A 115,343-nucleotide genomic window follows, 5' to 3' on the forward strand; every position below is an offset into this window, starting at 1 on the left:
TTAACTGTGCCTGCGGACGAAACAGTAGAGTGTACTAATCCTACTGACCCTTCTGCTACTGGTACTGCTACCGGAAGTGATTCTTGTGGTGATGTGACTATTACATTTAGCGATGCTTCGGCGGCTGGATGTGGAAACACGGAAACTATTACTCGTACATGGACGGCTACGGATGCTTGTGGTAACGCAACTTCTGCTGATCAAATAATTACTGTAGTAGATACTACAGCACCGGTGATTGATGATTCAAACGCTGACGATATTGAAATTGAATGTGGTGTAACTCCAGATGGTGCGTTACAAGATTGGTTAGATAATAACGCTGGCGCAACTGCTACGGATAGTTGTGGTTCTGTAACATGGTCTAATGATTATGGACAAGATACTACCGTACAGTGTGAAGATGGTCCAATAACAGTAACGTTTACTGCTACTGACGAATGTGGAAACGCATCTACAGTAACTGCTACCTATTTAATACAGGATACTGTTGCGCCTATTATTACTATTCCAGCTGATGTAACTATTGAGTGTACAGAAGATGAGTCTTCTGCTAATACTGGAGTTGCTACTGGTAGTGATGATTGTAGTGCTGTAACAATTACTGAATCTGATTCTGTAGTTGAGCAATGTGGTAACACAAGAACGATTACAAGAACATGGACTGTTACTGATGCTTGTAACAATTCAGTTTCGGGAGATCAAATAATAACTGTAGTTGATACTACGCCACCTACAATTAGTATTGTGGCTTCAGACCAAACTGTTGAATGTGATGGTTCTGGAAACGTAGATCAATTACAAGCATGGTTAGACACACAAGCTGGTGCCATGGCATCTGATACTTGTGGAACTATTGAGTGGACTAACAACTTCACTGGCTTAAGTGATGGATGTGGTATGACGGGTAGCGTTATTGTAACTTTTACAGCGACTGACGAATGCAATAATTCAGTATCCACTTCAGCTAAATTTGAAATTGAAGATAATCTTGCCCCTGAATTAGTAATTCCTGATAGTGTAACTGTTGAATGTGATGAAGACACTTCTACTGCTGCCCTTGGAGAAGGAACTGTAACCGATGTATGTGACAGCAATGCAACAATAACTTTCAACGATGTTATTACTGACGGCAACTGTGCTGGCAACTATACAATTACTAGAACATGGACCGCTACAGATGCCTGTGGAAATTCAATTTCTGAAGACCAAGTGATTACAGTTCAGGATACTACAGCACCAGAGTTAACTGTGCCTGCAAGTGTTACTGCAGAATGTGACGAAGACGTCTCAACCGATGCTCTTGGAGTTGCAACTGCAACGGACAATTGTGCGACTGATATTGAAATCGTATTCAATGATGTTATTACTGACGGTGACTGTGCTGGTAACTATACGATAACAAGAACATGGACTGCTACTGATGAATGTAACAATTCAGTTTCTGCAGATCAAACTATAACTGTTCAAGATACAACAGCACCAGAATTAACTGTTCCAGATAGTGTAACTATTGAGTGCGACCAAGATAATTCTACTGACGCATTAGGTGTTGCAACAGCGACTGATAATTGTGATGCAAATCCTAACGTAACATTCAATGATGTTGTTGTTCAAGGAGAGTGCGCTGGTGAATATACAATTACAAGAACATGGACTGCTACTGACGAATGCGGAAACTCAGTTTCTGCAGATCAAACTATAACTGTACAAGATACAACACCACCTACAATAACGTTGCCAGCTGATGTGACTTTAGAGTGTACTGATAACCCAGATCCTACAAATACTGGATTTGCAATGGTAACAGATAACTGTAGTGCTGGTTCTGTGGACTATGCTGATACAATTACACAAGGAGATTGTGCTGGTGAATACACCATCACAAGAACTTGGACAGCTATGGACGAGTGTGGTAATATGTCAACTGCAGATCAAACAATTACGGTTCAGGATACAACTGCACCAGAATTGATGGTACCTGCAAGTGTTACTGCGGAATGTAGTGACGACCTTACAACAGATGGATTAGGAACAGCTACTGCTACAGATAACTGTGACTCTAACCCTACTGTAACTTTCGAAGATGTAACAGCTGAAGGCGACTGCCCAGGTAGCTATACTATTACTAGAACGTGGACAGCAACAGATGAATGTGGAAATTCTGTTTCTGCGGATCAAACAATAACTGTTCAGGATACAACAGCACCAGAGTTAACAGTTCCTGCAGATGTAACCGCTGAATGTAGTGATGATGTCTCTACTGATGCTTTAGGTTCTGCAACAGCAACTGATAACTGTGATGACAACCCTAACGTAACATTTACGGATGTTATTACGCAAGGTGATTGTGCTGGTGAATATACAATTACAAGAACATGGACTGCTACAGATGTATGTAATAATTCTGTTTCTGCAGATCAAACTATAACAGTTCAGGATACAACAGCACCAGAGTTAACATTACCAGATGATGTGACAATAGAATGTACTGAAGATACTTCAGTTGATAGTCTAGGTTCAGCATCAGCAACTGATAATTGTGATGATAACCCACAAGTGACATTTACTGAAAGTATTGCTGCTGGTGATTGTGTTGGAAACTATACAATTACAAGAACTTGGACTGCAGTGGATGAATGTGGAAACTCTGTTTCAGCAGATCAGACAATAACTGTTCAAGACACAACAGCACCAACATTAGCAGATGGAGTGGATTTTGAAACAAACATCTCTGTATTATGTGATGAAATACCTGATGCACCGTCCTTATCCTTTGTAGATAACTGTGCAACCGATTTAACGGTAACTTTTGAAGAAAATTCATCTCAAGGCAATGGTTCTGGTGATTACGAAATCGTAAGAACATGGACGGTAAGTGATGGCTGTAACCAAGTAACCTTTACCCAAGTGGTAAGCGTTTCTACTGCAAATGTCACTGTAACTGATGGAGATAGATGTTATGATGATGGAACTATCGATTTATTCGACTTCCTATCAGGTAACGTAGATCCTGATGGAACGTGGTCTGTACTTGTTGGTGATGTTACCTTAAATGGTAGCCAGTTTGACCCAACTATTGATATGACTGATACTACTTTAACATTCTTATACGCTGTGCCAGATGGGCCTTGTGCAAATGATATTGAAGTGGATGTGTTTATCAATGATGATTGTGTTGTTGAACCAGTACCACCTTGTGGAAGAGAGTTTGTAGAGATTTCTAAAACGGTAACACCAAACGGAGATTTATTCAACGAAGTATTTGAAGTTGGAGGAATTGAAGACTGTGGATACGAAGTACAACTTCAAATCTTTAACAGATGGGGAGCGATTATATACAAAGACGATAATTACTTAAACACCTGGAGAGGTGAAGCCCCAAGTGGTTCTGTAGGTAATTCAAATTTTGTACCGACAGGAACGTACTACTATATCATTAATTTAAGAAACAGTGGATTTGAGCCATTTAGTGGTCCTATTTACGTTGCAACTAAGTAAAAAATAAAACTGATACCTATGAAGTTAAATAAGATTTACATAATAGCAATAATGCTGCTGACAGGTTCAGGAGTATTTGCTCAGCAACTTCCGCAGTTCACGCAATATATGTTTAATACAATTTCTATTAACCCAGCTTATGCAGGTAGTAGAGGAACATTTAGCGCTGTTGGATTGCACAGAAGTCAGTGGGTAGGCCTTGAAGGAGGACCAGAAACACAAACCCTTTCCGTTCATGCCCCACTAAAGAACGAAAAAGTAGGCTTAGGTCTTTCATTTATAAATGATGAACTAGGATTTGAAAACTTTTCATACTTATATGGAGACTTTTCATATACGATTCAAACCGGAGAAAATTCAAAATTAGCTTTTGGTATAAAAGCTGGTATGACGAGTTATACTCTTGACGCTGATTACCAAGCTGAAGAAGGAGCAGATCCAGTAGTATTTGGATTTCAAGACCGTTGGAAACCTAACTTTGGTGCTGGTATCTACTGGCATAGTGAAAGATGGTATTTAGGTCTTTCGTCTCCAAGAATCCTAAAATCGGATTATAACGGTGAGGATGATTTTGAAGCACTAGAGCGTTTAAGTTATTATGCTACTGCAGGATATGTCTTTGATTTAAGCGAGAATGTTAAGTTAAAGCCAGCAGCTTTATTAAAAGCTACAAATGGTGCACCACTTTCATTCGATGTAACAGCCAACTTCCTTTTCTATGATAAGTTCTGGATTGGTGGAGGCTATAGAGTCAACCAAAATGCATCCTCTTTAGGAATGTTAGCAGACTGGCAAGTATCTAAACAGTTAAGAATTGGATATGCCTACGAATATCCATTATCGGATATCAGAAATTACACAAGTGGTACTCATGAAGTTATCCTTATGTTTGAGGTCTTTAAAAGTACAAGAATCAAATCCCCTAGATACTTCTAAAAAAGCAAACTATTATGAAAACAAGATTATTACTTATATTATTTGCTCTGTGTTTTTCTTCGAGTTTTGCTCAGAAGAAACTAGCCGACAAATTCTTTAAAAATTACGGTTATAGTAAAGCTATTGAGCTTTACGAAGAAGCCGCTGCCAAAGGAGATAGCTCTATGCACGTATTAACACGTCTTGGTGACTCTTACTATAATAATTCAAAGACAGAAGAGTCTGCAAAATATTACGAATTGGCTGTTCAGAAATATGAAGACGACTTAGAGGCCAAATATATCTACAGATATATTCAGTCTTTAGTAAGTACAAAACGATACGACGAAGCTACTGCTTGGGCTGAAAAGCTTAAAGCAAAGCAAGAAGCCGATGAGGAAATGACTGCTTATATCAATGACGATTTTGATGTATATCAACTTTCCCCTGAAACTGATGAACGTCTTATTGTAAAATTGAATAACCTTAGCATTAACTCAGAGTTTTCAGATTTCGGAGCTTACGTTTACGGAGATAAATTATTCTGGGCCTCTGCAAGAGATAAATCGACTGAGTTGTACGATTGGAATTTAGAGCCATTCTTGGATATCTACCAAACATCAATCAATAGAAGCGGAGAATCGGTAAACTATGGCTCTGCTAACAAGCTAGCTTCCAGTAAGATTAACACAGATTATCACGAAGCTTCTATCGCGATTACTAAAGATGGCAATACCATGTACTTTACACGTGACAATGTCACCAAGAAAAACAGGTTAGATTATACAAGAGATGGTACGACCCATTTAAAAATATACAAAGCTGTTAAGGATGAAAACCTTTGGAAAGATCCTGTTGAAGTATCCTTCAACCAAAAAGAGTCTTCTACTGGTCACCCAGCATTAAGTCCGGACAACAAACAATTATTCTTTGCTTCGGACAGAGAAGGTGGATATGGAGGCACTGATTTATATGTGGTTGACATTAATGAAGATGGCACGTATTCTGAACCAAGAAACTTAGGTCCAAACATCAACACTGCTGGAAGAGAATTATTTCCTTCTATCAGTCAGGATAGTACTTTATATTACTCATCTGATGGGTTATTAAACTTTGGATTATTGGATATTTATAAGTCTAATTATTTAAAGGATTCTAGTGCAGAATCTCAAAATCTTGGAGAACCTTACAATTCTGGGTATGATGATTTCGCTTATATCTTTGATTCTGAAACTGAAGAAGGTTATCTAGCCTCAAACCGTGAAGGTGGGCAAGGAAGTGATGATATTTACGGCTTTAACAGCTACTTATGCGAGCAAGTTATTTCTGGTACAACTAGAAATAGTAAAACCAATGAAATCTTGCCAGAAGTCACTGTACGATTAATTGATGAAGAAGGTAAGGTTTTAGAGACCATAACCTCTGATGAAGAAGGTAAATATTCGTTTACTGTACTTTGTAACAGAAAATATACGGTTGCTGGTAGTAAACAAGATTATAAGGAGGATCAGAAAGTTGTTGAGACTGACGATACTAACGAAAAAGTAAACACTGCAGATCTTAACTTAATACCATTAATTGATACAGACCAGATTGTGATTAATCCAATCTTCTTTGATTTCGATAAATGGAACATTAGAACTGACGCTGAATACGAGTTGGAGAACATTGTAGATGTCATGAGAGCACACCCAACAATGGTGATTAAAATTGAATCTCATACGGATAGCCGTGGTAGCGACCGTTACAACATGAAGTTATCTGACAGACGTGCTAAGTCTACAAGAGACTATTTATTGAGCAGAGGCATCGCTGAAGAGCGTATTGAAAGCGCGATTGGCTATGGTGAGACTCAATTACTGAACGAATGTTCTAACGGAGTTAAATGTACTAAAGAACAACACCAGAAAAACAGACGTTCTTACTTCTATATCGTAGAAAAATAATATCTAATATATGTTTATATTAAAGAGCAGCCTTCGGGCTGCTTTTTTATGGAATAAAGACACATATTAATCCCTTAAAATAAAGACAATATAGGCCACAACAAATACTGCTAATGGTATTTGAAAAGAAAGATAATTGAACTTATATAACGGCACATGATATAGTCTACTTGTTATTGGAATTAGCATAAGCACGAAACTCATTAGTCTAACCCATTTGAATTCAATATAATTAGTGAAATTTAACAGTAGCCCAGTAATTCCACATATAGCGTAAAGCTGATCAATACTGCCAAAATTGATACTATTATAGATCAACCAAACAAAAAATGGTATGCCTATCATTTGCCCCATTAAAATGATAAGGTTATATGATATAAGCGAGACTAGTTTTAGTTTGTTATTCACAAATAATGAATATGGATATTAAAAGTAATCATTCAACAGTAATATGCTCAAAAATTGAAGAAAAAAAGCCACGCTTTTCAGCGTGGCTACCATCAAAATATAGTAAATAAACGTATTGAAATTTATCTTTTAATAAACATGTTAGTGTAATACCATTTCCCTTCCTCATTCTGTTCAGCTGAAATATCAAAATCAGTAAAATCACCTTCAATGTTTGCTTTGTGTCCAGGGCTGTTCAACCATGCTGTAACCACAGATTGTGCAGACGTATAACCGTAAGCCACATTCTCTGATACCAATCTAGCATCAGCGTTTTGTTGTAAACTCAAACGTCTTTCCGGGAAATTATCGTGATTTACTTGCTCCGTTTCAACCATATAATCTGTATGCGTATAGGCAACAGCTTTAACGGTATTGTGGTTACCTAAAGCATTTAAGCCTTGCTCAATGCGATATTGGTTTATAAGTTCTAAAATTTCTATCTCTATTTGTTTTGCTTGTGGAGCATGGGTAATCTCAACAGCAGCAATATCATCGTCTGGAAAAGTTTCCGTAGAACACGATGTTAAACTTAGAATAGCAGCAGTAGCCAATAAAGGCAGTATTTTAAACACTTTCATAAGTAGGTTAATAAGATTTGGGACTACTAAATTAGCCTTCCTTCTAGCTTACTATGTTAATGAAATGTTAAAATCGATTAAAAACATGTATTTTGTCGATTTTTAAAGTATATAATCGATGAAATGCACTTTTAGAGTGCTTTTTTATGTATTTAAACGTAAATATTTACATTTAATCGACTGCGAAGTCAGTCGGAAACGAGAATAATTAGGGTGATAGACGCTCTCTATCCCAGTCAGAATTTTGTGCTTTAGTATATCGGATTCTATCGTGCAAACGATTTGGGCGACCTTGCCAAAATTCAATTTCAAGTGGTTGTATGATATAGCCGCCCCAATGCTTAGGGCGAGATATCTCCTTATCTTTATATTGTGATTCTAATTCTAATAAACGATCCTCAATAACTGATCGGTCTCTAATGACCTGACTTTGGTTAGAGGCTATTGCACCTAATCGACTTCCTCGTGGTCTAGATTTAAAATAAGCATCACTTTGTAGATCTGAAACTTTGCTCGCTTTTCCTTTAATAATGACTTGTCGTTCTGCAAATTCCCAAAAAAACGAAAGACATACACTTGGGTTTACTGCTATAGATTTACCTTTTTCACTTTCATAATTGGTGTAAAACACAAAGCCCTCATCCGAATATTTTTTAAGAAGCACTACCCTATTCTTTGGAAAACCATCTAAACCAATAGTAGAAATTGTCATAGCATTAGTTTCCTGATCTTTAAAATGCTCATCAACTTGATGGAACCAAGTTTTAAACAATTCTAATGGATTATCAGGGCATTCATTGAGAAGCAACTCATTTTTCTCATACGACTTTCTATAATGACTTATATCTTTCTCCATTGGTTGCAAAAATTTTTGGCAATTGCCATTTGGCTTTATATTTCGATTACCTTTATATAATGAAACAAATTTAACATGAAATTTGAAGATTCTCCATTCTTTGGTTCAATAAAGTATTCTGTTTTAAGGTTAGACTTCGGGATTTACTATCTATGCGACACTTTTATTGTTGGAGAATTGAATGAAGGTATTCATTTTGATGAAGCTAAAGCCAAAATAATTGGCAAGGAAATTATTAAGTTTTATGGCAAACGGCCTAAGATTTGTCTTATATCAAATCGTGTAAACAGTTATTCTGTCGATCCGCAAAACTGGGTGCGTGTTATGGAAATGTATCCTGATATCTTAAGAGGAAGCTGTATAATTTCTTATAATCAACTATCCAAGTTCAACGCAGATTTAGAAAAACGCTTTTTTAGCGAGTCAATTTTTAGATGCAACAATCTTTCAGAAGCTATTAATTGGGCGCAAAAACATAATGAATAGTTTAAAATTGAAAGGTTTTCCCATCATCAGCTAACTCTGTATTCTTAAAAATTCCCTGTGCTTCAGTCTTAAATTGTTCGGTAGAATCGTATCGTGTAGAGAAATGCCCTAATATCAGTCGTTTTACATTGGCTAGTTTCGCAATCTTTGCTGCCTCTTTAGCTGAACTGTGCTTTGTTTTTTCACATAAGTCGCTGTTCTTTTCCAAAAAGGTAGCTTCATGATAAAGGCCATCAACACCATTAATGATAGGTACAATGTCTTCACTATATGCTGTATCGCTACAAAAGGCATAGCTCTTAGGGAGTTTTGGGTCTTTGGTCACAAGTTCATTTTTAATGAGCTTACCATCTTCATTAACCACATCTGCCCCTTGTTTTAACTTTCTGAAGTATGCTTTATCAATATTTAAATCCCTAGCAGCATTAACATCTAACTTGCGCTCGCCTATTTTTTCCTTAAACAGGAAACCATTGGTGTAAATTCGGTGATCTAACGGAACGGTATAGACTTCTACTTTATCATCTTCAAATATTAATTCTGAAGTTTTTGAAGATAATTCATGAAAAATTAAGTTATAGTTAGTCCAGGACTTTGCTAATTTCATCTGCAGTGTTATCACTTCCTTTAGCCCTTTTGGAGCATATATATGAAGTTCTGTCTCTCTGGTAAGCAATCTAAATGTATTGACAAGACCTACCAAGCCAAAATAATGATCGCCATGAAGGTGTGAAATAAAGATGTGTTTTATACGTGAAAATTTTATTTTATTCCGACGTAATTCAACTTGGGTGCCTTCACCGCAATCAATTAAAAATATATGGTTGTTTATCTCTAATACTTGCGAGGTTGGGTTAGCATCGGTTCTGGGAGTAGCACTATAACATCCTAAAATGGTTAATTTCATAAATTAAAACCCTAAATCGCGTTCAATATCTTCCATCTCAATGATATCATAAGCTTCGTGAAGGGTTGGGACAACCACTATTTCATCTGGCATCATATCCAAGTCGACTTTATCCGACACCACAACAAATGATTTTTTATCACTTCGATGATTGTTGCTTAAACGTAAAAACTCAATGATCTCTTCTAAGGAAATTTTATCTATGCTAGACAAATTAACAATTAAATGATAATTTTTATATCGCTTCTCATAGGATTGTTCAATATTATTCACCAATGTTTTAACCGACGCTTTCTCCTGTGTTATTAGGCAAGTATTGCCATCGAAATCAATAATCATAACCTACAATTTTATTTTAGACGCTAATAAATATATAACTGCCATACGAATGGCCACCCCATTTTCTACCTGGTTTAATATAATAGATTGTTTGGAATCTGCAACATCGCTCGTTATCTCTACTCCTCTATTTATTGGACCTGGATGCATTATGGTTATTTCCTTTTTTAAGCTATCTAGTAGCTCTTTGGTAACCCCAAATTGTTGTGCATACTCTCTTGTGGAAGGGAAATAACTAATATCCATCCTCTCGTTCTGAACTCTTAACATGTTGGCCACATCGCACCATTCTAATGCTTTAACTAAATTCGTCTCAACTTTGACACCTAAATCCTTTATATACTTAGGAAGCAGTGTTTTTGGTCCACACACCATAACATTTGCCCCTTGAAGTTGCAGAGCATAGATATTAGATAGCGCTACTCTACTATGCAAAATATCACCAACAATGACCACATTTTTTCCTTTAACACTTCCCAAGGCCTCTCGTATTGAATACGTATCCAACAGAGCTTGAGTTGGGTGCTCATGGGCACCATCGCCAGCATTTATGATACTAGCATTTATATGCTTAGATAAAAACACTCCTGCACCAGGATTAGGGTGGCGCATAACCACCATATCCACTTTCATGGATAAAATGTTGTTTACGGTATCTATAAGTGTTTCCCCTTTTTTAACCGAAGATTGGGATGCTGAAAAATTTATAACATCTGCCGATAAGCGTTTTTCAGCCAGTTCAAAAGACAACTTTGTCCGGGTAGAGTTTTCAAAAAAGAGATTGGCAATTGTAATATCCCTAAGAGAAGGGACTTTTTTAATAGGACGATTAATAACTTCCTTGAATTGATCGGCAGTTTCAAAAATGAGATCTATATCTTGTGGTGTAAGATATTTTATTCCTAATAAGTGCTTTACACTTAACTCGCTCATTGTCTTTTATTTATTTATAAGGTAAACGGTGTCTTCACCTTCATTTTCTACCCAATTTACTTTTACTTTTTCTCCATTAATGGCATCGACTTGTCGGCCTCTATAATTAGGCTGTATCGGTAAATGTCTACTAAATCGTCTGTCTATTAAAGTCAATAACTCAATATTATTTGGTCTTCCGAACGATTGTATGGCAGTAAGTGCAGCTCTTATGCTTCGACCCGTATAAAGTACATCGTCTATAAAAACGACATTTTTATCTTCAACTATAAAATCGATTTCTGTGGTATTGGCCTCTAGTGGTTTATCACCTCGTCTAAAGTCATCTCTAAAAAAGGTTATATCGAGATCTCCTTTTTTTAAGTTTTTTATTTTATAATCGTCCTGAAGAATTTTAGCCAAGCGATCTGCTAAGTATTTGCCTCTTGGTTGCAAGCCAATTAAAACAGTTTCGGAAAAGTCGTTGTGATTTTCAATAAGTTGACAAGCCAATCGGTGAAGGATGATATTTACTTCTTTAGCATTAAGTAATACTTTTTGACTCATAAAACTTCCAAACGTATTTGGACTACAAAGTTAAACTAAATTATTTGAGTGGCAAACAGTTTCTATTGAACAAAAAAAGCCTCTCATTTCTGAGAGGCTTTTAAACATTATAAATATCTGGAAGAATTATTTCTTCTTACCGTCCATTTTATCTTTAAGCGCTTGTAATGCATCATTAGCATCTCCTAAAGTAGGTTTTGCTTCTGCTGCTTGAGCTTCTGCTTTACGAACAGCTTGCTTTACAATTTTTGCTTCTTCTTCTCTAAATACTGCAGTATGTGAAGCTACTACTCTCTTGAATTCTTTATTGAACTCAATGATTTTGAATTCTGCTTCATCACCTTTCTTTAATTTAGAACCGTCCTCTTTCTCTAAGTGACGAGAAGGAACAAAAGCTACGATATCTTCATTAAACTCAACTGTAGCACCTTTATCAACAATCTCAGAGATTTTTGCAGTATGCGTTGTGTTTAATGCGAAATCAGTTTCGTACTTATCCCAAGGGTTTTCAGTTGTCTGCTTATGACCTAAAGATAATTTACGTCCTTCAACATCCAGTTCTAAGACAACCACTTCTAAGGTGTCACCAACATTACAGAACTCAGATGGATGCTTAATCTTCTTAGTCCAAGATAAATCCGAGATATAAATTAACCCGTCAATACCTTCTTCTAATTCAACAAATACACCAAAGTTTGTAAAGTTACGTACAATCCCTTCGTGCTTAGAACCAACTGGGTACTTAGATGTAATATCTGTCCATGGATCTGGTGTTAATTGCTTAATACCAAGAGACATTTTACGATCTTCTCTATCTAATGTTAAGATTTGAGCTTCGATTTCATCACCAACAGATACAAAATCCTGAGCCGAACGTAAATGTGTTGACCAAGACATTTCACTAACGTGAACTAATCCTTCAACTCCTTCAGCTACTTCGATAAATGCACCGTAATCAGCGATAACGACAACTTTTCCTTTCACCTTGTCACCTACCTTCATTTCTTCAGATAATGCTTCCCAAGGATGCTTAGATAATTGCTTAAGACCTAACTGGATTCTAGATTTGTTCTCATCAAAATCAAGAATTACAACATTTAATTTCTGATCTAATTCAACAATCTCGTTTGGATGGTTGATACGAGACCAAGATAAATCTGTAATATGTACTAAACCATCTACACCACCTAAATCAATAAAGACACCATAAGAAGTAATGTTCTTAACAACACCTTCTAATACCTGTCCTTTTTCTAGTTGGCCAATGATTTCTTTTTTCTGTTCTTCGATATCTGCTTCAATAAGCGCTTTGTGAGAAACAACAATGTTTTTAAACTCGTGATTGATTTTTACAACCTTGAATTCCATCGTTTTGTTCACGTACTGGTCGTAATCTCTAATTGGCTTAACGTCAATTTGAGAACCAGGTAAGAATGCTTCAATACCAAATACATCCACAATCATACCTCCTTTAGTTCTGCACTTTACAAAACCATTTACGATTTCACCATTGTCGTGAGCATTGTTTACACGCTCCCATGCTTTGATGACACGTGCTTTTCTGTGAGATAATACCAACTGACCTGTAGCGTCTTCACGCACGTCAATCAATACCTCTACTTTGTCTCCTTCTTTTAAATCTGGATTGTAACGAAACTCATTAAGTGAAATAACACCTTCTGATTTTGCGTTAATGTCGATGATAGCGTCACGATCTGTAATTGCAATCACAGTTCCTTCTACGACCTCATCATCTAAAGTATCAACGAAATTTTCGGATACTAATTTTTCGAATTCCTCAAGCTTAGCATCAGCTACTTGCTCAATACCTTCTTCGTAATTGTGCCAATCGAATTCCTTTAAGAATTTTTCTGGATTTTTTTGAGCTTCAGATACTTGTGGAGCTTCTACTGTTGCTGCTTCAGTAGCTTCAACCGCTACTTCTGCTTCTTTTGTTTTGTTTTCAGCCATTGCTGATTAAAAATTTGTATTCTACAGATTTTGAAAGTAATTGCAAATAAAATACTATAGAAGTATTAATTTGTTTTTAAATATGTTCCTTTTATACTTTCCGAGATTTGCTAAAAAGGAGCGCAAAAATACTCTTTTATTCGGAATAAAACAAACTAAATATTAAGACTCTCTTATATTGTAATCAATTCTATATCAGTTAAAATAATCAAGAGATGGAGCATTTAAATCAGTTTCAAAAATTGTATCTTTAGAATTATTAATTTTAAAATTTAAATCAAATGAAAAAAGCAAAATATCAAGCCGTACTAGACCTCGGGGAAAAATTGAACATCCAAAATGGAAAAGTTGAAGAATCTGACGGTAAACTTAAAGTGTGGGGGACCGCAAATACGCCTTATGAAAAGAATCTGTTATGGGACAAAATAAAAGAAATTGGTGGGCAAAACCCAGATGATATTATGGCTGATATAAAAGTGGCTGACGAATCGGTTTATGCAAGACATACCGTTTCTTCAGGTGAAACATTAGGAAAAATAGCTAAGCACTATTACGGAGATGCCTCTAAATATAATGCTATTTACAAAGCAAATGATGATAAATTAAAGAGCGCGGATTTAATTTATCCAGATCAAGAATTGGTGATTCCGAATATCTAGTATTAAACAAAATCACAAAAGAAAAGCGACTAATTACAGTCGCTTTTTTTATGGATTAAAGTATTTGCCAAATTTAAAATCCTCAGTAATTGCTCTTCAATTGTCAAGTCCGAGTTATCAATCTCAATAGCATCTTCGGCCTTAACAAGTGGGGAATCTTCTCTAGTCGTATCTATTTTATCTCTAGTCGTTACATTTTCTAAAACTTCGTCATAAGAAATATTATTTCCACGCTCTTTGAGTTCCCTGTATCGCCTTTGAGCTCTGGTTTCAGCTGAAGCGGTCATAAATATCTTTAGTTCAGCTTCAGGAAAAACAACAGTACCAATATCCCTGCCATCCATAACAATCCCTTTCCCTTTTCCCATGTCTTGCTGTTGATTTACCAGCATTTTTCGCACCTCTGAAATGGTTGCTACAGGACTTACGTATTTTGAAACCTCTAAGGTTCGGATTTTAGATTCTACATTTTCATCATTTAAATACACTTCTGCAAAACCGACTTGAGGATTGTATTTAAATTTAATTTGAATGGCATCAAGTGAGGCAATTAACTTTTCCTCATTAACAACATCTTTTTCTATACATTGATTCTGAAGAGCGAATAAGGCAACTGCACGATACATTGCACCCGTATCCACATACACATAACCAAGTTTATCCGCTAATTTTTTAGCAATAGTACTTTTTCCGGTGGAAGAAAATCCATCAATTGCTATAGTAATGTCCCTCATTATTGTAAATCTATTTGAAGCCCAAAAAAGCTTGTGTTAGCCGCACTTGTGTATCTGGCATGTGTATAACTAAATCGCATTCTGTTTAACTTAAAAGAAACACCGAATGATAGCCCTGAGAAATTCCGTTGGTCAACAATTCTTAGTTCTTCTGCCCTTCTAAAGTTATAACCTAATCTTAAATTAAAACCTCTATCAGGAAATAATTCTGCTCCTACTATTAAATGTCGTAATGCATTATTAAAAAAACCAACTTCTTCTTCTGTTTGATTGCCTTCTAAATCTGTTGTTGACCTAGCTGGATTTGATACTCCTATTGGCCATTTTTGAAGATTCTCTAATGTTAAATGCCATCGAATCGGGACGTTTTCCAAAGTTTGGGACATCCCAAAATTAACTTCAAAAGGCAACTTTTCGCGAAGACCTGCATAGGTAGTAAACTGAGTTCCTAAATTCCTTACAGCTAAAGCTGCATGAAAATCTAAATCCTCATTAATATACATTATCCCCAAATCAACAGCTGCACCAAATGAGTTATATTGCTCTAACTTAGAAGAAATTAATTTTACGTTTGTTCCAACATAAAAATCTGCATTAGGAATTTTATAATTATACCCACCAGAAATGGCAACTTCACTACCATTAAAAGTTCCAGTTGAATTACCGTCTATATCATAGCCATCAAATTCCCCGTAATTAATATAAGTCACACCCATGTGAAAGGTTTGCAACCTTCTATCGTAAGTATAGGCATAAGCCGCTGTCCCATAACCAATGCCTCCCAAATAACTTGAGTAGTTTAGTGCCAATTGATTATGCATGTCGCTATTAATCGACGCAGGATTGTACAATGCCTCAGTAACATCATGGTCAAAATTGGTAATAATTTTACCGCCTAAAGCAGCTTGTCTTGGAGAAGATACCAGGTTCAAAAATTGATACGTAGATTCACCCCCTAATTGTGCAAATACAGGCAATGCTATTAATAGTAAAAATAGGGTTGTAATCCTTTTAACCATAGACTTGGCAAAATAACTAAATCTAACTTAGAACGGATATAAGAATTTTTTATTTTTTGAAAAGAAAAAGAAGCAGCATTATAATTGTCATTCCGTTATCCTGCAAGGTCTATTTTTAATCTTGTAGGTATGATTTATAATTTAGAAAAACCTACAAGGTATCTGAAACCTTGCAGGTTAAAACTCTATTATAACGTTTTTGCGTTGCTCACTTTTTGTTTGGTGAGCGCTAACTTTAAAACTTCGGACATATCTTTCACATAATGGAATGTCAGCCCTTTTAAATATTCAGGTTTAATTTCATCGATATCCCTCTTGTTATCCTCGCAGAGTAGAATTTCTTTAATTCGTGCTCTTTTGGCTGCAAGTATTTTTTCTTTAATTCCGCCTACTGGCAACACTTTTCCTCTCAATGTAATTTCGCCAGTCATTGCTATACTCTTCTTTACCTTTCGCTGAGTAAATAAAGATACTAATGAGGTTAACATCGTAACACCTGCACTCGGGCCGTCTTTAGGAGTAGCTCCTTCTGGTACGTGAATGTGTACATTATATTTGTCGAACACCTCTGGGTTAATTCCAAATTCATCAGCATTCGCTTTTATATATTCCATCGCAATGGTTGCAGACTCCTTCATGACCTTACCAAGGTTACCAGTAATTGAAAGATTACCTTTTCCTTTAGAAAGAATAGACTCAATAAATAAAATATCACCACCTACACGAGTCCAAGCCAAACCTGTTACAACCCCGGCAACATTGTTATTTTCATACTTATCTCGTTCTAATTTTGGGCTTCCAAGGACTTCAACAACATCTTCGTTTTTAACTTTTATGTTATAATCTTCTTCCATAGCAATATTTTTAGCCGCATAGCGCACCATTTTTGCTATTTGCTTCTCAAGACCTCTAACTCCGGATTCTCTTGTATAACCTTCTACAATTTTTTCTAACTGGGGTTTTCCTATTTTAAGTGATTTACTATCAAGTCCATGTTCTTTTAGCTGTTTAGGTAACAAGTGTCTTTTAGCTATCTCAACCTTTTCCTCAATCGTATAACCCGTTACATTAATGATTTCCATTCGGTCACGTAACGCTGGTTGAATGGTATTTAAACTATTGGAAGTAGCAATGAACATTACCTTAGAAAGGTCATAACCCATTTCTAGGAAGTTGTCATAGAACTCACTATTTTGTTCTGGGTCCAACACCTCCAACATTGCTGAGGATGGGTCACCTTGGCTTCCTGTTGACAATTTATCAATCTCATCCAAAACAAATACAGGGTTAGACGTTCCCGCTTTTTTTAAACTTTGAATGATTCGTCCTGGCATTGCTCCGATATATGTTTTTCTATGCCCTCTAATTTCAGCTTCATCTCGCAATCCTCCAAGAGACATACGCACATACTCCCTACCTAAAGCTTCGGCAATTGATTTACCTAGAGACGTTTTACCAACACCTGGAGGGCCGTAAAGACACAAAATCGGGGACTTCATATCGTTTCTTAACTTTAAAACAGCTAAGTATTCTACAATACGTTTTTTAACATCGTCCAAGCCAAAGTGATCTCTATCAAGAATTCTCATGGCTCGTTTTAGATCGAATTTATCTTTACTGAATTCATTCCATGGTAAATCCAAAAACAAGTCGAGATAGTTACGTTGAATGCTATATTCCGCTACTTGTGGATTCATTCGTTGCATTTTCGACAATTCCTTTTCAAAATGCTTTTTTACCTTATTATCCCATTTTTTGGATTTGGCACGTTTGCGCATTTCTTCCACTTCTTGGCCAGAAGATACACCACCACCCAATTCTTCTTGGATGGTTTTCATTTGCTGTTGCAAGAAATATTCGCGCTGTTGTTGGTTGATATCACTCTGCACTTTACTCTGAATATCATTCTTAAGTTCTAACTTCTGATATTCAACATTCATGAATTTTAAAGTAGCTAAAGCCCTTTCTTTAAGCTTACTTATCATTAAAAGCTTCTGCTTTTCTTCAACCTTAAGATTCATGTTTGAAGACACAAAATTCACTAAAAACGAATTGCTTTCAATATTCTTAATGGCAAACGTCGCTTCTGTTGGTATGTTTGGACTTTCTTTAATAATCTCTAACGCCAAATCTTTGATAGAGTCAATGATTGCGGTAAACTCTTCATTATTACTTTCGGGCTTAGTCTCTGGCAAATCAGAAATTGTTGCCGTGAAATATGGCTTCTCTGAAGTAATCTCCTTTATCTCAAAGCGCTTCTTTCCCTGGATAATAATCGTAGTATTACCATCGGGCATTTTTAATACTTTCAGAATTCTGGCCACAGTCCCTGTCTTATACAAATCATCTGCTGAAGGGTTTTCTACAGCCTCATCTTTTTGGGCAACAACTCCAATGACTTTTCCTCCCTTGTTGGCATCGTTTATAAGTTTAATGGATGTATCCCGACCTGCAGTAATTGGAATCACAACTCCCGGAAAAAGCACTGTGTTTCTCAACGGTAAAATTGGTAGCGATTCTGGTAAGGACTCGTTATTTATTTGTTCTTCATCTTCAGGCGTCATTAAAGGAATCAATTCTGAGTTTTCATCAAAATCCTGTAGTGACAAACTGTCAAAGCTTATAAAATTTCTTTTTCCCATAGTATATTTAAGTCATTCTGTCATTAAATTATGAAGAATGGGCTTTATTTTAAATTTAAAATTACCAACTTTAAACTGATAATCAGCATATTACTGTATTTTTAAAGTTGATTTCAATACCTTAATTTCAATTGTTATGCCAAGTCTATGAAACAAATTGAAAAGATTTTTTATTAAAACTGTAACAGTCATTAAAATGTTCTATCTATTAAGTAAAGCAATTGTTTTTTGTCGCTAACCAATCAAAATAATGAACAGTTACTATTGCTTTGTAGTACGGGTAATCAGCTTGCGCAGGTTGAAATTTACAACAGGTACTACCATGCAATGTACAATACGGCTTATAGAATTGTAAAAGATTCTTATAAGGCTGAGGATATTATGCAAGAATCCTTTTTAACGGCTTTTACAAAATTAAAGACCTTAAATGATAAAAAGGTTTTTGGGGCTTGGTTAAAGAGAATTGTAGTAAACAATAGTATCGCTGATTATAAAAAAACGTCTAGGCATCTTTCTGTTCCTATAGAGAATGTTGCTTACAAGATTGAAAACGAAACAGTATCTGGTACGGTAGATACTTCAAAAAAAGAAGTACAGCATATTATTGAGGCAATAAATAATTTAAAACCAAATTACAATCTCTGCCTAACCTTACATTACATAGAAGGCTATGATTATGAAGAGATTAGCGACATCATGAAAATTTCTTACGGCAACTGTAGAACGATGATGTCTAGGGCAAAAGAAAGTTTAAGACAAAAATTAATGCCTTTTAAAATGAATTGAAATTAATGGAAAAAGATTACTTAGATAATGTATTTAAAAATTTGAAAGGTGAATTTGATGTTCACTCTCCTTCTGATGAACACAAGGCACGATTCATAGACAAGCTAAATGAAGCGTCAGTAAGTGCTGATGAAACTTCAGAAAGAAAGACGTCCATTTGGATGCCTCTTTTAGTTGCGGCAGCTAGTATCCTCATATGTCTTGGAGTGTTTGCAACTATAAATTCTCAACCTACTGAATATGATCTGGCGAGTGTTTCACCAGAATTGACAGAAACCCAAAATTTTTTCACTTTAACAATTGCTGAAGAACTCAAAAAGCTAGAGGCCGAGCGTTCTCCATTAACAGAAGATATTATTTACGATGCCATGAGAGAGATCAATGAGCTCGAAAAGGCCTATGGTAAATTAAAGCAAGATTTAAAAGCAAGTGGCCAAGACCAGCGTGTTATTTATGCTATGATTTCAAACTTTCAAACACGTATTGATATTTTAACCAATGTGCTAGAGCACATAGAAAATTTAAAAGAACTTAAAACCACACCAAATGATACAGAAATTACAATTTAAACTATTTACCATTTTATTGGCATGCTCAAGCATGGTCTTAGCAAACACATGTACGGAAATACCAAAAGTTACTTTAGAAAAAACTATTGAAAAAACTTATGAAGTTAATTCTAATGCAACTTTAAAAGTGAATAACAAATATGGAAACGTCGATGTAGTGACTTGGGATGAAAATCGCATTGAATTTGACATTACTATTAAAGTGACTAGCAACAGCTCTGACAAAGCTCAGGAAAAGCTTGATGATATTGACGTGAAGTTTTCGGCATCAAGAGAATGGGTTGCAGCAGAAACCCTATTTAGCAAAGAAAAAAAATCTTGGTGGAACTGGGGTAATAACAACGTAAAGATGGAAGTTAATTATACCATTAAAATCCCTGCCACAAATAATGTCAACCTCAATAATGATTATGGCAATATAACAGTTGACCGTCTTGAAGGGAAAGCCGAAATTAACTGTGATTATGGAAAGATTACAACAAAGGAGTTGATGGCAGATAATAACATTCTCAATTTTGATTATAGTAAAGGTTGTTATTTTGAGTACATAAAGAGCGGAAAATTGAATGCAGACTATAGCTCTTATACCATTGCAAAGACCAAAGAACTATCCATTAGTACCGATTACACAGAATCTACTGTTGAAGCTGCCGAGAACATCAATTACAATTGCGATTACGGATCGCTCTCAGTAAAAAATGTCAATAACCTCCAGGGTAATGGAGACTACCTAAACCTTCGCATTGGTAACGTCTTTAAAAATGCTTCTATTAAAGCAGATTACGGTGCCATAAAGATTGACAAGATGGGCTCTAACGCCAGTAATTTAAGTATCGATGCTGATTATGCAGGTATTACCATTGGTAAGGACAGTGCTTACAATTTTAATTTTGAAATAGATCTAAAATATGCAGGCCTTAGAGGAGATGATGGATTTGAATTCAACAAAAGACGAGAAGAATCAAGCAAGAAATATTACTCAGGCTTTTACGGAAACGCAAACTCCGGAAATCTTATAAAGATAAATTCCGATTACGGAAGTGTAACATTTAAATAACAATCAAAAAAACGAACAACAATGAAACAATTAAAAACAATTTTAGTCATTCCTTTTCTATTAGCAATGACATTGTCTTATGGACAAAATTGGGGGAAAGGAGAAAAAGGAAATGGTGATGTCACCACAGTAACACGAAATGTAGGGGATTACGATGGTATAAAATGTGCAGGTTTTATGGACTTTAAACTAGTACAGGGAAATGAAGGCAAAATTACCCTTGAGGGTGAGTCTAATTTATTAGAATTTATTGTTACTGAAGTGAAAAATGGGTCTTTAACTGTAAAAGTGAAAAATGGAAAAAATTTGAAGCCAAGTAAAAACACTCCGATTATCATAACCATCCCTTACGAGTCCATAAACAGTGTCTCGCTATCTGGTTCTGGTGACGTTTGGAATGAAGGAGTTATTAAATCCTCAAATTTTGACACCTCTTTATCAGGCTCTGGAGATGTTGTTTTAAACATTGATTCTAGTTCAACTAAAGGAAGTGTTTCTGGCTCAGGTGATTTAACATTAAAAGGAAATACGACTAATTTAGAAGCTAATGTCACGGGGTCTGGTGATTTCCATGGGTTTGATCTTAACAGTACTAATGTTGATGTGTCAGTAACAGGTTCTGGTGATGCCGACGTTGTATGTAATGGGGAATTAAAAGCCAGGGTTACAGGATCTGGAGATATTGAATACAGAGGAAAACCTAAGAAAGAAGACACCAAGGTTATTGGTTCTGGGAGTATTCAGAATTAATAGATTTGATAAGAACCAAAAGAGAAGCCAGTCCTAAAGGACTGGCTTCTCTTTTAAATATTTTGAGTAATTAAAAAACATCTATAGGAATAAACTCCCCTGTAAAAGTTCTGCTAAAACAAGTTTCTGCATCCAGTAGCAATACATTAAAACAAAGCTCATATTCTTCTGGCGAACCAGAGATGAAAACCCCACCATTAATTATCAATAAGCGGTTATCACAATAAAATTCACCTTGTGTTTCTTCACATCCATCAACATTAGCATTAGAAAAGAAGCCTCCAGAAACAACAGAATCCACATTGGTATTTACAGCTGGATCACCAAAATATTTATGTAGTTCTGTAGTAAGACCATCTAACCCAGCTGACTTCAAAGTAATTTCCAAAAGAAAGGTTTTATTTGTGAAAGATACAAACTCACTATTATCATTTAATTCTGCTGTTCCGTCTGTTATATAAATAGTAGTTACAGAATGATCATCATTTCCATCACCATCCTCATCAGAAAAAAATTCACCAATTTCCATATAAACATTTGCCACTTCAAGACCTGCTGTGTTATCACCATTACATTGGATAGGTTGATTAAAAACATTGACTAAGGTATAACCACATGCGCTGCTTCCTCCAGTCTCGCCGTTCTGAATACAATTTCCTAAGTCGTCAATTATAGCTTGGATAGTGCCATTATTATCTCCACACGCTAAAATTTGATTTTCTAAGGCAGCTTTATAGGCATTGCAGCGCTCGGAATAAGTCTCCGAGGTTGCTTCATCAAAATCTATTTTAGAATTTTCCACAACCTGAGTCGCTTCTTCACAAGTTTGAGGCTCAAACTCAAAAATACAATCACCCAATTCATCAATCCGGCCTTGTAATTGTCCCTCTGAGTCACCACATACAGCTATTTGAGCCTCAAGTGTAACTTTTAAAGCATTACATAATTCAGTATAATTTTCTGAAGTGGCTGCACCAAAAGCTTCAGAAGCATCAATTTGGGCTGCAACAGCTTGTTGACACGCAAACTGTTCTTCCGTTATAAAATCGCCTTCTAATGGCTCGTTATCACAATTAGCGGCAATAAATAAAACAAAGAATGAAGCTAGTACACAAATTTTTTTCATGGATGTGGGAATTGTTTGACAATGACAAACATAAGAATTATCCCGAAGTTTGAAGTTTTGGCACCCTAAACAGCAACATAATTCCGATTAAAAAGAAAATAAAGAGGAATAAAATAGAGTTTCGCATGCTTCCTGTAATCTGATCAATAAAGCCATAAATCAGCATCCCTATGACAATTCCAATTTTTTCAGCCACATCATAAAAACTGAAATAAGAGGTAGTATCTTCTGTCTCGGGTAAAAATTTAGAATAGGTCGATCTTGCCAATGATTGAATACCGCCCATAACAAAGCCAACCATTGTTGCAGTGATATAAAACTGAATAGGCGTTTCAATAAAATAGCCGTAAAAGCAAAGGCTCATCCAAATAAAATTAACCGCAATCAAGGTTTTAATGTTTCCAAATTTTGAAGAGGCCCTTGAGGTTAAAACGGCACCAAAAACCGCTACTATTTGTATTACCAAAATACTGACAATTAAGCCCGTCGTTTTAGCTTCGTTACTTCCCCAATCAATCTCTTCTTCTCCAAAGTAAACAGCAACCAGCATTATAGTTTGTACCGCCATACTAAACACAAAAAAAGCATAGAGATAGCGTTTTAGTCTTAGGTTTTCTTTCAGTTGAAGCCATACCTGATTCAACTCTCTAAAGCCATTAAAAAGAATCGCTTTAGTCACCTTATGACCTTTTGAAACGCCTTTTGGTAACACGTTGAATGTATATTGACTAAATAAGGCCCACCAAACACCAACCATGACGAATGAATACTTCATCATTTGCATTTTATCGGCACCATCCTCTTGGCTCATAACCATACCTAAATTTATCAGGAGTAGAATAACACTGCCAACATAACCCAATGAAAATCCTTTGGCACTAACTTTATCTTGTTGTTCCTTAAATGCAATATCTGGTAAATACGAATTATAGAATACCAAACTACCCCAATAGCCTATGAGGCCCATAAAGTAAAAAAGAAGACTTATGTGAATATGATCCAAACTGAACCAATATAAGCCGATACAACCTGCAGAACCTACATAACAAAAGAATTTCATAAAATTCATTTTGTTCCCAACGTAGTCAGCAATACCAGATAGAATAGGTGATAACACCGCAACTACTAAAAAGGTAAATGCTGTTACAAATGTGATGAGTGCCGTACTTTTAAATTCGTAGCCAAAGGCTTCCACTCTCTTTATTTCAGATAGGAATAACGCTGAGTAAAAAATCGGAAATATAGACGATGCAATGGTTAAAGTATATACAGAATTTGCCCAATCATAAAATGCCCAAGCATTTAGGAGCTTTTTACTTCCTTTTTGAAATGTTCCCATAGGTTTAAATAAAAAAAGCTGCTCAATTTGAGCAGCTTCTAAAGTAGTAATAATTTATAATCTATTTAATTTACTGGCCTAAAAGATGTCACGCCATATTTAGCGGCTTCCTTTTTTGCAGTTGGAGCCAGTGCCTCTAAGTTTTTAATACGAGTATCTGGACTTGGGTGTGTGCTTAAAAATTCAGGGGGTGCTTGTCCTCCGCTATTAGCTTTCATACGCTTCCAAAGTTCAGCAGCTTCATCCGGATTATAACCAGCAACAGCCATTATATACAGCCCTATACGGTCAGCTTCAGTTTCATGCGATCTACTAAAAGGTAGCGTTCCCAAGACCGTTGTGCCTATACCGTAAGCTTGCATCCAAGCTGCTTGACCTTCTGATGATTTTCCACTAGTGCCTATGGCAACACCTGCAGCACCTAACTGTTGCAACATTCCGGTACTCATTCGTTGCTGACCGTGATTTGCCAACGCGTGTGCCACCTCATGCCCCATAATTGCTGCAACACCAGTTTCATTTTTGGCAATAGGTAAAATCCCTGTATAGAAGGCGATCTTACCTCCGGGCATACACCATGCATTTACCTGTTCTGAATCAATAAGGCTATATTCCCATTTGTAATCTGCCAAATACCCTTCGTATCCATTTGCATTTAGCCATCGTTCTGAAGCAACTGCAATTCTCTGGCCAACTCTTTTTATCATTTCTGACTCTGGTGTCCCAGTAATGACTTTGCTCTCGGAAAGTACGGAATTGTACTGCTGAAAAGACGTTGGAAATAATTGGTCATTAGATACCAGCGCCAATGTTTTTTTACCTGTGAAAGGATTTGTTTTACAGGATATTACAAATGCAAGCAAAAGAATACCTGATATTTTTATAATTCGTTTCATAATTTGAAGGTTTTTCAATATTAGACAATAAAGATACTACTAATCATTTCTAATTTTTAACTCAAATGCTCAAATAACTTGTTCAAATTTCAAGCCATTATTTGGCAATAAAGTGTAATTCTGAAAAATTCTTGTCCACTACTACCGATTGAGTGCCATTGATTTTCATGTGGTTTAAAGGAATAGTTTCATTATCTAATTGAATTTCCCCTATTTCAAACGGTAACCCATGAATTTGAATTTTAAAAGTATCGTAAGGAGTTACAAACTTTCCTTCCTTATGCTGATTGATAATTAAATCATTAGCTTTTCCTGTTAACTGGAAGGTTCTCAAACTATAGCGACCTTTTGTATAATCGTAACCATCATTAGCATCACTGTACAGTTCACTAACCTCTTTACCGACTTTATAATAAACATCAAGGACTATTTCCTCAATTTCTTTTTCACCCACATATTGTTGAATTGGGTATTTAGGAATAATAGCACCTTCTTTTACAAAAATTGGCATACTATCTAAATCAGCATCTACCCACATTTCTTTCCCTCCTTTAATCACTTTATCCGTCCAGAAATTATACCAATTCCCTTTAGGCACATACATTCTTCTACCTTTAGCATTAGGCTCTAAGATTGGGCAAGCCAATATATTCTCACCAAAAATAAATTCGTCTGTTCTGTAATGTGTATGCACGTCCTCTTGGTCGTAGAGTACTAAGGACTTTAATAGCGGTGTTCCATTTTGAATATAATTCCAAAACGATGTATATAAATGCGGTAATAACTGATAACGGATTTCAATAAATTTTCTAACAATATCCGTAACGTCCTCACCAAACGTCCATGGTTCTTGTTCTCCATGATCCCCAGAAGAATGCACTCTAAAAAATGGATGGAATACCCCGAGTTGTATCCAACGTGTAAAGAGTTCACCATGAGGCTGTTCCGCAAATCCACCAATGTCACTACCTGCAAACGAAAAACCAGACATAGCCATACGTTGTGCCTGTATATTTGCAATCCATAAATGCTCCCAAGTGGCAACATTATCTCCCGTCCAAGTTGATGTGTAGCGCTGTGTCCCTGAATACGCAGATCTTGTAATTACAAAAGGACGTTTAGGGTATGAATATTTTTTTAAGCCTTGGTAGGTCGCCCTAGCCATTTGCATACCGTATATATTGTGTGCTTTTCTATGACTACAAGGGTTGCCATCATAATCATGGCGAACGTCGTCCGGAAAGGTTTTATTGGGTACTTCCATAACGGCTGGCTCATTCATATCATTCCACACACCTTTTATACCAGTGTCTTCAATAAGCTCTTGAAATAATCCAGACCACCATTCGCGGACTTCGGGATTTGTAAAATCTGGGAAGTAACATTCCCCTGGCCAAACCTTTCCCTTCATGTAATCACCATCGGCGCGCTTACAGAAATAGTCATTTTCTAAGCCTTCCTTAAAAACTGAATAATCCTTATCGATTTTAATCCCTGGGTCAATAATAGCAACTGTTTTAAAACCATCATCTGCCAATTCCTTTACCATTTTTTTGGGGTCTGGAAAATAGTCTTTGTTCCAAGTAAAGCAACGAAACCCTTCCATGTAATCAATATCTAAATAGATAGCATCACAAGGAATTTTCAATTTCCTGAAGGTTGAAGTCACTTCCTTAACCTTTGCTTCTGGGTAATAACTCCATTTACATTGATGAAAGCCCAATGCCCAAAGTGGCGGTAATTGATGTGGTTTTCCTGTTAAATCAGTATAACTTTCAACAACATCATTCATTTTAGGGCCATAGAAAAAGTAGTAGTTCATTTCTCCACCATGTGCCCAAAAACTTGAAACATTTCGTCGTTCACTAGCAAAATCGAACGCTGACCTAAACGTATTATCGAAGAATATGCCATAAGCTTTACTGTTGTGCAAGCCTGTATAAAATGGAATGGCTTTATATATGGGATCCGTATCTTTTCCGAAGGCATAAGAGTCCGTTACCCAATTTTCATAGCGTCTTCCCTTTAAATTAAGATGATTTGGCTTATCCCCAAGTCCATAATAACTTTCGCCATCTTGCGAGACCTTACTCATTTTAACGATGTTTCCACCGTATTCGTAACTTTCTTCCCAATGAAAACCAATTTCATCCTCATTGATCAATACTTTATCAGCAGCATCATAAATGGCTACTCGCAATGATTCCTTTGCTATTTGACAAATTAATTTTGAAGTGGTGATTTCATAAAAATCTTCTTTCTCTTCAATTGTTAATTTATTATAGCCTGTACTCGCATATTTAGTAATGGCATAAGAAAAGTCGTTTTTAAAGTTTCCAGTAGTGGTATAGCGAAAGCGGAAGACACTATCCCTTACTATTGTGACTTGAAGTACTACATCATTTTCTGTTGAAAAGAATAGGTTATCGACATCTTTTTTATAGTCTATTATTTTTGAAGGAAACAGATTTCCTTTACGTTCTAATTCAGTATTTACAATCATAGTGTAATTTGGTAAAATGGCTGTAAAAAAACGGAAAAATTACTTAGCGTGAAAGCCTAAACCCCTCTATTTATCAGCTTTTATTAACTATATCGTTTTCGGAAGAAACTATTGTTGATTTAACAAATATCATTACAAAAGAAGGCCCTATTTTATAGTATATTTAAAAACTACCATACCTAAAGGAGGAATATCTATATTAACAGACTGGTCTCTAAACTGCCAAGCCTCATCTTCGGTAATTGTTAATTTATTTTTGTATTCACCACTACCAAAATACGTTTTTAGGTCACTATTGAAAATCTCTTTTAGTTTGCCTTTTTTTGGCACCCCAATTCTGTAATTTTCTCTTGGTATTGGCGTCATATTACAAGCAATAATTAAATCATCTTTTGCGTCATTTCCCTTTCTAATATAAACGAGGACAGAATTTTCAGCATCGTTATAGTCAATCCATTCAAAGCCTTCTGCAGAGAATTGCTTTTGGTGTAATGCAGGCTCATTTTTATAAAGCTTATTTAAGCCTTTTATTAACGCTTGTACTCCCTGATGCGGTTTATAGTCCAACAAATGCCAGTCTAGACTTTGCTGAAAATTCCATTCTTCACTTTGACCAAATTCAGATCCTTGAAATAATAGATTTGTCCCAGGGTGTGTAAACATATAACTATACAGCAACCTTAAATTTGCAAACCGCTGCCATTCGTCACCAGGCATTCTTCCCAGTATGGAATGCTTTCCGTAAACAACTTCATCATGACTTAAAGGCAACATAAAGTTTTCAGTGAAGGCATACGTCATGCTGAAGGTTAAGTCGTTTTGGTGATGCTTTCTATAAATAGGTTCTTTAGCAAAATATTGAAGGGTATCGTGCATCCAACCCATCATCCATTTCATTCCAAATCCTAATCCTCCCAAAAAAGTTGGTTTTGACACCATTGGGAAAGATGTAGATTCCTCTGCTATGGTCTGTACATCGGGAAACGCTCCATAAACGGCTTCATTCATTTCTCGCATAAATGAAATAGCTTCTAGATTTTCTCTTCCTCCATACATATTTGGCTCCCATTCTCCATCTTCTCTACTATAATCCAAAAATAACATCGAAGCTACAGCATCAACCCTAAGTCCATCAGCATGGTATTGATCTAGCCAAAAAATAGCATTACTGATCAAAAAAGATTTCACCTCATTACGACCGTAATTAAAGATTAAGCTCTTCCAATCTGGGTGATACCCTTTGCGCTTATCAGGGTGTTCATAAAGGCACGTACCATCAAAAAAGCCAAGTCCGTGTGCATCCTCAGGAAAATGTGATGGCACCCAATCTAAGATAATTCCAATGTCATTTTGGTGCAACTTATCAACCAAAAGCTTAAATTCTTCAGGGTATCCAAAACGCGATGTTGGCGCAAAATAACCTGTTAATTGGTAACCCCATGATGGATCATAAGGATATTCCATAACTGGCATCAGCTCAACATGTGTAAACTCCATGTCTTTGACATACTTTACCAAATCATCAGCTAATTCTACGTAAGATAGGAAGCGATTTTCTTCAATCTGTTTTTTCCAAGAGCCTAGATGCACTTCATAAACTGAAAATGGGGCGTCTAAAGCATTGTGCTTTTTACGTTTTTTCATCCAAGCTGCATCTTTCCAAGTATAAGGCTCGTCCCAAACTATAGAGCCTGTTTTTGGCGGATGTTCAGCTCTACGAGCATAAGGGTCTGCTTTCTCGGTTTTAATATCGTTATGATGGCTTTGTATTTTATATTTATAGATACTTCCTTTTCCAGCTCCTGGAATAAATCCTTCCCAGATACCACTGGCATCCCAACGCACATTAAGTTGGTGCTCTCCTTCTAACCAGTAATTAAAATCACCAATAACCGAAACTGCTTTAGCACTTGGTGCCCAAACAGCAAAGTATGTACCTTCAACCCCGTCTAAGGTCATGACATGAGACCCAAACTTTTCATACAATCTGTAGTGCTTGCCTGCCTTGAATAAATCAATATCAAAATCAGTAAATAAACTATGTACTATTACTTCTGCCATATTTAACTATTAATAATATTTGAAATTCCTTTTAATGGAATAACTGCCCATCTCGGGCGTGAATTCAGTTCGTATCCTAACTCATAAACGGCCTTTTCTAATAAAGAATATTTAAGCAGGAAGACTCGTTCTTGTTGGTAGCCTATATTTATGTTAGCATTCTGAATTTCGATGACATAAGCCCCTAAAAAAAGACCTATTAGGTATTGATATAAAATTTCCCCAGCTTCAAAAAGTGCATTTTGATCTTGCTTGTACTTTTCCTGATTATTGAAAATAGTAGCGTAGATAGCATAATGAAACGATCTAAACAAACCAGCGACATCCTTTAGTGGTGGCTGCTTAACTTTTCGGTCTCGTATAGTGCTCTCTGGCTCACCTTCAAAATCTAGAATATAAAAATCATCATCTTTAACAAGCACCTGTCCTAAATGATAATCCCCATGAACTCGGAGTCGTTCTCCTTTTAATTTTGTCCAATTAAAATCAACAAAACGCTTCCTGATATCATTCTTGCGTTCTAAAAATTCTTGAGCCAATTCTAGAGCCAACCCATCGAGTTTATGAAGACTATTTTCAATGGTGTTCAATCGATTTTGAAATTGGTATAACAATCTGTTTTTTAGCCAAACCTCATAATCGCCATTGAATCGTGCTGGTGTAAAACTGGTATCTTCAAATTCTGAACCCAACGCGATGTGCATTTCTGCTGTACGCTTGGCCAATTTTTCAATTTTATTAAAAATATTAAGACCTGCCCAATCAATAACTTGGGGCGGAATATCCCTTATTTCTAATCTCTCAAATCGTTCAGTATTCGGAAGATCTTCAATATTGATTCTTTTGTACTCTAAATTAGAAAATATCTTATGCAATTCATCCAACATATACTCCCAAGCGTCTCCGTCATTCTCTACCATTGCCTGCATTAAACCAATGGTGATATTTACATTTTCGTGGTCTTTAATTTGAATGCTTCCCAGATAAGCAGGTGTATTTTTAAACTCTTTTTTTTCGGATAGAAAACGGCTCATTTCGTAATCTGGATTTCTATCGGCATAAATACGCCTAAAGAATTTTAGAACATATTTCTCATTGTAAACAATAGAAGTATTACTCTGCTCCATACCCATAAATCGAGAGGATTCGTAATCCTCCTCTCCAAAGTTTAAACTTTTATGGTATTGAACTCGGGTGGTATCATTAGGAATAGCTGTTTGAATACGCTCATACACAACACGTCTAAATGCTTCGAGATTAATAGCATCAATAATAAACCCTTCTTGATTTTGAATACTCAATGGAAGAATTCGATCATCTTGTGCAAAGTTTTTATCTGAAACAAAGGCTATTGGTAAAAAATAATGTTGGTAAAAGGCTTCTGTAAAATTAACCTCTAGAATCAGTCCATAATACACTTCTTCGTGTTGCTGAATTCTAAAGTATTCTGATAATTCAATGTATTTTAATTTACTAGATTTTCCACCATACCAGCGTTGCTTTACAATGTATTTTTCTAGAACGTCTGACAAAAAAACCTTTATAAATTCAGGGTCTTCCATAAGCTCTTCCCATTCCACATCAAAATTATATGGTGGTTTGAGAAGATGTGATGCTTTGTCCGACTTTTTTGCCATTATTATTTTTTAATCTTAAATATATGGAAGGGCAACGTAGGGTGTAATTCTACAAAATTCCACTCACCATGCCAATTATAGCTACTACCCGTAATTAAATCCTCAACAGAAAATTGTTGGCCTTCGTGCAACTGTAAATCTTTCATAGGAAGTTGTGCGGTGCCCTGTTGAGAATGATATTGATCCAGACTTATAATAATCAGCAATTCGTTAGTCCGCTCTTGATCCCATTTGTAAAAAGCCAAGAGGTTATCATTTTCAATATGGCAGAATTTTATATTATTGGTTTGCTGTAGAGCTTCATTATTGTGCCTTATATGATTGACTTTTGAAATTATTCGAGTCAATTTATTTTCCTTAAACCAATCGTAATGGCACAATTGAAACTTTTCTGACATGTAATACTCTTCCTTACCTGGTATCGCTTCGTTTATCATCTGCTCAAAAACAGGCCCGTAAATCCCAATATTAGAACTCAATGTTGCTGCTAAGGCATAACGCTGAATAAATTTAGATTCATTGGCTCCTTGCAAATGGTATGGATTTATATCTGGTGTATTTGGCCAAAAATTAGGTCGCATATATTCACGTTGGTCGGATTGCGTCAGCTCTGTCATATATTGAATAAGCTCGTGCTTGTTGTCTCTCCACGTAAAATAGGTATACGATTGGGTGTATCCTTGTTTGGCTAATTGCTGCATTACCTTTGGTCTAGTAAATGCTTCTGCTAAAAAGATAATATCCGGGTGTTTTTTCTTGACTTCAGAAATTGCCCAGTTCCAAAAGTAATAAGGCTTTGTATGTGGATTATCTACCCTAAACACCTTAATCCCACAGTCTATCCAATGAAACAAAGTATCTAGACATTCTTTCCAAAGATTTTTATAGTCCTTACTTTCCCAGTAAATAGGCAAAATATCTTGATATTTTTTAGGTGGATTTTCTGCGTATTGTACCGTACCGTCTGGTCTCCACTTAAACCAATCAGGGTGTTCTTCTACCCAAGGATGATCTGGGGCAGCTTGCAAGGCGTAGTCCATAGCAATCTCAATACCTTGATCTTTGGCATCGTTAATCAATGCTTTAAAGTCATCTAAAGTTCCTAGTTTTGGGTGAATGTCTTTGTGTCCACCTTCTGGGGATCCAATACCCCAAGCAGATCCAACATCACCTTTTTGAGCTACAGTTGTATTGTTTTTTCCTTTTCTATTTTTATAACCAATTGGATGGATTGGTGGAAAGTACAAGGTATCAAATCCCATATCTGCAATACGCGGTAATAATCTATGACAATCCTTAAATGTACCATGTTGGCCTTCAGTCTCTGAAGCAGATCTTGGGAAAAATTCATACCAAGTACTGAATAATGCCTTTTTACGATCGACATAAACCTTAAACTCCTGGGTTGTGTTTGCTAAGTGCTTTTCTGGATATTTATAGAATAAGTCATGTAGCTGTTCACTCTGTGCTTCTTTAATGGCGTCGTCGTAACGATCAGGGTTTACAAAAGCTTCTAAGCAATATTCTATATATTTTTTCTCTGCACCATTGGCCTTTTTTAAAATGGGCTTTATCAATTCGGCTCCTTCAAGTAATTCGGATTTTACATGCTGACCGTCATCAATCTTTCGTCCTATACCATGTTGCCAATTGAGAGCATCATCGACCCAACCTTCAATTTTATAAGAATAAAAGCCTTGCTTATTTACAACAAAAGAACCTGTCCATTCATCATTTTCAATTAAATGTAAACGAGATTCACTCCAATTACGTTCTTTCTCATGTTTATAAAGAACAGACGCCGAAATAACATCATGACCGTCAACTAATACATGTGCAGTAATATCAACGACTTCATCGACAACGCGCTTTATAAAAATGTCTCCGCCATTGATTTGCGGTGAGACAAAATCTATAACTACTCTTTTTTGGTTTAGCATATTATAAGAATATTGGTAGGTATAATTCGAATTTAATAAATTTCAGGGGGATAAAACTTAAAAATTCAAATTATAAAGAGAAAGACTTAACTATAACGTTTGATTGTTCAAAAAATAATAGAATTTCTTAAAACACACTATCCTTGAGACAGATTCATAGAGGTATTTCGCTTGTTTCATTTTCATCTTGAAATCAAAAACCCAAATTCTGTTATTTAGATTCCCGTTTTCACGGGAATGACAATTTCAACGGGAACCCCGCCACAGAGTGTCGAGGACTTCTTTTCGATTAAATAACAGTGCCACTAGTCAAAACAGCTCCTTTTTTAAGTACTACAATTCCATCTTTAATTACGTACGTATCGGTTTCAGTATCTTCTAAATGTTTTCCTCCATTAATACGAACATCATCTCCGATTCTACAGTTTTTGTCAATGATAGCGTTTTTAATAAAACAGCGCTCCCCGATGCCCATCAAAATTTCGATATTCTGATTTTCAATATCTTCTAAGGATTCGTAATAATCGCTACCCATCATATAGGTATTAATAACAGTAGATTCCTTACCAATTCTAGAGCGAATGCCAATCACGGATTTTTCTATAGTAGCAGCATGTATTAAACAACCTTCAGCTATCACAGCTTTATTAAGGTTTGTCCCAGACACTTTCGACGTTGGCAGAATACGAGCATTGGTATAAACTCTGTTATCTAAATCGTACAAATTAAATTCTGGTATTTCGTCTGTTAAGCCAAGATTAGCTTCGAAGAATGAATCTATATTACCGATATCCGTCCAATAACCTTCAAAAGGATAGCTTATTACTTTATGTTTATCTATATTTTGTGGAATGATTTCCTTACCAAAATCCACAGTACTTTCATCGTTCATTAACTCAACTAACAAATCTTTATTAAAAATATAAATTCCTGTTGAGCCCAAATATTCACGACCTTGTTGTTTCATCTCGTCGCTGACGTCTGATTTCCAATCAACAATGACATCTGCAGAAGGTTTTTCAATAAAAGATGTTATTTGGTTATTATCATCTGTTTTTAAAATCCCGAAAGCAGTACCGTCTTTAGCATTGACAGGGTAGGTCCCAACTGAAATATCCGCTTTAGCTTCAATATGTGCATTAACCATTTCGGTGTAATCCATTTGATATAGTTGATCACCAGAAAGGATGAGAGCATACTCATAATCGTGTCTTAAGAAATGATGCATACTCTGCCTTACAGCATCAGCAGTTCCTTGAAACCATTTATCACTCTTTATGGTTTGCTCCGCAGCTAAAACATCGACAAAAGCAGAACTAAAGAAACTAAAGTGGTACGTGTTTTTAATATGTCTATTTAAGGACGCTGAATTAAATTGTGTTAGGACATACATCCGTTTTATACCAGAATTAATACAATTTGAAATTGGAATGTCCACTAACCGATACTTCCCCGCAATAGGAACTGCGGGTTTAGATCTTTCTTCTGTTAATGGGTATAACCGAGAGCCCTGGCCTCCTCCAAGGATAATACTTAATACTTTGTTGTTAATCATTTTAGTTTAGTCAATTAAGGTTTTATATAGTGCTTTAGTTTGTTCTGCTATGGATCGCCAATCAAATAATTCTTCGACTCGCTTTCTACCAGCTTTCGCCATTTTATCTCTTAAAGTTTTGTCTCTAATTAATCTATTGACACCAGCTGCTAAATCTCTTGAAAATTGATCAGGGTTTTCAGGCTCAAAAGGAGCCACATTCTGTTGTTTTACAGGAATTAAAAGTCCTGTTTCTTCGTGCACAACCACTTCTTTAATACCTCCAACAGCACTGGCGACAACAGCCGTTTCGCAAGCCATAGCTTCAATGTTTATAATCCCGAAAGGCTCATAAATTGAAGGGCAACAAAATACATCTGCATGAGAATACAGTTGAATAACCTGCTCTTTTTCGAGCATTTTATCAATCCAAAATACATTGGAACGTTTTTGTTTAATGGCAGAAATGGCATCTTCCATTTCTTTTGCAATTTCTGGCGTGTCTGGAGCACCGGCACATAATACAACTTGGGTATCGCTATCAATATATGTAATGGCATTTACCAAATGAATAATACCTTTTTGCCTGGTGATTCTTCCAACAAAAAGGACATACGCCTTTTTAGTATCAATAGCATAGGATTCAAGAACATCTGTTTCTTGTACATTCACGTATTGCGACAAGCTTATACCATTGTAAATGACTTTGATTTTTTCTTCATCTACTTCAAAATGATTAAGAACATCGTCTTTGGTCTCTTTTGATACTGCAATAACAGCATCAGCCATTTCTAAAGCTGTTTTCTCTACCCACGAAGAGGCATCGTAACCAAGGCCAAGTTGCTCCTTTTTCCAAGGTCGCAATGGCTCTAAGGAGTGTGCCGTAATAACTAAGGGTTTTCCATAGCACAATTTAGCAAGAATACCTGCGAAATGTGAATACCAAGTATGACAATGAATAACATCTGCATCAATGGTTTCAGAATTCATTTTTATTGACGTATTCAATGTTTTAAATACAGATTTCAATTTACTGTCCGCATTATCAAACTCTGAAGTATCAAACGGCAGGCCTTTTACAGAAAGACTTTCGCTGTGTTCATCCTGATCCCCAAAAGCCCTAACTTCAACCTTCATAATTCTAGATAATTCCTGTGCCAAATACTCTACATGTACACCTGCGCCACCATAGACATAAGGTGGAAACTCTCTAGTTAAAAATAATACCTTCATTAAGAATTTTATTGTAAGTTATAGTGTCGATTTTAGACCTAAGACACATAAACTGTTACTCTAGAACCAAAAACAGTCACTAAAGTTAATCAAATAATAGTTAACCTCAACGATTTAACCAGTTATAGGGTATCGAATTAAACATTACTTAATAAAAGACTTTAAAAATTAAGATTAGGTTAAAAAACGTGTCTAAAAATCTTAATGTTTTAATTTTATAAAAAATTGAATTATGAAAAATATGTTATTGTTAGCCGCAGTTTTAATGCTATTTAATTGCAATGGAAATGCGCAAAAAAAAGAAAAAGAGGATTTTCCTGTGAGCAAAACTGAAGCCGAATGGAAAAAAGAACTTACAGAACAAGAATTTTATGTATTGCGAGAGGCTGGTACTGAAAGACCTTTCACCAGTCCTTTGGACAAAAACTACGAAGCTGGTACTTATACATGTGCCGCATGTGGCACACCTCTTTTTAAAAGTGAGCATAAGTTCGACTCAGGAACTGGCTGGCCAAGTTTTGATCGCGAAATAGAGGGAAATGTAGCCTTTTCTACAGATTATAATCTAGGCTACGCACGTACCGAAGAACATTGCGCGACTTGTGGTGGCCATTTAGGTCATGTTTTTAATGATGGCCCAAAACAGACAACCGGAAAAAGACATTGCATCAACGGTGTAGCTTTGGATTTTGTTCCCAAAGAAAAATAACCTCAGCTAAGGCTATTCAAAATTCGCTGCAATCGATTCTAAGTGCTCTTCATTATTTGTTTGAATTTGTTACTTTTGTAACTTCAAAATTCAACCTAAAAAATAACTCATGAGCAAATACGATATAATAGTACTTGGAAGCGGACCGGGTGGATATGTTACCGCAATTAGAGCTTCTCAATTAGGCTTTAAAACGGCAATTGTTGAAAAAGAAAACCTAGGAGGCGTTTGTCTAAATTGGGGCTGTATCCCTACAAAAGCCCTATTAAAATCTGCACAAGTTTTTGAGTATCTAAAACATGCTGAGGATTATGGATTGAAAGTGAAAGATGCTGAGCACGACTTTGATGCTGTTGTAAAACGCAGTCGTGGAGTTGCTGATGGTATGAGTAATGGTGTTAAGTTCTTAATGAAAAAGAACAAAATTGATGTCATTGAAGGTTTTGGTAAATTAAAAACAGGCAAGAAAATCGATGTAGATGGGACAGAATATTCTGCGGACCATATCATAATTGCTACTGGCGCCCGCTCAAGGGAATTACCAAGTTTACCCCAAGATGGTGAAAAAGTAATTGGCTACAGACAAGCGATGACACTAGAAAAACAACCAAAGAAAATGATAGTTGTTGGCTCAGGAGCTATTGGTGTTGAATTTGCTTATTTCTACAATTCTATGGGCACGGAGGTGACTATTGTAGAGTTTATGCCAAAAATTGTTCCTGTTGAAGATGATGAAGTGTCAAAACAATTAGAGCGTAGCTTTAAGAAGACAGGCATTAAAATTATGACTTCTGCTGAGGTTACTTCTGTGGATACTTCTGGTAAAGGAGTTAAAGCCACCGTCAAAACTAAAAAAGGAGAAGAAGTGCTTGAAGCAGATATTGTTTTATCAGCTGTTGGTATTAAATCTAATATCGAAAATATAGGCTTAGAAGATGTCGGTATTGCTGTTGATCGTGATAAAATTTTAGTTAATGATTACTACCAAACTAATATTCCGGGTTACTACGCTATTGGTGATGTAACACCAGGACAAGCATTAGCTCACGTGGCTTCTGCTGAAGGCATTTTATGCGTAGAAAAAATAGCAGGCCAACATGTTGAAGCTTTAGATTATGGTAATATCCCTGGGTGTACGTATTGTTCGCCAGAAGTGGCAAGCGTTGGTTTAACAGAACAACAAGCAAAGGATAAAGGATTAGATATTAAAGTCGGAAAGTTTCCATTCTCTGCATCTGGTAAAGCAAGTGCAGGTGGTAACAAAGATGGTTTTGTAAAAGTGATTTTCGATGCTAAGTATGGCGAATGGCTTGGTTGCCACATGATTGGTGCTGGAGTTACAGATATGATAGCTGAAGCTGTATTAGGTCGTAAATTAGAAACTACAGGACATGAAGTTTTAAAGGCGGTACATCCGCACCCAACAATGAGTGAAGCTGTTATGGAGGCTGTTGCTGATGCTTATGATGAGGTGATTCACTTATAAATATTAAATCATATAATTTTAAATAAACAAAAGCGGTTCAAAATTTTGAGCCGCTTTTCTATTTAATATAAAGAATGTCTATAATCTATATCCTAAGCCTAAGAATAATACATTTGGAGATATTTCCTCAAAACCTATGGTATATTTTAGATTAATGTCCATATCGTCTGATATGTTATAAGCTAAATTAACATCCCCTCGTACCTTAAATTTATCATTAAAGAAGTTGAAGAAATAATTGAGACTTGGTCCTGCAAGAATGCTAAAATTATAATCTACATCGAATTTTAAATACAATGGGGCATTTAAGAATTCAAAGTCACCTATGCCTTTGTATAGTAGTTCTGGCTGAAAATGAAACCCTTCACCTATAGTAAAATCCACAAAGATACCACCAAAATAGCCTACTTCTAATTCAGGATCTTCCCCAAACATTAATTGATCTTCTTTGTAAAAGGTGAAACTTGGTCCTGCTTTAATACCAAAATCCGTTTGGGCATAAGTTGAAGTCAAAAAACCTAACATGATAACTATGACGATATATTTCATAATAGGTGTACTTTAATTATAATAGACTTTGAATAGCCAACTCATAACTCTGTAATCCAAAACCAACGATAACACCTTTGGCATTAGGAGAAATATAGGATTTATGTCTAAAATCCTCTCGTGAAAATGTATTAGAAATGTGAACTTCCACAACAGGGGTCGTAATCGCTTTAACGGCATCCCCAATACCAACGGAAGTATGCGTATATGCAGCAGAATTTAAAATAATACCATCATATTCAAAACCAACATCTTGGATTTTATTAATAATCTCCCCTTCAATATTAGACTGAAAATGTTCTAAAGAAACATCAGAAAACTTTTCAGTAATCATTTCAAAAAATTCATTGAAGGTAAGGTTGCCATAGATATTGGTTTCACGTTTACCTAGAAGGTTTAGGTTAGGCCCGTTGATGATGATGATTTTCTTCATGGAGTAAAGATATTAAAATTAGGATATAAAAAACCCGAAGACTGTGCTTCGGTTTCTCTTTGCTTTCTAATTGAAGTTTAGAATCTGTAACCTAGACTAATTTCAAATATCCTGAATTTTGATTCTAAATTGCGAAAGCTTGGATCATCTGCAAAATCAATATTATTGAAATCAGATCTATCGAGCCTATTTGTTAGACCAAGAGCATATCGACCACTTATTAAAAAATCATCAGAGATATTATAAGAAATACCACCTACGATTGAAAGTCCAAGTTTTTTAAACCCAATTCCGTAGAAATCTCCTAAACCATAATCTAATTGAGGTCCTAATTGAAAGTCCATTTTTTTGCTGGTATGGTATTCAAATAACAATGGTAAAACCAAAAAGCCCAAATTGTCTGAAAAGCTAGTTGTATTAGTATATAGAAGCTCTGGTTGAAACTGAAATTTTTCTGAAATATCTATCTCAACAAAGATTCCAAAATGAACTCTATTATAATTGGTTGATTCACTTTCTGAACCATAAGTTTCTTTTACTGTTAAGTGATTATACCCAGATTTAATCCCAACATTTGAATTCTGGGCATTAACATGCTTTATGTTTATAATTAATACTAGAGTAAAAATAAAATACTTCATAACTAATGGTTATCTGTAAAATATAATTCTATTGGCAAAATAAAAACTTTAGCAAAAAAAACCGAAGACTGTGCTTCGGTTTCTCTTTGTTATTTAATTGAAGTTTAGAATCTATACCCTAAACCTACCTGTACAAAGCTAAACTTTGCGTCAACTTGGTCACCCCCAAATTCGTCCTCTATCCGATTATTGATTCCAAAGGAATAACGACCATCAATCATTAAGTTTTCGGTAATATCAAATTCCAATCCTGCGGCTAATCCAAGTCCAAGTCTTTTTAAACCAAAATCATCAGCATCTTCATCTAATAAATAATCTAACTGAGGTCCAGCTAATAAACTAAATTTATCAGTAATATTAACTTTAGCTAAAATTGGTAAAGCTAAAAAACTAGAGTTTTCACCATCCTCGCTAACACTAATAAACTGTAACTCCGGACGGATATCAAATTTTTCAGAAATACTAAAATCGTTATAAATTCCGACATAAAAACCTGATAAATTATCTGTTATTGAAGCGCCATCTCCACTCACTTTAATGCCAGTAGAATTAAAACCTGCCTTTACGCCCCATCTAGAATCTTGAGCATTTACATTTGCTAAGCAAACAATAGCAATAATTGCTAATACTAATTTTTTCATAATTTTAAGTTTAAGTGATTAAGTTTTGAGGGTGTAAAAGTAATTTTCCTACAGAAACTACCATGTGTTTTAACAATATTTTTAGTTATAAAAAAACCGAAGAATACACTTCGGTTTTTACAGCTATTAATCATTAAGTTCATTTAAAACCTATATCCTAAGGTTACATCTAAGGTGTTGATTTTAATACCACCATCACCATCACCAGTAAAATGGTCATTTATTTGAAAACCATATCTCGCTTGAGCAAAAAAGTTTTCGGTAAAGTCATATCCCACACCAGCAGCAATTTGAAAGTTAGTTTTAGTAAAATCATCCCCTAAAAGATCATCGATGTCATCAATATCGTCTCCACCTGCAAATCCTAATTTAGGGCCTACATGGATGTCGAATCCATCTGCAACACCAATTTTTGCAATAGCATTAATGTTGAGCATAGAGATGTCGCCAGCCATAGAATATGTTAACTCTGGTTGAATTGCAAAGTTATCCGAAAGGCCAAGTTCAACAAAGGCGCCAACTAAAAAACCTGTTTCTGAGTCCGCATCGAAACCGTCAATGTCTGGCGATAAAATAGTTAGCCCACCTAATAGACCAAAGTCCCCGCCTTGAGCGTTTGTAAAAGTCAACGCAAATACTGCAAAAGCAGCTAAAATTAATTTTTTCATAATCTTTGAGTTTTAAATTGATTTATACGAAGCTATAAACAATACAATTTTATATTAAAATATTGATTTTCAGTTATTAACAATTTTATTAACATTAAATTTATGAATTGATAAAATTTTATGATAGTTTTTATGAATCTTACATTATTCCTGTTCCTATTTGAAATCTAAAATTGCTCGGGTTTGCATACATTTGGACTATGAAATGGAGTCAAGCCATAAACGATTACCAACAATATTTAAAGATTGAACGAGGGCTCTCACAAAACTCGATAGATAATTATACGTATGATGTCAATAGGCTGGTTGATTTTTTAGATACAGAATCAAATAATGCGACCCCTAATAAGATAAAACAAGAGACCATTCAATCTTTTATATATCAGGTATCCAAAGAATTATCCCCAAGTTCTCAAGCACGGATTATTTCTGGGCTACGTAATTTTTTTAATTACCTCATTTTTGAAGATTACCGCAAGGACAATCCATTAGATCTCATAGAATCCCCAAAACTGGGACGCAAATTACCAGATACCTTGTCCGTAAATGATATAGATGACCTCATCGAAGCTATTGACCTTAATTACAGCTTTAGAGGCATTAATTTGGGGCATAGAAATAAAGCTATCCTAGAAACACTTTACAGTTGTGGACTTAGGGTTAGTGAGTTGACCAATCTTAAAATTTCAGATTTGTTTTTCGATGAAGGTTTTATTAAAGTCTCCGGAAAAGGCAACAAAGAACGCTTTGTGCCTATTGGAAATACAACCCAAAAGTGTATATCCATTTGGAGAGATGCTCGTAAACATATTGAAGTACAAACAGAATCAAAGGATATTTTGTTTTTAAACTACAAAGGAAATAAGCTAACTCGGGCGATGATATTTACCATTATTAAAAAACTTGCTGAAAAAATTGGCCTTAATAAAACGATTTCTCCCCATACGTTCCGCCATTCTTTCGCTACTCACCTTTTAGAAAACGGTGCCGATTTAAGAGCCATACAAATGATGCTTGGTCACGAAAGTATTACTACAACAGAAATTTACACCCACATTGACCGTTCTCATTTAAGTAAAGTTTTAAAAGAGTTTCATCCTAGGAAATAACTGTTGGCTGTTGGCTGTTGGCTGTTGGCTGTTGGCTAAATAATCTATTTTCCTTTTAACTTTTAACTAAGTTACTATTTCGCAATATTAACAGCTCTGGTTTCTCTAATTACAGTAACCTTTACTTGACCCGGATAGGTCATATCTGTTTGAATCTTTTGAGAGATTTCAAAAGATAAACTAGCAGCCTTGTCATCAGATACTTTTTCACTTTCAACGATTACTCTCAACTCACGTCCAGCCTGTATGGCATACGCTTTTTTAACACCCGTAAACCCGAATGCAACAGATTCCAAATCTTTCAATCTTTGAATATAGGAATCCAACACTTGGCGTCGTGCTCCTGGTCTAGCTCCTGATATCGCATCACAGACTTGAATTATTGGTGACAACAGTGTGGTCATCTCTATTTCATCGTGGTGAGCACCAATGGCATTACACACTTCTGGTTTTTCACCATGCTTCTCAGCCCAGTTCATACCTAAAATAGCATGTGGTGTTTCTACGTCAGCTTCAGAATCTGGCACTTTACCAATATCGTGTAACAACCCAGCTCGTTTAGCTAATTTCGGATTCAATCCAAGCTCGGCTGCCATCACCCCACAAAGTTTAGCTACTTCGCGTGAATGCTGTAACAAGTTCTGTCCGTAAGAAGAACGGTACTTCATACGACCTACCATTTTTATCAGTTCTGGATGTAGGCCATGAATTCCTAGGTCAATCACAGTACGTTTACCAACTTCTATGATTTCTTGTTCAATTTGCTTTTTGGTCTTCTTTACGACCTCTTCAATACGTGCTGGATGAATTCTACCATCCGTAACTAGTTTGTGTAAGGATAGTCTAGCAATCTCTCTTCGGACGGAATCAAAGCACGATAAAATAATAGCCTCTGGTGTATCGTCAACTATAATTTCTACTCCTGTAGCCGCCTCAATCGCTCTAATATTTCTCCCTTCTCGGCCAATAATTCGCCCTTTAACATCATCGGATTCTATATTAAAAACAGAAACACAATTATCTATAGCCTCTTCAGTGCCTATACGCTGAATGGTATTGATGATGATTTTTTTCGCCTCTTGTTGTGCCGTCAACTTAGCTTCTTCAACAGTTTCTTGGACATAAGCCATAGCATCTGTTTTCGCCTCTTCCTTTAGTGACGATATAAGTTGTTCTTTAGCATCTTCGGCTGCAAGCCCTGAAATAACTTCTAATTGTTTTATTTGGCTTTTATGGGCCTTGTCGAGTTCTTCTTTCTTCTTTTCTAAGAAATGAACTCTGTAGTCGTAATCCTTAATTTTTTCCTCAACAGCTGTATTCGATTTTTTAAGCTTAGACAATTCGTTACTGATTTGCGATTCTTTATCTTTAATACGCTTCTCAGCATCAGACATTTTTTTGTCCCTTGCAAAAATTACTTTCTCGTGCTCTGCCTTTAATTCAATAAATTTTTCCTTTGCTTTTAATTCTTTTTCTTTTCTTAAGCTTTCCCCTTCAGATTTAGCTTCTTTAATGATAACATTAGCTTCCTTCTTAGCATCCTCTATCATTTTCGATGCGTTTCCTTTTGCTAATGATTTTGATATAAAATAGCCCAGTATTAATCCTAATACTACTCCCCCTACACCTATTAATATAATGTTAGTATCCATGTCATCGTTTAGTTTAGTATATAAAAAAAGCCTACATCAGTTTTGGATTCTGGTATAAACTCCTTAAAAACAAGTTTAGGGCTAACAAGCTGATCAAAAATCTGCCCAAAACCGAGTTTCCTCAGAATAGCAGCACGCTTTTACAACTTCAACTCACCCTTTTTAAAGAATTAACGTTGAGTTTATCAAAAAATATAACTAATGTAGGCAGTAACCTTATGTATTTTAAAGAACGTACGAGTTTAAATATACTCTTGTAAAAGTACGTTTAAATTCTGAAGTTTTTCTTGAACTTCTTCATTAACATACTCTTTGTCTATAGATTTTTGTTCTACTTGAGCCGCAAACTGTAAGGCACACATGGCCAGTACATCTTGTTTATCCCTTACGGAATAATTTTGCTCAAATTGGCCAATCATCGCTTCAATATTCTTAGCCGCTTTCCTCAATCCTTCTTCTTGACTTGGATCTATGGTTAACGGATACACCCTATTTGCTATAGAGAGTTTTATTTTTAGCTGTTCAGCCATTCAAAAAAATCGTTTTACACTATTCGGCTAGTTGAGCAATACAATGATCAATATCCCTAATGAGTGTATTTATTTTGAGCTTAGTATCTCGTTTATTATCGTCACTACCAAGCATTGAATTTGCAATTTTGAGCGTATCATATTTTTCAGACCAAGTACTAATCTCTTCTTGATACTGAAGAATTTGTTTTTGCTGCTTTTCTAATTGCTCGGAAAGTTTTGCATTAGTCTGGTTTAAAACTTCCTGCTTATGCAAAATCTTATTGATTTTTACTTCCAGCGCATCAACATTTTCTTCAATTTTACTCATGTCAACATTTCAATACTATACAAACAAAGTTAACATACCATTTGAAAAAACACAATTGTTTGGTCATAAATTTTTGAAAACATAATTTATAGAATCTTAAGACGTTACAGAAAATACAACAGTTATATCCTTTGCTTATTATCTTCAATTTAATATTTTAGCCTCAATTGTCCATTGCTATGAAATACCTTTTGCTCCTTATTCTACTGCCTCAACTCATTGTTTCGCAATCGGAATATCCACAAGACTATTTTCAGAGTCCACTGGATATTACCCTTGTTTTAGGTGGATCCTTTGCCGAATTAAGGTCTAACCATTTTCATTCTGGTTTGGATATTAAAACACAACAACGTGAAGGTTTGCGTATTTATGCTTCTGCCGCAGGCTATGTTAGTCGAATAAAGGTGTCACATTTTGGGTACGGAAAAGCGCTTTACATTACGCATCCAAATGGTTATACAACGGTGTATGCCCATCTTCAGAAGTTCTCACCAAAAATTGAAGCTTACATTAAAAAATGCCAGTACGAAAAGGAAAGTTTTGAAGTAGAAATGTTTCCAAGCACAGAAGAACTCCTTGTTGAAAAAGGAGAAGTTGTGGCATTTTCTGGGAATACAGGTGGCTCTGGGGGGCCGCATTTACATTACGAAATCAGGGACAATGCCGAGCGCCCTATAAACCCTATGCTGTTCGGAATTGATATTAAAGATACTAGTCCTCCGTATATTACGAAACTGTACGCATACCCAAAAAATGACAGCTCTTATGTTAATGGTAAAAATGCGTCCACAGAGCTAAGGTTAATCCCTAAATACGATGGAACTTACGATGTGGAGACAATAACAGCTTATGGAGATATTGGTTTTGGAGTTGTTGCTAATGACAAGCAAGATTTAGCTCCTAACAGAAATGGCTTGGATAATATCCAAACATTTTACAATGGCACTAAAAAGTTTGAAGTAGATTTTAAACGCTTCAGTTTTGATGAGACCCAACATTTAAATAGATATATAGATTTTGAACGCTATAAAACAGAAAAGATTCGTGTTCAAAAATTATTTTTAGAACCCAACAACCCCTTAAGCCTAATTAAAGACGTTGCTGATAATGGTTATGTCAGAGTTGAAGACAGTACCTCTTCCCTATTTAAAGTCCAAATAAAAGATTTCAAAAACAATCTCACAGAGTTAAACATAAATATTGAAGGTCGAAAACCCCAAACACTCTATACTTTAAAGGATTTTTCAACAAACCAAACAATAATTAGAGAAGGCTACACCACTGTTTTAGAAGGGTTGAATGCAAATGTTGTTATTTATCCTAACTCCGTTTATGAAGATACAGCCATAAGTTTTGATTATAACGGGGATACTTTGAAAGTTCATAAAGATGTTATTCCGTTTAAAAAAAGTTTTAGAGTCAATTACGACATCAGCAAGTACAAAGGAGCCGATAAGGACAAACTCTTTATTGCCAATTTATATGGCTATTATAAGCGTCCAGGATATATAAATACCACTAGAAAAGGAGATACTCTTACTGCATTTACCAAAAGGCTCGGGTGGTTTTCGTTAGCAAGTGACTACGATGCGCCTACGATTAGGCCTGTTAATTTTCAGGATAAAAAATGGCTAAGTAAATTTCGCTATCTCAAAGTAAAAATCGATGATGAATTATCTGGAATTTCAAAGTATCGGGCAACTGTGAATGGAAAATGGATTTTAATGGAATACGATTATAAAACAGATTTATTGGTACACGATTTTAATGATGGTGTAGTCACTGATACGGAAAACCATTTAAAAATTATAGTAACGGATAATGTCGGAAATAGTTCTACATTTGAAGCAACCTTTTTTAGAAAATAAAAAGCAACCATTTGAAATCCTTACATTTTCTATTCCTAATTGGCCTATTATCTGTCTCTGCACTGACTAATGCGCAATCAGCAACACTTAGGGGCGTTGTACTTAACGAAGCCAATCAGCCCATAACAAACGTAAATATTACAACGAATAACGGTAAAGGCACAATCACCAATGAAAATGGATTTTACGAACTTAAAATAGTTTCTGATGTTGAGGTTACCGTGACCTTCTCTCATCTATCGCATAGACCATTGGTTGCAAAATTCAATTTAAAAAATGGGCAACCTTTAGAATTCAACCCCGTTTTAAAAGTTAATGTAGAGCAAATTGCAACTGTAGTCATAAATACAAATACCAAACAATCTGTTGAAGGATTAACCACCATTTCTCCTGAAATGATACGGACTATTAAAGGGGCACAACCTGGTGTTGAGAATATTTTGAAGACCTTGCCTGGAGTTAATATTTCTAACGAACTCAGTACACAATACTCAGTAAGAGGAGGGAATTTTGATGAAAATCTGGTTTACGTCAATGAAATTGAAGTCTATCGACCGTTCCTAATTCGTTCTGGTAATCAGGAAGGTCTAAGTTTTGTAAACACGGATTTGGTGCAAAACGTTGATTTTTCGGCTGGTGGCTTTCAAGCAAAATACGGAGATAAATTATCGTCTGTACTAGACATCACCTATCGAAATCCTGTTGCTTTTGGAGTGCGAACGGATTTAAGTCTCTTAGGTGGTAGTATTGCTGCAGAAGCTATTTCTAAGGATTCTAAATTTTCTGGAATAGTAGGATTACGCTACCGAGACAACAGTTTAATTCTAAACAATCTTGAAACCGAAGGCAATGTAGAGCCTGTTTTTGCAGATGCACAAACCTATCTTACGTATCGTTTTTCGGATAAATTCCATTTAAATTTCTTGGGTAATATTTCTCTGAACCAATACAAATTTCAACCAGAAAATAGGCAGACTAATTTCGGAACACTGCAAAATCCCATTGCCTTATTGGTCTTTTATGAAGGGCAAGAAGAAGATGAATATCAGACCTATTTTGGGGCATTTAAGGCCAATTATTTTCTGAATGATAAGACCACACTAAAATTTATCGGATCGGCATATCACACTACGGAACAAGAATATTTCGACATTTTTGCACAATATCGGTTAGGGGAAGTCAATACCAATATTGGTGATGAGGATTTGGGCGACGTTGAATTTAGCGAAGGCATAGGCTCACAATTGACACATGCCCGAAATGATTTGGACGCCCTTATCTTTAATGCGGAACACCGAGGCAATTATGACACAGATAATGATGCGACTGTTGAATGGTCCATAAAATATACACATGAAGATATTCGCGATAGATTGGTAGAATGGGAAGTTATTGATTCAGCAGGCTTTTCAATTCGTCCACCGAGAGATAGAGAATCTAACCTTCAGCCTGAAGAACCTTTTACAGGGCCTTTAGTTGCTTTTGAAAATATTAGAGCATTCAATCAAGTTAAAATAGATCGTTTACAAGCATTTTTACAATACAGTAAAAGAGGTGCAATTGGCAATAACGAGATATTCTATAATATTGGAATAAGAGCACACAATTGGACGGTCAGTGGAGAAGGTATAGAAAGCGTTACGCAAACAACATTCAGCCCAAGAGCACAGTTTGCCATTAAACCAGACTGGGAAAGTGATGTGCTTTTTAGAGTAGCGGCTGGCGCTTATAATCAACCGCCGTTTTATAGAGAGTTACGAGATTCCTCAGGGACTGTTCAACCCAATGTAAAAGCACAAAAATCATTTCATGTTGTATTAGGAAATGAATACAGTTTTGATATTTGGGAGCGTCCATTTAAGTTGGTTTCTGAAGTGTATTACAAAGGCCTTTCCGAAGTTAATCCTTACACTTTAGAGAATGTTCGTATTCGTTATAGAGCAAATAATAATGCAAAAGCTTATGCTTATGGTTTGGATTTGCGACTTAATGGTGAATTTGTGCCTGGTACCGAATCTTGGTTTAGCTTGGGGTACTTAAAAACCGAAGAAAATATTGATGGCCGTGGTTATATTGCAAGGCCTACTGACCAACGTTTAAAATTTGGCATCCTATTTCAGGATTATGTACCAAACATTCCAGATCTAAAAATGTATCTTAATTTGGTTTACAATACTGGTGTTCCCGGTGGCTCACCAAGTTATGCAGGCCCTTATAATTTTCAATTTCGATTAAAAGATTATCGCAGAGCTGATTTGGGCATTTCGTATGTTTTGGTTAATAGTGAAAAAACCTATACCTCCAAATGGAAGCAAGCCCTTAAGGAATTAAGTCTTGGTTTTGAAATCTATAATATGTTTAACAACCAAAATAGCATTACCAACACTTGGGTTAGAGATGTGTATAGCCAACGGCAATTTGCCATTCCTAATTTTTTAACTCCAAGAGTATTCAATGTAAGGTTGTCAGCGAGGTTTTAAGATTATCTTGCCTTGTGAGTTCGTGTTATTACATACCTAATATCATAAATCTCGGCATCAGCAGTGGATGAAATTTTGACGGCACCACCATTAGCTTCCCAAGTATTTAAAGTATAGGCATTAAAAGAACTTACATAATAATGTTCAACATTTTGGCCTTTTGAAAGTAAGAAATCTCTTGTATATATTTCTCCCACAGCACCACCAATATCAATAGCTACAGTAATTCTATTGGTTAAAGAATTAGTTGTAGGTCTAGCTTTAAACATAATGTTTATATTAATACCATCTCCATTTCTTCCCGTTATCGTTTGTGTTGTTGAATCGTAAAAAGTTGTAATATCTGTCGGTTTCTGAAAATCTCTCACAGTAGCAGCACTATTTGGCAATGTTATTTTATTACCTGCAGTAAGTGATAAAGGGCTGGCGGATGTATATGTGCCATCCACATAATCGGCCCAGCCTGTATAATCATTACTATTGCTACTACTTCCAGTGCTTAATTTAGCCCATGAAGAAGAGCTATAGAAATAAAATGCACTTTCATCTATATCATATACCAGTAACCCATTCGCTGGATTAGAGACAGCCAATCTTTCAATTGTTGTCATTCTTGGGGTTAAAAGGCCTTGAGTACTAGAAGATATATCTAATATCGCGGAATTATCTGGTGTGGTAGTGCCAATACCTACTTGGGCATAAATATTTAAAGTGCTAATAAATAGAGTAATACAAGTAATTCTTAGGAAAATTCTCATAGTAGGTTAAGTGTAAAGTTATGTTATATTCTTAGTTTTGGGTGAAGCAAATAAAGATTAAAATTCGATTAAATGCAAATAAAATAGATAAAAAGTTGTTTTTTGTTGCAAAATTCAAAATTATAAAATATGTTTACAGTCCCTAAATTACCCTAAACATGAAAATAATTACCTACACTTTTAGCTTTTTATTGAGTTATACATGTATCGCTCAACTTTCTGTGCGCAACAATGCTTATGTATTTGTTGATGATCAAGTTATTTTTGTTAACGATGATGTTAATATCAATGAGGCCACTTCTAAAATTTATTTAAGAAATGATGCTCAGCTCATTCAAGGATCTGGTACAACCGGAAATAATGGGCTTGGTGTTTTAAGTGTACAACAAGATAGCGATGCAAATACATATATGTACAACTATTGGGGCTCGCCAATTGGTAATCCTTCCTTATTACATGGTAATGATAGTTTTAGAGCTAATTTACTAGACGAATCTACAGGATTAATTACAAGTACAGATGCTCTTTTTACAAGTGATCTCAATGGCTCAACGTCTCCGTTAACTATTTCTGACCGCTGGTTATATACGTATGCCATTGGTGGAGGTGGTTATAGTGTATGGAATCGGTTTGGTGAAACTGAAGAACTTGCTCCAGGTTTAGGTTTTACCATGAAAGGCAATCCAAGTATAAATCAAACTTATGATTTTAGAGGAAAGCCTAACAATGGTGAGATTTCAGTTGATGTTGGACCATACGATTGGACACTTGTTGGTAATCCTTATCCATCTGCTTTAGATACCGTTGAGTTCATTTATGATATAGAAAATATAGCTAGTATTACAGGTACACTTTATTTTTGGGAGCAAGATCCTTTATCTAATTCCCATAATATGGCAGATTACAAAGGTGGTTATGCCACTTTTACTATAGATGCTTTAGGACTGTTCCCTTCTTTTGTATCGGCAACATTTGATTCCTACAATGTTGATGGTTCATTAAGTGTTTCTGGAAGTGCCAGTACAAGCGGAAAACAAGTGCATCGTTATTTACCAATCGGACAAGGTTTTATGGTTGAAGGTGATCCACTTTCAACGGGAACAGTGAAATTTAAGAACAGCCACCGCGCATATTACAAAGAGTCTGACTCAGAAAGTGCTTTTTTTAGAGCTAACATAAATAATGAAGATGGTTTTCCTATAATTCCAGACGAATACAAACGCTTTAGGTTATTTACAAGTTTCGACGGAACGTACACTAGAGAATTACTGATGAACTTTCACCCAAGTGCCACTCCTGGCTTTGACTACGGATTGGAAGGTAAAACACCAGGAGGAGTTACAACTGATGTCTATTGGTTGACCGATACTGATTATTTGGTGATTCAAGCATTAGATTATAACGAAGATTTAGCTATTCCTTTCGGATTCTATGTAAATTCTAATCAGTCAATAAATTTTCGTCTAGAGGATATCCAGAATTTTGATACTGGTACTCCGATCTATCTTCACGATAAAGAATTAAATGTGTACACCAATTTAAAGGACGGTGATTTTGAAATTAATTTGCCAACAGGATGGTATGGAGATCGTTTCGAAATCGTTTTTAAACAACAATCAAGCTTATCAGACGAAGATTATGAAAAAGATGCTGTTGGCATTGTTCAAATAGACTCTCTAAGCGAATTGGCTATTTTCAACCCTAACGGTGATCTTTTATCTCAACTAGAAATTTATGACACTAAAGGCAGTCTCGTTCAAGAGGTAAGCATTAATGAGCACAGCAACGAATTTAGATTATCTACATCCAATTTCAACACTGGCATTTATGTCGTGAAGTTAACTTTAAATGACGCTCAAAAAGTGAGTAGAAAAGTAATTATTAGGAATTAACAAATTCCGATAAAGTTTTCACCACATAATCAATATCCTCCTTGGTGTTAAAAACACTTAGAGAAAACCGTACTGAAGGTCTTTTCAACAATTCTGGTGCCAATACCTCAGTTAAAACGTGGCTTTGCATATTACTTCCACTTTGGCATGCGCTACCTTTAGAACAGGCAATCCCCTTTAAATCTAATTGAAATGGCAACATAGCAGCTTTACCTTCTTCTATGGGCAAACAAACATTCAATAAGGTATAGGTGCTTTTTTCCATATCGCCACAGCATCCATTAAAATGGCAATCATCAAGATTTGATTTTAGTTTTTCTATAAAATAAGCCTTCAAGTCTTTTATATAAAATTTCTCTTCATCAAGATGTTGGTATGCTAGTTTTAGAGCTTCATCCATACCCACAATATTATGGGTACATTCGGTACCAGCACGGACTCCTCGCTCCTGCTCACCTCCAAAAATCAAAGGTTTTAAACCAGACTCTTTTCGTATATAACAAAACCCTACACCTTTTGGCCCGTGGAATTTATGCGCACTTGCTGCAAAGAAATCAACATTAATGGCTTGCATATCGAGTTTAAAATGCCCCACAGACTGCACCATATCACTATGAAACAAGGCATTGTTCTCTTTACATAATTTTCCAATGCGTTCAATGTCTGAAATTGTCCCAATTTCATTGTTGATGTGCATAAGGCTGACTAAGGTCTTTTCGTCAGACTTTAACAACTCTTCTAAATGATTATAATCTAAATGACCTGTAGCGTTTATAGGCACAAAATCAACTTTAATATTATATTCTTTTTTGAGCTGATCAGCAGTATGTAAGATAGCATGATGCTCAATTTTAGATGTAATAATTCGTTTTACTCCTAAATCGCGAACTGCACTTCTCAGCACTAAATTATCAGCTTCCGTACCACCAGAAGTAAAAATGATTTCTGCTGCAGAAACATTAAAATAGCTGGCAATGTTCTTTCTGCATTGCTCAATTAACGCTTTTGCTGAACGCCCAAAACCATGTGTTGAGGATGGGTTTCCGAAGTTGTTCTGTAAAACTTCAGTCATTCTTTTAATGACTTCTGGACGTAGTGCAGTCGTTGCTGCATTATCTAAATATACCTTTTGCATTTTGCAAAAATAGAGGAATAAAATTATTTTCCATATCCATCGTTATAAATTTACAAATCGGTTATTTTTGTGCTAAATAGTTTAACATGCGTCAAGTCCTTTTTCTACTACTTATTTCTCTTTTACTTGCTACCTGTGATGATGGCGATATTATTACGGTTGAACTTGAATTTGATAAGGAACTAAGTTTGTGTGATAATAATACTGAGAATTATTTGGTGTATGATACAAGGACTGACCCTAATGAATCCCTGAGCTTACTGTTTCCTAGAAGTGGTAACGAAACTATTTTTAATCCAGAAGTGAGCCCAGCAGTTAGAGAGTTAACAATTAATGAAACCTCAACGCTATTTAACTACCGAAGTTATAACATAGAACCTACTTTTTGTGAATCTATTCCAGATCCAGACCTAATAATTCTAGAAGATAATATGGCAAATGGTGGCTTGGTTATTGTTACTTCAGTATTTATAGATTCTGATGATGATGGTATCTCAAATGAAGATGAAGGGTTTGTAGTGACTGCTGATGGAGATGTCTCTGGTTCTTTGGATTCTGATGGAGACGGTATTTACGATTATATAGATCAAGATGATGACAATGATAATGTACCTACAAGGTTTGAGGACCATGACGCAGATGGTGATAATAATCCGTTTACTAACCCATTAGACACAGATAACGACGGTACTCCAGATTATTTAGATACTGATGATGATGAAGACGGTATTCCAACACGTTTAGAGGATGAAAATGAGGATGAAAACCCACGAAACGATTTTCAAGAATCTACTGATGGTAGTATCGTACCTGCTCGTTATTTAGATGCGAATGCTGCTGAATCATTCCCAGATAGTGGTTTTATCAACAATTCATATACGCGATCTGTCACAGTAAGCTTTTTTATCGACCAATTAGGTTTAGATATAGCAAGTTTTCAAACTCTAGATTTTGGTACTTACACAAAACCTACAGAAACCATTACCCAAACCATAGATTAAGGTTCTACATTCTGAAATATCCGTACCTCAGTAGCACCTAAACCATAGGTTTTAAAATCAGCATCGTAAAAAGTAATGTTATTATATCGGCTTAAGAGTGTATCAAGTTCTTGTCGCAACACACCTTCCCCAACTCCATGGATAAACACGAGTTTAGGGATGCGTTTTCGTATGGCGAATTCTAATTGTCCGCGAGCAGTATCTAATTGTAGGTTCAACATTTCAAAATTTGTCATGCCTCTTGTGGAATCTGTTAAGTTATGGATGTGTAAATCCACCTCAAACATCGGTTTCAAACGTTCTTTAGGTTTTACTGCAGGTATGGGTTTTCTTTTTTTGGATTCTTTTTCTTTAGTAATCTCCTCTATCGATTTGTCTCCAAGCGACCCTATATTAACTGCTGGAGCATCTTCAAGGTTGATAAGCTCATTAGCTTGAAACTCAAATTCAAAGCCGTCAACATCAACAATAGTAATAATAGTGCCATCAACAGAGATAACCTTGCCAGTTATGGCATCATCTATGGTCTCAACCCTATCCCCTTTTTTAAACATCATCCTTAAGCTCTTCCTCAGTTTCCTCTTTTTCAAACTTGCTCGGAATATTTCGTGATATGCGATATATCCCTGTCATTAAAAACACAATGCCTATAATTAAAATATAAGGGCTTTGATGTTCCTCCGCTTGTGCATAAATGGCAATCCCTCCACCTATAACAATTAATATGACACTAAATATGCGTGATTTGTCCATTAGGCAAAGTTACATAATAATAAAAGTTTATAAGCTATATTTAATTAAGCTATTGGTTCTTTTACACTACCTCAATTTAAACTTTTGACTAGACATAGAATTCTTTTATTTAGATTCCCGATGACTCGAGGATGACAGTTTATAGATAATCCTCAAGGCTAAGCCTCGATGAAAATTTAGAATAAGAGGTAGTTAATTAAAGGGCAAAGATTTTAGCCGTTTGAGTATATATCTAACAATCGAGACTTTAACCCAAAGATCCCGCTAAAAAAGCGGGATTAGTTCAACTAACTATTTTAAATTCGCCCTTCGGATTTTTCAAAATAGAGTTTCATTAATAAATCCATTAACTTTGTAATATGCAATTTTTGACCACACAACTTGAAGACTATATGCTCCCATGCATGTGGAAGAAAACATTTAATATCGATTGCTTTGGGTGTGGAACACAAAGGTCTTTATTTTTAATATTTGAAGGGAAATTTATAGAAGCATTCTATATGTATCCTGCCATTTACACATTACTCTTAATGTTTGCATATTTAATATTTCACATAATATTTCAGTTTAAATACGGTCATAAAATTTTATTAGGGCTATTTATTTTAAATATTAGTATTATTGTAATCAGTTATATCATAAAAATCACTTAAATCAACTAAAACATGGAAAAACAACAAATACCTAATGGAACTCTTGTTCTTGTTATGGGAATATTATCAATAATCGGCTGTTGCTGTTATGGCTTACCAGGCCTTGTTTTCGGAATTGTAGCAGTAGTTATGGGAAATAAAGCTACTAAAATCTATATGGAAGCCCCTGAAAATTATACTGGCTTCGGGAATGTAAAAGCAGGAAAAATAATGGGAATCATTGGTATTGTGCTAAGTGTACTTACAGTTATTTTCTTTATCTGGTACATATCATATTTTGGTTGGGAAACCATTCAGGATCAAGAGGCAATGCAACGACGTCTTGAAGAAATGATGGCACAATAATTTAATCATATTAGAAAATGGAAACCAAACCACAAAGACCAAACAGTTATTTGGCATTAGCTATAATCAGTACGATTTTATGTTGTTTGCCAACAGGAATAGTCAGTATTGTTTATTCTGCACAAGTGAATAGTGCTTACGATGATGGCAATTACGACAAAGCGCTAAGCGCCTCAAAAAATGCCAAGACCTGGGGCATTGTTTCAGTAGTACTAGCATTAGCGGGATGGCTTATTTATATACTTATTTTTGGTGTTGCCTTTTTAGGTGCAATAACCAGTGGTCAGTATTAAAAGTAAAATACTTTATATAGGCATAGTGATAGCATTACTCATAATGCTATCACTATATTTTTTTATAAACCCATCTAGTACAGGTTTTTTTCCTAAATGTCCTTTTTTAAGTATTACTGAGTTGTATTGTCCAGGATGCGGCAGTCAACGCGCCATCCATAATCTACTAAACGGCAATATCATAACAGGAATTCGGCATAATTATCTTTTAGTCTTAGTTTTTGCTGTACTTTCCTATCAATTGGTCCTTTTCATTGCCAACACCTATTATAAAAAATCAATTAAGAACCTGTTACACAAACCATTAGTAACAAAAGGTATCCTGATACTGGTTTTAGCCTTTTGGATTTTAAGAAATCTGCCTTTTACTCCGTTTACTGAACTTGCGCCTTAATCTTCAAATTCTTGAAGCGTTTTAGTAATTATACTAACACAATCTAATAATTGGTCTTTCGTCATAACCAACGGTGGTGCAAAACGAATGATATTTCCGTGAGTCGGTTTAGCCAATAATCCATTATCCCGTAATTTCAAACAAATATTCCATGCTGTATCACTGTCTTCGTCATCATTGATAACAATAGCATTTAGCAAACCTTTTCCGCGTACCAAATTTACAATAGAACTCGTTTCTATAAATTTGTTAAGTTCCGAACGGAAAAGCTCGCCTAAATCATAAGCCTTTTGTGCCAAATCCTCATCTCTAACAACCTCTAAAGCAGCCATGGCTACAGCAGCAGCAATGGGATTACCACCAAAAGTACTCCCGTGGTTTCCTGGTCTAATAACGTTCATTACAGGGTCATCAGCCAAAACGGCACTTACTGGATAAGCACCGCCAGATAAAGCCTTACCAAGAATTAAAATATCTGGCTTAACGTCTGGTGTACCTGAACAATTTTTATCCGAACAGGAACAATTTCCGCATGTAGCCAAAAGTCGTCCCGTACGAGCAATGCCTGTTTGTACCTCATCTGCAATAAATAGTACATTGTACTTTTCACACAAGGCTTTTGCTTTTGATAAATATCCATCACTTGGCACATAAACTCCTGCTTCTCCTTGTATCGGTTCCACTAAAAAACCAGCAACATTTTCGTTACTTTTTAAAGCACTTTCTAAGGCTTCAATATTATCGTATTCAATTTTTATAAATCCGTCTGTATAAGGTCCAAAATTCTTCCGTGCTACAGGATCATTTGAGAATGAAATAATAGTGGTGGTACGACCATGGAAATTATTTTCACAAACAATAATCTCAGCTTCATTTTCATCAATACCTTTAACTTCGTAAGCCCACTTTCTACAAATTTTCAAAGCTGTTTCCACAGCTTCAGCACCTGTGTTCATTGGTAAAAGCTTATCAAAATTAAAATATTCTGAAGCGTATTTTTCATATTTACCAAGCATATCATTATAAAACGCCCTAGACGTTAATGACAAAGTCTGAGCTTGCTCAGTCATAGCATTGACAATCTTTGGGTGACAATGACCTTGATTCACTGCAGAATAGGCAGATAAAAAGTCATAGTACTTTTTGCCTTCTACATCCCATACAAACACACCTTCTCCCCTGCTCAAAACTACAGGTAACGGATGGTAATTGTGTGCACCATACTTGTTTTCTAAATCTATCGCTTGCTGCGATGTTAATTGGTCTAAAACAGCCATTTTAATAAAATTTTAATGTGAATAAAATGTCCATTCCTTCATCACCTTTATTCTTTCAAAGATTTTGCGTACCATTTTGAAGTCATGGTGAAGCCTTGAAAAAGCAGCGTGGGAGAGAAATCATCCCTAAGAAGCTGTAAAGTTAATGAATATTCTATTTCAATTAAAATCCTATTCTGAAATTTTACTGCTCAATGATGACACTTGTAGCTCAAGTCTTTTTATTTCTCTTATCATGGCATTTCTATGAATCTGCATCCAAGCATAAACCTTCAGCATGCTCATTACAATCAGTGAAAGAAAAAATCCTGCAATCCAAAGCATAAGGTCGTTTGTGCTTTCGACATCAAACGTCTGGATGAGACAGTAAATCATCAATCCAAATGCTATCATGGTCATTATATGCATCAATACGGTTAGCCAGACATTTTTTCCTTTATACAGTCCTCCTAGCATCCCAAAAACATTTTGTTCCTCCAAAGAATCATAGAATTTAGCCTCTTCTTCGGTTAGTGTTTCCTTAATTAATTGGTCTATGTCTTCCATTTTAGTTTTCATAATATTTGCTTTTTAAAGTTCTTTTCAATTTTTCTCGTGCGTGAAACAATCTTGATTTTGCCGTACCGACTGAAATATTCAAGAGTTTACTTATTTGTTTTAAACTGTAGTCTTGTGTGTAAAAAAGTTTCAAAATGGCTCTCTGGTTTTCAGGCAGATTAGCTATAGCACTTAACAATGTCTTTTTAAGCTCGGTATTTTCAGAATATTCTTCATCCTTACATTCAATTCCTTCAGAATTCCTTACTGTTCGTTTTTGATTTTTTGCCTGAATTCGGAGCCAGTCCGTTGATTTATTACAAACTATTCTATACGCCCAATATTTAAAGCGTTTGGGCTCTTTAAGCGTATTGATTTTATTAATTATAATTGACCAACTGTCTTGTGCTATATCTCTTGCGGCATCTTTATCCTTAACCATCCAAAACGCTTTATTACAAAATAATTTGTGCCAGCGTTTCACTAATTGATTCAATGCCAAAGTATCACCAGACTGTATTCTGCAAATTAATTCTTCATCTATATCCAGCTTGGTTTTGGCATAAAATTGAAATGGTTTCTGTAGTAAAGACGAAAAAACCTTGAAAAGGTTCAATATAATTTTACTTATTAGTCAAAAGATACCATTTTATTTAAGGTGATTCTTATTTTTGCGCCATGTCTCGAAGAAAATCCAAAAGAAAAGTTTTTACCAATATTGAAGTAGTTGATGCAGGAGCAAAAGGAAAATCTATTGCCAAAGCTGATGATGGACGTGTTATTTTTTTAAATAATGCCATTCCAGGTGATGTAGTCGATATACAGACCCACAAAAAGCGTAAATCTTATTTTGAAGGCAAAGCCATTGCATTCCATAAACTTTCAGATAAAAGAACAGAACCCAAATGCGAACATTTTGGAACCTGTGGGGGTTGTAAGTGGCAATCCATGGATTATCAATTTCAACTTGAATACAAGCAGAAAGAAGTTGAGAATAACCTAAGACGATTGGGTCATTTAGAATTACCTGAGGTGTCTCCAATTTTAGGGTCTAAAAAGCAGTATTTCTATCGAAATAAAATGGAATTTAGTTTTAGTGATAGTCGTTGGCTAACCCCAGAAGAAATTGCTTCAGATGAGGATTTAGGTGATAGAAATGCTTTAGGGTTTCACATCCCTGGCATGTGGGACAAAATTCTAAATATCAACAAATGCTGGCTACAAGAAGACCCATCCAACGCTATAAGAAACGAAATTCGTGTTTTTGCCATTAATAATAATCTTGAGTTTTTTAATACACGACAACAGTCAGGTTTATTGAGAACACTTATGATTCGCACCTCGAGTATCGGCGAAATAATGGTATTGGTTCAGTTTTATAAGGACGATGACGCACAACGCAATTTACTTTTAAACCATATTAAAGAAACGTTTCCTGAAATTACGTCACTACTTTATGTCGTTAACCAAAAGGGTAATGACACCATCTATGACCAAGAGGTGATTTGCTTTTCTGGTAGAGATCACATTTTTGAAGACATGGAAGGCTTAAAGTTTAAGATTAACGCCAAGTCTTTTTACCAAACCAACTCCGACCAAGCCTACGAACTTTATAAAATCACTAGGGATTTTGCAGGATTAACGGGTAAGGAACTGGTGTATGACCTCTATACAGGTACTGGGACGATTGCGCAATTTGTGGCCAAAGAAGCCAAGCATGTTGTAGGCGTTGAAGCTTTACCAGATGCCATAAAAGCAGCCAAAGCTAATGCACAATTTAATGGCATAGATAACGTTGACTTTTACGTTGGCGATATGAAGTCTGTTTTTAATGATAGTTTTATAGCTGAAAATGGTCAACCTGATGTTATTATCACAGATCCGCCAAGAGACGGAATGCATAAGGATGTAGTTGCACAAATTTTAAAAATTGCTCCAAAAAGAGTGGTTTACGTGAGTTGCAATAGTGCCACACAAGCACGTGATTTGGCATTAATGAAGGAGGATTATAAAATAATAAAGACACAAGCCGTCGACATGTTTCCGCAAACTCATCACGTGGAAAATGTTGTACTTTTGGAAAAACGATAACCCAAATTATAAATTGAAAATATTTAAATCTATTTTATTATTGTGCACATTGGTTCTTCTAAGTTGCGAACGCGACGATATCTGTGCAGAAGGCACTCCTACTACGCCAAGACTTTTTATTGAGTTTTACGACGATGCTGACCCTGAAACTTTAAAAAGTGTAACGCGATTAACAATTTATGGAGAAGGCTTGTATGATCCCGAAGATTCCGAAACAGAAGTTGACCCAAACGTATTTATTGTAAATAACAGTAATGTCAACGCTGCTTCTTTACCATTAAATATAGGCACTGAGGGTCAACCAATAACGACAAGATTTATAATTGAAAGAGACACCAACTTAAGACTTGATGAAAACCCCGAGACAGATTCAAATATCGATATTTTAGAAATTTCTTATGTTCCGCAATTTGAATATGTTTCAAGAGCTTGTGGGTTCAAAAGTATTTTTACTGAGCTAAGTGTTCAAATTATTCAAGATGAGGATAACTGGACATCTTCTGTAAATTTATCCCCAGCAATTATCGAAACACAAACCGTAGAAAACGAAAATGAAGTACACGTTTTTATTTTTCATTAGTAGCTGTTTATTCCTCACCGGATCCTTGTCAATGGCACAAGTCGATTCTACCGAGGTGGATACTTTGGTGTATAAACAGCGGTATGGTTTACGCTTAGGTGGTGATATCAGCAAATTAGCACGCTCATTTATTGACGATAACTACTCTGGTTTTGAGATTAATGGGGACTACCGATTGACACAACGCTGGTATCTGGCTGGTGAACTGGGAACTGAAGAACGGACGGTTTCGGATGATGCCCTTAATGTTACGGCTAAAGGGAGTTATTTTAAAGCTGGTGTTGATTATAATCTATACCGGAATTGGTTAGATATGGAAAACATGATTTATGCTGGTTTTAGGCTTGGTGCCAGTACATTTAGCCAAACGTTAAACAGTTACGAAATCTATAACATTAACAACCAATATTGGAATGAACAAGTGACCGTAAATGACGGCGAAACCTCAGATGGTCTCACTGCTCTTTGGGGTGAACTCATTTTAGGAATTAAAGCCGAAGTGCTGCCGAATCTTTATATGGGACTAAACCTGCAGCTTAAAGGTAGAATCAGTGACGACCCACCATCTGGTTATGAAAATCTGTATATTCCTGGCTTTAATAGAACTTATGATAGTGGTATTGTGGGTGCTGGATTTGGGTATACTATTTCTTACCTTGTTCCTATCTATAAAAAAGATAAAATTGTTGTAGAGGAATCGAGTGAAAATACCCCCGACACAATTTCTAATTAAAAATCTGAACCAAAAGCTCCTTTAGTAAATCTCCCTGTGGAACTGCATTTGCACCAACCCCTTTACTTTTAACATCAAAAGATCTCAGAGATGTTACTATAGCACTCACTTTTTTCATCGGATAATTTCTTGCTGCAGTCAAGTATTCATTGACAAAATAAGGATTTACCTTAATGGCAGAAGCCACACTTCTTGGCGATTTATCGTTTAAACCGTGTACATGCAACAACTGAGAAAAGAAATTGAACAAGAGTGAAACCGTCACAACCATTGGGTTGTCTTTAGGATTATCGGCAAAATACTTTACAATTCTAAAAGCCTTTAACGTATCTCTTTCGCCTACAGCCTTTCGTAATTCGAAATTATTGAAGTCTTTACTGATGCCAATATTTTCTTCAATATGCTCTGGTGTGATTTGAGTACCTTTAGGTAAAATGATTTTCAGTTTACTCAACTCGTTATCTATTTTGCCCAAATCATTACCTAAAAATTCAACCAGCATTTGTGCTGCTTTTGGCGAAATACTATAGTTCTGACCAGAAAGCACACGCCGTATCCAATCTGCAACCTGATTTTCGTACAATTTTTTACTTTCAAACACTACGGAATTCTTCTTCAAGGCTTTGTACAAGCCCTTCCGTTTATCCAGCTTTTTGTATTTGTAGTTCAGTACCAAAACCGTAGTTGGCTGCGGGTTATTAACGTAATCGACTAATTTTTCAATAGTGCGGCTTAAGTCTTGCGCCTCCTTTACAATGACCACCTGCCGCTCTGCCATCATCGGGTAGCGCTTTGCATTACTTACAATATCATCAATTGAAACATCTCGGCCGTATAACACCATTTGGTTAAAGCCCTTTTCAGCTTCGTCCAAAATAGATTCTTCAATAAAATCAGATATTTTATCAATATAATAAGCCTCTTCACCCATTAAAAAGTAGATAGGGCTGACATTACCTTTTTGAATGTCTGTAACTATTTGTTTTGCTTCTTCCAAAAAATTGAATTGTAAACTACTTGAAGTGCCGTTAAAATCATAATTTTGCGATGTGCAAGATCTTAATTTTCCAAAGTTCGACTACCGTTTCAAAAGTAATGAAAATAACATTTCTATTTTTGATGTTATTCGTAAAAAATTTGTGGTTTTACAACCCGAAGAATGGGTGCGCCAACATTGTTTGCACTATCTTATGAATGATAAGGGATATCCAAAATCCTTGATTAATGTTGAGAAAGAACTCGAACTGAATGGTTTAAAAAAAAGATACGATATTGTCATTTTTAACCCCAATGGCAGTATTTTTTTAATTGTAGAATGCAAAGCACCTTCTATTACTATAAATCAGAATACTTTTGACCAAATAGCACAATATAATATGACCCTAAATGCGGAATTTTTAATGGTGACTAATGGTATTAACCACTATTATTGTCAAATGAATTTTTCCGAATCTAAGTATGATTTTCTCAGGGACATTCCAAATTATAAGAATCGAAAATGTTAAGCATTAAGGATATTGCCATAGTCATACTAAATTGGAACGGTAAGGATCTGCTCGAAACCTTTTTGCCTTCGGTTACTCAATATTCTGAAGGTGCTACTATATATATTGCCGATAATGCATCGACTGATGATTCTGTGGATTTCATTACCTCAAATTATCCCGAAATAAAAATTATACAAAACAGCACTAATGAGGGTTACGCCAAAGGCTACAATGATGCTTTAAAGCATGTTGACGAATCTATTTATTGTTTGCTAAATAGTGATATTGAAGTAACACCTAATTGGCTTCAACCGATTATTAATACTTTTAATTCCGATTCTGAAACAGTAATTATTCAGCCTAAAATATTGGACTATAACAACAGATCCTTTTTTGAATATGCTGGGGCTGCAGGTGGTTTTATCGATAAATACGGTTATCCGTTTTGTCGAGGTCGCATATTCGAAACTATTGAAAAAGATACGGGTCAATACAATGATACCATACCTATTTTTTGGGCTTCTGGAGCTTGCTTTTTTATCAGAAAGTCAGCCTTTGAAGGTTTAAATGGGTTTGACGCATCTTATTTTGCCCACATGGAAGAAATTGATTTATGCTGGCGAGCCTTTAATCAAGGACATGTTGCTAAGTATGTAGAACAATCGACAGTTTTTCATGTTGGTGGTGCTACGTTGAAAAGTTCTAGTTCTAAAAAAACCTATCTAAATTTTAGAAACAGTCTCATTACACTCGTAAAAAACACAGATAGAAACGTCTTCTTTAGAACAGTTTGGCGCATGAAACTCGACGGCATTGCCGCCTTTCGGTTTTTAATACAAGGAAAACCGCTTCACTTTTGGGCAATTGTCAAAGCACATCTTTCTTTTTACGGGTCTTTATCTAGAATTTTAAAACAACGAAAATCAGTACCAAAGCGTTATGGGTACTACAAGACAAATTCAATTGTCTGGTCATATTTTATAAAGCAACAGCGTCATTTTTAATTGTTTATAAAACTGTTAAAATTTTTGTTAATCCATGAAGAAGGCGTCATTCTTTTCGATAATTTTGTGTCGTTATTTAAACTTATTAATTATAAAACTCAATTATGAAAAGAATAATGTTATTAGGTGTTTGCTCAATGGTGCTACTAGCATCTTGCGTTTCTCAAAAGAAATACGCAGAACTTGAGGCAAAACAGCAAGAAACACAAGATTTATTAAACACAGCAACGGTAAAGTTAAATTCTTGTTTAGCAGACCAAGCAGCTGCTCAAGCGAGATTAGACGGATTAAAAGAGCAATTAGCTGATTTACGAAAAAGTAATGACGCACTTATAAAAAGTTCTCAGGACTTAACAGAGTTAACCTCTAAAGGGGCATCTAACTTAGAAAAGTCATTAGAGAGTCTTCAAGAACGTGACTTAAAGATCACGCGTTTACAAGATGCTTTATCTAGAAAAGATAGCGTCACTTTAGCAATCGTTACCAGCTTGAAAAAAGAAGTAGGTATCAACGACCCAGATATTGAAATTAATGTTGAAAAAGGGGTTGTATTTATTTCTATTGCTGATAAATTATTGTTCCAGAGTGGAAGCTATACTGTAACGTCTAGAGCTAAGGAGATTTTAGGTAAAGTTGCAAAAGTCATCAACAGCAAGCCAAATTTTGAAGCTATGGTCGAGGCACACACGGACAATGTACCATATAACAAGCCTCCGTTATTAGACAACTGGGATTTAAGTGTTAAGCGTGCTACTTCTGTGGTTAGAGTATTAGAAGACTTAGAAGTAAATCCACAGCAATTGATCGCTGCAGGTCGTAGCTATCATGTACCACTTGTAGAAAATGATAATGCTGCAAATAGAGCAAAAAACAGACGTACAAGAATCGTTGTACTTCCTAAAATTGACCAATTCTATGAAATGGTTGAACAAGAAATGAAAAATCTTTCTGAAGGCAACTAATAACTTTTAGTTTATATAGATTAAAAACCCCGATGCAAAAGTATTGGGGTTTTTTGATTTAGGCAATTACCTCAAGCTCTCATAGCTTTTAACCAATCTAATAAACTCTGAACGATAGCCATCTTCATCTTTTCCCTTACCTTTTTCGGCAAGCTCAAGCACCAAATCCAGATCTGATTCATTATCATATTGAGACTGTCTTAATTGCATTCCGAAAAGAGCAACAGCCGCTGCAAAATTAGTATCTTCTGATGCTTCAATATCTACATCGTTCTGTATATGAACCATTTCAATACTCTTATCCTCATCTGGTTTTTTATATCTAAACCTCACAGTAAATAGTTCATTAGAATCAGAAGTTGTATGTGTTGTATATTTTAAGTCATTGACCTTTTTTACATAAGAGCTTTCGACACCATGCGGAATAATTTCATACAAAGCCGTTACTGTATGCCCACTACCTAATTCGCCAGCATCTTTGGTGTCGTCAGTGAAATCCGCATCTGCCAATAATCTGTTTTCATAACCGATGAGTCTATAAGCCTGAACTTTCTTAGGGTTAAACTCAAGTTGAATTTTCACATCTTTAGCAATAGTAAAAAGTGTACCTCCGAATTCTTTTCCGAATACCTTCTGGGCTTCTTGCATAGTATCGATATACGCATGGTTACCATTACCCTTATCCGCTAGGGTCTCTAATTTTGAATCCTTATAATTACCATATCCAAATCCTAAAACAGATAAGAAGACACCAGATTTACGCTTTTCTTCTATAAGCTGTTGCATATCCGAATCGCTCGAAGCTCCAACATTAAAATCACCATCTGTTGCCAATATCACACGATTGTTCCCATTTTTCTTAAAGTTCTTTTCAGCTAATTCATAGGCCAAGGTAATTCCTGCTCCGCCAGCTGTTGACCCACCTGCTCTCAGATTGTTTAATGCTTCCAGAATCTTTTCTTTGTTATTTCCTGATGTTGGCTCTAACACAACACCTGCTGCGCCTGCATAAACCACAATACTGATTTTATCTTTTGCTCTCAATTGATTGACCAATAACTTAAATGCCGATTTTAGCAATCCTAATTTGTTTGGTGAATCCATAGAACCCGAAACATCTATTAAAAATGTAAGGTTACTTGCTGGAAGCTCTTCATTTTTATACTGCTTTCCTTGTATGCCTATTCTAACCAATTTACTATCTTGATTCCATGGTGTTGCAATCAACTCTGAGTTGATAGAAAACGGATGCTCATCTGTCGGCTGCGGATAGTCATAGTTAAAGTAATTAACCATTTCTTCAATTTTTACAGCATCCTTTGCTACAGTTTGCCCATTGTTAATCATACGTCTTATATTACTGTAAGCCGCTTTATCTACATCAATTGAAAACGTAGATAACGGAGATAATCGCGGTTCCTTAAAAGGATTTTCTGTGATTTGGCTATAGGATTCGTTTAAAAAATCTGAAATCAAGGACATATCAGTAACATTCTTTTTACCCTTTGTTCTAACTGAAATGACTCCTTTAGTGCCATCATAGTCATAAACTGCCCTGCCTTGTAAAGCATTTAAAATTTCTATGTGCTTTATTTTATCTACAGAAAGTGCATCGAACTCGTATCGAGGTACTACTTCTCCATCAACAACAAATAATGGGCTATTGCCATTTACTGATTCTTTTTTTGTTTTAACCCTTACACCTGAAATTTGACCTGACAAGGCTTGCTTGTAGTTTGAATTTGACGCTCTACTACCATATACTTTGCTAGCTATATTTGTTTTTATTTTTCTACTGTTGATTGTAGAATACCCTCTTATAACAACCTCATCTAAAGCTGCTGAGTCTTCTTGCATTGCGACATTTATAGTGTTTGATTTTCCCACTTTAATTTCTTCGGTTGTAAATCCGATGTAAGTAAAAACGAGTATATTCCCAGTTTTCACCTTGATTTCATAATTACCATCAAAATCAGATTGGACGCCATTAGAAGTTCCTTTTATCATAATGTTGACCCCTGGTAATGGTAAATTATCACTTGCTGAAGTTACAATTCCATTAATTGTTTTTTCTTGGGCTCCTAATTGAGTACAACATAGGAGGACTAAAATTTGTAATAGATTTTTCATAATATATAATTTGAAGATTATTAATTTTTAATGACTGCAATAATTTCTGGTAAAAGGGCTATAGCAGTTAATACCACAGCATTATTCCCCTTCTTTTTAGATTGCTTGGCATTTAAACTTGAAGTATTTACTACTGAATTGGAGTTTCGGTTTGGAATTCTAATCATCACTACCGTATTCTCTGCATCCTCTATAAAGTTTTCTTTAGTAAAGGCATAGGCGGTTTCAATCCCATCATCTTCAAATGTTTTGATGCTAGACTTTGGGTTTTCAATGGCATACAATATCTTTTTTAAATCCTTTGTTTCAGCCATATTCACTGCAATACCGTTTAAAGCAGAATACATAGCCACACTTAATACATCATCTTCTCCTGATCTTTTTGAGAATAACTTTAAGGCTTGCTTTAATATCACCTTGTCTTCAGTAGTGAAGCTTTCTGAATAGGTTTCAATTAAAAAAGTGGTGTTTTTATTCTGAATAGAGTCTGCAGGGGCTTTTGTATAATCAATAACGAAGGTTAAAAGGTTATCAATGGTTACAGACTCCGTTTGAATATTTAATTCTTGAGAGGAACTTACAAATGTCATCGACATTATAAGTAAAAAAGTGAACAGCGTTTTCATTGGTTTAGCATTTAAAGTTTACATAAAACTATATACTACATCAACCAATAAAAAGTGGTAATGAGTGAAGAGGTACTTTGGCTTAGTGAACTAACTTAAAGCTTCTAAAATGGTTTTTTTACGCTGTAATTTTCCGTTCTTGGTAAACTTAAATGCGTCTAGTGCATAGATTTTCTTTGGGGTTTCGTAGTCATCCAATGATTTTAACTGCTTTATTTTAGACTGAATGGACGCAATAGAATCAGATGAATGTTCTACAATTAAAATCAATTGTTCACCAAGTTCCGTGTGGGGTTCTGAGGCAACAATAAAACGCCCGGGCATAATCGGCTCTAATTTTTCTTCAATTTGTTCTGGAAATAATTTTATGCCCCCTGAGTTGACCACATGGTCGTAGCGTCCAATCCATTTGAATTCTGTCTCAGATTTTAAGTCTACTATATCGTTGGTAATAAGCGGTTCTTTTAAAAGTCGTTTTGCAGAAATAATCAGACAATTTCTGTCATCAGTCTTAAAGCTAACATTAGACATAGCTTTAAAAAAATCTGAACCCTCTCTTATCGATGATTTTAATTGTTTAACGGCAACATGGGTTACGGTTTCTGTCATTCCGAAAGTCTCAAAAAACTGCGAAGGTGCTGATGCGATTTTTTTCTTTAATTCTGGATGGATCTTAGCACCACCGACAATTATAGTCTTAAATTTTCGGCTGTGTTCTATTATTGAAGATAGCTGTGCCGGTACAACAGCACAAAAATCATAAGAATTATCGTGATCGAATGTAAGCTGCAATGAAGGTTCTACAGTGTCCACTTCTAAACCTAAAATCATAGCCCTGACCAACATCATTTTACCGGCAATAAAATGACTCGGTAAACAATGTAAAGCTGAATCACCGGGCTGTAAGCCAAAATAATCACCAGTTGCCAAAGCGGAATTTACCATGGACTGCTTTTTTAAACGTATCTGTTTTGGATGGCCTGTTGAGCCAGAGGTATTGACATAGATAAAATCATTGGCATCTAACCAATGGATTAAAAAGTTGCCAATCTTTTTTTCGTAAAGCTCCCCTTCCTTTATAAGGCTATAAGCGACTTCTTTTAATTCTGAATGACTAAAATGGTGGCCGTTAAACTTAAATCGGTTATGAACTTTATCGAATGTTGGTGTCATCTATTCAATGATTTTATAATCTTCTTTTGGTGGCTCTTCAACTTTTCCAAATAGCTTTTCTTTCCAGTTTTTCCAGCCATAAATCTTTCCTAAAATGAACAAAATAATTGGAAATAATACAAATACTGGGAAAAATACATCAAAGAAACCTGCAACTTCTGGGTCAGACGTATCTTTTAAAATTGAATGTGTCTGAAAGGCTGTCCAATCAGCGGTTACTAACAGCGCTGTAAACAAATTATTGGCTGCGTGAAACCCAAGAGCTAATTCCAATCCATCATCCATTAGCGTCATAATGGCTAAAAATAAACCTGTTCCTATATAATAAACTAAAAGAATATAGCCTAGCTTTTCAATTTCAGGATTTGAAATATGAAGCAATCCAAACCCAAAAGAAGTGATTAATAACGGTACCCATTTATTTTTTGCTACTATACCAATTCCCTGCATTAAATAGCCTCGAAAAGCATATTCTTCGAAACTTGTCTGAAGCGGCACTAAAACAATAGCAATAACAGCAAGAATTAGGAACTTGTTCAATTTAAAATTAAGCACATAACTCTCTGGATTTGCAAAGTAATCGATAAGCACTAAACTTGAAGATAGTATCCCCCAGACAAAGAACATGGACCAGAAACGCTTCCAATCGATTTTCTCGCGGGCTGTGGTTAAACTTGTAAAACTCTGTTTATGTAAAAATTTAACTGCCAATAATAAAAAGAGTAATCCCCCAGCAAATGGTAGTAATAGATAGACTAAATTGATATTGGGTTCAAAAAGAGACAATAAATAATTAGTGTCACTAAGGCGATTCAAGTCCAACTCGTTATTGAATCTTTTGAAAGCAACTGCCACACCATGTGGTACAGAAAAAATTATTATCCCAACAAAGGAAATAAGTGCACCAATTAAATACCTCCAAAATTCCGTATGGCCCTTGTATGCCTGTTGTATGTAATTCATATCTCTAAATTAAAATTCCAATCTAATGTTTTATTGTAATGCAAATTACCATTTTTTACTTCTAATGGGGCATCAAAATTATTGGTAAATAAACTCCCTGTGCCTAGGCCCTGTGGCATTGTATTATCTAAAGTAAAAGTCCATTGCGCAATAGCGTTTAGACCCACATTACTTTCCAAAGCACTTGTAATCCACCATTTAATAGTGTTTTCTTTTGCCAAATTAATCCATTCTTTACTTCCAGACATGCCTCCAACCAAACTTGGCTTCAAAATAATATATTGAGGCTTAATAGTATTTAAAACCTTTTTCTTGTCTTCTTTATGAAATACCCCGATCAATTCTTCATCTAAAGCTATTGGCAAAGGGGTAACACTACACAACTCAGCCATATCATTTAATTGACCTGGTTTTATAGGTTGTTCTATAGAATGCAATTGAAATTCTGACAGTTTCTTTAATTTTTCTAATGCTTCTTTAGGTTTAAAAGCACCATTGGCATCGACTCTCAACTCAATATCAGATACTGAAAACTCTTTTCTAATGGATTTTAGAATATTGAGCTCTGTCTCAAAGTCAATAGCGCCAATCTTAAGTTTTATGCAATTAAACCCTGCATCGATTTTTTCAATAATCTGCTGACGCATAAAATCTTCTTCTCCCATCCAAATCAATCCATTGATAGGAATACTTGCCTTACTTTCTGTAAATGTTGATGGAAATAATTCAAATGGATTTTCACTTTCTAAAGACTTAAAAGCCGTCTCTAAGCCGAATTGAATACTTGGAAATTCAATAAGTTTATCTAGCAATGCCTCCAAACCAAGGTTTATATTATCACAGGCCCATTTTAATTTATCCTCATAATCTGATCTATCATCGACTGATAGACCTCTTAAAATCCCACATTCACCAATGCCAGTTTTTCCGTCTTTTTTTAATCTAATGAACCATGTCTCTTTCGTGGTCATTATACCTCTAGACGTTCCACTCGGACGTTTAAACAAAAGATTGTACTTGCTATAGGATGCCTTCATAACAGAATTTCAAAACTAGTTAATTATTTCGTATTTTGAACCCTTGTTAGCGAAGTAAAATGCCCGATTTTCCAAACATTATTCTCTATGCAATTCCGGTCTTTATTTTAGCCATGTTATTAGAGTTTTATGTGACTCTAAAACAGAATAAAACGACCTATACCACCAATGACACCTTTGCCTCTATCTCAATGGGCTTAGGAAATGTTTTCTTGGGCATCTTTAGCAAAGCTTTGGTGTTATTAGTCTTCTTTTTTGTTTATGATAATTTTAGACTATTTACAATCCCCATAAACCCATGGGGCTTTCTGTTGTTGTTTTTCTTAGATGATTTTTCGTACTATTGGTTTCATCGTATATCTCACCAATGTCGGTTATTTTGGGCTTCTCATGTAGTGCACCATTCGTCTCAACACTATAACCTTAGTACAGCGTTAAGACAAACATGGTCTGGTGGTTTCTATACTTTTATTTTTTGGTTATGGCTGCCTGTATTAGGGTTTCATCCTGGAATGATACTACTACAGATGTCCATTAGTCTTTTATACCAGTTTTGGATACACACAGAAACCATTGACAAAATGCCGAAATGGTTTGAAGCCGTTTTTAATACACCATCACATCATCGTGTACATCATGGAAGTAATCCTATTTACCTTGACCGAAACCATGCAGGGATACTTATTATATGGGATAAACTCTTTGGCACCTTTCAACCCGAATTAAAATCAATACCCTTAAACTACGGTCTTGTTAAAAATATTGACACATACAATCCTGTAAAAATTGCATTCGTAGAATGGTGGCTGATGTTTAAAGATGGGTTCAGTGGACGTAAAAGTGTTTTAGAACGTATTAATTATTTGTTTAAACCACCTGGTTGGAAACATGACGGAACAGGTAAAACCTCTAGTCAATTACGAGAAGAATGGCTAGACTCAAGAGAAAAACCCTAACGCAATAAATAACCGACACCTAACAAAATAGAAAATAAAAATGTGGTCAATGCCAAAATCTTAAGTTGACTATCGAAATCTTGTGGTTTTTCAGCGTTGTAAATTTTCTTTATATGAATACAAAGTGGTATATAACTCAATAAAAATATAAAGTTATACGGCTCAACATAATATAAAATACTGAACAAGAGCCCAATTATCATTCCACTTACAATTAGAAAATAGTGGTAGCGCTTTGCCCATTTCAATCCTAATTTTACGGCAAACGTTATCTTTCCTGCTTTTTCATCAGATTGAATGTCTCTCATATTATTGAGGTTCAAAACACCAACACTTAAAAGTCCCAAAGCTGTTGCAGGCAAATAGACAATATGGTCAATCGTTCTTACATTCAGCAAATAAGTACCCAAAACCGAAACTCCACCAAAAAAGATAAACACAAAAATATCACCTAATGCTCTATAGCCATAAGGAGAATCACCCATCGTATAGTTTAAAGCCGCATAAACACATAGTCCGCCCAAAAACACAAACAATAAAACATATTGAAAATTGGTGTGCCCAAAAGCGGCATAAATTAAAGCCAGAGTGGAAAATATAACCACTAAGATGTTCTTCTTTATACCTTCAAACACTTCTTCTGGTGTCAGCTCACCACTTTGAATGGCCCGCTTAGGTCCTTGCCTATCATCATTATCGGTACCTCTAACACCATCACCATAATCGTTAGCTAGGTTAGATAGTATCTGTAAGCTTACTGTTGTTATAATAGCTAATATTAAAACCCATATATTAAATCTACCGTTGTATGCTGCTAAACAGGTTCCAATAATTATTCCTGAAACTGAAAGTGGTAAGGTTCTTAAGCGCATGGCCGAGAGCCACGGTTTTATTTTTTTCATTAAGTTAAGCTTAGTTTATGGAATCCACTTTTTTGGAAAGTTAGGTTTTCTTTTTTCTAGAAAAGCATCTCGTCCTTCTTTTGCCTCATCTGTCATATATGCTAATCGAGTCGCTTCGCCAGCAAATACTTGTTGACCAACCATGCCATCATCCGTTAAATTCATGGCAAACTTCAACATCTTTATTGAGGTTGGTGATTTAGCTAAGATTTCTTGTGCCCACTCAAAAGCTGTATTTTCTAAATCATTATGTGGAATAACGGCATTCACCATACCCATTTCATAAGCTTCCTGAGCTGAATAGTTTCTTCCTAAAAAGAAAATTTCCCGTGCTTTTTTCTGACCGACCATTTTTGCCAAATAAGCAGAGCCATAACCTCCATCAAAACTAGTGACATCTGCATCTGTCTGCTTAAAAATAGCATGCTCCTTACTGGCCAATGTTAAATCACAAACCACATGTAAACTATGTCCACCACCGACTGCCCAACCTGGTACTACTGCAATAACAGCCTTAGGCATAAAACGAATTAGGCGTTGTACCTCTAAAATATTTAAGCGATGATAACCATCATCCCCAACATACCCTTGGTGCCCTCTTGCTTTTTGGTCACCACCAGAGCAAAAACTCCAAATCCCATCTTTAGTCGATGGCCCTTCAGCACTTAATAGTACAACTCCAATATTTACATCTTCATTGGCATCATAAAACGCATCATAAAGCTCACTTGTCGTTTTTGGTCTAAAGGCATTCCGAACGTCTGGACGGTTAAAAGCTATACGTGCTACACCATCACATTTTTGATAGGTGATGTCTTCATAGGTCTTTACAGTAACCCATTGAATTTTACTCATAGGTGTTAATTTTAACAGTGTAAAAATACAGATAATAATGGTTTTTTCTAGGCTTTTAAAAATTGACGCTAAAATTGTATTTACCACTACATACACACACCAAACCTCATTAAATACAATCAATATTTAAAATACAACAGCATAGTTTAAAAAAACACTTAACGTTTTGATTTTAAAACATTAATATAAGATATAAACTTTCTCTTGCTTTATTAAGAATACTGCAATGTAATACGTGATTTTCACATATTAACTTGTTAAAATTGTTAAACATTAAAAACGTAACTAAAAAACTATAGTTACGCATTATTTTTGCAGCCCTTAAATTGAAAAAGAAAAATGAAAATTGACGTATCTTCTTTTAATATGCTCATGGAATATGAAATGAAAATGGGCAAACTCTATTTTTATGAGGACTTTGTGGTTGCAGAATTTAATGAAGGAGTACACATTACTTTTGATAATTTTTCCGAATCAAGGACTTTAATAACATCAATTTTTGAAGATCGCCCTTTTGGCTTTATTGCACATCGCAAAAATAATTATTCAATAAATTTAACCGACGCCACAAGTTTCAACAAGAGTTTTCCAAATTTAAAAGCCTATGCCGTGGTATGCAACACGCTGTTTGGAAAGGGGATTTTTGAAATTGAGAATCAATTTTTCAACTTCAATAGAGAAATCTTTAAAGATTTAGAATCAGCTCAAAACTGGGTCATAGGTATTGTAAATTCTGAAAAAGAATTGCAGTAATTACTTTAGATAAATACCATCATCTTTAATCTCAATTTGCCGTTCTTTATACAATGAGCCAATAGCTTTTTTAAAGCTCTTTTTACTCATTTGCAGTTGGGTTTTAATATCTTCCGGTGATGACTTATCGTGCAATGGTATAAAACCACTATTGTCTTGTAGTTCGTTTAAAATAAATTCGGCATTAGGCTCAATGTTTCTATAACCTATTTGGGATAAGGAAATATCCAACTTGTTATCTGGTCGTACTTTTTTAACAATACCCTTTAGTTGGTCTCCAACACTGATATCCTTGTAGATATCGTCTTTGAATACTAAGCCTAAATGCTTTTTATTAACGATGACGTTCATACCCATTTCTGAAGGATGAGATACAATTAAGTCCACCTCATCAAATTGAGCGACTTCTAAATTTGTGTTGTCCAAAAAGTGATTGGTTTTACTTGAGGCCACTAACCTATCTGTTTCTTCATCAAGGTAACAATACACCAAGTACCAGCCCCCTTTTTTCATCTTAAAGGCCTGCTCCTTAAATGGACAGAACAATTCCTTGACCAAGCCCCAATCCAAAAACGCTCCAAATTTAGTTACAGCATTGCATCTTAAAACGGCAAAGTCCCCTTTTGTTATAAAAGGTTGATCTGTTGTTGCTACTGGCCGTTCTTCATTATCTAAATAAACAAATACCTTAATGGTATCTCCAATCTCAAAGGATTTTGGAACATACCTATTTGGCAACAATACTTCATTATCTTCATTGTCGCCTAAAAATAAGCCTGGCTCTGTATCTCGAAGAATCTCAAGATTATTATATTCTCCTAATTTAATCATGATGCAAAGGTATGAATATGTGGTGATGAAAAATGTATATTTTTAGAAATAAAAAACGCCATAACCAAAGAGCTATAGCGTCGTTTTATATGTTATTATAATTTTAAGAATAAACAGATTCCTTGTTAAAGTGCTTAGTCAACATATAATAAATTACAGCTCTATATTTACTTCTGTTAGATTTACCGTACTTTTCTATAACGGAACTAATAGCAGCATCCAGGCCATCGTTTTCACTAAGCCCTAATTTCTTTATTAAAAAATTATTCTTTACAGTTTCTAATTCACTATCATCAGACCCAGATACCGTAGAGGAATCCGCATTATATATAGAAGGACCTAATCCAACAGTGACTTTGGTTAATAAACCCATATCAGGATTTACCCCAAATTTATCTTTTAAATCAGCTGCGTATTTTATGATAAGTTCGTCTCGTTTACTCATAATTAATAGGTTTTATTTTTAATTGCATTAAAGATAATCAATTTTTATTCCGACATTTTGAGTTTTACTGTTAGCATAAGGTTAATTTCACTTTATAAATTCAAAATAATTTAAAAGAACTTCATCGTTTATTCTTGAAGGTGTGAAAACTTCCAACAATTTTGGACGGTCAGTGACTTCATAAAACGTCTTTAAATGAGTACTGAGTTTTTCTGAATTATTGGCAGAGTAATAGTCAAAACCGAACATACTGCACAATTGTGAGGCATTTAGGTTATGCTTGGTTTCAAAATAAGTATCAAAGTTTTCTGTGTTTTTATGCCCCGGTAAAATTCTAAAAATACCACCACCTTCATTATTAATTACAATAATTCTAAAATCCTTTGGTATGTAGTTATTCCAAAGTGCGTTGCTATCGTAAAAAAAACTCAAATCTCCAGTGATAAATGTTGTTGGTTTATTTGAAACAATTGCTGCACCAATGGCAGTACTCGTTGACCCATCAATGCCACTTGTACCACGATTACAGAATACATTTATACTTTTATGAATTTGAAATAATTGCGTATACCGTATTGCTGAACTATTACCCACCTGAAGCTGACTTGGCTGCGGTAATCTCGATAAAATGGCATCAAAAACTGAAAAATCACTAAACGGTATGGTTTCTAAATACGCCTTTTGCATTTTTCGACGATGCTTCCTCGTCCCCAACCAACTCCGTTTGTAATCACTTTTAATATTATGTGTTACTCTTGAGAAAAATTTTGAAAAAAACCAATTAGGATCAACTCTCAAATGCTTTGTGAGACAAAAAAATGTATCATTTGCCTTGTTGGTGTCTACATGCCAATGCTCTTTTGGTTGATATTTCCGCAAAAAGGCCTTCACCTTTTTAGAAACAACCAATCCACCAAACGTTAATACAATGTCTGGCTGAAGTGATTTAAAACCGTCATGACTTAATGGAGCAATTATTTTATCTATGCCAGGAAAAAAGTCTTGGTGGTGCAAATTAGAAGTCGTTTCAGTAAACACAATAACACTATCATCATTTGCCAACTCTTCAATCCATTGTTTTTCTATACTATTTGGTTGTAAAACCCCAACCAACACCAATTTTCGTTTTGCGGAGTGCCATGTGGTGATGCAATCCTCTAATTCGGCCTCATCAATCTTAGTTTCTTTTTCCTCTCTCTTATATTTTTTTGTTTGAATTTGAAGCTTTTCTACCGTTTCATACAATGGCTCGTCAAATGGAATATTCAAATGAACTGGCCCAGAAAGTGTCTCTGCAGAATCTAAAGCTGAATGCATCTCAGTCTCATTATACGATTGAATGTCTTTTTGGATACCTAAAAAACGTTCGAGCTTGTTTTCCAGATTTTTTATCATCGGAATCTCTTCGTCCTTGGACAACTTAAAATCATCTTTTAAATCGAGTTTTAAGTCTGAGCTAAAAACAACATGCTCTCCATAAACATCATTCTGTTTTATCGTCTGTCCGTCTCCAATATCGATAAGATGTTTAGGTCTATCTGCCGATAAGACCACTAACGGAATTTGACTATAATAGGCCTCAGCAATTGCAGGGTAATAATTGAGCAATGCACTACCAGACGTGCAAACCAGTGCTACTGGCTTTTGTGTTTGTTGGGCAATTCCCAATGCAAAAAAAGCCGCACAGCGCTCATCTACAATACTGTAGCATTTAAAATATGGATCATTGGTAAAACCAATAGTTAATGGTGCATTTCTGCTTCCTGGGGAAATTATTATATGTTCAATCTGATGTTCCTTACAGAGCGAAACAACTGTTTGTGACAATGGAATTTTAGAATACTTCATAAAGACAACGAAGATACAAAAAGGGCACAACGTTTTTATAGTACTTTCAGCATTGTTTTACTTTTTGCAACGGTTTCTTGCCACTCGTCTTCAGGAATTGAGTCTTTTGTAATTCCACCACCAACATATAGAATTGCTGAAGAATTCTTTATCTGCATACAGCGCAAATTAACATAAAAATTTGAGCATCGCTTTACCGTTTTATAGGCATTGTTTTCAACATTTTTTCTATTACTGTTTCTAGTATTGCTTACTATTAAATTAAGCTCTCCTAAAAACCCAGTATAAAACTCACGGTTATAATTTTCCTTTGAGCTTATAAACTGCTGGGTAGCATCCTTCGGGAAGCCACATACTGCAGGAGTTGGATGCAAAGCGTTGATAATTGATTTCAGTTTAAAGTTTGAAGATTCTAACCGCGCCAAAATTCTGGTCTTAAGGTGGATTAAACTCCCTGCTCTTACCGTTTCTACATTCTTAATGGCTACAGATTTACTAAACGGTCGCAATTGATTGTCAATATAATCTGTAACAATTTTCTGTTCTTCTCTTTCTTTAGGTGTCCATTGCTCAGTATTGTTTTCGTCATAGGGCTTAGTTCCTGCCAATGATATGGTTGTAACATTAAGACCTTCAACCTTAAATAATAATTCTGGTGTCGCACCCAACCAAAGACCAACTTTTGGATGATACCAGCAATACACCATTGCATTTTTATAGGTATTAAAAAGTCGTTTAAAAATTTGAAAAGGATTGGCGTCTTTTACATCCACAGTAATATGCCGTGATAAAACAATCTTTTTAAATCTATTGTTTTCAATATCTTCAATCCCCTCTTCAATCAATCGAATATGACTGCTTCTTGACTTTTCGGGTTCAGTAACCGAAGTTTCTGAGGCATCAACAACTTCTAAATGGTCAACTTCAATACTGTAATGCTCAGCGTTAGTGTCTTTAAACAGAATGGTTTTATTATTAAGATCAAATGGGGCAAAGACAAATCCGCTCTCTGTGAAATCGGAAGTCTCATAAACTGCATCATCCTTTTGAAGCCACGACTTTATAACAGAATTTATAGGTCTACTGTAAACTACGAAAGGTAGTCCTTGCTTGTAGTGGTTTTCTAAAGCTTCAAATAAATCCTCGGCACCCCTCATTACTTTTGTTTTGGCAAGGCTATAGTGGATAATTTACAGAAGGAAATTAAATTGTCGTTATCATCTGTCACTTTAATTTCAAACAATTGTGTCGTACGCCCCTTATGCAAAAACTTTGCTTTTGCATAGACAAAGCCTTCACTAACACCTTTCACGTGATTGGCAGTAATCTCAATACCACGCACAAAATATTTTTCGACATCAATAAAAAGGTGGGCTGCAAAACTACCTGTACTTTCAGCTAATGCTACTGTTGCTCCTCCGTGTAAAACACCATCGGGTTGATGTACTTTTGGTGTTACTGGCATACGCGCTACCAAGTAATCGTCCCCAAAATCTATCATCTCTATCTCTAGAGTTTCCAACAAAGTGTTTTTACATTGCTCATTAGCTTTCTTCAGCAGTTCTTCTTTAGATATTTGCATAAATACAGTACATTTATTCCATCACAAAAATACTGAAACTACAAGGAAAAATGGATTTTGAAGAAAAAGAAATCAGTTACAAAACAACCAACAGCTACTCTACTTTAAACACACTAACATCTAAAACAAAAACGGTTTGGTTTGTCTGCCATGGTATGGGCTATTTAAGTCGCTATTTTTTGAAGTATTTTAAATCTTTAGATACAAATGAAAACTACATCATAGCACCACAAGCACCCAGTAAGTATTACATTCAACCAAAGATGCATGTCGGTGCCAACTGGTTAACACGCGATAATACTGAGGCTGGCACTGAAAACATCATGAATTATTTCGATGCCGTTTTTGAAGCTGAGAACATTCCTGAGCACCTAAACTTAATTGTTTTTGGCTATTCACAGGGTGTCAGTGTTGCCATGCGTTACGTTGTAAAACGGCAGCTAAAATGTCATCAATTGGTATTGCATTCTGGTGGCATTCCAAAGGAATTGGTCGTTGGTGATTTTAAACATTTAAGTAGTGATACTAAAGTGACACTTATCTACGGCACTCAAGACGAATATATCACTGCCGACAGAGCTGCTGAAGAATCAGAAAGAGCGCAAGAACTATTTGGAAACAATGTAAAGATTATACCTTTTGAAGGCAAACATGTAGTAAATGTTGATTTTATAACTAATTTGGTTTAGCCATGGTAATTCCGACTCTCGAAAATGACCGTGTTAAACTCTGTCCTCTAGACCTGGATAATTATAGATTATTAGAGCCTATAGCTTTTGAGAAAGATCTTATCTACTATTCTCCTTCAAATATTTCTACTCCAAATCATCTTAAAAATTATGTTGTAACCGCAATCGAAGACTATAAAACAGGTGTTGCACTGCCTTTTATTATTTATGACAAACAACATGAAGCTTATACTGGCTCAACACGATTTGGTCTTATTGATAAAAAGAATAAGGTCTTACATATTGGCTGGACGTGGATCGGTCACAAATTCCAAGGCACCGGACTGAATAAAAACATGAAGTTTTTAATGCTTCAGTATGCTTTTGAAACCTTAGAGTTTGAAAAGGTAGAATTCCGTATTGATGAACGTAATATTAAATCCCGAAAAGCCGTTGAAAAGATAGGTGCTACATTAGAAGGTATTCTGAGGAAGGATAAACTCATGCAAAACGGTTATCGCCGAAACACCTGTTGCTATGGGATTTTAAAAGAAGAATGGCCCCACATTAAAGAGACCATTTTTAAATTCATTTAGCTGGTTTGCTGTAGATTTTTATTCTTTTCTTTTAAAACAGCTAATTGCTTTTCTAAAAAGGTAATCGCTTCTTCGGTTTTATAACTTGCTTTAGAAGCAAAGTCCTTCAAATCTTCCTTAAGCTTGTCTTTTCCTGAAGATGCTGCTTTAGACAAGTCCTCCTTAACTTCTGTAAAGTCATCAACGAGTTTATTTTTAATGTCCTTACCTTCTTTCTTAAGCTTATCTCTTGTAACACTTCCTTTGTCTGGTGCAAATAATACGGCAACTCCTGCTCCAATCAATGCGCCTAATACGAGTGCTCCTTTATACTGAATCATAGTTTTTCATTTTAAAGTTAAACGTCTTTACTTATATGTAGCAAAACATATTGATTTGTTACAAAAATACTGGATGCCAAACAAATAGAGATTTATCTTATCAGTCACTTAATAGCTTTAAATCCTAAGAAAAAACTTATCTTATTGTTGAAATTTTATAAAAAATTCGTCACTTCGAGTGAATTTCATGAATGAATATGAATGAAATTAGTATCGAGAAGCAGAATTTTAAATACTGATTAGTTCTCGATACAATTTTTCGTAACTCAAAATTACTTCCACCCAGTCACTTTCATAATTTTATGGAAAATATCGTTATTCTGATATACCCCATTAAATTCCTCTGCACCAGGACCATATGCGAAAACCGGAATTAGTGATGCGGAATGCCCACCTGTTGAAAACATGCCAGTAATTTCACTGTAATCACTGTATTCTCTACCGTCTTCGGTTTCCTTAGGTGTTGAGGCTAAAGTAAAACCTCCTGTTTCGTGGTCGGCAGTCACAATAACTAGAGTATTACCATCTTTTTCGGCAAAATCTAAGGCTTTTCCAAGTGCATTATCAAAGTCTATCAGTTCTGAAACTAAGTAATCTGTATCATTTTGATGTCCACCCCAATCCACTTGAGAGCCTTCAACCATTAAAAAGAAGTTTGGGTTAGAGGCATCTTTATTTAAGAATTGAATGCCTAGTTCTGTAGCATTTGGTAAAAAATCTCCACGTCCTTCAGACATTTTAGGTAAATCATATTCATGAAGGATATAGGCCATTTTTTCGTTTGACTTGATATCATCAAAGCTGCTTAAGTTTGTTGTATCAACGGCAAAATTTTTATCTCTTAGTGCTTTTAGAAGATCTTTACCATCTCTTCGTTTATAAAAAAAGCGAGTTCCGCCACCAGCAACAAAATCTAAATCAGAATTCACCATATCTTCAGCAATCTCACCTACCAATTGTCTGCTTAAGGCATGCGCATAAAAACATGCTGGAGTCGCATGCACCACTGAAGAGGTTGAGATAACACCTGTTTTTATGTTCTTGGGTGAGATCAATTCTACAATAGTTTTTACTTCCGTTGAGTCATCAGCAACACCAATAGCTCCATTATAAGTTTTAATACCGCTCGCAAAGGCAGTTGCTCCTGCAGCTGAATCAGTAACATCTTCTCGCGAGGATGATGTTTGTATTAACCCTATATGATTAAAACGACTATAATTCGGCTTAGAATCCTTATAGTAAAATGCAGAAGAGATTTGCGCTAAGCCCGTACCATCAGCAATTAAAAGAATGACATTCTTTGGGGCTTGAGGTTTTTCCTCAACCATTTTAACAGTTGAATCTGTTGCTTTACAGGAAGCAAAAAGTATAACTAGTGATAGTAAAGAGAGTCTGAACAATTTCATAATCCAAGAATTTTAATTGATGACTCGCAAGTTAAACAGATTTGTAGAATTTGAGCTTAATAAATAACATTCTGTTTATAAATCCCAATGCTTAAAAAAATTCCATGTAGAGATTACAAAAAATTACCAACCGGTAACTTTCATAATTTTATGGAAAATTTCGGTATTTTCATAAACCCCAATAAATTCCTCGGCACCAGGGCCATAAGCGAATACAGGAATTAAAGTAGCTGAATGTCCACCTGTTGAAAATGTGCCTGTAATTTCATCATAATCACTATATTTTTCACCATCTTCGGTTTCTTTAATTGTAGAAGATAAGGTGAATCCGCCCGTTTCATGATCGGCAGTAACTATAACTAAAGTATTACCATCTTTTTTTGCAAAATCTAATGCCTTACCTATGGCATCATCAAAATCTATTAATTCTGAAATCAAATAATCCGCATTATTAGAATGCCCTCCCCAATCTACTTGAGAGCCTTCAACCATTAAAAAGAAGTTTGGATTTTTTTCGTCTTTACTCAAAAACTGTAAACCTAACTCCGTTGCTCTTGGCAAATAATCTCCTCTTCCTTTAGCAGCAGGTCTTAAATGTTCATTCCCAAAAATATAGGCCATCTTTTTATGATTACTAATCTCTTCAATGGTTCCAAGTTTTATTGTATCTAATTCAAATTTTTTGGATTTAAGTTCTTTAAATAAATCCTTTCCATCTTCTCGCTGATTGAAAAACATCTTTCCGCCACCAGCCGCGAAATCTATATCAGAAGACACCAGATCAACAGCTATATCGTCATAATACCCTCTATATAATGCATGTGCATAAAAGCTAGCTGGTGTGGCGTGAACGATTGAAGACGTAGAAATTACACCCGTATTAATTTTTTTACGAGAAATAATTTCAACTATTGTTTTGACTTCGGTAGAATCATCTGCAACACCAATGGCACCATTATACGTTTTAATTCCACTTGCAAATGCAGTTGCACCAGCTGCGGAGTCCGTAATATCCTCTCTAGAAGATGATGTTTTTATTAATCCAATATGCTTAAACCTGCTATAATTTGGTTCGCTGTCTTTAAAATAATAAGCAGAAGAAATTTGGGATAACCCTGTTCCATCGCCTATTAGTAGAATGACGTTTTTTGGAGCCTTAGTGTTCGACGTTTGAGTGTAAGCCTTATTAAGCCCGAAAATAATAAAGAAAAGAAATAGAGCTTTATATACATTTGAAAATTTCATAACACTGCATTTTTAGAATATGCTAATGCAAGTTAATCATTTGAAGCAACAAGTCTGTTAATAATTTGTTTAGTTGATTCAATTTTTTGAGTATGTTCAATACTAGGTCCTGCAACCCAGACTGTTTTATAAGTCGCTTTTTTGGCCGCTTTTTCTGTAGCTTTCATCCCGATTGAAAAACGAATCATTTTTACCCACTTTTTGAGTGTTCTGTTTTTATTTAGCAGATTTTCTATCCAAGTGGCTTTGGTACCAATCTTTTGAACATAGGGCGTATTGATAACTGTACATGGTGTACCAGAAATACGCTCTGTCATCACAATATCATCGGCGCCATAATCAACACAGGCTTGTTTGTAATCCTCTGTAACATTGGCTTCAATAGAAGCTATAAATGGACTTCCAACAGAAACACCTGCAGCACCATAACTCAACATTTTGCCTATATCGGCTTTACAACCTACTCCACCCGCAGAAATTACCGGAATTGATAATTCATCATTTAACAAGCTGGTTAACTCTTGCGGCGATAAACCACCTCGGTGCCCACCAGCTTGATTATTCACTGCGATAGCTGCATCTGCGCCTAGATCCTCTACCTTCTTTGCAAACTTTAAATCCGTAACATCACAAAACACCTTTATACCAACAGCATGTGCTTGTTTAATGGTTTCTTCTGGACTACCCAACGACGTAATTATAAAATCACAACCTTCTTCGCATAATACTTCTAGCTGTCCTTTATATTTAATGTTGGATTTATTAACTATAAGATTAAACCCAAAAGATCCGCCCCGCCCATCTGGCGGGCAGACCTCTACTTTATTCGCTTTTAATTCTTTTATGGCAGCACGCAATTCATCCAATGTTCGGTAGTTTAGTGCAGGGATGCAACCTGCGATTCCTGAATTCATTGCTTCTGTGACCATGGCTACGTTAGACACCAAAAACATTGGAGCTTGTATAATAGGATATTTTATGTTTAAAAGTTCAGTGAGTTTGGTTGACTTCATTGTGTTGGAATTTCCTCAAAGATAAAAATTTTATTATGCATGCATAATATTTATACTCCCATTTTAATTGCTGTAGCCAATGTTTTAATAATACGATTGTGCTTCTTTACAAAAGGATTTGTATCATCCCACACATAACCCGCCAAAACAGCACATATCTGTCTTTTAATTTCTGGGTTTGTATTCCCTTCAAAAAAGATAGTCTGTAAATGGCCTGAATACCATTCTCTAACATAAGATCCAAATACTGAAACACCTTTTTTGATATAATCTGAATATTCAGATTCCCAATCAACAGTCTGTCCTTTCAATTTTTTAGTAATTAATTTAGCCGATAGAAGCCCAGATTCTGTTGCAAAAGTAACACCTGAAGAAAATACAGGATCTAAAAATTCCGCACTATTACCAGTTAGCGCAAAGCCTTTTCCGTAAAGCTTAGTCACAGATTTTGAATGGTTTTGTAGCACCCATGGTTCAAACAAAAAATCTTCATCTTTAAAACGTTCATAATAATAGTCCGAAAGTTTTAGCATGCTCCTCAAACGTTCTGTCTTACTGCCTTTAAAAGAATCCAGGAAGTCATTAGTACACACATAACCAATACTTGTTTTTCCATTTGAAAACGGAATAACCCATAACCAACATTCCTTATCTAAAACATCAAAAGTAATGAACGATCCTTCTTTACCTTTTGGTCTTTTATTGTCATTAACATGAGTAAATATTGATGAGTGTTGAGATAACTCAGGTGGTTTGTCGAGGCTTAATAATCGTGGTAGCACCCGACCATGACCACTAGCATCTATGATAAACTTTGCATTTATAACATAATCATCACCTTCCTTAGTTTTTATCTGTGTTTTTGACGTTCCATCAGTTTCAAATTCAACACCTACCACTTCTTGTTCAAACTGAATACCCACTCCCCTTCTTACTAACTCGTCTGTTAGCGTTTTATCAAAATCAGCTCGTGGCATTTGCCATGTCCAGTCATAACCTTCAGTATGCTTCTTACTAAAATCAAATTCTGCTACATTATGTCCTCTTAAAAAACGAGCACCAGTTTTAATTTCAAAATCCTGGGTTTTAAGGCAATCCAATAGGTCAACCTCTTCAAAATGATGCATGCATCTCGGCAAGAGGCTCTCCCCAATGACGAAGCGCGGGAACTTATTCTTTTCTACAACTTTAACATCGATTCCATATTTGTGCAAATACCCAGCAGCAACACAACCAGAAGGCCCTGCACCTATAATTAAAACATCAACATTGGTATCTAACATAGAATGAGAACTGAAAAATGATTTATTATTATAAATTTGTCATCCAAAAATAACTACTTTACTTTTAGTTATTGTACAATAACTCTAATAATAGGATTAATTTCCACCTATGGTAAAACTCTACAATAAGCTCGACCTGCAAACATTTTATCAAGTTATTTTCGATAAAGTTGAACTTTCTATTGATAAAGAAGTCACAGAGAAAGTCAAAAAGAGTTTTGAGTTTTTAAAGACATTTTCAGAAAACAAAATTATTTATGGTGTAAACACCGGTTTTGGCCCCATGGCTCAATATAAAATTGAGGACTCAGAACGACGTCAATTACAGTATAACCTTATTAGAAGTCATGCTTCTGGAATTGGAAATGTTATTCCTCCGTTATACGTCAAAGCATCTATGTTGGCTCGTTTAAACACCTTGTCCTTGGGGAAGTCTGGTGTACATAAATCAGTCATTGAGTTAATGACAGAACTTATCAATAGAGACATTACACCTGTTATTTATGAGCATGGTGGAGTTGGTGCTAGTGGTGATTTGGTACAACTGGCACATTTAGCCTTGGTCTTAATTGGTGAAGGTGAAGTCATTTATAAAGGCAAAAAACAACAAACTTCTGATGTTTTTAAAGCTGAAAATCTAAGCCCTATTTCTGTAGAACTTCGTGAAGGCTTAGCCCTTATGAACGGCACGTCAGTAATGACGGGCATTGGAATTGTCAATACCATTTACACCCGACGGTTATTGAACTGGATGATTGCTGCTTCTGCTTCTATCAACGAAATTGTTAAAGCTTATGACGACCACTTATCAGTTGCACTAAACGAATCCAAAAAACATAAGGGTCAGCAGAAGATTGCTGAACAAATGCGCAAGCACCTACAGACCAGTAAATTGGTTAAAAACCGAGAACACCATTTATATACTGACACTAATGGTACTCGGGTTTTTGAGGATAAAATCCAAGAGTATTATTCCTTACGCTGTGTCCCCCAAGTGTTAGGTCCTGTTTTAGATACTTTGGATATGGTTGAAAAGATTTTGTTTGAAGAAATCAATTCTGCCAATGATAATCCTATTATAGATTATGAAAATGAAAACGTCTATCACGGTGGTAATTTTCATGGTGATTATGTATCCCTTGAAATGGATAAATTAAAAATGGTGGTCACCAAAATGAGTATGCTCGCTGAGCGTCAACTCAATTATCTTTTAAACCCAAGGCTAAATGACATTTTACCTCCTTTTGTAAATTTAGGTACTTTGGGTCTTAATTTTGGAATGCAAGGTGTTCAGTTTACTGCAACATCAACAACTGCTGAAAATCAAATGTTGTCCAACCCAATGTATGTGCATAGTATTCCAAATAATAACGACAATCAAGATATTGTGAGTATGGGTACCAATGCAGCTTTAATTACCAAAAAGGTTATTGAAAATGCCTTTGAAGTTGCTGCCATTGAACTGATTGCCATAACACAAGCCATTGAATACTTAGATGTTGAAGATAAAGTCTCAACAAAAACCTTGAATATGTTCAAGGCGATTCGAAATCTTGTCCCTGCTTTTAAAGAAGATATTGTTATGTATCCGTATGTTAAAAGTGTCAAAGATTATATCGTTAATAACGAGTTCAATTCTTAATAATGAAAGAAAAGTTTGCTTTAGTAACTGGTGGATCTAGAGGCATAGGTAGGGTTATTTGTATTCAGTTGGCATCGGATTTGGGCTATACTATTCTTATTAATTACCACAGAAATAAAGAAGCTGCTCTAACTACTTTAAAAACAATTGAAGGTAATGGCGGTAAAGGCGAGATTATAAAGTTCGATGTCGCAAATCTCGAAGAGGTGCAAACTCAACTCAATGAATGGCAGAAAAATAATGAAGATTCCATTATAGAAGTCCTAATTAATAATGCAGGTATTACTAAAGACGGGTTATTTCTATGGATGAAACCAGAGGACTGGAGTTCCGTTATAAATACAAGCCTTAATGGATTTTACAATGTGACCAATCATCTACTAAAAGACATGTTGTTACATAAGTTTGGTCGAATTATAAACATCGTCTCTCTTTCGGGCTTAAAAGGCACACCAGGCCAGACAAACTATTCTGCAGCTAAGGGAGCTATCATTGCAGCTACACGATCCTTGGCACAAGAAATTTCTAAGAAAGGGGTTACCGTCAATGCTGTAGCGCCTGGTTTTATAAAAACTGAAATGACAGAAAATTTGGATGAAAAGAGTTTGAAAAAAATGATTCCTGCAAATCGATTTGGTGAATCTCAGGAAGTTGCACACTTAGTTTCTTTTTTAGCTTCAAAAAAATCTTCTTACATCACTGGCGAAGTCATAAATATTAATGGTGGCATTAATTAACTACTGCTTTACATTCTGTAAAATTCGTGTAAATTTACAGCACGTATCTAACCAGATAAAACCTTTTAAAATCTAAATGGCAGCAGAATGGGACGGAAAATCTAGAGGTACCGTTTTTGGGTTTAAGGTGTTTATATTCTTCATCAAAAACTTTGGGATAAATGCTGCATACGCATTAATGCATTTACCGATTCCTTATTTCTATGTGTTTTCCCGTAAAAATGTAAGGGGCTTACGCTTTTACTTTAGAAAACGGTTAAAATATTCTTGGTTAAAAACAGCTACTAGTATCTACAAAACATATTATGTCTTTGGTCAGACATTGATTGACAAAATCGCCATTTCTGCTGGCTTGAGAAGTAATTATACTTTTGAATTTGATGGGGAGGAGTTAATTCAAGACGTTTTAGCTTTAAAAAAAGGTGGTATTTTAATCAGTGCCCATGTTGGTAATTTTGAATTGGCCCAGCACTTCTTTAAAGAAAGGCTCTCTGGTGCAGCCATTAGTATCGTCATTACGGATCAAGACCATCAGGATATAAAGGAATATTTAGATCAATATATCAAAAGGGACCAAATGCAATTCATTATTGTTAAGGAAGATTTTTCGCATATTTTTGAAATCAATGCTGCCCTTGCTGAAAATAGAATCATTTGCATCTCAGGTGACCGTTATTTACCGAACACCAAATGTATGGAGGAAGTCTTACTAGGAAAATCAGCTAAATTCCCAGTTGGCCCATTCTATTTAGGTAGTCGCTTGGATGTGCCTGTTCTTTTTGTTTATGTTATGAGAGAACCAAAAAGGCATTATCACTTATATGCTAGAAGAGTAGAATTTGAAGCTAAAAATGCTGAAGACTTATTAAAAAAATATGCAAACAATATAGAACGTGTTATTAATAAATATCCGTTGCAATGGTTCAATTTTTACGACTTTTGGGAAGATAGAAAGAAATGAAAAGCAAAAACCTGTTACAAATAGCTATAGAGGATAGAGATCTTATTAAGAAATTAATTCCTCATAGAGAACCCATGATTATGGTAGATGGACTACATCATTATAGCGAAAAAGAGGCCATTGCTAGTTTAACTGTTAGAGAAGATAATCTGTTTATTGCTGATGGTATGTTTTCTGAAAGTGGGCTTATAGAACACATGGCACAAACTGCTGCATTGCATGCTGGCTATAAATTTTACACTAAAAATGAATCTGCCAGAGAAGGTTTTATTGCATCTATTAAAAAATTTGAATTAAAAGAACACTTGCCAAAACTGAATAACACTATAGAATCTGAAGTTAATATACTATATGAAGCTGCCGGAATGACTAGCATGAGAATTATAGCCCAAATAAATAACCGTATCATTGCTATTGCCGAAATGACTACTGTTTTAAAGGACAATCACTAAATATGAATGAGCAGCCATTATTAAGTGTAGAGCATACCATAAGAGTAAGATTCAATGAAACCGATGCCTTAGGAATTGTATGGCATGGTAATTACCTAAAGTATTTTGAAGATGGTCGTGAAGCTTTTGGTAGAAAATATGATATGTCCTATTTAGTAGCAAAAAATAACGGTTATGCCACACCAATTGTAAAAACAACGACTGAGCATAAAATACCCTTACAATACGGAGAAGTTATTACAATTATAACAACCTTTCAGAATACTGAGGCGGCAAAACTAGTTTTTAAATATGTCATCAAAAATGAAGCACAAGACATTGTTTGTACTGGTGAAACAACTCAGGTGTTCACAAACCTAAAGGACAGTATCATGGCTTTGGCGCAACCAGATTTTTTAAAACACTGGAAAATAAAACAGGGATTATTAAATGGGTAAGGTTTTCATTACATATAATTCCATCATCTCTTCATTAGGTTTTGATAGCGAGACCGTTGTGGAAGCCATAAAAAATGAAGTTTCAGGTATTTCACGTATTGATGATTCCAAATTATTTCACAAGCCTTTTTATGGCTCAGTAGTTAATCGTGATACTTTAGTTAAAAAGTTTAAAAAAATCAACTCGTATAGGTCGGACTACACTGATTTAGAAAAAATGATGATTCTGTCGTTGAATAATGTTATTCAGGCTTCAGATCTTAACATTGATTCTTCTGTCGGATTAATAATCTCTACAACTAAAGGAAACATCAATGCGCTTGAACAATCGTCTTCATTTCCTAAGTCTTATGCCTATTTATCAAGGCTAAGCAACGTATTAAAAGATTATTTTTCATTTCAAAATAATCCCATAATAGTCTCTAATGCTTGCGTTTCTGGTGTGCAAGCAATAGCCATTGCCAAAAAATATATCAATGAAGGTGTTTTTAAAAACGTCTTTATCGTCAGTGGTGATATTGTTTCAAGATTTGTACTGTCTGGATTTCATTCTTTTCAAGCTATCAGTGAGTCACCATGCAAACCCTATGACAAAGATAGAACCGGTATAAACTTAGGAGAAGCGATTGCGTCAGTACTAGTCACTTCTGATGAAAATCATATAAATCCTGAAGCCGTAGAGATTATTGGAGAGGCTACTTGTAATGATGCTAACCATATTTCTGGCCCTTCTAGGACAGGTGAAGGACTCTTTAGAAGTGTCAACACCGCTTTAGCTGAGGCTGCGATAAAACCTTCTGATATTGACTATATTTCAGCGCACGGAACGGCAACTATTTTTAATGATGAGATGGAATCTACAGCTTTTAGCAGATTAGGATTGACTCATGTTCCTCTTAATAGTTTAAAAGGATTTTTTGGTCATACGTTGGGTTCTTCGGGTTTAATTGAAACCATTGTAGGCATGCATTCTTTAAAACACAATACACTTTTTGCTTCAAAAGGGTTTACAACTTTAGGGGTCTCAAAACCATTGAACATTATAAAAAGAACCGAAAAGAAGAACTTGAACATATTTTTAAAAACAGCCTCGGGATTCGGGGGTACTAACACAGCTCTTTTGCTCAAAAAAGTATCGTAACTATGAATAAAAAAGAAATGAGAGCCTTTGATGCCCTTGAAGAAGCACAAAAAATTGCATTTGCACCTTTTGTGTTTCAAGCTACTGTTTGTCTAAGACAAATGGGGATTTTGGATTTCATTTTTAAAAATCGTGATGAAGATAATGTAACTATAGAAAAAATTGCGAACACATTGTCTTTAGATCCCTACGGCATTGGGGTGTTGTTAGAGATTGCTGAAAGTTCTAACATTGTTAAAAAGGATGCAAACCTTAATTACGAGCTCACAAAAACAGGCTATTTTCTTAATTATAATAAGACGGTTGATGTTAATATTAACTTCACAAACGATGTGTGCTACGAAGGTTTATTTTACCTCAATGAAGCTATTAAGAACAAAAAGCCTGCTGGACTAAAAGTGTTTGGACAATGGGAAACCATCTATGAAGGCTTATCTCAGTTATCACCTCAAGTCCAAAAATCTTGGTTCGAATTCGATCATCACTACTCAGATGGAATTTTTAACGATGCACTAAAACGTGTGTTTAAGAATAACCCAAAAACGATTTTTGATATTGGAGGTAACACCGGGAAATTTGCCCTCCAATGTCTAGAACATAATCCAGAAGTTGAGATTAACATCTTCGATCTGCCCGGTCAATTGAGCAAGGCTCTAGCTAATATAAAAGCCGAAGGGTTTGAAAACAGAGTAACTGGACACGAAATTAATTGGCTTAAATCTAAACGGGATTTACCCAAAGGCGCTGACATCATTTGGATGAGCCAATTTTTAGATTGTTTTTCAGAAGAGGAAATATCAAATATCCTTAATAGCTGTGTCGCTTCATTAAGTAATTCTGCTGAAGTGATTATTATTGAAACATTTACGGATAGACAAGAGTACGACAATGCGCGTTTTTCCTTAGAAGCCACATCCTTATACTTTACGGCTCTTGCTAATGGCAATAGCAAAATGTATTCCTCAGTAGTATTTAAAAAATTAATTGAAAAAGCAGGATTAACGATTACGGAAGACCATAAATTAGGTAATTACCATACCATGTTAGTCTGCAAAAAAATGAGTTAACTATTGGATTCTGCATTTAACATACAATCTTACATTCATATAAAAAACAGCACTGTTTCCATACAGAGCAAAACACTTTTTGAGCATCATTCTGAAGATTTTTCAGAATTTATTAAAGCGGCTTATAGAAGTTTGAACATCAATTATCCCAAGTTTTTCAAGATGGATAATTTGAGTAAACTTGCTTTTTTAGCTGCAGATATTCTAATTGAAAATATAAGTAAGTCAAAGGTAAATGAAAGCGATATCGCTATTATACTATCCAATAAAGCCTCGAGTTTAGACACAGATAGAAAGCACCAAAAATCTATTTCAGATAACGATAATTATTATCCAAGTCCTTCAATATTTGTGTACACGCTACCAAATATTTGTATCGGCGAAATAAGTATTAAGCACCAGCTTTATTCTGAAAATAGTTTTTTTATCTTTGACGCGTTTAGTCCAAAGGAATTATGGGTTTATTCAGAAAACCTTCTTAAAACAAAAAAGGCTAAAAAAGTATTGTGTGGTTGGATAGATTTTGATGCAAAAAAGTACGAAGCGTTTTTATATTTGGTTTCAGAACAAGGAAGCATAGCCCACACACCTAAGGAAATTGATAGATTATACAACACCCCATGAACGAACTTAAATTAGAACTTAAAGAAAAAATAATAGAGCAGCTTAATCTTGAAGAATTTACCGCTACTGACATAGAAGACAACGATGCGCTTTTTGGAGATGGTTTAGGTTTGGACTCTATTGATGCTTTAGAACTTATTGTAATGCTCGACAAAGATTACGGTATACAATTAACTGATCCTAAAGAAGGTAAAGAAGTCTTTCAGTCCGTCTCAGTTTTAGCAAATTATATTGCAGAACACAGAACAAAATAAAAATCGTGCTAATCGTGTCGCCATAACAGGAATAGGCATTATTTCTGCATTGGGTAATTCGGTAGAAGACAACAAAAAAGCACTCCTAAGTTCTAAGAGTGGTATCGGCAAAATTTCTCATATATCCACAGCACATGCTGAACATATAATGGTTGGTGAAGTTGATTTGTCCAATGATGAATTGATTAAAAACCTGAATATTCCTGACGAAAATAATTTTTCCAGAACTGCGCTTTTAGGATTACACGCAGCTAAAGAAGCCATAGAAAATGCTAAAATAACAGACATCAACAGTTACAAAACTGGACTCATTTCTGCAACTACAGTTGGTGGAATGGATAAAACTGAAAATCACCTAAAACAGTTTAAGACCACTACCGAAGTTCAAAAATATATTTTAAGTCATCATGCAGGAGATAGCACTCAAAAAATTGCGGATGAATTAGGAATGACAGGATTTACAACGACTATTAGTACTGCCTGTTCCTCAGCTGCAAATGCCATTACGCTTGGGTCTCGGTTAATAGAAAGCGGAAAACTACAACGTGTTATTGTCGGTGGAACGGACGCACTTTCAAGATTTACCATTAATGGTTTTAAAAGTTTGATGCTACAATCCAATAAAATATGCAAACCTTTTGACGCCAATAGAAATGGCCTCAATTTAGGTGAAGCTGCTGCCTATCTGGTTTTGGAATCTGAAACTATTGCTCAACAAGAAAACAAAACGGTCTTGGGGTATGTTTCTGGTTACGGTAACACCAACGATGCCTTTCATCAAACGGCATCCTCGGATGATGGTGAAGGGGCGTTTTTAGCTATGAAAAAAGCATTGCAAAAAGCAAATTTACAACCTCAAGATATCGACTATATTAATGCGCACGGCACGGCAACCCTGAATAATGATCTGTCCGAAAGTGTTGCACTTCAAAGAATTTTTAATAACTCTATTCCCGATTTCAGCTCTACAAAAGCCTTTACAGGTCACACCTTAGCGGCTGCAGGAGCTGTGGAGGCTGTGTTTTCAATTTTTGCTTTACAAGAACACGTTGTATTGCCTAATTTGAATTTTGAAACCACAATTTCTGAAGCTGGTTTAATACCAATTACAGAATTAAAACATAAGAAAATTAAACACATCCTTTCCAATTCATTTGGGTTTGGAGGCAACTGTTCATCATTAATTTTTTCAAAAATATGAAGCCGTGTTATATCCATAGTGCCGTTTCTATTTCTGCTCAAAATACATTTGATGGGGAGCTTTTTTTGAACACTATTAAAGAACACGGTTCTGATAAAGCTGAAGCTATTTATCCTAATTATCGTGATTATATTTCCCCAGCTATGCTACGGCGAATGGCCACCGGAGTAAAAATGGGTGTAACAGCAGGTGAAAAAGCATTGCAGCTTGCAGCTTTAGAAAACCCAGATGCCATTATTACAGGCACTGGCATGGGCTGTATTGAAGACACTGAGAAATTTCTAAATAGCATTATTAACAATAAAGAGGAATATTTAACACCAACATCTTTTATTCAATCGACCCATAATACTGTGGGCGCGCAGATTGCTTTAGGCTTAAAGTGTAAAGGACATAACCAAACATTTGTCAATGGTAGTTCTTCGTTTGAGTCAGCTCTGTTGGATGGGCAATTACTCTTATCGGAAAATGATGCTAAAACGGTTTTAGTTGGTGGTGTTGACGAAATGGGAAAAGAGTTTGTTGACTATGTGCAACTTATGGAGGACAAACTTAAAAATGGCATAAAAGTACCATTTGGAGAGGGAGCCTCATTTTTTGTTTTGTCTTCTAATGAAAGAAAAGATGCGATACAACTTTTAGATGTTGAGATAATGAATAGTATTCCTAAAAGTGAAATAGCATCGAAACTAAGTCTGTTTTTAATGAATAACCATTTGGAACCTGAATCCATTGACGCCTTAGTTTTAGGTTACAATGGTGATGGATTCGATAATTATTATGATGAAGCCTCTACCCTATTTTCAAATGCAACTCAAGTTAAGTACAAGCATTTATCAGGTGAGTTTTTTACGGCTTCAGCATTTGGGTTATATATTGCGACTCAAATACTAAAGCATCAAGACATTCCTACCACTTTAATTCAGAATGGTGGTAATTCAAAAAAGATAGAAACCATTCTACTCTACAATCAATTTAAAGGACGAGACCATAGCTTTATTCTGCTTCAAAAATGACAAAATTTAAATTCATAAGTGTTTTTGCTTTTATCATTATGGTCATCCTATTTGGCTTTAGTCTTTTTAAAGAAGTTGAACCAAATTGGTTAATTATCGTTTTCCTTTTATGGGTGTTAATTGTAGCTCTAGGGTCCTTTTCCATGAGTTGGAATTTCCATCTTAAGGCCTTTAATTCTAACCCAGATATAACTTTAAAAAAAATAGCTATTACCTTTGATGATGGCCCTCATTTTGAAAACACCCCTGAGATTCTAAACATATTAAATAGCCATAACGCCAAGGCTACTTTTTTCTGTATCGGAAAACATGTTGAATCATATCCAGACATTCTCAAAAGCATTGATAAGAATGGGCATTCCATTGGTAACCACAGTTATACTCACAGCGTATTTATTGATTTTAATTCGACAAAACAGTGGATTTCTGAAATCAAAAAAACAGACGATTTAATTAAAACTATAACAGGAAGTCAACCCAAATTATTTAGACCACCGTATGGTGTTACTACACCCCATTTAGCAATGGCTTTAAAACAAACCAACCATAAGATTATTGGGTGGAACAAACGTTCTTATGATACGCTTTTTACGAACAAACACTTCATCTTAAAACGACTTAAAAAAAACTTGAAGTCCGGAGATATTATCTTGCTGCACGATACCCAAAAACACAGTCTTTATGTTTTGGAACATTTATTGCGTTATCTTAGCGAACATGGTTTTTTGGCCGTAACGATTGAGGAATTATATAATGAAAATTAAATCGAAATATATTTTAGTATCGCTGACCGTACTAAGTTTTTGTATTGGGTTTTCCCAAACTGAAATGAACAAGGAAGACATAGCAATGCTAAAAGTCCAGGTCATTGAAAATGCTAAAAACACACAATCGATTTTAAGCGATTTTATTCAAGAAAAGCATCTTAGCATAATGCAAAATCCTTTAATTTCTGAAGGGAAAATGGCATTTAAAGCACCGAATTTAGTAAAATGGGAATACACAAAACCATATAAAAATATCGCCATTTTTAAGGGTGAAAGCCTTCACGTTTTAAATGAAGGAAAAAAAGACAACATTGATTTAAGCTCAAACAAATTATTTAGAAGCCTGAACTCATTGATTGTAAGCAGTATTAAAGGAGACATGTTCGATGAGTCTCAATTTGAGTTCTCATTTTATAAAATTGATGATGGCTATATGGTAACATTTATTCCAAAAGACCGGCGCATCAAAAAATTTATTTCAAGTTTTGAACTTCAGTTTTCAACATCAGCAGAAGTCCAGAAAGTGAAACTTATTGAACCCAATGATGATTTTACATGGATTACATTTAAAAATCGTCGATTGAATCAGGAAGTATCTCTCAAAACCTTTGAGCTATAACTATGTTATTATCCGATTTTTACGAGACTTTGGATGTGGTATCAAATGATGATGCAACAATTCAGTTTACAATTCATATCAATAAAGACCATAAAATATTTGAAGGCCATTTTCCAAATAATCCGATTACTCCTGGTGTTGTTTTGCTTCAAGTTTTAAAAAATTGCTTGGAGCAGTATACCAACTCAAAACTTAGGATACAATCTACTTCTAATGTAAAGTTTTTACACCCCGTAAACCCTGAAAAACATCAGCAACTTGTGTATTCCGTTCAAATTCAAAATGAAGGTGGATTTTTAAAAGTAAAAAATCATACTTCTTTTACTGATGGTACTTCTGTTTTAAAATGTAATATTACATTTGCAAAACTACCTCAATAACTAGCTAGGATTTAAAAATTACATGGATCACAAAACCACTACGTTACAGTTAAAACAGTATAAATGCTGTGTGGTTATTCCAACGTACAACAATCCAAAAACACTTGCTAAAGTACTAGATGGTGTCTTAAAGTTTACAGATGATATCATTGTGGTAAATGATGGCTCAAGTGATTCGACAAGTGAAATACTTGCTAGATATCCACAAATTATTACTATCAACAAAGCAAAAAATACTGGTAAAGGTTCAGCTTTAAAAATTGGTTTTAAGCATGCGGTTTCTTTGGGATTTGAATACGCTATCACTTTAGATAGTGATGGACAGCACTTCCCTAAGGATATTCCTCAATTTGCGACAGCACTCAACACTTCTGAAAATAAGAACATCCTCATTATTGGAGATCGCAACATGAATGAGGCTGATGTTTTTGCGCAAAGTGCAAAAGGTAATCGGGTATCTACATTTTGGATGTATGCGGCTACTGGCCTACGATTAAGAGATTCACAATCGGGTTTTAGGCTTTACCCAATAAAGTCTATGGATGACATAAGGTTTATGACCGCCACCAAAAAGTTTGAATTCGAAATTGAGGCCATCGTAAAATCTTATTGGTCTGGCATTGAAATTATTCATGTTCCTATTGATGTCTTATACGATCCTGTAGAACGCGTTTCACATTTTAGACCCTTTATGGATATTGCCAGAATGGTTGTATTATATACATGGTTTTTACTGGTGCGTTTATTTTACATCACGCCAGGTCATTTATTTAGAAAACTAAAGTCAAAAGGGTTTAAACGTTTTTTTATTGAAGACTTTTTAAGGCATCAAGATTCCCCAAAGAAAAAAGCACTTTCCATTGCACTTGGAGTATTCTTAGGACTGTCACCACTTTGGGGGTTTCATACAGTTATCGTCTTATTTTTAGCTATTTTGTTTCGGCTAAATAAAGTCATTGCCTTTGCGTTTTCTAATATTAGCTTACCTCCTTTTATTCCCTTTGTTTTACTGATCAGTCTTCAAGTTGGCCATTGGGTTTTAGGAATTGAAAGTAATTATACTATCGACGACATCCGTGAGAATTTTGATATGGTACAACACCTAAAGTCTTACCTCATAGGTAGTATAACCTTGTCGACAGTTTCTGCATTGGTGTTTGGGATTATAGGATATATTATCTTTAAAGTTTTAGATAGGAAAAAAACACCTTCAAATGGGTAAGTATTTTTATCATAGTTATAAATTTATAAGAAAGCATCGTCCAGTATTTTTAGTAATTATGTTGGGACTTTTTGGGGTATTATTCTGGATAGCCAGTTCCTTAAAATTTGAAGAGGATGTTTCTAAATTAATCCCGAAAAATTCTGAAAACGAACAACTACAACGTGTTCTCAATTCAGTAAAGTTTTCTGATAAAATTGTGACCTCAATTAGTCTAAAACCTAACGGTTCAACTTCGGACCTCATTGATTATGCCACTGATTTTACCGATAGTATTTCTGCACATTTTAAAGACTTTATCAAAGATGTTCAAGGAAAAGTCGAAGATGAACAAGCTATAGAAACTATTGATTTTGTTTACCAAAACTTACCACTCTTTTTAGAACCTGAGGATTATAAAGTCATTGAGAGCAAGCTGAATTCAGATTCTTTAAAATCTATTACCGAATCTAATTACAAAACCATTATTTCACCTTCGGGAATTGTATCAAAGTCATTCGTTGTAAAAGACCCATTAGGTCTGTCTTTTTTAGGCTTAAACCATTTGAATCAACTTGACTCAACTGATGGTTTTAAGCTAAAGGATGGCTTTTTAATGAGTGACGATGAAAAGCATACCCTTTTATTTTTAACACCAAAATACGGTACGGATAACACCAATAAAAACCTTGAACTTTCTAAGAAATTATATCAACTCCAAAATGACTTAGATCAACATTACAACAGTAAAGCTAAAAGTAGTTTTTATGGCGGTCCTTTAATTGCTGTTGGTAATGCGCAACAAATAAAAGAAGACATACAGATTACCTTGAGTATTGCTCTAAGTGTATTATTGGTATTATTTATCATTTTTTATCGAAAATTCGCTATCCCAATAATTTTATTTTTGCCAACTCTTTTTGGTGGGCTTTTGGCAATTACGATTCTATCACTAATCCGTTCAGAAATTTCTGCAATTTCATTAGGTATTGGAGCTGTTTTACTTGGTGTAACTCTAGATTATTCCCTTCATATTTTAACACATATTCGTAATAAAGAATCTGTTAAAAGTATCTACACAAATGTAAGCAAGCCTATTTTAATGAGCAGTATGACGACTGTCCTGGCCTTTCTATGTCTGTTATTTATAGACTCTCAAGCTCTACAAGACTTAGGGGTTTTTGCGGCATGTAGTGTTATTGGAGCTTCCATTTTTGCTCTTATTTTTATTCCTCAGGTGTATAAAATTAAAACTCCAACGCTAACACTTAAACCAACATTCGTCGATGCAGTTGCAAGATTTGATTTTCATAAAAATAAAATCATAATTGGAGGCATTGTACTTCTAACCATTTTGAGCGCTTTTACTTTTAATAATGTAGTATTTAATAATAATTTGTCTCAATTAAATTATGTCTCAGAAGATCTTAAACAAGCTGAAAAGAAGTTAGATGCGTTAACCAATATTTCTTCTAAATCTTTATATGTTATTGCTTTCGGAAACTCATCTGAGGAAGCCCTTCAAAGCAATGACTCGGTTTTTAAAATCTTGACAAAGCTTAAGAAGAACAATGACATCCTTGATTATAATTCCGTAGGAGCTTTAGTGAAATCAGAGCAATACCAACAAGATCAAATAGAACAATGGAAAAAGTTTTGGACGACAGAAAAAACAGCAAACACTGAGAAAGAGCTTAGAGAAAGTGGTTCTCAGTTTGGTTTTAAACCTTCAACTTTTGAAGAATTCTATGCCCATTTAAATAAGGATTTTAAAATACTATCCACTGACGACTTTAAAAAAATCCCAAGCCTTTCTACTGATGACTTTATCTCTAATGAAGGAAACCTATCAACGATTACCTCTGTTGTTAAAATCGATGAGCAACACATTGAAAAACTCAAATCACATTTTGAATCCAATGAAAATGTGATGGTTATTGATCGACAGGGCATCAACGAATCACTTTTGGGTAAGCTTAAGTCAGAATTCAATACACTTATAACATTGACTTTAGTCGCGATTTTTTTATTACTCATTGTTTTCTACAGAGGTTTAAAATTAGCTATCGTAACCATGCTCCCTATTCTTTTAACATGGTTCTTAACCCTCGGAATTATGGGACTATTTCAACTGGAATTCAATATCTTTAATATTATTATAACAACGTTTATTTTTGGATTAGGAGTTGATTACTGCATATTTATGACCAATGGGTTACAACAACATAAAGACATAAAAGTAAAATTACCGACATACAAAACATCAGTAATTCTATCAGTCATTACAACCGTTTTGGGCGTTGGTGTATTGGTATTTGCCAAACATCCTGCATTACATTCCATTGCATTGGTGTCAATCATTGGAATAGTTTCTGCACTTTTAGTAGCTTTTACAATCCAACCTATTTTATATAAATTTCTTGTAACCAAAAATTACAGTTTGTAACTATGGGGAACATAAAAACCATACCTATACCTCGCATAAAATCAATAACTAAAGAAGATTTTATTGAACATTACTACAAAAAACAACAACCCGTATTAATTGAGGATTTAGCCAAGGATTGGCCAGCTTATGAAAAATGGAATTTAGACTACATTCAAAGTTTAGCTGGAGATCAAATTGTACCATTATATAATAACGAACCTACCAAAGGCAGGCAAAACTCTGTTGTACCAGCAAAAAAGATGAAGCTGTACGATTACATCGAAATCCTTAAAACAAAGCCTACGGATTTACGGATGTTTTTTTACAATGTGCTACAGAAAATGCCAGAGTTGACAAAAGACTTCAACTATCCAGGTATTGGGTTAAAGTTTTTCAAAAAACTACCTGTAATGTTCTTTGGTGGTAAAGGCTCAAAGGTTTTAGCACATTACGATATGGATTTGGCAGACTTGGTTCATTTTCATTTTCATGGTACTAAAAATGTAACACTCTTTCACCCAGACCAAGCTAAGTATTTGTACAAAGTCCCATTTACGGTTCATAATTTGGAAGTCATTGATATGGATAATCCAGATTTTGAGAAATACCCCGCATTACAACTCGCTCAAGGAATGCATACAGAAATGAAACATGGAGAAGCACTCTATATGCCTAGCGGTTACTGGCATTATATTACGTATGAGAATGGTGGGTTCTCTATAACCCTGCGTGCATTTCCAAGAAAAGCCAAGCAGTTTACGGAATTCGTGACTAACATTGTATTTATGCGAACTTTTGAAAACCTTATGCGACGTATTGTTGGTCAAAGTTGGGTAGATAAGAAAGAGGCACGTATGGTTAAGCGTGTGAATAAAAAGTTTGAAAGTGGTGAATTATGAAGTGAGAAGTGAGAAGTGAAAAGTATGATTAAGAATAATAAAAATTTGTGAAATTAGTATCAAAAAAGATATCGTACTTACTGTTGTTAGCGTTGTTGCTATGTTCTTGCGGCATAAAAAAGTCTATCAATGACAGACCAGATATTTCGGCATACAACGCTACTATTCCTCAAAAAGAAACTATCAATGATTCTACATTTTTGGCAGGAAATAGTTTTCTAACAAAAAATAAGCAAGGGCTGTGGGAATTGTATGTTGAAGGAGATCCTTTAGAACGTGGTCTGATTTCTGGAAGCCTTACAGAGCATTTAATGTATAAACAAGAACAGGTTTTTTTCGAAAAGATTAACGAGCTTGTTCCTTCTGAAGGTAAGCAGCGATTTCTAAGAAAATTTTTGTCCTGGTATAACCGGAAAATGTACAAACATATCCCTGAAGAGTTCAAAACAGAGATTTATGGGGTTACACGTTATGCTTCTAATGACTTCAATGGTATAGCAACTCCCTATCTAAGAGCATTGTATTTACATGGAGCGCATGATATCGGTCATGCCTTACAAGATTTGGCATTGGTGGGTTGTACCTCGTTTGCAGCTTGGGATAATAAAACTGAAGATGGAAAACTGCTCATAGGTCGTAATTTTGACTTTTATGCTGGTGATGCTTTTGCTGAAGAAAAAATAATAGCGTTTATTAATCCAGATGAAGGCCATAAATTTATGTCAGTAACTTGGGGAGGCTTCATAGGTGTCGTTTCAGGGATGAATGACCAAGGCTTAACAGTAACCATCAATGCTGGTAAATCTAAAATACCATTAGTGGCAAAAACGCCAATATCTATTCTAACGCGCGAAATTTTACAATATGCCTCCACAATAGATGAAGCTATTGAGATTGCAAAAAAACGAGAAGTCTTTGTTTCGGAATCGATTATGGTGGGCAGCGCCAAAGACAAAAAAGCAATTTTAATTGAAGTTTCGCCCAATAATTTTGGAGTTCATACAGTTGGAAATTCAAGTGAATTGATTTGTTCTAATCATTTTCAAAGTGAACCCTATAGCGATGATAGAAGAAACCTAAAGACTATTGAAGAAAGCCATTCCAAATATCGCTTTATGCGAATGCAAGAACTTTTGAGTGAAGAAGAAAAGGTAAATCCCGTAGAAGCCGTTTCAATTTTAAGAAATAAAAAAGGGTTGGATGATAAAGTTATTGGTTACGGTAATGAAAAAGCTTTAAATCAACTTTTAGCACATCACGGTATTGTATTTCAGCCTGAAGATTTAAAAGTTTGGGTCTCTTCAAACCCTTATCAGTTGGGAGAATTTGTGGCTTATGATTTAAATGATGTATTTCATAATCGAAACAACAACCCTTCAACAGTATCGGTTTCAAATTCAACGTTAAATATTGCTAAAGACCCTTTTGTGCATACAGAAGCATTTGAGAATTATGAAGCCTATCGTGTTTCAGAGCGACACGTAGAACATGCCATTGAAGACGACATTAAAATAGATTCAGAAGAACTTGAAAAGCTTTCGACATTAAACCCAGACTATTGGAAGGTCTACAAACTAATCGGGGATTATTATTACCAAAACAAAGTCTATCTAAAAGCTTTAGATGCTTACAGAATGGCATCTACAAAAGAAGTGACTACAAAGCCAGATGTTGAGTATCTTATAAAATATATCAAAAAATCAAAACGAAAATCAAAACGATGATTCCAGAAATAGAATTACAATCACAAGCAGAAATAAAGCGTTTTCAAGAAGAGCAATTGAGAACGATGCTAAATTATGTTTCTGAACACTCACCGTTTTACAAGCGTTTATTTTCAGCCCACAATATTTCGGTGTCGGATATTACAACCTTAGAAGATTTACGAAAAATTCCATGCACCACTAAAGATGACCTACAACAGTTTAATGATGATTTTTTATGCGTTCCAAAACATAAGATTGTGGATTATGTGACAACGTCTGGTACTTTAGGGAATCCAGTGAGCTTTTGCCTTACCGATAAAGATTTAGAGCGATTGGCCTACAACGAAGCTATCTCCTTTGCGTGTGCTGGTATAACAAAAGATGATGTTCTGCAATTAATGACCACTATGGACAGGCGCTTTATGGCAGGTTTGGCTTATTTTTTAGGAGCCCGGCAATTAGGTGCAGGCATCATAAGAGTTGGTGCAGGCATCCCAGAATTACAATGGGATTCCATTTTAAAATTTCAGCCCAGTTACCTCATCGCTGTTCCATCTTTTCTATTGAAACTCATCGCGTATGCAGAACAGAATGGAATTGACATAAATTCATCTGGGATTAAGGCTGCTATCTGCATTGGAGAACCTATTAGAAATACTGATTTCACCTTGAACACTTTGGGTGAAAAAATCACGAATCTGTGGAACATCGATTTGTATTCTACCTATGCATCAACTGAAATGAGTACAGCATTTACGGAATGTAAACACCAAAACGGTGGACATCAACACCCTGAACTTATTATTGTCGAAGTTTTAGACGAGCAAGATAATCCTGTTGCTGAAGGTGAAGTTGGTGAATTAACAATTACAACATTAGGAGTTGAAGGCATGCCCCTTTTACGTTTTAAAACTGGAGACCTTTTAAAGATTCACAATAAGCCATGTGAGTGTGGTAGAAACACCACACGTTTAAGTCCTATTTCTGGACGAAAGCAACAGATGATAAAATACAAGGGCACAACACTTTATCCACCAGCGATGGAGAACGTTTTAAATCACTTTTCAGAAATTAAAAACTTTGTTATAGAAATCTCCCAAAACACCATTGGAACAGATGAGATACTGATTAAAATAGCGTCTGAAAAAGAAAATGAAGAACTCATACTAAAAATCAAAGATCATTTTAGGGCAAAACTAAGAGTGGCCCCACAAATTGAATTTTGTAGTGATGAGCACATCCAAAAATTGAGATTTCCTAAACTGAGTAGAAAACCTATTTTGGTTATTGACAAACGATAGGCCAAACTATTCCATAAACCGATAATAGCCACATTTTAGGTACGCCCCTTCTGGGAATGTCACTGGATGATCTATATCGTGTTTGGTTTTAAGAATGGTCTCAAAAAGTCGCATTTGGCTGTTTAATACCTGATTATTTAGATCAAAGAAAGATTGTGCAGAAACTCTAGATGAACACGACGCTAAAACAAGCAGACCTTTCTTAGCTGTGAGTTTTATACCCAGTTCAGCCAACTGTTTATATTTCTTTTTGGCTAATTCTATTTCGGATTGCTGTTTAGCAAAACTTGGAGGGTCAATGACAACCACGTCATAAGTTTTTCCTTTTTTAATCAACTCTTTCATTTCTTTAAACGCATCACCAGCAATTGTTTTATGGATGCCGGAGTAGTCATTCAATTTGCCGTTATAAATTGCAATGTCTAGCGCCTGATGGCTTATGTCTAAACTCGTCACTTCCTCCGCACCATTAGCTAATGCGTGTACAGAAAAGCCACCCGCATAAGAGAATACATCTAAAACGCGCTGGTTTTTACTTAACTCCCCTACACGTCTGCGATTATCTCTATGATCTAAAAAATAGCCTGTTTTATGACCTTTAATCACATTTGCAGAAAAATGAACTCCATGTTCTACAAAATGAACGACCTCATCATCTAAAGTTCCAAATATAACCTCACCATCATTTAAGGCATGATTTTGACTGTTCTTCAAGTTACGGCTCAAACGTATAACAACAGTTTCAGCTGAAGATATATACTGCAAACTTTTAAGAATATCTTCTAAGTAAGGCAACCATATTTCAGAATATAACTTTACAACCAATACGTTTGCATAGACATCAGCTATTAATCCGGGGAAACCATCATTTTCTCCAAACAAGAGCCTATAGCTGTTAGTGTTGGCTTTAAGTAGAACTTGGCGTTTAGTAAAGGCAGCTTCTATTTTATCATTAAAGAATTTGGCATTGATTTCAGCTTTCGTCTGGGCGTTATGAATCACTTTAATTCTGATTGGGGAATCGGCATCAAACAAGCCTATACCAACGACTTTGTTTTTATTCTTACTAAATATAATGGCTAAATCTCCTGTTTTAGCATCATCATTAATTTTTACAATACTATTTGAAAACACCCATGGATGACCCTTTACTACGGACTGTTCTCCTTTTGCATTTAGCTTAACTGCAAGGCGTTTGGGATGATAGGTTGATTTGATTTTATCTAGAAAATCCATTACTTATAATTAATCCCGAAAGTACAAAAGTTATACATACTTAATATTTTAAAACCGTTACTTAAAAACGCAGTCAATATCTCAATTAGATATTGACTACGTTTTTAATAATTCAAAAAATGAAAATCTAAGCCTTTAAAACAATTCTGAATCTTGCTTTACCTTCTTCCAAATGGACAATAGCATCATTGATGTCTTCCATTTTAAATTCTTCTACTGTCGGATAAATATCGTGACGCACACAAAATTCTAACATTTTTCTAGTTAATGAGATACTACCTAATGGACTTCCTCCAACAGATTTTTCACCAGCAATCATGCTGAACGCTGGGATTTCCATTGGCTCTAATACCGCACCAACTGTATGTAATTTTCCTTGTGGCGACAGAGTTGCTAAGAATGAATCCCAATCTAATTTTACGTTGGTCGTGTTTAAAATAAAGTCTAAACTCCCTGCAATACCTTCCAACTCTTTTGGGTTTGTAGAATCAACCACATTGTGAGCACCCATTTCCTTTAAGGCTTCGGTCTTATCTTTACTAGATGTAAATGCAGTCACCTCACAACCCCAAGCTTTTAAAAACTTTAAGGCTAAATGTCCTAATCCTCCAATACCGATAACACCAACTTTATCGGTAGGTTTAACGCCAGAAAGAACTATTGGATTAAAAACGGTTATTCCACCGCAAAACAGTGGCCCTGCTTTAGACATATCGATATCCTCTGGCAAAATGGTTGCCCAAGACCAATGTCCACGAACTACATCCGCAAATCCTCCATGACGTCCCACAATAGTTGCTTCCGCAGTATTGCACAAGTGTTGCTTACCATCCATACATTGATTACAATGCATACAAGATGCACTGTACCAACCCATACCAACTTTATCCCCTTTTTTTATGCCTTTAACTTCGCTACCGACATTAAGTACTTCTCCTACAATTTCGTGACCTGGGACTAATGGATATTCCGATTGCCCCCAATCGTTGTTAATCATACTTATATCACTATGGCATAGACCACAGTAATGTACTTTAATATCTACTTGTTCGTTTCCAATTTTACCAAGCTCGTAATTGAACTGTTCTAATTTTGACTTTGCTTCTTTAGCTGCGTATGCGTTTACTTTCATTATTATGTGTCTTTTTTCTTTAAGTTTAATATACAAACAAGGTGTGCTATTTGTATTAAGGCCTTGTTAAGATTTGATAAAAACAAAACGCAACCTTAATAAGATTGCGTTTTTGTTTTGTGAGATGCTGAATCAAGTTCAGCATGACAACTATTTATTTTAAATCCCGAAACAAGTTCGGGATAAGTGATTCGCACACTTTTTATAAAAAAGTGGCTCTCTACTTATTTCACTTCTTCGAAGTCTACGTCTTCGACGTCACTTGTTTCATCAGAAGCTGCGTCTTGAGTTCCTGCTTCTGGACCTGCAGCTCCACCTTGCTGTGCTTCGGCTTGTGCTTTGTACATTTCCTCGCTAGCAACTTTCCAAGCTTCGTTGATTTTCTCTAAAGCTGGGTCAATAACTTCGATATCCTTAGTTTCATAAGCTTTCTTCAACTCTTCAAGAGCATCTTCAATCGGCTTCTTCTTATCATCAGATAGTTTGTCTCCAAATTCACTTAACTGACTTTCAGTCTGGAAAATCATAGCATCAGCCTGATTCAATTTATCCGCAGTCTCTTTAGCTTTAGCATCAGCTTCTGCATTTGCCTCAGCTTCTTGCTTCATCTTTTGGATTTCTTCTTCTGTTAATCCAGATGATGCTTCAATACGGATATCTTGTTTCTTACCTGTAGCTTTATCTTCAGCCGATACTTTAATGATACCGTTAGCATCAATATCGAAGGTGACTTCAATTTGTGGTGTTCCTCTTTTTGCTGGTGGAATACCATCTAAATGGAAACGACCGATTGTTTTGTTATCTGCTGCCATTGGACGCTCACCTTGTAATACGTGAATCTCTACCGATGGCTGATTATCTGCTGCTGTTGAGAATACTTGTGATTTCTTAGTCGGAATCGTCGTATTGGCCTCAATCAACTTGGTCATAACGTTACCCATAGTTTCAATACCAAGAGATAATGGTGTGACATCTAATAAAAGAACGTCTTTTACATCACCTGTTAATACACCACCTTGGATACCTGCACCTAGAGATACAACCTCATCTGGGTTTACACCTTTACTTGGTGCTTTTCCGAAGAATTTCTCTACTGCTGTTTGTACGGCTGGGATACGTGTAGATCCACCTACTAAAATAATTTCGTCAATATCACTCTTCGATAAACCTGCCGCTTTCAACGCCGCTTCACATGGTTCAATAGTACGCTTGATTAAGTCATCAATCAACTGCTCAAATTTAGAACGTGTTAATGTACGTACCAAGTGCTTTGGTCCACTAGCTGTAGCCGTTACATAAGGTAAGTTAATCTCAGTCTGAGATGAAGATGACAATTCTATCTTCGCTTTTTCAGCAGCTTCCTTAAGACGTTGTAAAGCCATAGGGTCTTTACGTAAATCCATATCCTCATCCTTAATGAACTCTTCAGCTAACCAATCGATGATTCTTTCGTCAACATCGTCACCACCTAAATGCGTATCACCATCTGTTGACAATACTTCAAATACGCCATCACCTAATTCTAGGATAGACACATCGTGTGTACCACCACCAAAATCGAAGACAACGATTTTTTGATCTGTAGATTTTTTATCCAATCCGTAAGCTAAAGCTGCTGCAGTTGGCTCATTAATAATACGCTCAACTTTTAAACCAGCAATTTCACCTGCTTCTTTGGTTGCTTGTCTTTGTGCATCATTAAAATAAGCAGGTACGGTAATTACCGCTCTACTGACATCTGCCCCTAAATAATCCTCAGCGGTCTTCTTCATTTTTTGAAGAATCATAGCTGACAATTCTTGCGGTGTGTATAAACGTCCATCAACATCTACTCGTGGAGTATCATTATCACCTTTTACCACTTTATATGGCACACGTTCTGCTTCTCTTTTAGATTCAGAATATTTATTACCCATAAAACGCTTAATCGAATAAACTGTTTTTGTTGGGTTTGTTACTGCTTGTCTTTTCGCTGGGTCACCAACTTTAATTTCACCACCTTCTACAAAGGCAATGACAGAAGGCGTTGTTCGCTTCCCTTCTGCGTTAGGTATTACAACTGGCTCATTACCTTCCATTACAGAAACGCATGAGTTGGTTGTCCCTAAATCAATTCCAATAATCTTACTCATAATTTTAATTTTTATTTGGTTTTCCGCTCCTACCAATTCGGCAGGCAGGTTCACGGAAAGTATCGTGTTTTTAATTTTTAAACTCGGTATAGAATAGTCAATGATTATGCCATTGAAAAAAATATGACATCATGTCAGAAACATTTTTTTAAGAAATAATTTGGATAACTGTCTTTTGGTATATGATTTGATGTATTAAAGAAAAACAACTTTATTATGAAACGTATTATAGTCTTAATGTCAGCTTTAGCCTTAGTATTAACCGCTTGTACAGGAGACCCAGGACCTCCGGGCCCTCAAGGATTCAATGGTCTTGATGGTGCTGATGGCGGGCTCATTGTATCTGGAGCTTTTGAAATTACACTTGATTTTACAGAAGCTAATGAATATTCATTTGTTGAACCTTATGGATTTGAGGTATTTCCCTCAGACGTAACTTTAGTTTATATAGAATGGGAAGTCGATGGAGGTGAACCAATATGGAGGTTATTACCTCAAACTGTTTATTTTGATGAGGGTATTTTGACCTATAATTTTGATTTTACTCAGCAAGATGTTCGATTCTTTTTGGATGGTACAATTGATTTTTCATTGTTAGGTCCAGAATGGACGGATAATCAAGCATTCAGGGTCGTTGTAGTCCCAGCTGATAATGTTGACGGTATTGATGTCTCGGATTTAAATGCAGTAATGGAATTGAATGGTGTTCAATCCTTCGATATAAGATAGTCAAATCATTAAATTGTTAAAAGTCCGGAATTAAATTCCGGACTTTTTTCATATCCTAATTTTAAGGAAAACTTCAGAAATGTTTAATACATCTTCTATATTTGTCTTTAACTAAACCGATTTCGTAAATGGAATGTATTTCTGTATTCGACATGCTTAAAATTGGGGTTGGCCCATCAAGTTCTCACACCTTAGGGCCATGGCGTGCTGCCGAACGTTGGATTGCTGACTTAAAAGCTTCAAGCCGCTTTGATAAGGTTGAAAACATAAAAGTGGATCTCTATGGATCTTTGTCTTTAACAGGAAAGGGACATGCTACGGACTATGCAGTTATGCTAGGGCTTAGTGGCGCGGATCCAGAAACCATTCCCGTGGAATCGATTGATACTACCATAGCTCATATTAAGAACAAGGCTATATTAAACTTTAATGGTGAAAAACAGTTACCGTTTAATCCTAAAGAGAACATTGTTTTTAATCGAAAATTTCTTGACTTCCATTCTAATGGCCTCATATTTACAGCTACTATAAATGGCAGGAATTATAAGTCCACCTACTACTCTATCGGCGGTGGTTTTGTTGTCCAAGAAGAACGTAAAAATGCTAAGGCCAACAAACTTATTTTCTATTGTACATTTCCGTACCCGACAGAGACGGGCAATGACCTTTTAAAATTTTGTAACCAACTGAATTTACCTGTTTCTGGAGTCGTTTTAGAAAACGAAAAATCCATCAGAGAACCTGATAAAATAGACTCTGAATTAAAACGCATTTGGGGTACTATGTTAGAATGCATGTATGTGGGTTGCCATACAGAAGGTAACTTACCCGGAGGCTTAAATGTGCGTCGTCGAGCTTATGATATGCACAAAAACCTTATTGGAGATTTTAAATACAATTCACCTGAAGACTGGTTACAAACCATTAGAAAAACAGAAGTGAAATTCCGTCAGATATTAAAATGGGTAAGTTGTTTTGCGCTAAGTGTCAATGAAGTCAATGCTTCTTTAGGACGTGTGGTAACGGCACCAACTAACGGAAGTGCCGGCGTCATCCCTGCTGTGTTGATGTATTATATGGTTATTGAAAACCACGATGCTGATTTTGAGCATATCAAAAAATTCTTATTGGTAGCTGGGGAAATAGGAAGTATCTTTAAAAAAGGAGCCACCATTTCTGCAGCAATGGGAGGCTGTCAGGCAGAAATTGGCGTGTCTTCAGCTATGGCTGCTGGTGCGTTGTGTGAATTGTTAGGAGGTACTCCAGAACAAGTTTTGGTGGCGGCTGAAATTGCTATGGAGCATCATCTGGGATTAACCTGTGATCCTATTGGCGGATTAGTACAAATTCCATGTATTGAACGAAATTCAATGGGTGCCATTAAAGCCATCAATGCTGCCGAATTAGCCTTGGATACAGATCCGAATAACGTTAAGGTACCTCTAGATAAAGTTGTTTCTACAATGTGGGAAACTGCAAAGGACATGAACACTAAATACAAGGAAACCTCTGAAGGTGGTTTGGCAGTTGGAGTGAATATGTCGGATTGCTAATTTAGATTAATTGGATTTTTAGACTATAAGATTTTTAGAAAAAAAATCTAACATTCTAAAGCAAAGCGTATCTATCAAATCTAGGAATCTAATCTTGACAACCTTCTCTTCGTCTTGTGTCTACCAAATAAATGATTTTCCAATCTTCTTTGACTTTCATTAATTGAAATGAGTTAACTCCACAGTGACTAAAATTACCATCGAACCAAAATTCGTAGGGAGTCCAGGCATTTGCCATTGCACCATCGACCTGAATATTGAAACCAAATAATTTCTCTTCAAATGTTTTATCCTTAGGAATAGACCCTATGGACTTTACAAATTGAGCAAAGTCCGATTGGTTTAACTTTACAGCACCTTCTTTGTTTTTACCTATGGACTGCATAATGATATTATCTGCCGCCATAGTCTTTAATGCAACGGTATCTTGTTTATGGAAGGCTTCAAAAAAAGTTTCTATGGTTTGCTTTACTTGGTCTTCTTCAGATTGCTGTGTATAACCTACTAAACTGAAGGCTAAAAAAGCTAGGAGTACTATTTTTTTCATATTGATAAATTTTCATTCAAATTAATCAGAAATTGTGATTATACCCTTAAATAAATAAAAGTTTAACAAATCTCAGTATTTTTACACTACAGAAAAGCATACCCTATGTCAGTAGCAAAAAAAGAATACAAAAGGATTACCGTTAAATCATTAGTTGAAATGAAGGCCCGTGGCGAAAAAATTTCCATGCTCACAGCCTACGATTATACTATGGCAAAAATAGTTGATGGAGCTGGTGTTGATGTTATTTTGGTTGGCGATTCTGCCAGTAATGTTATGGCTGGGCACGAAACAACATTGCCTATTACATTAGACCAAATGATATACCACGCCTCTTCAGTGATAAGGGCTATTAATAGAGCTCTGGTTGTTGTCGATTTGCCTTTTGGAAGCTATCAGAGTGATCCAAAAGAAGCATTACGTTCTGCTATTAGAATTATGAAAGAAAGTGGTGGACATGCTGTAAAAATGGAAGGTGGTAAAGAGGTAAAAGACTCTATTAAACGAATTATAAATGCTGGAATTCCTGTTATGGGTCACTTAGGTTTAACCCCACAATCCATCTATAAGTTTGGAACGTATACCGTTAGAGCTAAAGAAGAGCAAGAGGCACAGCAACTTAAAGAAGATGCCTTAATGCTTGAGCGTGCAGGATGTTTTGGCATTGTTCTAGAAAAAATACCTGCAGCATTAGCTCAAGAAGTTGCAAAAAGTGTCAGCATACCTATTATTGGTATCGGTGCAGGTGCAGGTGTTGATGGGCAAGTTTTAGTGACACACGATATGGTAGGAATGACTCACGAGTTTAATCCACGCTTTTTACGTCGTTATATGAATTTGTATGAAGAGATGACCAATGCCTTCTCTCAGTACGATACTGATGTAAAGTCTGGGGATTTTCCTAATGATTCGGAGCAGTATTAAGCCCCTTTAATTCCCCAAAGGGGAAAACTGAAAATTATAATAGACTTAAAATGGATGAAATTCAATTCTAAAATCGTCTAACTAATCTAATGGTCTCACTTGTCTAAAATTTTATCTAACAAATCTAATCTACAGGTTCTCTATGAGGATAACCACATCATTGTGGTTAATAAACGTGCTGGTGATATCGTGCAGGGTGATAAAACAGGCGACAAACCTTTAAGTGACGTTGTAAAATCTTATATCGCTGAAAAATATAACAAGCCAGGTAATGTGTATTTAGGTGTTGTTCATCGCTTAGATAGACCAACCACTGGTATCGTTTTGTTTTCAAAAACCAGTAAAGCTTTGCCTAGGCTCAATAAATTATTTGCTGAAAAATCAGTTAATAAAACCTATTGGGCACTTGTTAAAAATCCGCCGCCAAAAGCTACGGACACTTTGGTGCATTGGTTAAAAAAGAATCCTAAGAATAATAAATCTTCAGCCCATTCTAAAGAAGTAAATGGTAGTAAAAAAGCAATTTTACATTACAAAATATTGAAACAATTAGACCGATATTTTTTATTGGAAATCACTTTAGAAACTGGACGTCATCATCAAATTAGGGTGCAACTCTCTTCTATTGGTTGCCCTATTAAAGGAGATTTAAAATATGGTTTTGATCGTAGCAATCCTGATGCTGGCATTCATCTGCATGCGCGTTATTTGGAATTTATCCATCCTGTTAAAAAAGAACTAGTAAAAATTGAAGCACCGCTTCCTGATGATTCGCTTTGGCAGGCGTGTTTGGATTAATAGTGTTTTAAGGCTCTGTCATTCCTGCGAAGGTAGGAATCCATTCTAGGAATAATAGATTCCGCATCAAGTGCGGAATGACAAACGGCACTATCTTTTCAATGGATACTCAAGTCGCAAAGATGTGCCTTTTTTAGGTTCAGAACTTAATTTAAATGTGGTATTTATAAGTTCCACACGCTTTTCCATATTAATTAAACCAGAGCCTTTTTCAACGTCTTCTAAAACGAATCCATTACCATTATCCTCTGCAGTAATAATGAGACTATCATCGGTGTATTTCAGTTTCACGCTTAACTGTTCTGCTTCAGCGTATTTTATGGTGTTTGAAAAGAATTCTTGAAGTATCCTAAACAATATGATTTCGTCCTTCTTATTTTCAAACTGAACCTTATCCCCTTCTATGGTTATATTGGCCTGAAGTCGTCCCGATTTATTAATGCGTTCCACTTCATTAACAACTGTTTTATCAAAACCCATATTGTAGATAACATCGCTATTGAGAGACTTAGATAAAGCTCTGACTTCAGTTAAACTATCTTTAAGGGTGTTGGCAGCATTCTCTGCTTTAGATTTTAATGAGTCATCCACTTTACGCACAACAGCATTCAGCTGCATATTAGCCAATGCCAATAATTGTCCTACGTTATCGTGTAGTTCCCTACCGATATGCTTTAAGGTTTCGTCCTGTATTTCTTGTTGGGTTTCAACAAGAGCTTCATCAAATTTTCGTTGTTGCTCAAATTTTTCGAGCAGAAGTTTATTTTTTCGTTTTTGAAAAACCACAAAAAACAATATTACCATGGCAACAACGACAACCAGTACGACAATGACGTAAATAATAAGATACCGTTCGGACTCTGTTGTTGCGAGTTTCTCTTGTAATAGAAGTATTAAATTATGATTCATGTTTTGGTGGTTTACAAAGTATTAGGATTAGACCAAACCCGATATAGGTTAAACAATTAGTTATTAAATATATAGAACTTTTAAGTTGAATATATTCTGGATCAGCTAATGTAAAATACATTTGATAAAAGGTTAATGGTGTTAGAATAATCCACCATAAAAATAATAAAGCTGCAATATAGAAATAGATAGATTGATAGAAATATAAAACCCTTTCAGACAACATTACATCTAAAAAATAGCAAGTGATACTAATTACAATTAATATGGTACCACTAATATCTATGAATTTAAAATTAGAAGTGAAATACTGATCAAAATTAAATATTATAATAGCTACTGAACATATTAAGAATAGAATCGCCAATATGTTAAGCGCTTTAGATAAGTAATCTTTTACAATGATTTTTGCAAAAAACCATATATAGAAAAGGACTCCACCTATTTCCCAATACAAGGTACCCCACCAATAATTGTGTCTAAAACGTGTGGTATCCAAAAACCCTAAAACACCGTTATATCTTACTGAGTAGGTATATGTTGCTAATAATTCGCAAATAAAAATATAGATTAAAAAATAAATAAAATATCTAATCGGGGTGTCCTTGTACTTTTTAAAACAGACTATACCAACAATAGCAGCAAAAAGCTCTATTACCAATGTTGCCATTGAATTAAAATTTTTTAATATTTCTATCATAAATTTTAGTCTAGATAAACAGCTCGTGGCGGTTTACATAGGATTAAAGCAATTGCAAATCCTACATACATAAAAAAGTTAGCTGAAATTCTTATATACCACTGTAAATTTGTGTATGCTTCATCTAGAGCATTATAGTAATCATTAAAAAATTCTAACGGAGTTATTATTAACCACCATATAAAAAATATCCAAGCAATGTAAAAATCTATAGATTTACTGAATTCCGAATACCCATTCTTTTGTAAAATTTCAATAAAAAATAACAGAATTACTAATATTCTAACTATTAAGGAAGTTATATTAATAAAGTAAGAGTATGAATTAAGCAAGC

111 protein-coding genes and 1 other RNA gene are annotated in these 115,343 nt (G+C 35.4%); 53 read left to right on the forward strand and 59 right to left on the reverse strand.

What is annotated here, in order from left to right; genetic code table 11:
- From ACFEMA_RS04410 to ACFEMA_RS04420, 3 genes are all read left to right on the forward strand, one after another.
- A partial coding sequence (locus ACFEMA_RS04410; RefSeq protein ID WP_411766814.1) for a gliding motility-associated C-terminal domain-containing protein occupies positions 1–3,501 on the forward strand: 3,501 nt, incomplete at its 5' end.
- Between the two features lie 18 nt (positions 3,502–3,519).
- Positions 3,520–4,437: a type IX secretion system membrane protein PorP/SprF gene (locus tag ACFEMA_RS04415; RefSeq protein WP_411766815.1), complete on the forward strand. Its 918-nt coding sequence runs from the start codon at positions 3,520–3,522 to the stop codon at positions 4,435–4,437.
- Between the two features lie 14 nt (positions 4,438–4,451).
- The gene (locus tag ACFEMA_RS04420; RefSeq protein WP_411766816.1) at positions 4,452–6,362 is read left to right on the forward strand and encodes an OmpA family protein; all 1,911 of its coding nucleotides are present in this window, start codon (positions 4,452–4,454) and stop codon (positions 6,360–6,362) included.
- Between the two features lie 530 nt (positions 6,363–6,892).
- On the opposite strand, the gene ACFEMA_RS04425 is transcribed toward ACFEMA_RS04420, so the two are convergent.
- Positions 6,893–7,390 carry a CAP domain-containing protein gene (locus ACFEMA_RS04425; RefSeq protein ID WP_411766817.1) on the reverse strand — a complete coding sequence of 166 codons (498 nt, stop codon included), beginning with the start codon at positions 7,388–7,390 and terminating at the stop codon, positions 6,893–6,895.
- Positions 7,391–7,598: 208 nt separating this feature from the next.
- A complete protein-coding gene (pdxH, locus tag ACFEMA_RS04430) occupies positions 7,599–8,246 on the reverse strand; it encodes a pyridoxamine 5'-phosphate oxidase (protein WP_411766818.1) in 648 nt (215 codons plus the stop codon).
- A gap of 75 nt (positions 8,247–8,321) precedes the next feature.
- Between pdxH and ACFEMA_RS04435 the strand changes: the two genes are divergently transcribed.
- Positions 8,322–8,732 carry a hypothetical protein gene (locus ACFEMA_RS04435; RefSeq protein WP_411766819.1) on the forward strand — a complete coding sequence of 137 codons (411 nt, stop codon included), beginning with the start codon at positions 8,322–8,324 and terminating at the stop codon, positions 8,730–8,732.
- 1 nt (position 8,733) lies between these two features.
- Here ACFEMA_RS04435 and ACFEMA_RS04440 read toward each other — a convergent pair whose 3' ends face one another.
- From ACFEMA_RS04440 to rpsA, 5 genes are all read right to left on the reverse strand, one after another.
- The gene (locus ACFEMA_RS04440; RefSeq protein WP_411766820.1) at positions 8,734–9,639 is read right to left on the reverse strand and encodes a ribonuclease Z; all 906 of its coding nucleotides are present in this window, start codon (positions 9,637–9,639) and stop codon (positions 8,734–8,736) included.
- A 3-nt stretch (positions 9,640–9,642) separates the two neighbouring features.
- A complete protein-coding gene (locus ACFEMA_RS04445) occupies positions 9,643–9,978 on the reverse strand; it encodes a ribonuclease Z (RefSeq protein ID WP_411766821.1) in 336 nt (111 codons plus the stop codon).
- A gap of 3 nt (positions 9,979–9,981) precedes the next feature.
- A complete protein-coding gene (locus tag ACFEMA_RS04450) occupies positions 9,982–10,911 on the reverse strand; it encodes an aspartate carbamoyltransferase catalytic subunit (protein ID WP_411766822.1) in 930 nt (309 codons plus the stop codon).
- A 6-nt stretch (positions 10,912–10,917) separates the two neighbouring features.
- The gene (gene pyrR / locus ACFEMA_RS04455; RefSeq protein WP_411766823.1) at positions 10,918–11,457 is read right to left on the reverse strand and encodes a bifunctional pyr operon transcriptional regulator/uracil phosphoribosyltransferase PyrR; all 540 of its coding nucleotides are present in this window, start codon (positions 11,455–11,457) and stop codon (positions 10,918–10,920) included.
- Positions 11,458–11,583: 126 nt separating this feature from the next.
- Positions 11,584–13,428: a 30S ribosomal protein S1 gene (gene rpsA, locus ACFEMA_RS04460; protein WP_411766824.1), complete on the reverse strand. Its 1,845-nt coding sequence runs from the start codon at positions 13,426–13,428 to the stop codon at positions 11,584–11,586.
- A 281-nt stretch (positions 13,429–13,709) separates the two neighbouring features.
- Between rpsA and ACFEMA_RS04465 the strand changes: the two genes are divergently transcribed.
- Positions 13,710–14,087 (forward strand): LysM peptidoglycan-binding domain-containing protein, encoded by a 378-nt coding sequence (locus ACFEMA_RS04465; protein ID WP_411766825.1) that lies wholly within the window; start codon positions 13,710–13,712, stop codon positions 14,085–14,087.
- Between the two features lie 29 nt (positions 14,088–14,116).
- On the opposite strand, the gene cmk is transcribed toward ACFEMA_RS04465, so the two are convergent.
- From cmk to lon, 3 genes are all read right to left on the reverse strand, one after another.
- On the reverse strand, positions 14,117–14,821 hold the full coding sequence (cmk, locus tag ACFEMA_RS04470; RefSeq protein ID WP_411766826.1) for a (d)CMP kinase: 705 nt from the start codon (positions 14,819–14,821) through the stop codon (positions 14,117–14,119).
- Complete coding sequence (porQ, locus tag ACFEMA_RS04475) at positions 14,821–15,840, reverse strand: type IX secretion system protein PorQ (RefSeq protein ID WP_411766827.1); 1,020 nt, start codon at positions 15,838–15,840, stop codon at positions 14,821–14,823. Before porQ ends, cmk begins: the two co-directional genes overlap by 1 nt.
- Positions 15,841–16,028: 188 nt before the next feature.
- Entirely contained in the window at positions 16,029–18,482 is a 2,454-nt protein-coding gene (gene lon, locus ACFEMA_RS04480) for an endopeptidase La (protein ID WP_411766828.1), read from the reverse strand.
- 228 nt (positions 18,483–18,710) lie between these two features.
- Here lon and ACFEMA_RS04485 point away from each other — a divergent pair, with 228 nt between their 5' ends.
- Genes ACFEMA_RS04485 through ACFEMA_RS04500 form a run of 4 tightly spaced genes read left to right on the forward strand, consistent with a single transcriptional unit; the run spans position 18,711 to position 21,644 of the window.
- The gene (locus tag ACFEMA_RS04485) at positions 18,711–19,268 is read left to right on the forward strand and encodes an RNA polymerase sigma factor (RefSeq protein ID WP_411766829.1); all 558 of its coding nucleotides are present in this window, start codon (positions 18,711–18,713) and stop codon (positions 19,266–19,268) included.
- Between the two features lie 5 nt (positions 19,269–19,273).
- Positions 19,274–19,837, forward strand: coding sequence for a hypothetical protein (locus ACFEMA_RS04490; RefSeq protein ID WP_411766830.1), 564 nt, complete (start codon positions 19,274–19,276; stop codon positions 19,835–19,837).
- On the forward strand, positions 19,815–20,894 hold the full coding sequence (locus ACFEMA_RS04495; protein ID WP_411766831.1) for a hypothetical protein: 1,080 nt from the start codon (positions 19,815–19,817) through the stop codon (positions 20,892–20,894). The genes ACFEMA_RS04490 and ACFEMA_RS04495 overlap by 23 nt, the downstream gene beginning before the upstream one ends.
- Positions 20,895–20,915: 21 nt before the next feature.
- The gene (locus ACFEMA_RS04500; RefSeq protein WP_411766832.1) at positions 20,916–21,644 is read left to right on the forward strand and encodes a head GIN domain-containing protein; all 729 of its coding nucleotides are present in this window, start codon (positions 20,916–20,918) and stop codon (positions 21,642–21,644) included.
- Positions 21,645–21,714: 70 nt separating this feature from the next.
- Here the strand turns inward: ACFEMA_RS04500 and ACFEMA_RS04505 are convergent, their stop codons facing one another.
- From ACFEMA_RS04505 to glgA, 9 genes are all read right to left on the reverse strand, one after another.
- A complete protein-coding gene (locus ACFEMA_RS04505; RefSeq protein ID WP_411766833.1) occupies positions 21,715–22,770 on the reverse strand; it encodes a hypothetical protein in 1,056 nt (351 codons plus the stop codon).
- Positions 22,771–22,807: 37 nt separating this feature from the next.
- On the reverse strand, positions 22,808–24,109 hold the full coding sequence (locus tag ACFEMA_RS04510; protein ID WP_411766834.1) for an MFS transporter: 1,302 nt from the start codon (positions 24,107–24,109) through the stop codon (positions 22,808–22,810).
- Positions 24,110–24,174: 65 nt separating this feature from the next.
- Positions 24,175–25,005 carry a M48 family metallopeptidase gene (locus tag ACFEMA_RS04515; protein WP_411766835.1) on the reverse strand — a complete coding sequence of 277 codons (831 nt, stop codon included), beginning with the start codon at positions 25,003–25,005 and terminating at the stop codon, positions 24,175–24,177.
- 97 nt (positions 25,006–25,102) lie between these two features.
- Positions 25,103–27,508: a glycoside hydrolase family 31 protein gene (locus tag ACFEMA_RS04520; RefSeq protein ID WP_411766836.1), complete on the reverse strand. Its 2,406-nt coding sequence runs from the start codon at positions 27,506–27,508 to the stop codon at positions 25,103–25,105.
- 147 nt (positions 27,509–27,655) lie between these two features.
- A complete protein-coding gene (glgB, locus tag ACFEMA_RS04525; protein ID WP_411766837.1) occupies positions 27,656–29,569 on the reverse strand; it encodes a 1,4-alpha-glucan branching protein GlgB in 1,914 nt (637 codons plus the stop codon).
- A 2-nt stretch (positions 29,570–29,571) separates the two neighbouring features.
- On the reverse strand, positions 29,572–31,206 hold the full coding sequence (locus ACFEMA_RS04530; RefSeq protein ID WP_411766838.1) for a trehalose synthase: 1,635 nt from the start codon (positions 31,204–31,206) through the stop codon (positions 29,572–29,574).
- A 2-nt stretch (positions 31,207–31,208) separates the two neighbouring features.
- Positions 31,209–33,146, reverse strand: a complete 1,938-nt coding sequence (locus tag ACFEMA_RS04535) for an alpha-1,4-glucan--maltose-1-phosphate maltosyltransferase (RefSeq protein WP_411766839.1) — start codon at positions 33,144–33,146, stop codon at positions 31,209–31,211.
- A gap of 289 nt (positions 33,147–33,435) precedes the next feature.
- Entirely contained in the window at positions 33,436–34,701 is a 1,266-nt protein-coding gene (locus ACFEMA_RS04540) for a glucose-1-phosphate adenylyltransferase (RefSeq protein WP_411766840.1), read from the reverse strand.
- Between the two features lie 6 nt (positions 34,702–34,707).
- Positions 34,708–35,913, reverse strand: coding sequence for a glycogen synthase (gene glgA, locus ACFEMA_RS04545; RefSeq protein ID WP_411766841.1), 1,206 nt, complete (start codon positions 35,911–35,913; stop codon positions 34,708–34,710).
- Between the two features lie 232 nt (positions 35,914–36,145).
- Here glgA and msrB point away from each other — a divergent pair, with 232 nt between their 5' ends.
- Positions 36,146–36,622, forward strand: a complete 477-nt coding sequence (msrB, locus tag ACFEMA_RS04550; protein ID WP_411766842.1) for a peptide-methionine (R)-S-oxide reductase MsrB — start codon at positions 36,146–36,148, stop codon at positions 36,620–36,622.
- A gap of 109 nt (positions 36,623–36,731) precedes the next feature.
- Complete coding sequence (lpdA, locus tag ACFEMA_RS04555) at positions 36,732–38,108, forward strand: dihydrolipoyl dehydrogenase (RefSeq protein WP_411766843.1); 1,377 nt, start codon at positions 36,732–36,734, stop codon at positions 38,106–38,108.
- Positions 38,109–38,186: 78 nt separating this feature from the next.
- On the opposite strand, the gene ACFEMA_RS04560 is transcribed toward lpdA, so the two are convergent.
- From ACFEMA_RS04560 to ACFEMA_RS04580, 5 genes are all read right to left on the reverse strand, one after another.
- Positions 38,187–38,657, reverse strand: coding sequence for a hypothetical protein (locus ACFEMA_RS04560; protein ID WP_411766844.1), 471 nt, complete (start codon positions 38,655–38,657; stop codon positions 38,187–38,189).
- 16 nt (positions 38,658–38,673) lie between these two features.
- Positions 38,674–39,090, reverse strand: a complete 417-nt coding sequence (aroQ, locus tag ACFEMA_RS04565; RefSeq protein ID WP_411766846.1) for a type II 3-dehydroquinate dehydratase — start codon at positions 39,088–39,090, stop codon at positions 38,674–38,676.
- 77 nt (positions 39,091–39,167) lie between these two features.
- Positions 39,168–39,731 (reverse strand): porin family protein, encoded by a 564-nt coding sequence (locus ACFEMA_RS04570; protein ID WP_411766847.1) that lies wholly within the window; start codon positions 39,729–39,731, stop codon positions 39,168–39,170.
- 104 nt (positions 39,732–39,835) lie between these two features.
- Entirely contained in the window at positions 39,836–40,372 is a 537-nt protein-coding gene (locus tag ACFEMA_RS04575; protein WP_411766849.1) for a porin family protein, read from the reverse strand.
- 143 nt (positions 40,373–40,515) lie between these two features.
- Entirely contained in the window at positions 40,516–41,040 is a 525-nt protein-coding gene (locus ACFEMA_RS04580; RefSeq protein ID WP_411766850.1) for an outer membrane beta-barrel protein, read from the reverse strand.
- A gap of 200 nt (positions 41,041–41,240) precedes the next feature.
- Between ACFEMA_RS04580 and xerD the strand changes: the two genes are divergently transcribed.
- Positions 41,241–42,149, forward strand: a complete 909-nt coding sequence (xerD, locus tag ACFEMA_RS04585; RefSeq protein ID WP_411766851.1) for a site-specific tyrosine recombinase XerD — start codon at positions 41,241–41,243, stop codon at positions 42,147–42,149.
- A gap of 74 nt (positions 42,150–42,223) precedes the next feature.
- On the opposite strand, the gene rny is transcribed toward xerD, so the two are convergent.
- The 4 genes from rny to ACFEMA_RS04605 form a co-directional block, all read right to left on the reverse strand.
- Positions 42,224–43,801 carry a ribonuclease Y gene (rny, locus tag ACFEMA_RS04590; RefSeq protein WP_411766852.1) on the reverse strand — a complete coding sequence of 526 codons (1,578 nt, stop codon included), beginning with the start codon at positions 43,799–43,801 and terminating at the stop codon, positions 42,224–42,226.
- Positions 43,802–43,857: 56 nt separating this feature from the next.
- A non-coding RNA gene (gene ssrS / locus ACFEMA_RS04595) (6S RNA) lies at positions 43,858–43,983 on the reverse strand.
- A gap of 60 nt (positions 43,984–44,043) precedes the next feature.
- The gene (locus ACFEMA_RS04600) at positions 44,044–44,331 is read right to left on the reverse strand and encodes a cell division protein ZapA (protein ID WP_411766853.1); all 288 of its coding nucleotides are present in this window, start codon (positions 44,329–44,331) and stop codon (positions 44,044–44,046) included.
- A 19-nt stretch (positions 44,332–44,350) separates the two neighbouring features.
- Positions 44,351–44,641: a hypothetical protein gene (locus ACFEMA_RS04605; protein ID WP_411766854.1), complete on the reverse strand. Its 291-nt coding sequence runs from the start codon at positions 44,639–44,641 to the stop codon at positions 44,351–44,353.
- Between the two features lie 179 nt (positions 44,642–44,820).
- Between ACFEMA_RS04605 and ACFEMA_RS04610 the strand changes: the two genes are divergently transcribed.
- Together ACFEMA_RS04610 and ACFEMA_RS04615 are read left to right on the forward strand one after the other, a co-directional pair.
- The gene (locus tag ACFEMA_RS04610) at positions 44,821–46,509 is read left to right on the forward strand and encodes a M23 family metallopeptidase (RefSeq protein WP_411766855.1); all 1,689 of its coding nucleotides are present in this window, start codon (positions 44,821–44,823) and stop codon (positions 46,507–46,509) included.
- 11 nt (positions 46,510–46,520) lie between these two features.
- Entirely contained in the window at positions 46,521–48,989 is a 2,469-nt protein-coding gene (locus ACFEMA_RS04615; protein ID WP_411766856.1) for a carboxypeptidase-like regulatory domain-containing protein, read from the forward strand.
- A 2-nt stretch (positions 48,990–48,991) separates the two neighbouring features.
- Here the strand turns inward: ACFEMA_RS04615 and ACFEMA_RS04620 are convergent, their stop codons facing one another.
- Positions 48,992–49,747: a hypothetical protein gene (locus tag ACFEMA_RS04620; protein ID WP_411766857.1), complete on the reverse strand. Its 756-nt coding sequence runs from the start codon at positions 49,745–49,747 to the stop codon at positions 48,992–48,994.
- 158 nt (positions 49,748–49,905) lie between these two features.
- On the opposite strand from ACFEMA_RS04620, the gene ACFEMA_RS04625 reads away from it, so the two are divergent.
- Positions 49,906–51,639 (forward strand): T9SS type A sorting domain-containing protein, encoded by a 1,734-nt coding sequence (locus ACFEMA_RS04625; RefSeq protein WP_411766858.1) that lies wholly within the window; start codon positions 49,906–49,908, stop codon positions 51,637–51,639.
- Here the strand turns inward: ACFEMA_RS04625 and ACFEMA_RS04630 are convergent.
- Complete coding sequence (locus ACFEMA_RS04630; protein WP_411766859.1) at positions 51,629–52,774, reverse strand: cysteine desulfurase family protein; 1,146 nt, start codon at positions 52,772–52,774, stop codon at positions 51,629–51,631. The two genes, ACFEMA_RS04625 and ACFEMA_RS04630, sit on opposite strands and share 11 nt — an antisense overlap.
- A gap of 86 nt (positions 52,775–52,860) precedes the next feature.
- Between ACFEMA_RS04630 and ACFEMA_RS04635 the strand changes: the two genes are divergently transcribed.
- A complete protein-coding gene (locus tag ACFEMA_RS04635) occupies positions 52,861–53,775 on the forward strand; it encodes a hypothetical protein (RefSeq protein WP_411766860.1) in 915 nt (304 codons plus the stop codon).
- Here the strand turns inward: ACFEMA_RS04635 and ACFEMA_RS04640 are convergent.
- Both ACFEMA_RS04640 and ACFEMA_RS04645 read right to left on the reverse strand, forming a co-directional pair.
- Entirely contained in the window at positions 53,772–54,332 is a 561-nt protein-coding gene (locus ACFEMA_RS04640) for a Smr/MutS family protein (RefSeq protein ID WP_411766861.1), read from the reverse strand. The two genes, ACFEMA_RS04635 and ACFEMA_RS04640, sit on opposite strands and share 4 nt — an antisense overlap.
- A complete protein-coding gene (locus ACFEMA_RS04645) occupies positions 54,322–54,528 on the reverse strand; it encodes a hypothetical protein (RefSeq protein WP_411766862.1) in 207 nt (68 codons plus the stop codon). Before ACFEMA_RS04645 ends, ACFEMA_RS04640 begins: the two co-directional genes overlap by 11 nt.
- Before the next feature lie 404 nt (positions 54,529–54,932).
- Here ACFEMA_RS04645 and ACFEMA_RS04650 point away from each other — a divergent pair, with 404 nt between their 5' ends.
- The 4 genes from ACFEMA_RS04650 to ACFEMA_RS04665 are packed head-to-tail and all read left to right on the forward strand — an operon-like array spanning position 54,933 to position 56,213.
- Positions 54,933–55,181, forward strand: a complete 249-nt coding sequence (locus tag ACFEMA_RS04650; RefSeq protein WP_411767140.1) for a DUF2752 domain-containing protein — start codon at positions 54,933–54,935, stop codon at positions 55,179–55,181.
- Between the two features lie 12 nt (positions 55,182–55,193).
- On the forward strand, positions 55,194–55,526 hold the full coding sequence (locus ACFEMA_RS04655) for a CCC motif membrane protein (protein ID WP_411766864.1): 333 nt from the start codon (positions 55,194–55,196) through the stop codon (positions 55,524–55,526).
- A gap of 17 nt (positions 55,527–55,543) precedes the next feature.
- A complete protein-coding gene (locus tag ACFEMA_RS04660; protein WP_411766866.1) occupies positions 55,544–55,819 on the forward strand; it encodes a CD225/dispanin family protein in 276 nt (91 codons plus the stop codon).
- A 43-nt stretch (positions 55,820–55,862) separates the two neighbouring features.
- Positions 55,863–56,213, forward strand: a complete 351-nt coding sequence (locus ACFEMA_RS04665; protein WP_411766867.1) for a DUF2752 domain-containing protein — start codon at positions 55,863–55,865, stop codon at positions 56,211–56,213.
- Here ACFEMA_RS04665 and rocD read toward each other — a convergent pair.
- From rocD to ACFEMA_RS04680, 3 genes are all read right to left on the reverse strand, one after another.
- Positions 56,210–57,490: an ornithine--oxo-acid transaminase gene (gene rocD, locus ACFEMA_RS04670; protein ID WP_411766868.1), complete on the reverse strand. Its 1,281-nt coding sequence runs from the start codon at positions 57,488–57,490 to the stop codon at positions 56,210–56,212. The two genes, ACFEMA_RS04665 and rocD, sit on opposite strands and share 4 nt — an antisense overlap.
- 171 nt (positions 57,491–57,661) lie before the next feature.
- Positions 57,662–58,048 (reverse strand): DUF6768 family protein, encoded by a 387-nt coding sequence (locus tag ACFEMA_RS04675; protein ID WP_411766869.1) that lies wholly within the window; start codon positions 58,046–58,048, stop codon positions 57,662–57,664.
- A complete protein-coding gene (locus tag ACFEMA_RS04680) occupies positions 58,038–58,643 on the reverse strand; it encodes an RNA polymerase sigma factor (RefSeq protein ID WP_411766870.1) in 606 nt (201 codons plus the stop codon). The genes ACFEMA_RS04675 and ACFEMA_RS04680 overlap by 11 nt, the downstream gene beginning before the upstream one ends.
- Positions 58,644–58,705: 62 nt before the next feature.
- Between ACFEMA_RS04680 and rlmD the strand changes: the two genes are divergently transcribed.
- From rlmD to ACFEMA_RS04695, 3 genes are read left to right on the forward strand one after another with little or no spacing between them, the layout of a single operon-like run.
- Positions 58,706–60,118, forward strand: coding sequence for a 23S rRNA (uracil(1939)-C(5))-methyltransferase RlmD (gene rlmD, locus ACFEMA_RS04685; protein WP_411766871.1), 1,413 nt, complete (start codon positions 58,706–58,708; stop codon positions 60,116–60,118).
- Between the two features lie 13 nt (positions 60,119–60,131).
- Positions 60,132–60,698 (forward strand): DUF6452 family protein, encoded by a 567-nt coding sequence (locus ACFEMA_RS04690; protein ID WP_411766872.1) that lies wholly within the window; start codon positions 60,132–60,134, stop codon positions 60,696–60,698.
- Positions 60,670–61,431 carry a DUF6048 family protein gene (locus tag ACFEMA_RS04695; RefSeq protein ID WP_411766873.1) on the forward strand — a complete coding sequence of 254 codons (762 nt, stop codon included), beginning with the start codon at positions 60,670–60,672 and terminating at the stop codon, positions 61,429–61,431. The genes ACFEMA_RS04690 and ACFEMA_RS04695 overlap by 29 nt, the downstream gene beginning before the upstream one ends.
- Here the strand turns inward: ACFEMA_RS04695 and holA are convergent.
- Positions 61,424–62,428, reverse strand: a complete 1,005-nt coding sequence (gene holA, locus ACFEMA_RS04700; protein WP_411766875.1) for a DNA polymerase III subunit delta — start codon at positions 62,426–62,428, stop codon at positions 61,424–61,426. The genes ACFEMA_RS04695 and holA overlap by 8 nt on opposite strands.
- A gap of 52 nt (positions 62,429–62,480) precedes the next feature.
- On the opposite strand from holA, the gene ACFEMA_RS04705 reads away from it, so the two are divergent.
- From ACFEMA_RS04705 to ACFEMA_RS04715, 3 genes are all read left to right on the forward strand, one after another.
- Positions 62,481–62,936 carry a type I restriction enzyme HsdR N-terminal domain-containing protein gene (locus tag ACFEMA_RS04705; RefSeq protein ID WP_411766876.1) on the forward strand — a complete coding sequence of 152 codons (456 nt, stop codon included), beginning with the start codon at positions 62,481–62,483 and terminating at the stop codon, positions 62,934–62,936.
- Positions 62,930–63,922 carry a glycosyltransferase family 2 protein gene (locus ACFEMA_RS04710; RefSeq protein ID WP_411766877.1) on the forward strand — a complete coding sequence of 331 codons (993 nt, stop codon included), beginning with the start codon at positions 62,930–62,932 and terminating at the stop codon, positions 63,920–63,922. The genes ACFEMA_RS04705 and ACFEMA_RS04710 overlap by 7 nt, the downstream gene beginning before the upstream one ends.
- Positions 63,923–64,026: 104 nt before the next feature.
- Positions 64,027–64,884 (forward strand): OmpA family protein, encoded by an 858-nt coding sequence (locus tag ACFEMA_RS04715; RefSeq protein WP_411766878.1) that lies wholly within the window; start codon positions 64,027–64,029, stop codon positions 64,882–64,884.
- Positions 64,885–64,950: 66 nt separating this feature from the next.
- On the opposite strand, the gene ACFEMA_RS04720 is transcribed toward ACFEMA_RS04715, so the two are convergent.
- The 5 genes from ACFEMA_RS04720 to ACFEMA_RS04740 all read right to left on the reverse strand — a co-directional run bounded on the left by ACFEMA_RS04720 (position 64,951) and on the right by ACFEMA_RS04740 (position 70,813).
- The gene (locus tag ACFEMA_RS04720) at positions 64,951–67,014 is read right to left on the reverse strand and encodes a YfbK domain-containing protein (RefSeq protein ID WP_411766880.1); all 2,064 of its coding nucleotides are present in this window, start codon (positions 67,012–67,014) and stop codon (positions 64,951–64,953) included.
- Positions 67,015–67,034: 20 nt separating this feature from the next.
- Positions 67,035–67,640 carry a hypothetical protein gene (locus ACFEMA_RS04725; protein WP_411766881.1) on the reverse strand — a complete coding sequence of 202 codons (606 nt, stop codon included), beginning with the start codon at positions 67,638–67,640 and terminating at the stop codon, positions 67,035–67,037.
- A 90-nt stretch (positions 67,641–67,730) separates the two neighbouring features.
- Positions 67,731–68,813, reverse strand: a complete 1,083-nt coding sequence (locus ACFEMA_RS04730) for an AMP-binding protein (RefSeq protein WP_411766882.1) — start codon at positions 68,811–68,813, stop codon at positions 67,731–67,733.
- Positions 68,814–69,776 (reverse strand): lysostaphin resistance A-like protein, encoded by a 963-nt coding sequence (locus ACFEMA_RS04735; protein WP_411766883.1) that lies wholly within the window; start codon positions 69,774–69,776, stop codon positions 68,814–68,816. It lies immediately after the preceding gene.
- Positions 69,773–70,813 (reverse strand): o-succinylbenzoate synthase, encoded by a 1,041-nt coding sequence (locus tag ACFEMA_RS04740; protein WP_411766884.1) that lies wholly within the window; start codon positions 70,811–70,813, stop codon positions 69,773–69,775. The genes ACFEMA_RS04735 and ACFEMA_RS04740 overlap by 4 nt, the downstream gene beginning before the upstream one ends.
- Positions 70,814–70,872: 59 nt before the next feature.
- Here ACFEMA_RS04740 and ACFEMA_RS04745 point away from each other — a divergent pair, with 59 nt between their 5' ends.
- Positions 70,873–71,769, forward strand: a complete 897-nt coding sequence (locus ACFEMA_RS04745) for a sterol desaturase family protein (protein WP_411766885.1) — start codon at positions 70,873–70,875, stop codon at positions 71,767–71,769.
- Here the strand turns inward: ACFEMA_RS04745 and menA are convergent.
- Together menA and ACFEMA_RS04755 are read right to left on the reverse strand one after the other, a co-directional pair.
- On the reverse strand, positions 71,766–72,671 hold the full coding sequence (gene menA / locus ACFEMA_RS04750; protein WP_411766887.1) for a 1,4-dihydroxy-2-naphthoate octaprenyltransferase: 906 nt from the start codon (positions 72,669–72,671) through the stop codon (positions 71,766–71,768). The genes ACFEMA_RS04745 and menA overlap by 4 nt on opposite strands.
- 15 nt (positions 72,672–72,686) lie before the next feature.
- Positions 72,687–73,526 (reverse strand): 1,4-dihydroxy-2-naphthoyl-CoA synthase, encoded by an 840-nt coding sequence (locus ACFEMA_RS04755; RefSeq protein WP_411766888.1) that lies wholly within the window; start codon positions 73,524–73,526, stop codon positions 72,687–72,689.
- Positions 73,527–73,865: 339 nt separating this feature from the next.
- Between ACFEMA_RS04755 and ACFEMA_RS04760 the strand changes: the two genes are divergently transcribed.
- Positions 73,866–74,279, forward strand: a complete 414-nt coding sequence (locus ACFEMA_RS04760; protein WP_411766889.1) for a hypothetical protein — start codon at positions 73,866–73,868, stop codon at positions 74,277–74,279.
- On the opposite strand, the gene ACFEMA_RS04765 is transcribed toward ACFEMA_RS04760, so the two are convergent.
- The 5 genes from ACFEMA_RS04765 to ACFEMA_RS04785 all read right to left on the reverse strand — a co-directional run bounded on the left by ACFEMA_RS04765 (position 74,280) and on the right by ACFEMA_RS04785 (position 78,985).
- Positions 74,280–75,110, reverse strand: a complete 831-nt coding sequence (locus ACFEMA_RS04765) for a S1 RNA-binding domain-containing protein (protein WP_411766890.1) — start codon at positions 75,108–75,110, stop codon at positions 74,280–74,282.
- Between the two features lie 103 nt (positions 75,111–75,213).
- Entirely contained in the window at positions 75,214–75,555 is a 342-nt protein-coding gene (locus ACFEMA_RS04770; RefSeq protein WP_411766891.1) for a DUF2853 family protein, read from the reverse strand.
- A gap of 87 nt (positions 75,556–75,642) precedes the next feature.
- Positions 75,643–77,403 carry a 2-succinyl-5-enolpyruvyl-6-hydroxy-3-cyclohexene-1-carboxylate synthase gene (menD, locus tag ACFEMA_RS04775; protein WP_411766892.1) on the reverse strand — a complete coding sequence of 587 codons (1,761 nt, stop codon included), beginning with the start codon at positions 77,401–77,403 and terminating at the stop codon, positions 75,643–75,645.
- Positions 77,404–77,438: 35 nt separating this feature from the next.
- A complete protein-coding gene (locus ACFEMA_RS04780; protein ID WP_411766893.1) occupies positions 77,439–78,560 on the reverse strand; it encodes a chorismate-binding protein in 1,122 nt (373 codons plus the stop codon).
- On the reverse strand, positions 78,560–78,985 hold the full coding sequence (locus ACFEMA_RS04785) for a PaaI family thioesterase (protein WP_411766894.1): 426 nt from the start codon (positions 78,983–78,985) through the stop codon (positions 78,560–78,562). The genes ACFEMA_RS04780 and ACFEMA_RS04785 overlap by 1 nt, the downstream gene beginning before the upstream one ends.
- 50 nt (positions 78,986–79,035) lie before the next feature.
- Here ACFEMA_RS04785 and ACFEMA_RS04790 point away from each other — a divergent pair, with 50 nt between their 5' ends.
- Positions 79,036–79,674, forward strand: coding sequence for an alpha/beta hydrolase (locus ACFEMA_RS04790; protein WP_411766895.1), 639 nt, complete (start codon positions 79,036–79,038; stop codon positions 79,672–79,674).
- Between the two features lie 2 nt (positions 79,675–79,676).
- Entirely contained in the window at positions 79,677–80,249 is a 573-nt protein-coding gene (locus ACFEMA_RS04795) for a GNAT family N-acetyltransferase (protein ID WP_411766896.1), read from the forward strand.
- Here the strand turns inward: ACFEMA_RS04795 and ACFEMA_RS04800 are convergent.
- The 5 genes from ACFEMA_RS04800 to ACFEMA_RS04820 form a co-directional block, all read right to left on the reverse strand.
- Positions 80,246–80,569: a YtxH domain-containing protein gene (locus ACFEMA_RS04800; RefSeq protein ID WP_411766897.1), complete on the reverse strand. Its 324-nt coding sequence runs from the start codon at positions 80,567–80,569 to the stop codon at positions 80,246–80,248. The two genes, ACFEMA_RS04795 and ACFEMA_RS04800, sit on opposite strands and share 4 nt — an antisense overlap.
- Positions 80,570–80,841: 272 nt before the next feature.
- Positions 80,842–81,975: an alkaline phosphatase gene (locus tag ACFEMA_RS04805; protein ID WP_411766899.1), complete on the reverse strand. Its 1,134-nt coding sequence runs from the start codon at positions 81,973–81,975 to the stop codon at positions 80,842–80,844.
- Between the two features lie 123 nt (positions 81,976–82,098).
- Positions 82,099–83,220 carry an alkaline phosphatase gene (locus ACFEMA_RS04810; RefSeq protein ID WP_411766900.1) on the reverse strand — a complete coding sequence of 374 codons (1,122 nt, stop codon included), beginning with the start codon at positions 83,218–83,220 and terminating at the stop codon, positions 82,099–82,101.
- Positions 83,221–83,252: 32 nt separating this feature from the next.
- Positions 83,253–84,233, reverse strand: coding sequence for an NAD(P)H-dependent flavin oxidoreductase (locus ACFEMA_RS04815; protein WP_411766901.1), 981 nt, complete (start codon positions 84,231–84,233; stop codon positions 83,253–83,255).
- A 50-nt stretch (positions 84,234–84,283) separates the two neighbouring features.
- Positions 84,284–85,516 carry an NAD(P)/FAD-dependent oxidoreductase gene (locus ACFEMA_RS04820; protein WP_411766902.1) on the reverse strand — a complete coding sequence of 411 codons (1,233 nt, stop codon included), beginning with the start codon at positions 85,514–85,516 and terminating at the stop codon, positions 84,284–84,286.
- A 109-nt stretch (positions 85,517–85,625) separates the two neighbouring features.
- On the opposite strand from ACFEMA_RS04820, the gene hutH reads away from it, so the two are divergent.
- The 19 genes from hutH (at position 85,626) to ACFEMA_RS04915 (ending at position 104,349) form a co-directional block, all read left to right on the forward strand.
- A complete protein-coding gene (hutH, locus tag ACFEMA_RS04825; protein ID WP_411766903.1) occupies positions 85,626–87,158 on the forward strand; it encodes an HAL/PAL/TAL family ammonia-lyase in 1,533 nt (510 codons plus the stop codon).
- A gap of 2 nt (positions 87,159–87,160) precedes the next feature.
- Complete coding sequence (gene fabG / locus ACFEMA_RS04830; RefSeq protein ID WP_411766904.1) at positions 87,161–87,895, forward strand: 3-oxoacyl-ACP reductase FabG; 735 nt, start codon at positions 87,161–87,163, stop codon at positions 87,893–87,895.
- Between the two features lie 76 nt (positions 87,896–87,971).
- Positions 87,972–88,856, forward strand: a complete 885-nt coding sequence (locus tag ACFEMA_RS04835) for a lipid A biosynthesis acyltransferase (RefSeq protein ID WP_411766905.1) — start codon at positions 87,972–87,974, stop codon at positions 88,854–88,856.
- A complete protein-coding gene (locus tag ACFEMA_RS04840; protein WP_411766906.1) occupies positions 88,853–89,308 on the forward strand; it encodes a hypothetical protein in 456 nt (151 codons plus the stop codon). The genes ACFEMA_RS04835 and ACFEMA_RS04840 overlap by 4 nt, the downstream gene beginning before the upstream one ends.
- A 2-nt stretch (positions 89,309–89,310) precedes the next feature.
- Positions 89,311–89,745, forward strand: coding sequence for an acyl-CoA thioesterase (locus tag ACFEMA_RS04845; RefSeq protein ID WP_411766907.1), 435 nt, complete (start codon positions 89,311–89,313; stop codon positions 89,743–89,745).
- The gene (locus tag ACFEMA_RS04850; protein ID WP_411766908.1) at positions 89,738–90,886 is read left to right on the forward strand and encodes a beta-ketoacyl-[acyl-carrier-protein] synthase family protein; all 1,149 of its coding nucleotides are present in this window, start codon (positions 89,738–89,740) and stop codon (positions 90,884–90,886) included. Before ACFEMA_RS04845 ends, ACFEMA_RS04850 begins: the two co-directional genes overlap by 8 nt.
- Before the next feature lie 2 nt (positions 90,887–90,888).
- Positions 90,889–91,953 (forward strand): methyltransferase, encoded by a 1,065-nt coding sequence (locus tag ACFEMA_RS04855; protein ID WP_411766909.1) that lies wholly within the window; start codon positions 90,889–90,891, stop codon positions 91,951–91,953.
- Between the two features lie 3 nt (positions 91,954–91,956).
- Positions 91,957–92,577, forward strand: coding sequence for a 3-oxoacyl-ACP synthase (locus ACFEMA_RS04860; RefSeq protein ID WP_411766910.1), 621 nt, complete (start codon positions 91,957–91,959; stop codon positions 92,575–92,577).
- Positions 92,574–92,831, forward strand: coding sequence for a phosphopantetheine-binding protein (locus tag ACFEMA_RS04865; protein ID WP_411766911.1), 258 nt, complete (start codon positions 92,574–92,576; stop codon positions 92,829–92,831). The genes ACFEMA_RS04860 and ACFEMA_RS04865 overlap by 4 nt, the downstream gene beginning before the upstream one ends.
- Positions 92,809–94,032: a beta-ketoacyl-[acyl-carrier-protein] synthase family protein gene (locus ACFEMA_RS04870; protein ID WP_411766912.1), complete on the forward strand. Its 1,224-nt coding sequence runs from the start codon at positions 92,809–92,811 to the stop codon at positions 94,030–94,032. Before ACFEMA_RS04865 ends, ACFEMA_RS04870 begins: the two co-directional genes overlap by 23 nt.
- Positions 94,029–95,048, forward strand: a complete 1,020-nt coding sequence (locus ACFEMA_RS04875; protein WP_411766913.1) for a beta-ketoacyl synthase chain length factor — start codon at positions 94,029–94,031, stop codon at positions 95,046–95,048. The genes ACFEMA_RS04870 and ACFEMA_RS04875 overlap by 4 nt, the downstream gene beginning before the upstream one ends.
- A complete protein-coding gene (locus ACFEMA_RS04880; RefSeq protein WP_411766914.1) occupies positions 95,045–95,812 on the forward strand; it encodes a polysaccharide deacetylase family protein in 768 nt (255 codons plus the stop codon). The genes ACFEMA_RS04875 and ACFEMA_RS04880 overlap by 4 nt, the downstream gene beginning before the upstream one ends.
- A 64-nt stretch (positions 95,813–95,876) precedes the next feature.
- Positions 95,877–96,434 (forward strand): outer membrane lipoprotein carrier protein LolA, encoded by a 558-nt coding sequence (locus ACFEMA_RS04885; protein ID WP_411766915.1) that lies wholly within the window; start codon positions 95,877–95,879, stop codon positions 96,432–96,434.
- Between the two features lie 2 nt (positions 96,435–96,436).
- On the forward strand, positions 96,437–96,814 hold the full coding sequence (locus ACFEMA_RS04890; RefSeq protein WP_411766916.1) for a 3-hydroxyacyl-ACP dehydratase: 378 nt from the start codon (positions 96,437–96,439) through the stop codon (positions 96,812–96,814).
- 22 nt (positions 96,815–96,836) lie between these two features.
- Entirely contained in the window at positions 96,837–98,036 is a 1,200-nt protein-coding gene (locus ACFEMA_RS04895) for a DUF2062 domain-containing protein (RefSeq protein ID WP_411766917.1), read from the forward strand.
- A complete protein-coding gene (locus tag ACFEMA_RS04900) occupies positions 98,029–100,461 on the forward strand; it encodes an MMPL family transporter (RefSeq protein ID WP_411766918.1) in 2,433 nt (810 codons plus the stop codon). Before ACFEMA_RS04895 ends, ACFEMA_RS04900 begins: the two co-directional genes overlap by 8 nt.
- Before the next feature lie 2 nt (positions 100,462–100,463).
- Positions 100,464–101,342 carry a cupin-like domain-containing protein gene (locus ACFEMA_RS04905; protein WP_411766919.1) on the forward strand — a complete coding sequence of 293 codons (879 nt, stop codon included), beginning with the start codon at positions 100,464–100,466 and terminating at the stop codon, positions 101,340–101,342.
- A 47-nt stretch (positions 101,343–101,389) separates the two neighbouring features.
- The gene (locus ACFEMA_RS04910) at positions 101,390–103,066 is read left to right on the forward strand and encodes a C45 family autoproteolytic acyltransferase/hydolase (protein ID WP_411766920.1); all 1,677 of its coding nucleotides are present in this window, start codon (positions 101,390–101,392) and stop codon (positions 103,064–103,066) included.
- Positions 103,063–104,349 carry a phenylacetate--CoA ligase family protein gene (locus ACFEMA_RS04915; RefSeq protein ID WP_411766921.1) on the forward strand — a complete coding sequence of 429 codons (1,287 nt, stop codon included), beginning with the start codon at positions 103,063–103,065 and terminating at the stop codon, positions 104,347–104,349. Before ACFEMA_RS04910 ends, ACFEMA_RS04915 begins: the two co-directional genes overlap by 4 nt.
- Before the next feature lie 6 nt (positions 104,350–104,355).
- Here the strand turns inward: ACFEMA_RS04915 and ACFEMA_RS04920 are convergent, their stop codons facing one another.
- From ACFEMA_RS04920 to dnaK, 3 genes are all read right to left on the reverse strand, one after another.
- Positions 104,356–105,585 carry a class I SAM-dependent rRNA methyltransferase gene (locus ACFEMA_RS04920; protein WP_411766922.1) on the reverse strand — a complete coding sequence of 410 codons (1,230 nt, stop codon included), beginning with the start codon at positions 105,583–105,585 and terminating at the stop codon, positions 104,356–104,358.
- Between the two features lie 127 nt (positions 105,586–105,712).
- Entirely contained in the window at positions 105,713–106,717 is a 1,005-nt protein-coding gene (gene ahr / locus ACFEMA_RS04925; protein ID WP_411766923.1) for an NADPH-dependent aldehyde reductase Ahr, read from the reverse strand.
- A gap of 224 nt (positions 106,718–106,941) precedes the next feature.
- Complete coding sequence (gene dnaK, locus ACFEMA_RS04930) at positions 106,942–108,849, reverse strand: molecular chaperone DnaK (RefSeq protein WP_411766924.1); 1,908 nt, start codon at positions 108,847–108,849, stop codon at positions 106,942–106,944.
- Positions 108,850–109,065: 216 nt separating this feature from the next.
- On the opposite strand from dnaK, the gene ACFEMA_RS04935 reads away from it, so the two are divergent.
- Both ACFEMA_RS04935 and ACFEMA_RS04940 read left to right on the forward strand, forming a co-directional pair.
- Positions 109,066–109,578: a hypothetical protein gene (locus tag ACFEMA_RS04935; protein ID WP_411766925.1), complete on the forward strand. Its 513-nt coding sequence runs from the start codon at positions 109,066–109,068 to the stop codon at positions 109,576–109,578.
- Positions 109,579–109,706: 128 nt separating this feature from the next.
- Positions 109,707–111,131 carry an L-serine ammonia-lyase gene (locus tag ACFEMA_RS04940; RefSeq protein ID WP_411766927.1) on the forward strand — a complete coding sequence of 475 codons (1,425 nt, stop codon included), beginning with the start codon at positions 109,707–109,709 and terminating at the stop codon, positions 111,129–111,131.
- A gap of 88 nt (positions 111,132–111,219) precedes the next feature.
- On the opposite strand, the gene ACFEMA_RS04945 is transcribed toward ACFEMA_RS04940, so the two are convergent.
- Positions 111,220–111,678: a nuclear transport factor 2 family protein gene (locus tag ACFEMA_RS04945; RefSeq protein WP_411766928.1), complete on the reverse strand. Its 459-nt coding sequence runs from the start codon at positions 111,676–111,678 to the stop codon at positions 111,220–111,222.
- Between the two features lie 105 nt (positions 111,679–111,783).
- Here ACFEMA_RS04945 and panB point away from each other — a divergent pair, with 105 nt between their 5' ends.
- Both panB and ACFEMA_RS04955 read left to right on the forward strand, forming a co-directional pair.
- The gene (gene panB, locus ACFEMA_RS04950; protein WP_411766929.1) at positions 111,784–112,602 is read left to right on the forward strand and encodes a 3-methyl-2-oxobutanoate hydroxymethyltransferase; all 819 of its coding nucleotides are present in this window, start codon (positions 111,784–111,786) and stop codon (positions 112,600–112,602) included.
- Positions 112,603–112,701: 99 nt separating this feature from the next.
- A complete protein-coding gene (locus ACFEMA_RS04955) occupies positions 112,702–113,400 on the forward strand; it encodes an RluA family pseudouridine synthase (RefSeq protein WP_411766930.1) in 699 nt (232 codons plus the stop codon).
- 90 nt (positions 113,401–113,490) lie between these two features.
- On the opposite strand, the gene ACFEMA_RS04960 is transcribed toward ACFEMA_RS04955, so the two are convergent.
- Positions 113,491–114,309, reverse strand: a complete 819-nt coding sequence (locus ACFEMA_RS04960; RefSeq protein WP_411766931.1) for a sensor histidine kinase — start codon at positions 114,307–114,309, stop codon at positions 113,491–113,493.
- Positions 114,299–114,979: a hypothetical protein gene (locus ACFEMA_RS04965; RefSeq protein ID WP_411766932.1), complete on the reverse strand. Its 681-nt coding sequence runs from the start codon at positions 114,977–114,979 to the stop codon at positions 114,299–114,301. Before ACFEMA_RS04965 ends, ACFEMA_RS04960 begins: the two co-directional genes overlap by 11 nt.
- Positions 114,980–115,343: the final 364 nt, after the last annotated feature.

This window comes from Winogradskyella sp. A3E31 (assembly GCF_046720935.1).
Lineage (GTDB): Bacteria > Bacteroidota > Bacteroidia > Flavobacteriales > Flavobacteriaceae > Winogradskyella.

What these genes read in the sequence shown, in the direction of transcription:
- ACFEMA_RS04840 (WP_411766906.1), top strand. Translation starts at nt 88,853, where the DNA reads ATGAAAAGCAAAAACCTGTTACAAATAGCTATAGAGGATAGAGATCTT.
- ACFEMA_RS04510 (WP_411766834.1), bottom strand. Translation starts at nt 24,109, where the DNA reads ATGGGAACATTTCAAAAAGGAAGTAAAAAGCTCCTAAATGCTTGGGCA.
- ACFEMA_RS04605 (WP_411766854.1), bottom strand. Translation starts at nt 44,641, where the DNA reads ATGAGTAAAATTGAAGAAAATGTTGATGCGCTGGAAGTAAAAATCAAT.
- ACFEMA_RS04735 (WP_411766883.1), bottom strand. Translation starts at nt 69,776, where the DNA reads ATGAATTACATACAACAGGCATACAAGGGCCATACGGAATTTTGGAGG.
- ACFEMA_RS04445 (WP_411766821.1), bottom strand. Translation starts at nt 9,978, where the DNA reads ATGATTATTGATTTCGATGGCAATACTTGCCTAATAACACAGGAGAAA.
- pyrR (WP_411766823.1), bottom strand. Translation starts at nt 11,457, where the DNA reads ATGAGTCAAAAAGTATTACTTAATGCTAAAGAAGTAAATATCATCCTT.
- ACFEMA_RS04845 (WP_411766907.1), top strand. Translation starts at nt 89,311, where the DNA reads ATGAATGAGCAGCCATTATTAAGTGTAGAGCATACCATAAGAGTAAGA.
- ACFEMA_RS04965 (WP_411766932.1), bottom strand. Translation starts at nt 114,979, where the DNA reads ATGGCAACATTGGTAATAGAGCTTTTTGCTGCTATTGTTGGTATAGTC.
- xerD (WP_411766851.1), top strand. Translation starts at nt 41,241, where the DNA reads ATGAAATGGAGTCAAGCCATAAACGATTACCAACAATATTTAAAGATT.
- ACFEMA_RS04570 (WP_411766847.1), bottom strand. Translation starts at nt 39,731, where the DNA reads ATGAAGTATTTTATTTTTACTCTAGTATTAATTATAAACATAAAGCAT.
- ACFEMA_RS04515 (WP_411766835.1), bottom strand. Translation starts at nt 25,005, where the DNA reads ATGAAACGAATTATAAAAATATCAGGTATTCTTTTGCTTGCATTTGTA.
- ACFEMA_RS04755 (WP_411766888.1), bottom strand. Translation starts at nt 73,526, where the DNA reads ATGAGTAAAATTCAATGGGTTACTGTAAAGACCTATGAAGACATCACC.
- ACFEMA_RS04875 (WP_411766913.1), top strand. Translation starts at nt 94,029, where the DNA reads ATGAAGCCGTGTTATATCCATAGTGCCGTTTCTATTTCTGCTCAAAAT.
- ACFEMA_RS04640 (WP_411766861.1), bottom strand. Translation starts at nt 54,332, where the DNA reads ATGATGTTTAAAAAAGGGGATAGGGTTGAGACCATAGATGATGCCATA.
- ACFEMA_RS04415 (WP_411766815.1), top strand. Translation starts at nt 3,520, where the DNA reads ATGAAGTTAAATAAGATTTACATAATAGCAATAATGCTGCTGACAGGT.
- ACFEMA_RS04575 (WP_411766849.1), bottom strand. Translation starts at nt 40,372, where the DNA reads ATGAAAAAATTAGTATTAGCAATTATTGCTATTGTTTGCTTAGCAAAT.
- glgA (WP_411766841.1), bottom strand. Translation starts at nt 35,913, where the DNA reads ATGAAGGTATTATTTTTAACTAGAGAGTTTCCACCTTATGTCTATGGT.
- ACFEMA_RS04645 (WP_411766862.1), bottom strand. Translation starts at nt 54,528, where the DNA reads ATGGACAAATCACGCATATTTAGTGTCATATTAATTGTTATAGGTGGA.
- rlmD (WP_411766871.1), top strand. Translation starts at nt 58,706, where the DNA reads ATGTCTCGAAGAAAATCCAAAAGAAAAGTTTTTACCAATATTGAAGTA.
- fabG (WP_411766904.1), top strand. Translation starts at nt 87,161, where the DNA reads ATGAAAGAAAAGTTTGCTTTAGTAACTGGTGGATCTAGAGGCATAGGT.
- lpdA (WP_411766843.1), top strand. Translation starts at nt 36,732, where the DNA reads ATGAGCAAATACGATATAATAGTACTTGGAAGCGGACCGGGTGGATAT.
- ACFEMA_RS04675 (WP_411766869.1), bottom strand. Translation starts at nt 58,048, where the DNA reads ATGAAAACTAAAATGGAAGACATAGACCAATTAATTAAGGAAACACTA.
- rpsA (WP_411766824.1), bottom strand. Translation starts at nt 13,428, where the DNA reads ATGGCTGAAAACAAAACAAAAGAAGCAGAAGTAGCGGTTGAAGCTACT.
- ACFEMA_RS04805 (WP_411766899.1), bottom strand. Translation starts at nt 81,975, where the DNA reads ATGAAATTGTTCAGACTCTCTTTACTATCACTAGTTATACTTTTTGCT.
- ACFEMA_RS04500 (WP_411766832.1), top strand. Translation starts at nt 20,916, where the DNA reads ATGAAACAATTAAAAACAATTTTAGTCATTCCTTTTCTATTAGCAATG.
- ACFEMA_RS04780 (WP_411766893.1), bottom strand. Translation starts at nt 78,560, where the DNA reads ATGAGGGGTGCCGAGGATTTATTTGAAGCTTTAGAAAACCACTACAAG.
- ACFEMA_RS04855 (WP_411766909.1), top strand. Translation starts at nt 90,889, where the DNA reads ATGAATAAAAAAGAAATGAGAGCCTTTGATGCCCTTGAAGAAGCACAA.
- ACFEMA_RS04770 (WP_411766891.1), bottom strand. Translation starts at nt 75,555, where the DNA reads ATGAGTAAACGAGACGAACTTATCATAAAATACGCAGCTGATTTAAAA.
- ACFEMA_RS04560 (WP_411766844.1), bottom strand. Translation starts at nt 38,657, where the DNA reads ATGAAATATATCGTCATAGTTATCATGTTAGGTTTTTTGACTTCAACT.
- pdxH (WP_411766818.1), bottom strand. Translation starts at nt 8,246, where the DNA reads ATGGAGAAAGATATAAGTCATTATAGAAAGTCGTATGAGAAAAATGAG.
- ACFEMA_RS04760 (WP_411766889.1), top strand. Translation starts at nt 73,866, where the DNA reads ATGAAAATTGACGTATCTTCTTTTAATATGCTCATGGAATATGAAATG.
- ACFEMA_RS04630 (WP_411766859.1), bottom strand. Translation starts at nt 52,774, where the DNA reads ATGCAAAAGGTATATTTAGATAATGCAGCAACGACTGCACTACGTCCA.
- ACFEMA_RS04520 (WP_411766836.1), bottom strand. Translation starts at nt 27,508, where the DNA reads ATGATTGTAAATACTGAATTAGAACGTAAAGGAAATCTGTTTCCTTCA.
- porQ (WP_411766827.1), bottom strand. Translation starts at nt 15,840, where the DNA reads ATGGTTAAAAGGATTACAACCCTATTTTTACTATTAATAGCATTGCCT.
- menA (WP_411766887.1), bottom strand. Translation starts at nt 72,671, where the DNA reads ATGAAAAAAATAAAACCGTGGCTCTCGGCCATGCGCTTAAGAACCTTA.
- ACFEMA_RS04580 (WP_411766850.1), bottom strand. Translation starts at nt 41,040, where the DNA reads ATGAAAAAATTAATTTTAGCTGCTTTTGCAGTATTTGCGTTGACTTTT.
- ACFEMA_RS04740 (WP_411766884.1), bottom strand. Translation starts at nt 70,813, where the DNA reads ATGAAGGCATCCTATAGCAAGTACAATCTTTTGTTTAAACGTCCGAGT.
- ACFEMA_RS04440 (WP_411766820.1), bottom strand. Translation starts at nt 9,639, where the DNA reads ATGAAATTAACCATTTTAGGATGTTATAGTGCTACTCCCAGAACCGAT.
- ACFEMA_RS04540 (WP_411766840.1), bottom strand. Translation starts at nt 34,701, where the DNA reads ATGATTAACAACAAAGTATTAAGTATTATCCTTGGAGGAGGCCAGGGC.
- cmk (WP_411766826.1), bottom strand. Translation starts at nt 14,821, where the DNA reads ATGAGGGACATTACTATAGCAATTGATGGATTTTCTTCCACCGGAAAA.
- ACFEMA_RS04905 (WP_411766919.1), top strand. Translation starts at nt 100,464, where the DNA reads ATGGGGAACATAAAAACCATACCTATACCTCGCATAAAATCAATAACT.
- ACFEMA_RS04505 (WP_411766833.1), bottom strand. Translation starts at nt 22,770, where the DNA reads ATGAAAAAAATTTGTGTACTAGCTTCATTCTTTGTTTTATTTATTGCC.
- ACFEMA_RS04635 (WP_411766860.1), top strand. Translation starts at nt 52,861, where the DNA reads ATGCGTCAAGTCCTTTTTCTACTACTTATTTCTCTTTTACTTGCTACC.
- lon (WP_411766828.1), bottom strand. Translation starts at nt 18,482, where the DNA reads ATGGGAAAAAGAAATTTTATAAGCTTTGACAGTTTGTCACTACAGGAT.
- ACFEMA_RS04865 (WP_411766911.1), top strand. Translation starts at nt 92,574, where the DNA reads ATGAACGAACTTAAATTAGAACTTAAAGAAAAAATAATAGAGCAGCTT.
- dnaK (WP_411766924.1), bottom strand. Translation starts at nt 108,849, where the DNA reads ATGAGTAAGATTATTGGAATTGATTTAGGGACAACCAACTCATGCGTT.
- glgB (WP_411766837.1), bottom strand. Translation starts at nt 29,569, where the DNA reads ATGGCAGAAGTAATAGTACATAGTTTATTTACTGATTTTGATATTGAT.
- ACFEMA_RS04800 (WP_411766897.1), bottom strand. Translation starts at nt 80,569, where the DNA reads ATGATTCAGTATAAAGGAGCACTCGTATTAGGCGCATTGATTGGAGCA.
- panB (WP_411766929.1), top strand. Translation starts at nt 111,784, where the DNA reads ATGTCAGTAGCAAAAAAAGAATACAAAAGGATTACCGTTAAATCATTA.
- msrB (WP_411766842.1), top strand. Translation starts at nt 36,146, where the DNA reads ATGAAAAATATGTTATTGTTAGCCGCAGTTTTAATGCTATTTAATTGC.
- ACFEMA_RS04600 (WP_411766853.1), bottom strand. Translation starts at nt 44,331, where the DNA reads ATGGCTGAACAGCTAAAAATAAAACTCTCTATAGCAAATAGGGTGTAT.
- ACFEMA_RS04745 (WP_411766885.1), top strand. Translation starts at nt 70,873, where the DNA reads ATGCCCGATTTTCCAAACATTATTCTCTATGCAATTCCGGTCTTTATT.
- ACFEMA_RS04815 (WP_411766901.1), bottom strand. Translation starts at nt 84,233, where the DNA reads ATGAAGTCAACCAAACTCACTGAACTTTTAAACATAAAATATCCTATT.
- ACFEMA_RS04710 (WP_411766877.1), top strand. Translation starts at nt 62,930, where the DNA reads ATGTTAAGCATTAAGGATATTGCCATAGTCATACTAAATTGGAACGGT.
- ACFEMA_RS04425 (WP_411766817.1), bottom strand. Translation starts at nt 7,390, where the DNA reads ATGAAAGTGTTTAAAATACTGCCTTTATTGGCTACTGCTGCTATTCTA.
- ACFEMA_RS04885 (WP_411766915.1), top strand. Translation starts at nt 95,877, where the DNA reads ATGAACAAGGAAGACATAGCAATGCTAAAAGTCCAGGTCATTGAAAAT.
- ACFEMA_RS04765 (WP_411766890.1), bottom strand. Translation starts at nt 75,110, where the DNA reads ATGATTAAATTAGGAGAATATAATAATCTTGAGATTCTTCGAGATACA.
- menD (WP_411766892.1), bottom strand. Translation starts at nt 77,403, where the DNA reads ATGAAGTATTCTAAAATTCCATTGTCACAAACAGTTGTTTCGCTCTGT.
- ACFEMA_RS04850 (WP_411766908.1), top strand. Translation starts at nt 89,738, where the DNA reads ATGGGTAAGGTTTTCATTACATATAATTCCATCATCTCTTCATTAGGT.
- ACFEMA_RS04890 (WP_411766916.1), top strand. Translation starts at nt 96,437, where the DNA reads ATGTTATTATCCGATTTTTACGAGACTTTGGATGTGGTATCAAATGAT.
- ACFEMA_RS04530 (WP_411766838.1), bottom strand. Translation starts at nt 31,206, where the DNA reads ATGGCAAAAAAGTCGGACAAAGCATCACATCTTCTCAAACCACCATAT.
- ACFEMA_RS04490 (WP_411766830.1), top strand. Translation starts at nt 19,274, where the DNA reads ATGGAAAAAGATTACTTAGATAATGTATTTAAAAATTTGAAAGGTGAA.
- ACFEMA_RS04960 (WP_411766931.1), bottom strand. Translation starts at nt 114,309, where the DNA reads ATGAATCATAATTTAATACTTCTATTACAAGAGAAACTCGCAACAACA.
- ACFEMA_RS04795 (WP_411766896.1), top strand. Translation starts at nt 79,677, where the DNA reads ATGGTAATTCCGACTCTCGAAAATGACCGTGTTAAACTCTGTCCTCTA.
- ACFEMA_RS04420 (WP_411766816.1), top strand. Translation starts at nt 4,452, where the DNA reads ATGAAAACAAGATTATTACTTATATTATTTGCTCTGTGTTTTTCTTCG.
- ACFEMA_RS04880 (WP_411766914.1), top strand. Translation starts at nt 95,045, where the DNA reads ATGACAAAATTTAAATTCATAAGTGTTTTTGCTTTTATCATTATGGTC.
- ACFEMA_RS04655 (WP_411766864.1), top strand. Translation starts at nt 55,194, where the DNA reads ATGGAAAAACAACAAATACCTAATGGAACTCTTGTTCTTGTTATGGGA.
- ACFEMA_RS04450 (WP_411766822.1), bottom strand. Translation starts at nt 10,911, where the DNA reads ATGAGCGAGTTAAGTGTAAAGCACTTATTAGGAATAAAATATCTTACA.
- ACFEMA_RS04900 (WP_411766918.1), top strand. Translation starts at nt 98,029, where the DNA reads ATGGGTAAGTATTTTTATCATAGTTATAAATTTATAAGAAAGCATCGT.
- ACFEMA_RS04820 (WP_411766902.1), bottom strand. Translation starts at nt 85,516, where the DNA reads ATGTTAGATACCAATGTTGATGTTTTAATTATAGGTGCAGGGCCTTCT.
- ACFEMA_RS04945 (WP_411766928.1), bottom strand. Translation starts at nt 111,678, where the DNA reads ATGAAAAAAATAGTACTCCTAGCTTTTTTAGCCTTCAGTTTAGTAGGT.
- rocD (WP_411766868.1), bottom strand. Translation starts at nt 57,490, where the DNA reads ATGGCTGTTTTAGACCAATTAACATCGCAGCAAGCGATAGATTTAGAA.
- ACFEMA_RS04790 (WP_411766895.1), top strand. Translation starts at nt 79,036, where the DNA reads ATGGATTTTGAAGAAAAAGAAATCAGTTACAAAACAACCAACAGCTAC.
- ACFEMA_RS04935 (WP_411766925.1), top strand. Translation starts at nt 109,066, where the DNA reads ATGAAACGTATTATAGTCTTAATGTCAGCTTTAGCCTTAGTATTAACC.
- ACFEMA_RS04620 (WP_411766857.1), bottom strand. Translation starts at nt 49,747, where the DNA reads ATGAGAATTTTCCTAAGAATTACTTGTATTACTCTATTTATTAGCACT.
- ACFEMA_RS04650 (WP_411767140.1), top strand. Translation starts at nt 54,933, where the DNA reads ATGTGGAAGAAAACATTTAATATCGATTGCTTTGGGTGTGGAACACAA.
- ACFEMA_RS04625 (WP_411766858.1), top strand. Translation starts at nt 49,906, where the DNA reads ATGAAAATAATTACCTACACTTTTAGCTTTTTATTGAGTTATACATGT.
- ACFEMA_RS04920 (WP_411766922.1), bottom strand. Translation starts at nt 105,585, where the DNA reads ATGGATTTTCTAGATAAAATCAAATCAACCTATCATCCCAAACGCCTT.
- ACFEMA_RS04535 (WP_411766839.1), bottom strand. Translation starts at nt 33,146, where the DNA reads ATGCTAAACCAAAAAAGAGTAGTTATAGATTTTGTCTCACCGCAAATC.
- ACFEMA_RS04660 (WP_411766866.1), top strand. Translation starts at nt 55,544, where the DNA reads ATGGAAACCAAACCACAAAGACCAAACAGTTATTTGGCATTAGCTATA.
- ACFEMA_RS04720 (WP_411766880.1), bottom strand. Translation starts at nt 67,014, where the DNA reads ATGAAAAATCTATTACAAATTTTAGTCCTCCTATGTTGTACTCAATTA.
- ACFEMA_RS04940 (WP_411766927.1), top strand. Translation starts at nt 109,707, where the DNA reads ATGGAATGTATTTCTGTATTCGACATGCTTAAAATTGGGGTTGGCCCA.
- ACFEMA_RS04715 (WP_411766878.1), top strand. Translation starts at nt 64,027, where the DNA reads ATGAAAAGAATAATGTTATTAGGTGTTTGCTCAATGGTGCTACTAGCA.
- ACFEMA_RS04810 (WP_411766900.1), bottom strand. Translation starts at nt 83,220, where the DNA reads ATGAAATTTTCAAATGTATATAAAGCTCTATTTCTTTTCTTTATTATT.
- ACFEMA_RS04610 (WP_411766855.1), top strand. Translation starts at nt 44,821, where the DNA reads ATGAAATACCTTTTGCTCCTTATTCTACTGCCTCAACTCATTGTTTCG.
- ACFEMA_RS04730 (WP_411766882.1), bottom strand. Translation starts at nt 68,813, where the DNA reads ATGACACCAACATTCGATAAAGTTCATAACCGATTTAAGTTTAACGGC.
- ACFEMA_RS04665 (WP_411766867.1), top strand. Translation starts at nt 55,863, where the DNA reads ATGCTATCACTATATTTTTTTATAAACCCATCTAGTACAGGTTTTTTT.
- ACFEMA_RS04835 (WP_411766905.1), top strand. Translation starts at nt 87,972, where the DNA reads ATGGCAGCAGAATGGGACGGAAAATCTAGAGGTACCGTTTTTGGGTTT.
- ACFEMA_RS04695 (WP_411766873.1), top strand. Translation starts at nt 60,670, where the DNA reads ATGAAGTACACGTTTTTATTTTTCATTAGTAGCTGTTTATTCCTCACC.
- ACFEMA_RS04495 (WP_411766831.1), top strand. Translation starts at nt 19,815, where the DNA reads ATGATACAGAAATTACAATTTAAACTATTTACCATTTTATTGGCATGC.
- ACFEMA_RS04895 (WP_411766917.1), top strand. Translation starts at nt 96,837, where the DNA reads ATGGATCACAAAACCACTACGTTACAGTTAAAACAGTATAAATGCTGT.
- ACFEMA_RS04465 (WP_411766825.1), top strand. Translation starts at nt 13,710, where the DNA reads ATGAAAAAAGCAAAATATCAAGCCGTACTAGACCTCGGGGAAAAATTG.
- hutH (WP_411766903.1), top strand. Translation starts at nt 85,626, where the DNA reads ATGGTAAAACTCTACAATAAGCTCGACCTGCAAACATTTTATCAAGTT.
- ACFEMA_RS04725 (WP_411766881.1), bottom strand. Translation starts at nt 67,640, where the DNA reads ATGAAAACGCTGTTCACTTTTTTACTTATAATGTCGATGACATTTGTA.
- ACFEMA_RS04435 (WP_411766819.1), top strand. Translation starts at nt 8,322, where the DNA reads ATGAAATTTGAAGATTCTCCATTCTTTGGTTCAATAAAGTATTCTGTT.
- ahr (WP_411766923.1), bottom strand. Translation starts at nt 106,717, where the DNA reads ATGAAAGTAAACGCATACGCAGCTAAAGAAGCAAAGTCAAAATTAGAA.
- ACFEMA_RS04785 (WP_411766894.1), bottom strand. Translation starts at nt 78,985, where the DNA reads ATGCAAATATCTAAAGAAGAACTGCTGAAGAAAGCTAATGAGCAATGT.
- ACFEMA_RS04915 (WP_411766921.1), top strand. Translation starts at nt 103,063, where the DNA reads ATGATTCCAGAAATAGAATTACAATCACAAGCAGAAATAAAGCGTTTT.
- aroQ (WP_411766846.1), bottom strand. Translation starts at nt 39,090, where the DNA reads ATGAAGAAAATCATCATCATCAACGGGCCTAACCTAAACCTTCTAGGT.
- rny (WP_411766852.1), bottom strand. Translation starts at nt 43,801, where the DNA reads ATGGATACTAACATTATATTAATAGGTGTAGGGGGAGTAGTATTAGGA.